Origin of the sequence: Burkholderia sp. BCC0322, from assembly GCF_902833045.1 — a bacterium.
Classification (GTDB): domain Bacteria; phylum Pseudomonadota; class Gammaproteobacteria; order Burkholderiales; family Burkholderiaceae; genus Burkholderia.
On the sequence record NZ_CADFDU010000022.1, the window covers coordinates 1 to 83,191 of the forward strand.

The window sequence follows — 83,191 nt, forward strand, 5'->3', positions numbered from 1 at the left end:
GCCAAAAACCTACCAATTTGCCCAATGAATTGCCCAACTGCCCAAAATTAACCGTAAGTTGTTGATTTATAAGGCGATACAGCTACCTTACGCCAGAAATAGCCGTGATGGACGAGCACGGCATCGGCCCCCCATTCGAGCGCGGCTTCGAGGAACGCGAGCGACGCCGTTACGCCGGTGGCGATCTTCTCGATCTTGCGGCGCCCCTCGACCTGGAGGCCATTCGGGCAATAGTCCTTGAAGCGCGCGGTTTCAAGGGTATTGTTCAAGTACAATTCAAGTTCGATCCGATCCATATAAACCTCTAATCCATTCAGATGCTTAGACGCTTCTGGCTGTTCTTCGCGCAGGCGGTTACCGTGCTGCTCGCGCTGATGTTCATCGTCGTGACGCTCAAGCCGCAATGGCTGCAACGGCAAGGACAGCTCGGCAAGCAGCTCGCCACGCCGATCGTTGCGCTGCGGGAAGTCGCGCCGGGCATCGGCGGCGCGCCGGCGACCACGTCGTACGCCGAAGCCGCGCAGAAGGCGATGCCGGCCGTCGTCAACGTCTTCTCCAGCAAGGACGGCTCGCTGCCCCCCGACCCACGCGCGAAAGATCCGCTGTTCCGCTACTTCTTCGGCGACCGCAACGCACGCAAGCAGCAGGACGAACCGGCCGCCAACCTTGGCTCGGGCGTTATCGTGAGCCCTGAAGGTTACATTCTAACGAACCAGCACGTCGTGGACGGCGCCGACCAGATCGAAGTCGCGCTCGCCGACGGCCGCACGGCCACCGCGAAGGTGATCGGCAGCGATCCCGAAACCGATCTCGCCGTGCTGAAAATCAACATGACGAACCTGCCGACGATCACGCTCGGCCGCTCCGACCAATCGCGGGTCGGCGACGTCGTGCTCGCGATCGGCAACCCGTTCGGCGTCGGCCAGACGGTCACGATGGGGATCATCAGCGCGCTGGGCCGCAACCACCTCGGTATCAACACGTTCGAGAACTTCATCCAGACCGACGCGCCGATCAACCCCGGCAACTCGGGCGGCGCGCTGGTCGACGTCAACGGCAACCTGCTCGGCATCAACACGGCGATCTACTCGCGTTCGGGCGGCTCGCTCGGCATCGGCTTCGCGATCCCCGTGTCGACCGCGCGCACGGTGCTGGAAAGCATCATCACGACGGGCTCGGTCACGCGCGGCTGGATCGGCGTCGAGCCGCAGGACGTCACGCCGGAGATCGCCGAATCGTTCGGTCTCTCGCAGAAATCGGGCGCAATCGTCGCCGGCGTGCTGCAAGGCGGCCCGGCGGACAAGGCCGGTATCAAGCCGGGCGACATCCTGGTCTCGGTCAACGGCGACGAGATCACCGACACCACGAAACTGCTGAACACCGTCGCGCAGATCAAGCCGGGCACGCCGACCAAGGTGCACGTCGTGCGCAAGGGCAAGGAGTTCGACGTGAACGTCGTGATCGGCAAGCGCCCGCCGCCGCCGAAGCAGACGCTCGACGAGCAGGACAGCGATACCGAGTGACGTCAGGCATGTGGCGCACGGCCGCGTGCCGGACGCCGTCGGAAATGAAAAAGGGCAGCCGGCTGGCTGCCCTTTTGCTTTGTATCGAAAGACCCTCGTTGCCGGGAAGATGGCCTCGCCATCCGCTTTCCGACCAACTGCGCCCCGGGCTTCGTTCGGGCCTGACGCCGCCGGAAGCCCGGCCGCCGCACACCGCCCGGCGCGCAGCCTTCAACTGGCGGCTTCGCCGTTCCCCGCCTCGCCTTCCTCGGCCGGCTTCTTCGGCACGAAGAACCGCGCAGCCAGCAGCCCGATCTCGAACAGCACGACCAGCGGCAATGCGAGCATCAGTTGCGAGAACACGTCCGGCGGCGTGACGACCGCTGCGACGACGAACGCGCCGACGATCACGTACGGCCGCATCTCCTTCAGCTTCTTCAGCGACAGCACGCCCATCCGGACGAGCAGCACGACGACGATCGGCACTTCGAACGTGACCCCGAACGCGATGAACATCCCTAGCACGAAGCTCAGGTAGTTATCGATGTCGGTTGTCATTTCCGCTCCGAGCGGCGCGTTGTAGTGCGCCATCACGCGGAAGATCGTCGGGAACACGAGGAAATACGCGAACGCCATCCCGCACAGGAACAGGAAATAGCTGCTACCGACGAGCGGCGCGACGAGCTTCTTTTCGTGCTGGTACAGCCCCGGCGCGACGAACGCCCAGATCTGGTAAAGCACGATCGGCAGCGCGATCACGAGCGCGACGAGCATCGTGACCTTCATCGGCACGAAGAACGAGCCGGTGACGTCGGTGACGATCATCTTGCCGTCCTTCGGCAGGTTCTGCATCAGCGGCCGCGCGAGCAGCCGGAAGATGTCGGGCGCCCAGTAGACGAGCCCGAGGAACACGACGATCACGGCCGCCCCCGCGCGAATGATGCGATCGCGAAGCTCGACGAGATGGGAAATGAAGGTTTCTTCCGGGGCGTCGCCCGGGTTCTGCTGGGGGTCGCTCACACCGGCCCTCGGTAGGATTGACGAGCGAGCATGCGCTCGGCTCAGAAGAAGCGCGTCGGCCGGCGCAGGCTGGCCGGCTGGTGGCGCGCGACACGGGCGGCGCCCGACTGCACGTGCGTACGGCGGGTGGTCGCGCGCTTGTACCAGACAGGCGCAGCCGCCTGCTTGACGCGCCAGTTGCGGCGCTTCGGCGCGAGCGCGGCCGTACTGCCGCGCCACGACGGCGCGGCGGGCGTGTCGGAACCGTACGAACCGGCGCCGCCCGCCGCTTCGTCAAGACCGCCGACCGCGGAATGCCACGTGTCGTTCAGTTCCTTCTCGTGCTCACGCAGGTTGTCGTGAATCGTCGTCTCGACATTGCGCGCGGCCGCCTCGAAATCGGTCTTCATCGTCCGCAGCGCGTCGAGTTCGATTTCGCGCGAGACCTCGGCCTTCACGTCGTTGATGTACCGCTGCGCACGGCCGAACAGCGCGCCTGCCGTGCGCGCAACGCGCGGCAAGCGCTCGGGGCCGAGCACCACGAGCGCGACGACGCCGATCAGCGCCATCTTCGAAAGACCGAGATCCAGCATCGCGAATGCCTGTCAGCGTGCCGGCGTTACGCCTTGTTCGAGTCGGAACGCGTCGTTTCCTTCGCGTTGACGTCGACCGAGCCCGAGCGCGGCAGTTGCTGCGCGTCCGCCGGCGCTTCGCCGTCCTTCATGCCGTCCTTGAAACCCTTCACGGCGCTGCCGAGATCGTTGCCGATGTTGCGCAGCTTCTTCGTACCGAAAACCAGCGCGACGATCAGCAGCACGATCAGCCAGTGCCAAATGCTCAATCCACCCATGATGAAACCTCTCCTCAACCACGCCGCTACGCGGCGCAAATCGCCGGCAACGCGCCGGCTTCGACTATCGATGCGGGGCAACGCCCCGCGCCGTCAACCCATCCGCTGCCAGGGGCGCGGGCCGGCCAGGATATGTGCGTGCAGGTGGTAGACCTCCTGCCCGCCGCCCGGGCCCGTGTTGATCACCGTACGGAAACCGGTTTCGCCCCCCGTATACGCGACGCCGAGCTGGTTGGCGAGACGCGACACGAGCAGCATCAGCCGGCCGAGCATCGGTGCATCGGCGTCGCTCGCCGCCGACAGCGTCGGCAGATGCTGGCGCGGAATCACGAGCACGTGCGTCTCGGCCGCCGGGCGGATGTCGCGGAACGCGACGAATTCGTCGTCCTCGTGCACCTTCGTGCTCGGGATCTCGCCTGCCGCGATCTTGCAGAACAGGCAATTCGGATCGTGACTCATGTTGCTCCTGCACACGCCCGCCCGCGGCCGGTCAGAACCAGGCTTGCGGATCGAGCGGCTTGTTGTCGTTCAGGTACAGCCAACCCTTGATGATACGGTACAGCGTCCAGATCCATGTGACAAACATCACTGCGAATCCGATCACCACGAACATCAGCGCGAACCCGATCACGTACGCGATCAGCGCGCGCCAGAACGTGCGGATCTGCCACTCGAAGTGGGCCGCATACGGCGTGCCGGCCACATCGTCGCGCTTCACGTAGTTGATGATGATCGCGATGATGCCCGTGACGCCGCCCGTCAGCCAATGAAACGCATAGAGGCCATAGAGCACGTGAGTCAGCGTGCGCAGCCCGTTCAGGCGCTCGGCGTCCGCGGCCCCCGGCACCGACGGCGGCGGAAACTGGCTTGGCGTATCGGTCATGATGCTACCCCCGTTAGATGACAATTCTTACAGCTTACCGCACTGTGGCCATCCCGCGACAACGGCCTGTCACCCGCCGTTTTCCTCGCGCTCGCGACGCTTGCGCAGGGCCTTCTCTTCGATGCCCGACAGCCCTTCGCGGCGCTCGAGCTCGGCGATCACGTCGGCCGGGCTCAAGTCGAAATGCGACAGCATCACGAGGCAATGGAACCACAGATCGGCCACCTCGCCGACGAGCGCGGTCGGCGCGCCGCCCTGGCGCACGTCCTTCGCGGCCAGCACGACTTCCGTCGCCTCTTCGCCGATCTTCTTCAGCACCGCGTCGTCGCCCTTGTGGAACAGGCGCGATACGTACGATTGATCGGGATCGCCGCCCTTGCGGCTGTCGATCACGGCCGCGAGGCGCAGCAGCGTGTCTTCGGTCGATTGCGTCATTTGTAGATGTGTTCGGGATCTTTCAGCACCGGTTCGACCGCGACCCAGTCGCCGTTGTCGACGGTGCCCTCGAATTTCTGGAAGAAGCACGAATGCCGGCCGGTGTGGCACGCGATGCCCGACACCTGCTCGACCTTCAGCAGCACGACATCCTCGTCGCAGTCGAGCCGCACCTCGTGCACGTGCTGCACGTGGCCCGACTCCTCGCCCTTGAACCACAGGCGCTTGCGCGAGCGCGAATAGTAGACCGCGCGCTGCGTCTCGATCGTCTTCGCCAGTGCCTCGCGGTTCATCCACGCGAACATCAGCACGTCGTTCGTCGACGCTTCCTGCGCGATCACCGGCACGAGGCCGTTGTCGTCCCAGCGGACCTTGTCGAGCCACGCGGGCAATGCATTCGTTTCCGTATTCATCACAGCCTCACCGGGATGCCCTGGTCGGCCATGAAGCGCTTCGCCTCGCCAACCGTGTGCTCGCCGTAGTGGAAGATACTCGCGGCCAGCACCGCATCGGCGCGGCCGTCCTTGATGCCGTCGGCCAGGTGCTGCAGCGAGCCGACCCCGCCCGATGCGATCACCGGCACCGGCACCGCGTCCGACACGCCGCGCGTGAGCGCGAGGTCGAAGCCCGACTTGGTGCCGTCGCGATCCATGCTTGTGAGCAGGATCTCGCCCGCGCCGAGCTCGGCCATCTTGCGCGCCCATTCGATCGCGTCGAGGCCCGTGTTCTTGCGGCCGCCGTGCGTGAAGACCTCCCAGCGCGGCGTCTCGCCGTCGGCCGACACGCGCTTCGCGTCGATCGCGACGACGATGCACTGCGAGCCGTACTTGTCGGCCGCGTCGCGCACGAGCTGCGGGTTCGCGACCGCCGACGAATTCATGCTGACTTTGTCCGCGCCCGCGTTCAGCAGGCGCCGCACGTCCTCGACGGCACGCACGCCGCCGCCGACGGTCAGCGGAATGAACACCTGCGACGCCACCGCTTCGATGATCGGCAGGATCAGGTCGCGCTGGTCGGACGTCGCGGTGATGTCGAGGAACGTCAGTTCGTCGGCGCCCTGGTCGTCGTAACGGCGGGCGATCTCGACGGGGTCGCCCGCATCGCGCAGCTCGACGAAATTGACGCCCTTGACGACACGCCCGGCGGTCACGTCCAGGCAGGGGATGATGCGTTTAGCTAGAGCCATGATGTTGCGCCAAATGCCGCGCTGGGACGGCCGGTTGCGGAAGCCTCGCGCGAGGCTTCCGGTCGGGGCCGCCTGCAGGCAGCCCCGGCGAACGGGACAACCGCGCTTACGCGTTGTCGAGTTCGCCGTTCAGTTCGTCCGCGCGTTTTTGCGCGGCCGCGAAATCGAGATCGCCGGAGTAGATCGCACGGCCGCAGATCACGCCCTCGACGCCGTGCTCTTCCACTTCGCACAGATTCTCGATGTCCGTGAGGTTCGACAGGCCGCCGCTCGCGATCACCGGGATCCCGACCGCCTGCGCGAGCTTCACGGTCGCCTCGATGTTGATGCCCTGCAGCATCCCGTCGCGGCCGATGTCCGTGTAGACGATCGACTCGACGCCGTAGTCCTCGAACTTGCGCGCGAGATCGATCACTTCGTGGCCGGTCAGCTTGCTCCAGCCGTCGGTCGCGACCTTGCCGTCCTTCGCGTCCAGCCCGACGATGATGTTGCCGGAGAACGCGGTGCACGCGTCCTGCAGGAAGCCCGGGTTCTTCACGGCCGCCGTGCCGATGATCACGTAGGACAGGCCCGCGTCGAGATACTTCTCGATCGTCTCGAGGCTGCGGATGCCGCCGCCGAGCTGGACGGGGATTTCATCGCCGACTTCGTCGAGGATCGCTTCGATCGCCTCGAGATTCTTCGGCTTGCCGGCGAACGCGCCGTTCAGGTCGACCAGATGGAGCCGCCGGGCGCCGAGATCGACCCACTTGCGAGCCATCGCCGCGGGGTCCTCGGAGAAAATCGTGGCCTGGTCCATGTCGCCCTGTTTGAGGCGCACACACTGACCGTCTTTGAGATCGATGGCCGGAATCAGCAACATAGCAATCGGGTATCGTCGTGGAAGAAGAAAAGAATCCGGCGCGTACCGGCTAACCCGGTACCGCGCCGTCTCGCTAGTTTAGTACAACTCTTTCGGCGCCTAGGCGCGCCAGCCGCGCAAGACGGGCCTCTGCGGCCCGCCGACTGTGGCATGCACGCGACGTTCACGGCTTCCAGTGTACGAAGTTGCGATACAGACGCAACCCGACCTCCGCGCTTTTCTCGGGGTGGAACTGGGTCGCGAAGAGGTTGTCCCGCGCGACCGCGGACGTAAACGGCGCACCGTAGACCGTTTCGCCAACCGTATGGGCCGGGTTGTCCGGCGTCACGTAATAGCTGTGAACGAAGTAGAAATACGCGTCGTCGGGCACGCCGTCCCACAGCGGGTGCGGCTGCGACTGGCGCACGCGGTTCCAGCCCATCTGCGGCACCTTGAAGCGCGAGCCGTCGTCCTGCAGGCGGCCGTCGAGCTCGAAACGCACGACCTTGCCGGGCAACAGGCCGAGGCCTTTCGTGTCGCCTTCCGCGCTCCAGTCGAACAGCATCTGCTCGCCGACGCACACGCCGAGCAGCGGCTTCGTGCGCGAGGCCTCGATCACGGCCTCCTGCAGGCCCGATTCGCCGAGGCTGCGCATGCAGTCGGGCATCGCGCCCTGGCCGGGCAGCACGACCCGATCGGCCGCGCGGATCGCGGCCGGCGTATCGACGATCGCCACGTCGGCGGCCGGCTCGGCCTTCTTGAGCGCCTGCGCGACCGAGCGCAGGTTGCCCATCCCATAATCCACAATCGCAATCGAAGTTTTCATCTCAGTGCAGGCAGTAGCGCCCTCAGTCCATTGACGATGAATTCCACCGCCAGCGCCGACAGCATCAGACCCATCAGCCGCGTGGCGATGTTGATGCCCGTGCGGCCAATCCAGGCCGCGATCGGCTCGGCGAGCCGCATCGCGACGAAACACAGAAAAGCCAGGGCCGCGCCGATCGCGACCAGCCCGGCCCGCTCATACCAGTGATGCGAGTTCGCCGCATAGATGATCACCGTGCTGATCGAGCCAGGGCCCGTGAGCAGCGGAATCGCCAGCGGCACGACCGCGATGTTGTCCTTCAGCTCGGCCTCGTGGCGCTCCTCCGGCGTCGATCGCGTGTTGCCGATCTGCGCGTTCAGCATGTTGATCGCCATCAGCAGCATGATGATCCCGCCGCCCACTTCGAGCGACCCGACCGAAATGCCGAAGAAGCCGATGATCTGCTGCCCGAGCAGCGTCGTCACCGTGATCACGCAGAACACCGACACCGACGCGATCCGGATCGTACGCCGCCGCTCGACATCCGTCTGCTGCGCCGTCAGGCTCAGGAAGAACGGCACGGCACCGACCGGATTGATCAGCGCGAGCAGCGAAATGAACGATTTGAGCAGATCCATCGCAAGCCGGCGCGGCACGCCGAAGCCGTGAGGTTGTCCTTGACGCTCCGTCCGGTCAGTTCAGGTTCAGAGACTGCCCTTCGTCGACGGGATCTGCCCCGCCGCACGCTCGTCCAGTTCCACCGCCGCGCGCAGCGCACGGCCGAAGGCCTTGAACACCGTTTCAAGCTGATGGTGCGCGTTGATCCCGCGCAGGTTGTCGATGTGCAGCGTGACGCCCGCGTGGTTCACGAAACCGCGGAAGAATTCGATCGACAGGTCGACGTCGAACGTGCCGATCCGCGCCCGCGTGAACGGCACGTGGAATTCGAGGCCCGGCCGGCCCGAGAAGTCGATCACGACGCGCGACAGCGCCTCGTCGAGCGGCACGTACGAATGGCCGTAGCGGCGGATGCCCTTGCGGTCGCCGATCGCCTTCGCGACGGCCTGCCCGAGCGTGATGCCGACATCCTCGACCGTGTGGTGGTCGTCGATATGCGTATCGCCATGCGCTTCAACCTCGAGATCGACCAGACCGTGTCGAGCGATCTGGTCGAGCATATGGTCGAGGAACGGCACGCCGGTGGCCAGCTTCTGCTGGCCCGTGCCGTCGAGATTGAGCTTCACACGGATCTGCGTTTCGCTGGTATTGCGAACGACTTCCGCCACACGCATGGCAATTCCTTGACTGAGTCGATGTAAATGGGGATTGATCGTTTCGCGCTGCGGCCCCCAGAGGCTCAACCTGGCAGCGCGAGTTTCAAAGCGGCCAGCAGGCGCGCGTTTTCGTCGGGAGAACCGACGGTCAGCCGCACGCATTCAGCGAGCAACGGATGCATTTTACTCACGTTTTTGATCAAAACCCGCTCGGTGAGCAGCGCGTCGAACACGGCAGCCGCGTCCGGCACGCGCACCAGCAGGAAATTGCCCGCGCTCGGGAACACCGTCGCGCCCGGCAGCGCGGCCACTTCCTGTGCGAGACGCGTGCGCTCCGCACGCAGATCGGCCGCCTGCGCGTCGAGCACGTCGAGGTGGTCGAGCAGGAAATCGGCGGTCGCCTGGGTCAGCACGTTGATGTTGTACGGCGGGCGCACCTTGTCGAATTCGGTCAGCCACGCGGGCGAACCGACCAGGTAGCCGAGACGGATGCCAGCGAGGCCGAGCTTCGACACCGTGCGCATCACGACGACATTGTCGAATTCGGCGGCACGTGGCAGCCACGAGCGAACGGCGAACGGCTGGTACGCCTCGTCGATCACGATCAGGCTGTGCCGCGCGGCCGCGACGATCCGTTCGATGTCGGCATCGTCGTATAGCGTGCCGGTCGGATTGTTCGGGTAGGCGAGATAGACGATCGCCGGACGATGCTCGGCGATCGCCGTGAGCATCGCGTCGACGTCGAGCGTCAGGTCGGCCTTCAGCGGCACGCCGACGAATTCGAGCTGCGCGAGCTTCGCGGACAGCTCGTACATCACGAAGCCAGGCACCGGCGCGAGCACCTTCGCGCCCGGCTTCGCACAGGCCACCGACATCATGCTGATGATTTCGTCCGAGCCGTTGCCGAGCAGCACGTCGCAGCCGGCCGGCACGCCCATCGCGTGACGCAGCTTGTCGAGCAGCGCGGCCGGGCGCGGCGCCGGGTAGCGGTTCAGCGCGACCTGCGCGAGACGCTCGCCGAGCGCCGCGGCGAGCGGTTCGGGCAGCGGGTACGGGTTCTCCATCGCGTCGAGTTTCACGAACCCGCTCGCGTCCGGCACCGGATAGCTCGTCATCGCGAGTACGTCGCGGCGGATGATGTCTTGTGGCGTCGTCATGGTCTCAAGCCGGCGTGCGTCGCGCCGGCGTCAATGGGTCGGCAGAGCGGCGGCTGCCGCCCTGCACCGGTGTCTCCAGCCCCGGCCTTCAGGGGCAGGCCGGGCGGCGCATCGGCGCCAGCCGGCGGCCCCGCACAACGTGTGGTCAGTTCTTCATCCGGAACTCGGCGCTCCTCGCGTGCGCCTGCAGCCCTTCGCCGTACGCGAGCTCGGATGCGATCTCGCCGAGCGTCTGCGCGCCTTCCGCGCTGACCTCGATCAGGCTCGAGCGCTTGATGAAGTCGTACACGCCGAGCGGCGACGAGAAACGCGCGGTGCGCGACGTCGGCAGCACGTGGTTCGGGCCCGCGCAGTAGTCACCCAGGCTCTCGCTCGTGTAGCGGCCGAGGAAGATCGCGCCCGCATGGCGGATCTGCTGGCCCCATTGCTGCGGCTCCAGCGCGGAAATTTCCAGGTGCTCGGGCGCGATGTCGTTCGCGATCCGGCAGGCTTCGGCCATGTCGCGCACCTTGATCAGCGCGCCGCGGCCTTCGAGCGACGCGCGGATCACGTCCTGGCGCGGCATCGACGGCAGCAGCTCATGGATCGCCTTTTCGACCCGCTCGAGGAACGCACCGTCCGGGCACAGCAGGATCGATTGCGCGAGTTCGTCGTGCTCGGCCTGCGAGAACAGGTCCATCGCGACCCAGTTCGGATCGGTCGTGCCATCGCACAGCACGAGGATTTCCGACGGCCCGGCGATCATGTCGATGCCGACCGTGCCGAACACGCGGCGCTTCGCCGATGCGACGTAAGCGTTGCCGGGGCCGCAGATCTTGTCGACCGCCGGCACCGTCGCCGTGCCGTATGCGAGCGCGCCGACCGCCTGCGCACCGCCGATCGTGAACACGCGATCGACGCCGCCGAGCAGCGCCGCGGCGAGCACGAGGTCGTTCTTCACGCCATCCGGCGTCGGCACGACCATCACGATCTCGCCGACGCCCGCGACGCGCGCGGGAATCGCGTTCATCAGCACCGACGACGGGTACGCGGCCTTGCCGCCCGGCACGTACAGGCCCACGCGGTCGAGCGGCGTGACCTTCTGGCCGAGCACCGTGCCGTCGCTTTCCGTGTACTGCCAGCTATGCGTGCCGCACTCGATCTTCTGCTTCTCGTGGTACGCGCGCACGCGCGCTGCAGCCGCTTCCAGCGCCGCGCGCGCCTTCGGCGCGAGGCCGTCGAGCGCCGTCTGCAGCGCGTCCTGCGGCAGCTCCAGCGCGGCGACGCTGTTCGCGCTCAGCCGGTCGAAGCGGTTCGTGTACTCGAGCACCGCGGCGTCGCCGCGCGATTTCACGTCGGCGAGGATCTGCGCGACCGATTGCTCGATCGCCGCGTCTTCGCTCGCCTCGAATGCGAGCAGCGCGCGCAGCTCGGCGCCGAAGCCTTCGCTCGTCGAATCAAGCTTGCGGATGGTGATGGACATGGGAGTTCCGTTACGGTGATGCGCTCAACCGCCATTCTGCGACGCGCGTTCGAACGCGTCGAGGATCGGCTTGAGTGCCGTGCGCTTCAATTTCAGCGCAGCCTGGTTCACGACAAGGCGCGACGAGATCGCCATGATCTCCTCGACCTCGACCAGATTGTTCGCCTTCAGCGTGCCGCCCGAGCTGACGAGGTCGACGATCGCGTCGGCCAGCCCGACCAGCGGCGCAAGTTCCATCGAGCCGTACAGCTTGATCAGGTCGACGTGCACGCCCTTCGCGGCAAAGTGTTCGCGCGCCGTTTCGACGTACTTCGTCGCGACGCGCAGCCGCGCGCCCTGGCGCACGGCGCTCGCATAGTCGAAACCGGCCGACACGGCCACCGACATCCGGCAGCGCGCAATGTTCAGATCGATCGGCTGGTACAGGCCCGAACCGCCGTGCTCGACCAGCACGTCCTTGCCGGCCACGCCGAAATCGGCCGCGCCGTACTCGACATAGGTCGGCACGTCGCTTGCGCGCACGATGATCACGCGCAGGTCGGGGTTCGTCGTCGGCAGGATCAGCTTGCGCGACGTTTCCGGATCCTCGGTGACCTGCACGCCCGCCGCGGCCAGCAGCGGCAGGGTTTCCTCGAAAATCCGGCCCTTCGACAGGGCAAGGGTCAGCGGCGCGCTCATGCTTGGCTCCCGGAGAGGCGGCGCACGTTCGCGCCGACGGCGGTCAGTTTGGCTTCCATGCGGTCGTAGCCGCGGTCCAGATGATAGATGCGGTCGACGAGCGTTTCGCCATCGGCACGCAGCCCGGCGATCACGAGGCTCGCCGACGCACGCAGGTCGGTCGCCATCACGTTCGCGCCCGACAGCTTCTCGACGCCCGTCACGAGCGCGGTGTTGCCGTCGATCGTGATGTTCGCGCCAAGCCGGTTCAGCTCCTGCACGTGCATGAAACGGTTCTCGAAAATGGTTTCGACGACCTGCGCGGTGCCCGTCGCGACCGTATTGAGGGCCATGAACTGCGCCTGCATGTCGGTCGGGAACGCCGGGTATTCGGACGTGCGGATCGTCACGGCCGACGGCCGGCGGTCCATCTTCACGCGCAGCCAGCTGTCGCCTTCCTCGATCGACACGCCGGCTTCGCGCAGCTTGTCGATCACCGCGTCGAGGATGTGCGGGCGCACGCCCGTCAGCATCACGTCGCCGCCGGCCGCCGCGACCGCGCACAGGAACGTGCCGGCCTCGATGCGGTCGGGGATCACCGAATGGCGCGCGCCATGCAGCCGCTCGACGCCCTGGATCACGAGGCGGTCGGTGCCGATGCCGTCGATTTTCGCGCCCATCGCGACCAGCAGGTGTGCGAGATCGCTCACTTCCGGCTCGCGCGCGGCGTTCTCGATCACCGTCTCGCCGTCGGCGAGCGTCGCGGCCATCAACAGGTTTTCCGTGCCGGTCACCGTGATCATGTCGGTCACGATGCGCGCGCCCTTCAGGCGCTTCGCGCGGGCTTCGATGAAGCCGTGCTCGATGCTGATCTCGGCGCCCATCGCCTGCAGGCCCTTGATGTGCTGGTCGACCGGACGCGCACCGATCGCGCAGCCGCCCGGCAGCGACACCTTCGCCTCGCCGAAACGCGCGAGCAGCGGCCCGAGCACGAGGATCGACGCGCGCATCGTCTTCACGAGCTCGTACGGCGCGACGAGGTTGTCGACGCGCGACGCGTCGAGCTGCACGCGGCAGCCGTCGGTCTCGCTCTTCACGCCCATCTGGTTCAGCACCTTCAGCGTCGTGCGCACGTCCTTGAGATTCGGCACGTTGTCGAGCTCGACCGGATCACCGGTGAGCAGCCCCGCGCACAGGATCGGCAGCGCGGCGTTCTTCGCGCCCGACACGACGATCTCGCCCGACAGCCGGTGGCCGCCTTCGATCACGAGCTTGTCCATCCCATGGCCATGCGATTCCCCGTTGGCGGCCGGGTGTGCCGTGGCGACGCTCTGGACGGCGTCGCGCTCGTTGACGGTGACTTGCACTCAGTGATTTCCGTTTATGCGTTCTGCCATTCGGCGGGCGTCAGCGTCTTCATGCTGAGCGCGTGAATTTCCTGCTTCATGCGATCGCCGAGCGCCGCGTAGACGAGCTGGTGCCGCTGGATCGGCCGCTTGCCCTCGAAGGCCGCCGACACGATCGTCGCGAAGAAATGCTGGCCGTCGCCTTCGACTTCCAGATGCGTGCAGGCGAGGCCGCCGGCGATGTATTGCTTGACCTGTTCGGGAGTCGGCAACATGGTGTAAGGCTCCTGTCGGCGCGCGCCGCCCGGAAGGCGGCCGCTGCCTGTCGATATCAATGACGCAGTTTGTAGCCGGTCGCGAGCAGCCGCATCGCGATCAGCGCGAGCAGCACGAAGAAACCGGTGACGATCGCGAGGCTCGCGAACGGGTTGATGTCGGACGCGCCGAAGAACCCGAAACGGAAGCCGTCGATCATGTAGAAAAACGGATTGAGACGCGAGATCTCGCGCCACACGGGCGGCAGCGAGTGCGTCGAATAGAACACGCCGGACAGGAACGTCAGCGGCATGATCAGGAAGTTCTGGAACGCGGCGAGCTGGTCGAACTTCTCGGCCCAGATCCCGGCGATCAGGCCGAGCGTGCCGAGGATCGCCGAGCCGAGCAGCGCGAACGCCATGATGAACAGCGGCGCCGCGAAATGCATCGGGACAAACCAGATCGTCACGACGAACACACCCGCACCGACCGCGAGGCCGCGCACCACGGACGCGAGCACGTACGCGCCGAACATGTCGCGGTACGACAGCGGCGGCAGCAGCACGAATACGAGGTTGCCGGTGATCTTCGACTGGATCAGCGACGACGAGCTGTTCGCGAACGCGTTCTGCAGCACGCTCATCATCACGAGGCCCGGTACGAGAAAGCTCACGTACTCGACACCCGGATAGACCTCGACGCGGCCCGACAGCGCGTGGCCGAAGATCGTCAAGTACAGCAGCGCCGTCACGATGGGCGCGAGCACCGTCTGGAACGACACCTTCCAGAAACGCAGCAATTCCTTGTAGAACAGCGTTTGAAACCCGCTCATGCCAGACCCTCGATCACCTCGGCCCCGTTCATCACCTGGACGAACACATCCTCGAGGTCGGCCTTGCGGACCTCGATCTCGTCGAACGTACAGCCCGCCGCGCGGCATTGCGCGAGGATCCGCTCGACATCGTCATAGCTCGTGAGGCGCAGCAGGTGCTCGCCCGGCACGCGGGCGGCCGGGTCGGACTCCAGCCCGCGCAACTCGGACGGCAGGGCGCCGGCCGCGAGGCGCAGGTAGAGCTGCAGCCCGGCGAAGCGGCGCAGCAGCGCGTCGGTGCGGTCGAGCGCGACCACTTCGCCACGACGCAGCATCGCGATGCGGTCGCACAGCGACTCGGCTTCCTCGAGGTAGTGCGTGGTCAGCACGATCGTGTGGCCTTCGCGGTTCAGGCGCGAGATGAATTTCCACAGCGTCTGGCGCAATTCGACGTCGACGCCGGCGGTCGGTTCGTCGAGCACGATCACGGGCGGCCGGTGCACGAGTGCCTGCGCGACCAGCACGCGGCGCTTCATCCCGCCCGACAGCGCGCGCATGTTAGCGTCGGCCTTCTCGGTGAGGTCAAGATTGGCCATCACTTCGTCGATCCAGTCGTCGTTGCGGCGCAGCCCGAAATAGCCGGACTGGATCCGCAGCGTCTCGCGGACGGTGAAGAACGGATCGAAGACGAGCTCCTGCGGTACGACGCCGAGTGCGCGGCGCGCGCCGCGGAAGTCCTTGACGACGTCGTGGCCGCGCACCGAGATGCTGCCTTCATCGGCCCGGGCCAGCCCGGCGAGGATACTGATGAGCGTGGTCTTGCCTGCGCCGTTGGGGCCGAGCAGACCGAAAAACTCGCCTTCCTCGACCGACAGGCTGACGCCCTTGAGCGCCTGAAGCGACTTGTAGCGCTTCTTGACGTGACGGATTTCTATGGCTGACATGACTGTGCGCGACGCCAGGGCCGCGACGCCTATTCTGTGCTTGCTGCGAAAGAAAATGGGGGCCGGACGCCGATTGGCTGCCCCGAAAAACGCTTGATTATAGGGCAAACCGGCTGGTAGAGCCGGTGCCGGAGGCACGCGGCCTGGAGCGTGCGCGCGCCGGGCGGCGCGGCAGGCTCCGGTCGGACAGGGTCAATGTCGCCCGGTGCCCTCGATGAGCGCGTCGACGCCGTAGGCGCGCGCGAGGCTGGCGAGCTTCGGGGGGAGATTGAGGATGTCGAGGGCCGCGCCGCGCGCTTTGGCGGCACGTTGCCATGCGAGCAGCACGGCGAGCGCGGACGAGTCGAACTGCGTCAGCGCCGCGCAATCAACGGCGGTCGCGCCCGCGCCGATGCGCGCAAGACCGTCCGCGAGCGCGGACTTCGCGCTCGCAACGGTCAGCGAGGAGCCGGCTTCGAAGCCGCTCACGACGCTTGCTTGCCGGCGGCAAGTTGCTGGTTGCGCTGCGTGAGGAACTGGATCAGGCCGTCCACGCCGCTCTGCTGGATCTTCTCGTTGAACTGCTGCTGGTAAGTCTGGATCAGCCACGCGCCGAGCACGTTCAGGTCATACACCTTCCAGCCGTTCGCCGTCTTGTACAGGCGGTAATCGATCTGGACCGGCTGGCCGTTGTTCATCGCGACCGTCTTGACCACGACATCGGTATCGGCCGGATCGGCACGGAACGGCGGGTACTGGATCTGCTGGTCCGGCTTCAGCTGCGCCAGCGCGCCCGAATACGTGCGGATCAGCAGCAGCTTGAACTGCTCCTGGACCTGCTGCTGCTGGTCGGCCGTGGCCGTGCGCCAGTTGCGCCCCATCGCGAGCTGCGTGGTGCGGCGGAAATCGGTGTACGGCAGGATGTCCTTGTTGACGATCGTAATGATGCGGTTGGTGTCGCCCTGCTTGATCGTCTGCTGCTTGACTTCGTCGAGCACCTGCTGCGTCGCCGTCTTGATCAGCGCTTGCGGGTTCGACTGGTCGACTTGCGCGTGGGCTGCGCTGCCGAACGAGAACAGCGCCGCGAAAACGGGGATCAGGAACAGTTTTTTCATCATAGTGACCTGCATGAATGAGTCGATGCGGAGGTTGGAGCAGGTAGCTTACGCGCAAGTTCGCGCACGCTACCGACTGAATCGTTTCCGGCTGTAACGAATGTAAATGCGTCAGTGCAGCCGGATGCTCGGGAAGCGGAAGCCGCCCGGCGACGGCGGCGCCACCTGCATCGCCGGCACGTTCGTTTCGCTGGCCGGGTTCGGCGATTCGGCCGTGCCCGAAGCCGGCGCGGCCACCGCCGCGCCCGAAGCGCCTGCCGGCGCCGTTGCACCGCCCGCCGTACCGGCTGCCGCCGGTGCCGCGCCGTCTTCCGGCAGGTCGTACTTCGGCAGCGCGTCGTTGCTCGACGTCGCGGCCGCCTCGCCGCGGGCGTTGCTGATCAGCATCTGGCGACGCTGCAGGTACGCGTTACGCACGAACGAATACTTGTCGAGGGCCGCGGCATCCAGCACGTCGCCTGCGCCGAGCAGGTTCGAACGCGTGTTGACGAGGTTGACGCCGAACAGGCCCCAGCTCACGCCATCCGGCTTCACGTAGGTGAGCGGGTTACCGACGTAGTCGACGCCCAGGCCGGCCGTGTCGCGCAGCGTGCTCGGGCCGAGCAGCGGCAGCACGAGATACGGGCCCGACGGCATGCCGTAGCGGCCCATCGTGATCCCGAAGTCGGCCGTGTGCTTCGGCAGCTTCGCGATCGTCGCGACGTCGAACAGGCCGCCGACGCCGAACACCGTGTTGATCACGACCCGCATGATGTCGCCGACGCCGTCCGCGATCCGCAGCTGCACGATGTTGTTCGCCGCGATGTAGACGTCGCCGATGTTCGAGAAGAAGTTCGTCACGCTGTCGCGCACCGGCTGCGGCACCACGTACTGGTAGCCCTTCGCGACCGGCTTCAGCGCATACGTGTCGACCGTGTCGTTGAACTTGTACATCGTCCGGTTGAAGCCTTCGAGCGGATCGCCCTTGGTCGGCGTCTGCACGGTCGCGCAGCCGCTCAACGCGGCGACTGCCGCCACCGCCAGCGCGGCCTGCCTGATGCGGATCGTCTGCATGGTCATTACCCTCTTGTTTTCTCTCGCGTGGTTATTGGGCCGCCGAACCGGACGCGGCGGACACCGCCGACGCCGGCACCGCCACCGGCGCAGGTGCGGCCGGTGCGCCGGCTGCAGGTTTCGCCCCGCCCGCATCGGCGGCCTTGCTGTACAGGAACTGGCCGATCAGGTTCTCGAGCACGATCGCCGATTGCGTCATCGTGATCGTATCGCCCGACTTCAGCATTTCGGTGTCGCCGCCCGGATCGAGGCCGATATATTGCTCGCCGAGCAGGCCCGACGTCAGGATCTTCGCCGACGAATCCTTCGGGAACGGGTACTGGCCATCGACATCGATCGTTACAAGTGCCTGATACGTGTTCGTGTCGAAGCCGATCGACTTCACGCGGCCGACCACGACGCCGGCGCTCTTCACGGCCGCGCGCGGCTTCAGCCCACCGATATTGTCGAATTTCATCTTCACCGAATAGGTCGGCTGAAACGACAGCGAGCTCATGTTGCCGACCTTCAGCGCCAGGAACAGCACCGCAAGGAAGCCCACCACCACGAACAGGCCGACCCAGAAGTCGAGAGCAGTCTTTTTCATCGTCATCCCAAAATTTGGCTTGGCTGAGGCTTAGCTGAACATCAGCGCGGTCAGCAGGAAATCGAGGCCGAGTACGGCGAGCGACGCGAACACGACCGTCTTGGTGGTCGCGCGCGACACGCCTTCGGGCGTGGGCTTCGCTTCATACCCTTGATACAGCGCAATGAAGGTCACGGCGAACCCGAACACGATGCTCTTCAGCACGCCGTTGCCGACGTCGGCCCAGACCTGCACGCCGCCCTGCATCTGCGACCAGAACGCGCCCGGATCGACGCCGATCAGCACGACGCCGACGAAGTAGCCGCCGAGCACGCCGACCGCGTTGAAGATCGCGGCGAGGAGCGGCATCGCGATGATGCCCGCCCACATGCGCGGCGCGATCACGTTCTTGATCGGATCCACCGCCATCATCTCGAGCGCGGTGAGCTGTTCGCCGGCTTTCATCAGACCGATCTCGGCCGTGAGCGACGTGCCCGCACGGCCCGCGAACAGCAGCGCGGTGACGACCGGCCCGAGCTCACGCACGAGCGACAGCGCGACCAGCAGGCCGAGCGCCTGCTCGGAACCGTAGCGGTTCAGCGTGTAATACCCCTGCAGGCCGAGCACGAAGCCGACGAACAGACCCGACACGGCGATGATCACGAACGAATAGTTGCCGAGAAAGTGGATCTGCTTCGTGACGAGCCGCGGCCGGCGCAGCAGCGGGAAGAATTCCAGCACGAGGCGCACGAACAGGCGCGTGCCGTAGCCCGTGCGCTCGAGGCTGCCGATGACGTAACGTCCGATCGCGCTGATCATGCGCGCCCTCCGCCGAGCCCGAAATCCGCGGCAAGCGGCGGGCTCGTGTAATGAAATTTGAACGGGCCGTCCGGCGCGCCGTCGATGAACTGCCGCACGCTCGGATCGGTCGATGCGCGCAGCTCGTCGGGCGTACCCTGCGCGAGCACGCCGCCGTTGGCCAGGAAATACACGTAATCGGCGATCGCGAACGATTCCGGCACGTCGTGCGTGACGAGGATCGACGTGGCGCCCAGCGCCTGGTTCAGCGTGCGGATCAGGTTCGCGGTGATGCCGAGCGAGATCGGATCGAGGCCCGCGAACGGCTCGTCGTACATGATGAGCTGCGGATCGAGCGCGATCGCGCGTGCCAGCGCGATGCGGCGCGCCATCCCGCCCGACACCTCGGACGGCATCAGGTCGCGCGCACCGCGCAGCCCGACCGCGTTGAGCTTCATCAGCACGAGGTCGCGGATCAGGTCGTCGGGCAAGTCGGTGTGCTCGCGCAGCGCGAACGCGACGTTCTCGAACACCGACATGTCGGTGAACAACGCGCCGAACTGGAACAGCATGCCCATCTTGCGGCGCAGCGCGTACAGGCCGTCGCGCGATTGCGTGCCGACATCGGCGCCGTCGAACAGCACCTGGCCGCGGCGCGCGCGCACGAGGCCGCCGATCAGGCGCAGCACGGTCGTCTTGCCGCAACCCGACCCGCCCATGACCGCAACGACCTGCCCACGCCCGAAGCGCAGGTTCAGGTTGGACAGGACGAGGCGGTCGCCGTAGCCAAAGTCGACGTCGCGAAGTTCCAGCAATGTCTCGGGAGGAGTGGGGCTCACGGAGCGGACAGTCCTTTTACGCAGAACGCCGAATTATAGGGCCTGCATTGGAATGATGTCGTGACGCCGTTCCGGGCCCTGCGGTCAATGATTGTCAAATTGTCCGGGAAAACATTGCTGCAACGCAACAACGGCAGCCCGATAGTCGGCCGCGCCCGTCACCGCACTGACCACCGCGACACTGCCGACGCCGGTTGCCAGCACGGCCGGCAGCGTATCGAGGCCCACCCCGCCGATCGCGACGAGCGGCGCCTGCGTGCCCGCGAAGCGCGCATAGCGGGTGATCCGCGCGAGGCCCTGCGGCGGCGCCGCAACAGCCTTGGTCGCGGTCGCGTACACGGGGCCGAGCGCGAGGTAGCTCGGGCGCTCGTGCAGCGCCCGCAACATTTCGTAATAACCATGGCTCGACAGTCCGAGCCGCAGCCCCGCGCGCGCGATTGCCGCCAGGTCGGCCGTCTCGAGGTCTTCCTGACCGAGATGAACGCCGTACGCGCCTTCATCTGCCGCGATCTGCCAGTGATCGTTGACGAACACGCGTGCATCGGGATGGCGTCGCCCCGCCGCGACCGCACGCGCGATTTCCCGGCGCAACGCGTCCGGCGTCGCGCCTTTCACGCGCAACTGCACGGTCCGCACGCCGCAATCGAGCACGCGCTCGACCCATTCGGCGTCCGGCACGACCGGATAGAGGCCGAGCTGCGCGGGGCATGGCGCGAACGCGGGCTCGGGCGCGGCCGGCAGCCCGGCGACGCGCGGGAACCGTGCGGCGTCGACCGGCCACGCGTCTGCCGCGCGCGTCTCGTCGCCGTCACGCCAGGCCAGCGCGAGCACCAGCGCGTCGACCGGTGCAAAGCCGCAATCGAGGAACGCGGCGAGCGCGGCGATCCAGTCGTCCCCGAGCGGATGCGCGGCGTCGAGCGCGTAGCGTGCACCCGCCGCGTGCAGCACCGCGCCCTGCTCGTCGAATTCGATCGCGACCGCGCCCGGCGCCGCGGGCCGCGACGCAGCCGACGCGCGCGCCTGCGCGGCGCGGTCGCCAGCCGAGACGATCAGCACGTCGCCGTCGGCCGGCACATCGGGCACCGCAACGCAGAGCCGCCACGGCGCCGCACCGCCCGGCCAGTCGCCGAGCCGCGCGCGAATCCGTTCGGCCGCTTCGGCCAGTTCGTCGGCCGGCGGCCAGAATGCATCGGCGAAACGCGCGCTCATGCGCCGCCTCCGTCCTGGTGCCAGAACGGCATCCCGACGACCGGCGTGCTCGCATGCGCGGTCTCGCGCGCATCCATCGGCCCGGCGAGATATGCGGCGCGGCCGGCCTCGACGCCCTGCGCAAACGCGCGCGCCATGATCTCCGGGTGCGTGGCCTGCGACACGGCGGTGTTCAGCAACACGCCGTCGAAACCCCACTCCATCACCTGGCACGCGTGCGACGGCACGCCGAGCCCCGCGTCGACGATCAGCGGCACGTCGGGCAGCCGCTCGCGCAGCACGCGCAAGCCGTACGGGTTCACGACGCCCTTGCCCGTGCCGATCGGCGCGCCCCACGGCATCAGCGCCTCGCAGCCGACATCGAGCAGGCGCCGGCCGATCACCAGATCCTCGGTGCAGTACGGCAGCACCTTGAAACCGTCCTTCACCAGTTGCGCGGCGGCCTCGATCAGCCCGACCGGATCCGGCTGCAGCGTGTAGTCGTCGCCGATCAGTTCGAGCTTGATCCAGTCGGTGCCGAAGACCTCGCGCGCCATATGTGCGGTCGTCACGGCTTCGGCGACGGTCTGGCAGCCGGCCGTGTTCGGCAGCAGCGGCACCGCGTGGCGCTTGAGCAGCTCGAAGAAGCCGGCTTCGGCCGTGCCGCCCGCCATCTGGCGGCGCAGCGCGACCGTCACCATCCCGGGGCGCGACGCGGCGATCGAATCGGACAGCGACTGCAGCGACGGGTAGCGCGACGTGCCGAGCAGCACGCGGCTTGCGAAGGTTTCGCCGTACAGCGTCAGCGCGTCGGCGGAGGTGAGGGACGTCATGTCGTTTTCCTGGAAGAGCGGGGACGAACCGGCGGCGCTCAGCCGCCCGCGACCGGGTGCACGACGTCGAGCTTGTCGCCCGCCGCGAGTGCGCGCGCCGCGTGCTGCGTGCGCGCGACGAAGTTGCCGTTCAGCGCGACCGCATACGGCGGACGCGCGCCGTATGCGGCGAGCGCGTCGGCCACCGTTGCGCCGTCGGGCAACGTCAGGTTCTGTTGGTTGATCTGGATATCCATGAGGCTTCGTCGAATTCGGTCGGCAGCGCGCGTCAGGCCGGCTGGCGCGCGTCGTTGCGATGATGAAGGAGCGCCGGCCAGCGCTCGGCGTCGCGCCACGCGGCAAACGCATCGGCATCGCCGAACGCGCCGCCGAGCGCGGCTTCGGCGACCGCGACCGCCGCGTGCGCGACTTCCGGCGCGATCATGAAGCCGTGCCGGTACAGGCCGTTGACGGCGAGCGTCGATGCGCCGTCCCAGATCACCGCCGGGCGATGATCGGGCAGCGTCGGCCGGCACTGCGCGTTGAGTTCGAGGATGCGCGCCTCGCCGAACGCCGGATGCACGGAGAACGCCGCGCTCAGCAGTTCGAGCGCGGAGCGCACGCTGACGGGCGACATGTCCTCGCCCTCCACCTCGGTCGCGCCGATCACATAGAGATCGTCCTGTTTCGGCGCGATGTACAGCGGGTAGCGCGGATGCAGCAGCCGCACGGGCCGGGTCAGCCCGATGCCGGGCGCGCGCACGCGCGCGACTTCGCCGCGGATGCCGCGCAACGCCGGCAGCGCGGATTTCGCGCCGAGCCCGCGGCAATCGATCGTGAAATGCGCGGCGGGCAGGTTCGCATCGTCGATCGTGACGTGCCAGTGCAGGTCGACGCCGCGCTCGACGAGGCCCGCCGCGAGCGCGCGCAGCGCCTGGCGGTTGTCGAGCTGCCCTTCGTTCGGCAGCAGCAGGCCGCGCGCGAAGCGGCCCGCGAGCACCGGCTCGGCCGCATCGACCTGCGCACCGGCGAGCGCCACGAAACCGCCGTCGAACAGGTCGGCCGGCGCGTTCGCGCGCACGCGCCGCTCGAACAGCGGCGCCTCCGCACGGTCCGCGTGATGCCAGACGACGAGCGTGCCGTGATGCTGGAAGAACACGGGTTCGGGCAACTCGGCGAGCCACTGCGGCCAGCGCGCGAGGGAAGCTGCGCCGAGCTCGGTGATCAACAGTTCCGCGCTCGCCGCTTCCGCGAGCGGCGCGAGCATCGCGGCCGCGACCCACGCGGCCGACTGCTCGCCGTCCGGGCCGCCGCGCTCGTAGAGCGCGACGCGATGCCCGTCGCCCGCGAGCCGCCATGCGATCAGGCGGCCGACTAGGCCGCCACCGAGCACCGCGAAATCGGGCCGGGAATCCTGGACGTTCATCGCACACGCTCCTCGCGAACCGCGCGAGCACGCGCGACGAGCGTCGACGTGCACGCGCCGCCGCATGCGAACGCACGCGACATCGGGCCGGGAACCATGCAAAAGACTGAAGATTGTGCGGTCATCATTCCTTCCGTAACGCGCAAAGCGCGTACCCAAAAGGACGAAACCGGCAGCAAAGGCCGGCCGGGCGGGACAAGGGCGCTGACCATGTGGGATGGCAGCCAGCGCGACCCGGCGGGATCAGAAACTTCCCTCGCCGGTATTACCCGGATCGGGTGCGAAGGGTCTTTCTCAGCCTCATCGCGCCGCCCGGAACATCTGCCGGCCGCGCCACGAAGCACCCCTGTTTCGTCGTCGGCCATTAGACCATAAAAGCGGAAAGCGCCGCAAACTGTCCCCCTTGCGGCAAATTCGCCGTCGTGCCGCGCCGCTCTGGCACAATGCCCGCAGGCCGGCCGCGCGAGCGGCCGGTTGCCGCGTCACCGCCGGCCTTAAGTGCCGTTTAAGACACGCGGGCGACCATCCGGACGCCCGCCGTCAGTCGGCGCCGCGTCCCGGCATGCCGTATCGCGGCGCGCGCCCGGCTTCGCCCGGCCCGCGCGCCGGCTACTCATCAGGAAGCACATGACCCAATCGATCGATCCCGTCCGCTCCGCCGCCTCAGACGCGCCGCAGGACGAGCGCCCGGTATCCGCATGGAGCCTCATCAAGCCCTACTGGGTATCGTCCGAATGGAAAATCGCGTGGGGCCTGCTGGTCTCGATCATCGCGATCAACCTCTGCGTGGTCTGGATCAACGTCCGGCTGAACAAGTGGAACGCGGAGTTCTACAACGCGCTGCAGTCGAAGAACGTCCACGACTTCCCGAACCTGCTGATGCAGTTCTCCGCGCTCGCGTTCGCCTTCATCATCCTCGCCGTGTACGGCCGCTACCTGCGGCAGATGCTCGGCTTCCGCTGGCGCCAGTGGCTCACCGACCGTTTTCTCGGCCAGTGGCTCGGCGATCGCGCGTTCTACCGGATCGAGCGTGACCGCCTCGCCGACAACCCCGACCAGCGGATTACCGACGATCTCCAGTCGTTCGCGACGACCACGCTCGCGCTGTCGCTCGACCTGCTGTCGACGGTCGTCACGCTCGTGTCGTTCATCACGATCCTGTGGTCGCTCGCCGGCGCGCTGACGATTTCGCTCGGCGCGACGCCGATCGCCATCCCCGGCTACATGGTGTGGGCGGCCGCGCTGTACGCGGTGGTCGGCTCGCTGATCATCCAGAAGGTCGGCCATCCGCTCGTGTCGATCAACTACCAGCAGCAGCGTGTCGAGGCCGACTTCCGTTTCGGGCTGATCCGCGTGCGCGAGAACGCCGAGCAGATTGCGTTCTACGACGGCGAGAAGACCGAGACCGGCAACGCGCAGAACCTCTTCATGCGCATCCGCGACAACTGGTGGCGCGTGATGAAGTACACGAAGCGGCTCACGTTCGTGCTGAGCTTCTACGGGCAGATCGCGATCATCTTCCCGCTGGTCGTCGCCGCGCCGCGCTATTTCGCGGGCGCGTTCTCGTTCGGCGTGCTGATGCAGATTTCGTCCGCGTTCGGCACCGTCAGCGATTCGTTTTCGTGGTTCATCAACAGTTACTCGACCCTCGTCGAATGGCGCGCCACCGTCAACCGTCTGCGCGAATTCAAGCGCGTGATGGGTACGTCGCACCTGAAGGAAAGCCTGTCGCCCGCGACCGAGCACGGCGGCATCAACCTGCACTATGTCGATGCGGCGAAGCTGTCGACGTCGTCGCTCAAGCTCGCGCTGCCGAACGGCGATGCGCTCGCGAACATCGGCAGCGTCACGATCGAGCCCGGCTCGCGCTGGCTCGTGATCGGCAAGTCGGGTTCCGGCAAGAGCACGTTCATGCGCGCGCTCGCGGGCCTGTGGCCGTTCGGCGACGGCGCGATCGATGCGCCGGTCGGCGCGCGGATGATGTTCGTGCCGCAGACGAGCTACTTGCCGATCGGCACGCTGAAGGCAGCACTCACCTATCCGGCGACACCCGACGCGTTCAGCGACGAAGCCTGCCGCGACGCGCTGCGCGCATGCCGCCTCGAGGATTACGTCGACCGCCTCGACGAGAACGCGCACTGGACCCGCGTGCTGTCGCCGGGCGAACAGCAGCGCCTGGCCGGCGCGCGCGTGCTGCTGCACAAGCCCGACTTCCTGTTCCTCGACGAAGCGACCAGCGCGCTCGACGCCGACAACGAAGCGCGCCTGTACCACCTGTTCGCCGAACGGCTGCCGAAGGCCGCGATCGTCAGCATCGCGCACCGCGAGTCGCTGGCCGCGTTCCACGTCGGCACGATCAACGTCGAGCGCGTGAACGACAGCGACAAGGTCGCGGCGTGAACGAACGCGCCGCGCACATCGTCCGGATCGCGCTGATCACCGGCGCCGGTTCGGGGATCGGCGCGGCACTCGCGCAACGGCTCGCGGCACCCGGCATCGCACTGGCGCTGCATGCGCGCGGCGCGGACGGCGCAGCGCGCGCCCGGCTCGCCGAAGTCGCGCATGCGTGCACGGAGGCCGGCGCGGCGTGCATCACGCTCACCGGCGATCTCGGTGAACCGGGCGTCGCCGCTTCGCTCGTCGATGCAGCCGCCACGCGCTTCGGCGGGCTCGATCAGCTCGTCGCCAACGCGGGCTTCGCCGCCCGGCAATCCTTCTCCGATCTTTCCGCGGACGCGCTCGCGTCCACCTTCGCGGCGATGCCCGGCGCGTTCTCCTCGCTCGCGGGCCGCGCGCGGCCGCTGCTCGAAGCGTCGGCCGCGCCACGGATCGTCGCGGTCAGCTCGTTCGTCGCGCACCGCTACCGCGCCGACGCACCGTTCGCGGCCACCGCCGCCGCGAAGGCCGCGCTCGAATCGCTCGTGCGCACCGCCGCCGCCGAATTCGCCGCGCGCGGCATCACCGTCAATGCCGTCGCGCCGGGCTTCACGCGCAAGGACCACGGGCCGAGCGCCGGCAATGCGGCTGCGTGGGCGCACGCCGAACAGGCGACACCCCTCGGCCGGATCGCCGAACCCGACGATGTGGCCGCACTGATCGCGTTCCTGTTGTCGGACGCCGCGCGGCAAATTACCGGTCAGGTCATTCACGTCGACGGCGGCCTGACGCTCTGAAGCAAGTGCCGGCATGGCGCCCGAGCGCGATCGGCCGTCACGCCTTCCCCGAACGAACGCCGCCCTCACCGTTCGCCGCACCGCCACGCACCTGCACGCACCTTTTTGGCACCCCGCATCCCGCCCGTAAAATAGCCGCCGTACGGCAGCGCGAGACGAGACAAACGAGGGGGCGGCAAGCATGCAGGCATTCCAGTGGTTCAACGAACTGTCGACGCGCGAGCGCAGGACGCTGTACGCCGGTTTCGGCGGCTACGCGGTCGACGCGTTCGACTTCATGATCTATTCGTTCCTGATTCCGACGCTGATCGCCACCTGGGGCATGACGAAGAGCGAGGCCGGGATGATCGCGACGAGTTCGCTGATCTCGTCGGCGCTCGGCGGCTGGGTCGCCGGCATCCTTGCCGATCGCTACGGCCGCGTGCGCGTGCTGCAGTGGACGATCGCGACGTTCGCGCTGTTCACGTGCCTGTCCGGCTTCACCCACTCGTTCTGGCAACTGCTCGCGACGCGCACGCTGCAGGGCTTCGGCTTCGGCGGCGAATGGTCGGTCGTGACGATCATGATGGCCGAGACGATCCGCTCGCCCGAGCATCGCGGAAAAGCGGTCGGCACCGTGCAGAGCAGCTGGTCCTTCGGCTGGGGCGCGGCCGCGATCCTCTACTGGGCGTTCTTCGCGCTGCTGCCCGAGCAGGTCGCGTGGCGCGCGTGCTTCTGGATCGGCATCTTGCCCGCGCTGTGGATCCTGTACATCCGCCGCAACGTCAGCGATCCCGACATCTACACGGCCACCCGCCGCGCGCGCGACGAAGGCCGCGTGTCGGGCCACTTCCTCGAGATCTTCTCGCCAGCGCACCTGCGCGCGACGCTGTTCGGCAGCGCGCTGTGCACCGGGATGCTCGGCGGCTACTACGCGATCACGACGTGGCTGCCCACCTACCTGAAAACCGTCCGCCACCTGTCGGTGTTCAACACGAGCAGCTATCTCGTCGTGCTGATCGTCGGCTCGTTCGTCGGCTACGTGGTCGGCGCGATCCTGTCCGACCGGCTCGGCCGCCGCGCGTCGTTCATCCTGTTCGCGATCGGCTCGTTCTCGCTCGGCATGGCGTACACGATGCTGCCGATCACCGACACCGCGATGCTGCTGCTCGGCTTCCCGCTCGGCATCGTCGTGCAGGGGATCTTCGCCGGCATCGGCGCGTACCTGTCGGAGCTGTATCCGGGTGCGATCCGCGGTTCCGGCCAGGGCTTCTGCTACAACCTCGGGCGCGGACTCGGCTCGTTTTTCCCGATCCTCGTCGGCTCGCTGTCGCAGTCGATGTCGCTCGTGAAGGCGATCGGCCTCGTCGCGGGCGGCGGCTACCTGCTCGTGATCGTCGCCGCGCTCGTGCTGCCGGAAACGCGCGGCAGGTCGCTCGTCGACGATCCGGCCATCGCGTCGTGAGCGCCTTCTTCGTTCCGGAAACCGCATGCATGTAATCGTTCTCGGCGCCGGCGTGATCGGCGTCGCCACCGCGTGGCACCTGCGCGAAGCAGGCTGCGACGTCACCGTGATCGAGCGCGAGGCCGACGTCGCCCAGGCGACGAGCCTCGGCAACGCGGGCGTGATCGCCCCCGGCTACGTGACGCCGTGGGCCGCGCCCGGCATGCCCGGCAAGATCCTCAAGTACCTGTTCAAGCCCGCGTCGCCGCTGATCTTCAGGCCCACGCTCGACGCCGCGCAGTGGCGCTGGATCGCACGCTGGCTGCGCGAATGCGAATTCGAGCGGTTCCGCGTGAACAAGCAGCGGATGCAGCGCATCGCGTACTACAGCCGCGCATGCCTGCACGCGTTTCGCGACAGCCATCCGTTCGACTACGGCGCGAGCCGCGGCTACCTGCAACTGCTGCGCGGCGCATTCGACGTCGAGATGGTGCAGCCCGCGCTGAAGGTACTGCGCGACGCGGGCATCGCGTTTCGCGAACTCGACGCGGCCGGCTGCACGGCGATCGAACCGGGCCTGCGCTGGGCGCGGCAGGCGCCCGTCGGCGGCATCTACCTGCCCGACGACGAAGCCGGCGACTGCGCGCGCTTCACGCGCGAGCTGCGGGCGCTGTGCGAAGCGAACGGCGTGACGTTCAGCTTTCGCACGCAGGTGCAGGCGCTCGACGTTGAAGCCGGCCGGGTGCGCGGCGTGCGGATCGTTGGTAATGGCGACGAGGATGACGGGCCGAATCCGCCCGCATCGAACCGCGGCGGCAAGCACCGCGACGCGCGGCTCGCCGCCGATGCGATCGTCGTCGCGCTCGGCGTCGACAGCGCCGGCCTGCTGCGGCCGCTCGGCATCGATGTGCCGCTGTATCCGGTGAAGGGCTACTCGGCGACGCTCACCGTCGTCGACGACGAGAAAGCACCGCGCGCCGCGCTGATGGACGAATCGCTGAAGACGGCGATCACGCGTTTCGGCCCGACGTTGCGCGTCGCGGGTACCGCGGAACTCGGCAACCGGCGCGCAGCGCTGCGACGGCAGGCGCTCGATACGCTGATGAAGGTGCTCGACGACTGGTTCCCCCACGCGGCCGACCGCACGTCGGCGCGCTTCTGGGTCGGCCGCCGGCCGATGACGCCTGACGGGCCGCCGCTGCTCGGCGCGAGCGGGATCGACGGGCTCTGGCTCAACGTCGGCCACGGCTCGACCGGCTGGGCGATGTCGATGGGATCGGGGAAGGTGTTGGCGGATCTCGTTACAGGACGAGATCCGGAAATCGATCTGTCGGGATTGACGCTCGCGCGCTACGGATAGCAGGCTGGAGGTTGCGCGATGTCGCCGCAGCAATGCAGCGGCAGCCCGCACGCGGCATGGCAACGACGGCGGCCCGCCTGTGCAGGCCTCCCCGGGACGGCTCAATCCGCCGCCTCTCCGCCCGCCCGCGCAATCGGCGCCGACACGATCGGCCGATGCGACACGCCTTCGTGCGACAACCGGCTTTCAAACAGCGTAAGCGCATCGAACCGCAGCGCGACCGTCCGCTTCACCGCACCGCCGTGCGCCGGCTGTCCGACCGCATCGTGCGGCAGCCGTGCGAGTGTCACGTGCGGGCGGAACGGCCGCCGGTCAGCCGGCACGCCGAGCTCGCGCAGCTTCGCCGACAGCGCGACATTCAACGCGGCACACGCGGGCTCGGCGGCCAGTTCCGCGACGATCAGCCGCGCGCGCGGCAGGCTCGGCCACCACGCGATCCGTTCGACCGGCATCAACGGCAGCGCATGCGCGGCCGCGAGCGCCGGCAGGCATGCGGCCAGCTCGTCGCAGCGCACCCGCTCGATCGCGCCAACGAACGCGAGCGTCACATGCAGTTGCGCGGGCAGCGAACGCCGTGCGCCCCGGGTAACCGGCAACGCGTGCAGCGCGTCGCGCGATGCCGCATCGGGCATCAGCGCGACGAACACGCGCAGCCGGTCGCCGTTCATGACTCGCGCACCACCGCGCGAGGCACGCTCTCGGCATCGGCCGCGGCCGGACGCTGCGGCAGCGGACCATGCTCGCCCCACACGTCGGCCGGCAGCACGTTCGCGAGTTCCGGAATCGTGTTGCGCGTGAACACCGGATCGGCAACGCCTGCCGCGCGCTGACGGCGATAGTCGCGCCATGCCGCGTGCGCGTACTTGCCGAGCGCGAGGATCGCGATCAGGTTGATGATCGCCATCAGCCCCATGCTCGTATCGGCCATCGCCCACACGAGCGGCAATTGCCCGACGCTGCCGAACATCACCATCGCGAGCACCGCGACGCGGAACAGCAGCAGCACGCCGCGCCGCTTCGTGATGAACTCGACGTTGCCTTCCGCATACGCGTAGTTGCCGATCACCGACGAGTACGCGAAGAAGAAGATCGCGAAGGCCATGTAGATGCCGCCCCAGTCGCCGACGTGGCTCGCGATCGAGCGCTGGGTGAGCGCCGCGCCTTCCATGCCGGTGCCCAGTTCGTACTGGCCCGACAGCAGGATCACGAAGGCGGTGGCGCTGCAGATCACGATCGTGTCGACGAACACGCCGAGCATCTGGATCAGCCCCTGCACGACCGGATGCCGCGTGCTGGCGGTTGCCGCCGCATTCGGCGCGCTGCCCATGCCGGCCTCGTTCGAGAACAGCCCGCGCTTCACGCCCATCGCGACTGCCTGGCTGACCGCATAGCCCGTCAGGCCACCCGCCGCCTGCTCGAGACCAAACGCGCTCTTCACGATCAACGCGATCACGCCCGGCACCATCGCGATGTGCGTCGCGACCGCGTAGACCGCGAGCGCGAGATAGCCGATCGCCATCAGCGGCACGATCACCTGCGCAACTGCCGCGATCCGGCGAATCCCTCCGAAGATGATCGGCGCGGTCAGCAGCACGAGCCCGAGACCTACCGTCGCGCGGCTCCAGCCGAACGACGTGTCGAACGCATCGGCGATCGCGTTGGCCTGCACCGCGTTGAACACGAAGCCGAACGCGAGGATCAGCGACAGCGAGAACAGCACGCCGAAGCCGCGCGAGCGCAGGCCCGTCTGGATGTAGTACGCGGGGCCGCCGCGATAGCTGCCGTCCTGATGCGACACCTTGAAGATCTGCGCGAGCGTCGCCTCGACGAACGCGGACGACATCCCGACGAGCGCCGTCATCCACATCCAGAAGATCGCGCCCGGGCCGCCGACGGTCAGCGCGACCGCGACGCCGGCGATGTTGCCGGTGCCGACGCGGCTCGCGAGCCCGGTCGCGAACGCCTGGAACGACGAGATGCTGCCCGGCTCGCCCTTGCTGCCGACCAGCTTGATGCTGAGCAACAGCGCCTTCAGCTGGATCATCCGGAACCGCACCGTGAACCACGCGCCCACGCCGAGCAGCAGCGCGATCAGCACGTAGTTCCACAGCACGCCGTTGACGGCGTCGATCAGCCCTTGCACGAATGCTTCCATCCAGAGTCCTTGTAAATAGGGTCGGTCATGTGCGGCCGCCGCGGACGCGGCCTGAAAGGCGACATGATATGACAGTTCTCAAGGATCATTACAAAATGAAAGGATTCGGTGTCATGACAAATCACGGGGCCGATCTCTCCTGATCAGATGCGTCAACACGCCCCCGTCACCTTGGGCAATCTCCCGTGACTGTTTGACACATTGCTCAGTCAACAGGACACGCAGAGAAAAGTGTTTCCGTATTTCGACTTTTCTCGGCGCTTACCCGAACGATATACATCGGTCGCCGATCGGTCGACCGACCACGCGTCCTCCGCATCCCCACGTCCCGCGCCGGCGCCCGGCTAATTTCGAGACAAGGGAGCGCGGTCGCATGCTCTCGGGAATCTGTTTTGACTTCGCTTCCTAGAAGCGTTCCGGATGATTCCCCATGAATACGTGCCGAACGAACTCCTTGCAGATAGCATAAAAAAACATAACCGTCTCATTCTCAGGCATGCGAATCAATCATCGAAATCACCACTGCACGGGATATGAAATGACGAAGCATAACCATTTGAAACAGACAAGCCACGCCTCTGAAGAAAAACAACAGCCTTTGATGCGACGACGTCTTCTGGTCGCGTCAACCATGCTTCCGTTTGGCACGTTGCTGAAGCACGCGACGGCCATGGCTCAGAACAACGTCCTCCCACCCATCGAGATCACGGCACCGAGGTGCCCGACTTTAATTTTGGTGATTTCGGCATCAAGGTAAACGAAATTCCTGGCGCCAACCCCGGCACCGGAATGCCGGCACCTTCAATTTGCTTCAATCAGTATTGCACATCGAATTTCATGTTGCTGTTTGCAAACACGGGCAACATGATCCGTGCCACCGAGATGTTTCTCAAACATCTCCAAGTCTTCGGGGGCAACGACACAAAATTCTGGCGTAATCAATTAATACGGGTGGGAGGCTTCACTCCTTGGTTGGCCATCGGTGGCTACAAACATTTTCCCGGTGCCAATCAGTACGGATTCAATTTCGAACCAGGAACATATGCAAACATCACTGCGCTATTTGGTAGCTATATCGGACAATCAAGCAGCATCCCGCCAACAAGCACATTCGCGTCGTACGGCAATCCGCTGATGTTCGTCGAAGCACTCAATCATTGGATACACGGAGACGGAACTCAACGAACCGTTCATATTGAATCACTCAACTTGAAGATGAGCATCAGCAATTTCTCGGAAATATCGAGAGCCATTGAAAATCCCGGATACGGCCCCGGCATCTACTCGTTCGACACCGGTTTCAGCACCAACATCTTCAATCACGGGAGAAAGGATCTCTGGAGCGCCGCAGTCTTTGGGCGAGTATCCGGCAGGGTACGTGGCACGCTTGAAATGCTGGAGGACGATACATATCGATTCGTCGGTTACTACTCACTCAATCCCGACAAGTTCGATGCAGATCCTTCAAACCGACCGTTTCTGCAGGAGGCTGCGACGACGTTCCTGTCCAAGCTCGGCGCCACCTTGGGACATAAGGACTATCAAATCAACTTTTTCGGTGAAAAAAGTCTCACGTTCTCTGGCCAACGACCTGTCAAGAATGCCGGTACACGCCCCCCGCAGGCGGTCCATAGGCCGTCGTTCGGTGGACTGATGCGACCGACTCGCTAGCAGGCCCCGGGCGGCTCCGGAAATTCGACTGCCCGGGTCAACCCCGCATTTTATTCATACCCACAGTGAGCGCCTCATGATTTCCAGAGTCATACGCGGAATCCTCCGGCTAGTTCTCTGGCTAGTTATCGCAGCGATTGGCACCTATGCGCTACTGTTCGTCGTCGTTGCGACTTCCCGATATGAGCGGACCGAAGGCACTTGCCCTGACATGTCTCTCGATACGCTACGAAACAAGGTCCTGCTACGTCTCGAGGAACAAGGAATACCGATGGACAGCATCCGGTTCGACGGTGCGCCGCAGTATCACGCATGGAAACTGGGCATGTGGGAATTCCCGCTGCTCATTGAGGAAACTAGATACATCGCGATGATCGACTGCAACGAACAGCTTTCAAGCTATTGGCAAGTCAAAGATCAGCCAGTCGACAAAACCGGACAAGCTCACGATCGCCGATAACTTCAAAAAAAAACCGGGCGCCCTTTCGGACGCCCGGTTCTCATCGAAACCCGCTCGCGCTATTCAGCTCAGCGCGGCAGTTCCGAATGCCCCATCAGGTACGCATCGACCGAGCGCGCGCACTGGCGGCCTTCGCGGATCGCCCACACCACGAGCGACTGGCCGCGGCGCATGTCGCCCGCCGCGAACACCTTGTCGACCGACGTGTAGTACGAACGATCGCCTTCGGTCGCCGCACGCGCATTGCCGCGCGCATCCTTCGCGACACCGAATGCCTCAAGCACGGGTGCCGCCGGCTGCGTGAAGCCCATCGCGAGCAGGACGAGGTCGGCCTTCATTTCGAATTCGGAGCCCGGCACCTCCTGCATCTTGCCGTCCTTCCACTCGACGCGCACCGCGATCAGCTTCTCGACCTTGCCGTTCTTGCCTTCGAGACGCTTCGTCGCGACTGCCCAGTCGCGCTCGCAACCTTCCTCGTGCGACGACGACGTGCGCAGCTTGATCGGCCAGTACGGCCACACGAGCGGCTTGTTTTCCTCTTCCGGCGGCTGCGGCAACAGCTCGAACTGCGTGACCTGCTTCGCGCCGTGACGGTTCGACGTGCCGACGCAGTCCGAACCCGTATCGCCGCCGCCGATCACGATCACGTGCTTGCCCTTCGCGAGCAACTGGTCGACGAGCTTGTCGCCCGCGTTCACGCGGTTCTGCTGCGGCAGGAAGTCCATCGCGAAATGGACGCCCGCGAGCTCGCGGCCCGGCACCGGCAGGTCGCGCGGCGTTTCCGAACCGCCGGCGATCACGACCGCATCGAATTCTTCCTTCAGCGTGTCCGGCGAGATGGTTTCCTTCGCGAGACTGCCGATCGACTCCGGCAGCGGATCCTTGCCGATGAACACGCTGGTGCGGAACGTCACGCCTTCCGCTTCCATCTGGCGCATGCGGCGGTCGATCAGCCACTTCTCGAGCTTGAAGTCGGGAATGCCGTAGCGCAGCAGGCCGCCGACACGATCGTTCTTCTCGAACACCGTCACGTCGTGGCCCGCACGCGCGAGCTGCTGCGCCGCGGCGAGGCCCGCGGGGCCGGAGCCGACGACGGCAACCTTCTTGCCCGTCTTGTGTGCGGCCGGCTCAGGCTTCACCCAGCCTTCCGCCCATGCCTTGTCGATGATCGCGTGCTCGATCGACTTGATGCCGACCGGGTCGTCGTTGATCCCGAGCGTGCACGCCGCTTCGCACGGCGCCGGGCAGATGCGGCCCGTGAATTCCGGGAAGTTGTTGGTCGAGTGCAGGACTTCGATCGCCTGCTGCCAGTCCTGGCGGTAAACGAGATCGTTGAAGTCCGGAATGATGTTGTTGACCGGGCAGCCGTTGTTGCAGAACGGGATGCCGCAATCCATGCAGCGCGCGCCCTGGACCTTCGCGTCCGCGTCGGTCAGTGCCGCGACGAATTCCTTGTAGTGCTTCACGCGCGTGAGCGGTACTTCGTACGCCTCGTGGCGGCGTTCGAACTCCAGAAAACCGGTTGCCTTGCCCATAAGGTGCTCTTCTGTTCGGTATGTCGGGTGGGGGAGCCGCGCGCGGCAATCATGCGCGCGCGGCATTCGCTATGTCGTTCGTCGCTCAGGCGGCCAGTTCTTCCTTCGCCGCCTTCTTCGCACCGATCTCGCCGAGCGCGCGCTTGTATTCGTGCGGGAACACCTTCACGAACTGGCGGCGCGCCGCGTCCCAGTTTTCCAGCAGCGACTTCGCGCGCGGCGAACCCGTGAACTGGAAATGACGCTCGACGAGCCCCTTGAGCAGCGCTTCGTCCGTCGTGCCCGCATGCCAGAGTGCGCGGTCGACCGTGCGCTCCTGCTCGGCCTGCTGCAGCACCGGCTCGAGCGCGACCATCGACTTGTTGCACTTCGCCGCGAACGTGCCTTCCGGATCGTAGATATACGCGAGACCGCCCGACATGCCGGCCGCGAAGTTGCGCCCGGTCTCGCCGAGCACGACGACCGTGCCGCCCGTCATGTATTCGCAGCCGTGGTCGCCCGTGCCTTCGACGACCGCCGTCGCGCCCGAGTTGCGCACGCAGAAGCGCTCGCCCGCGACGCCGCGGAAGAAGGCTTCGCCTTCGATCGCGCCGTACATCACCGTGTTGCCGCAGATGATGTTTTCCTCGGACTTGCCGCGGAAGTCGTTGGTCGGTCGGATGATGATCCGGCCGCCCGACAGGCCCTTGCCGACGTAGTCGTTGCCGTCGCCGACGAGGTCGAGCGTCACGCCCTTCGCGAGGAACGCGCCGAAGCTCTGGCCGGCCGTGCCCTTCAGCTGGATGTGCACCGCATCGTCCGCCAGGCCTTCATGGCCGTGCTTCTTCGCGATCACGCCCGACAGCATCGCGCCGACCGTCCGGTTCACGTTGCGCACCGGCTGGATGAACGACACATGCTCGCCGTTCTCGATCGCGGCCTTCGCCTTCTCGATCAGCACGTGGTCGAGCGCGCGCTCGAGGCCGTGATCCTGCACGTCGACGTGACGCGGCGCGACGTCCTCGCACTCTTCCGGCTGGTAGAACACGCGCGAGAAGTCGAGGCCCTTCGCCTTCCAGTGCTCGATGCCCTTGCGCGTATCGAGCAGGTCGGCGCGGCCGATCAGGTCGTCGAACTTCGCGATGCCGAGCTGCGCCATGATCTCGCGCACTTCCTCGGCGACGAAGAAGAAGTAGTTCACGACGTGCTCTGGCTGGCCCTTGAACTTCGCACGCAGCACCGGATCCTGCGTCGCGACGCCGACCGGGCACGTGTTCAGGTGGCATTTACGCATCATGATGCAGCCTTCGACGACGAGCGGCGCCGTCGCGAAGCCGAATTCGTCCGCGCCGAGCAGCGCGCCGATCACGACGTCGCGGCCCGTCTTCATCTGGCCGTCGGCCTGCACGCGGATACGGCCGCGCAGGCGGTTCAGCACCAGCGTCTGCTGGGTTTCGGCGAGGCCGAGTTCCCACGGCGTGCCCGCGTGCTTGACCGACGACAGCGGCGACGCACCCGTGCCGCCGTCATGGCCGGCGATCACGACGTGATCGGCCTTCGCCTTCGCGACACCGGCCGCGACCGTGCCGACGCCCACTTCCGACACGAGCTTCACGGAGATGCTCGCGCTCGGGTTCACGTTCTTCAGGTCGTGGATCAGCTGCGCCAGATCCTCGATCGAGTAGATGTCGTGGTGCGGCGGCGGCGAGATCAGGCCGACGCCCGGCACCGAGTAACGCAGCTTGCCGATGTATTCGGACACCTTGTGGCCCGGCAGCTGGCCGCCTTCGCCCGGCTTCGCGCCCTGCGCCATCTTGATCTGGATCTGGTCGGCCGACGCGAGGTACTCGGCGGTGACGCCGAAGCGGCCCGATGCGACCTGCTTGATCTTCGAGCGCAGCGAATCGCCGTCCTTCAGCGGAATGTCGCTGACGATCTCGTCGCCGATCACCGACTTCAGCGTCTCGCCCGACTTGATCGGAATGCCGCGCAGTTCGTTGCGGTAGCGCTTCTCGTCCTCGCCGCCTTCGCCGGTGTTCGACTTGCCGCCGATCCGGTTCATCGCGATCGCGAGCGTCGCGTGCGCTTCGGTGCTGATCGAACCGAGCGACATCGCGCCCGTCGCGAAACGCTTGACGATGTCCTTCGCCGGCTCGACGTCGTCGATCGGGATCGCCTTGGTCGGCTCGACCTTGAACTCGAACAGGCCGCGGAACGTCATGTGGCGCTTGGTCTGGTCGTTGATCAGGTGCGCGTATTCCTTGTAGGTCTGGTACGAGTTGCTGCGCGTCGCGTGCTGCAGCTTCGCGATCGAATCCGGCGTCCACATGTGGTCTTCGCCACGCACGCGGTACGCGTACTCGCCGCCCGCGTCGAGCATGTCGCGCAGGACCGGGCTGTCGCCGAACGCGTCGCGGTGCAGGCGGATCGCCTCTTCCGCCACTTCGAACAGGCCGATGCCGCCGACCTTCGACGCGGTGCCCTTGAAGTACTTCTCGACGAGGTCGCTCGACAGGCCGAGCGCTTCGAAGATCTGCGCGCCCGTGTACGACATGTACGTCGAGATGCCCATCTTCGACATCACTTTCTGCAGGCCCTTGCCGACCGCCTTCGTGAAGTTGTAGATAGCCTTCTCCGGCGACAGGTCGCCCGGCAGCCCTTCGGCCAGCTTCGCGAGCGTTTCCATCGCGAGGTACGGGTGCACGGCTTCCGCGCCGTAGCCCGCGAGCAGCGCGAAGTGGTGCGTTTCACGCGCGGAGCCCGTCTCGACGACGAGGCCCGTGCTCGTGCGCAGCCCTTGCTGGACGAGGTGCGTGTGGATCGCCGAGGTGGCGAGCAGTGCCGGAATCGCGACATGCTCGGCGTCCGTCTTGCGATCCGACACGATCAGCATGTTGTAGCCCGACTTCACCGCGTCGACGGCTTCCGCGCACAGCGACGCGAGGCGCGCCTCGATGCCTTCCTTGCCCCAGGCCACCGGATAGCAGATGTTCAGCTCGTAGGCGCTGAACTTGCCGCCCGTGTACTGGTCGATCGCGCGGATCTTCGCGATGTCCTTGAAGTCGAGCACCGGCTGCGACACTTCGAGACGCATCGGCGGGTTGATGTTGTTCGTGTCGAGCAGGTTCGGCTTCGGGCCGATGAACGACACGAGCGACATGACCATGTTCTCGCGGATCGGGTCGATCGGCGGGTTCGTGACCTGCGCGAACAGTTGCTTGAAGTAGTGATAGAGCGTCTTGTTCTTGTTCGACATCACCGCGAGCGGCGAGTCGTTGCCCATCGAGCCGACGGCCTCTTCACCCTGCTGCGCCATCGGCGCCATCAGGAACTTCAGGTCTTCCTGCGTATAGCCGAACGCCTGCTGGCGGTCGAGCAGCGCGGCGCCCTGCGTGCGGCCGGCCGCGACGTCCTCGGCCTTCGGCTCGATCTCGTCGAGCTTGATGCGCACGGCGTCGATCCAGCTCTTGTACGGCTTCGCGTTCGCGAGGTTGTCCTTCAGTTCCTTGTCGTCGATGATGCGGCCGTGTTCCATGTCGATCAGGAACATCTTGCCCGGCTGCAGGCGCCACTTCTTGACGATCTTCGATTCGGGGATCGGCAGCGTGCCGGCTTCCGACGCCATGATGACGAGGTCGTCGTCGGTGACGATATAGCGGGCCGGACGCAAGCCGTTGCGGTCGAGCGTCGCGCCGATCTGGCGGCCGTCGGTGAACGCGATCGCAGCCGGACCGTCCCACGGCTCCATCATCGCGGCGTGGTATTCGTAGAACGCGCGGCGGTTCTCGTCCATCAGCGTGTGCTGTTCCCACGCTTCCGGGATCATCATCATCACCGCGTGCACGAGCGGGTAGCCGGCCATCACCAGCAGCTCGAGACAGTTGTCGAACGATGCGGTGTCCGACTGGCCCGGGTAGATCAGCGGCCACAGCTTCGGCAGATCGTCGGCGAGCACGTGCGACGCGATCGCGCCGGTACGCGCGTTCAGCCAGTTCACGTTGCCCTTCACGGTGTTGATCTCGCCGTTGTGCGCGATCATCCGGTACGGGTGAGCCAGTTCCCACGCCGGGAACGTATTGGTCGAGAAGCGCTGGTGTACGAGCGCGAGCGCCGACACGACGCGCGTGTCCTGCAGGTCGCGGTAATACACGCCGACCTGGCCCGCGAGCAGCAGCCCCTTGTAGACGATCGTGCGCGCCGACATCGACGGCACGAAGTATTCCTTGCCGTGCTTGAGCTTCAGCGCCTGGATACGGTGGCTCGCCGTCTTGCGGATCACGTACAGCTTCCGCTCGAGCGCGTCCGTCACCATGATGTCCTTGCCGCGGCCGATGAAGATCTGGCGGATCAGCGGCTCGCTCGCCTTCACGGTCGGCGAAATCGGCATCGCATGGTCGACCGGCACGTCGCGCCAGCCGAGCACAACCTGGCCTTCGGCCTTCACCGTCCGCTCGAGCTCCTGTTCGCACGCGAGACGCGACGCGTTTTCCTTCGGCAGGAAGATCATGCCGACCCCATATTCGCCGGCCGGCGGCAGCATCACGCCCTGCTTCGCCATTTCCTCGCGATAGAACGCGTCCGGAATCTGGATCAGGATGCCCGCGCCGTCGCCCATCAGCGGATCGGCACCGACCGCACCACGGTGATCGAGGTTCTCGAGGATCTTCAGACCCTGCTGAATGATCTCGTGGCTCTTCTTGCCCTTGATGTGAGCGACGAAGCCGACGCCACAGGCGTCGTGTTCGTTTTGCGGGTCATACAGACCTTGTGCGGCGGGCACCGCGGCGAGCGGCTGCTGGTGGTCGTTCATGGGGACACCGTCGTAAAGGGGGCCTGGAGGCCGTTGAACCATTTTCTTGTTGCCGTCGATCCCGCTCCCGACGGGAGACGGCGCGGCCGACGGTGGATGGGCATGCTTCGCCCGGGCCACCGGAATTCGGAATATACGCGACGAATCAAAGGAATAGCAACAAAAACCGCTTGATCGAACCCCAATTAAATGGATGCTTCGATCTGGTGCCGTTTTATTGGGGTCGTATCGTTTTGGTGCAAAAAAGAAGCGGCGCCCGCAGCGCCGCCTCTCGGCTGCCGCTCCCGCGTTACTGCTGGATCGGCGGCGTGTTTTCACGCACCTTTCTGGGGCGTCCGCGCGGCAGCGGCGATACGCGCCGGTTCGCGGTGCGCGCCGCCCACTCGCGGTAATTCTCGCCGCCGAGTACCCAGCCCTTGAGCGTCGCCTGCTGCAACTGGTCGGCCTGCCGCTCGTCGAGCGGCTGCTCGCACAGCTCCTTGTACGCACGCTGGCGGTCGAACGGCGTGTTGCCGAGCGCCCAGTAGAGCGGATGGTCGGTGATCAGGCTGTCGACGGTGAGCCCGACGTGATGCCGGTAGCTCGACCAGCGATAGGCCTCGGGCGTCGCGACGAGCTGCGAGCGCACCGGGCTCATCTCGACCACGCGACTCGCGAGCAGGAAATAGCGCTCGCCTTCGATCACGGTCGCGCGATAGCGGCCTTCCCACAGGGTGCCGCGCCGCGAATAGCGCCGGTTGAAATGCGCAACGTAGCGGCGACCGACGGCCTGCATCGCCTTCGGCAGGCTCGCCTCGTCGCTCGGGGTCACGAGAAGTTGCACCTGGCGCGGCAGCAGCACATAGGCATGCACCGACAGGTGGTGATCGCGCGCGGCGGCCTTCAGGCAGTCGATGAAGAGTTCGTAGTCCTGGTCGTCGACGAACGCGGGTTGCTGATCCAGGCCGCGCAGTATCACGTGCTGCGGCTGGTCGGGAACGTAGAGTCGTGCTAACCGTGCCATGCTGAATGTCCGTTTGAACGCGTTAGGAAATACCCGGAGGTCCGAAAGTGCGCACCTACGTAGAATGCCCGTCCTATCGGTGCGCGAATGCGTACGGTCGTACTAATCCTAGGGTGAAAACTCTAACTTACGAGCTTGTTTGGTTTTAAACGCAGTCGTCATAATGAGCACGCCTTAGATCGGAGGAGACACAATGAAACGAAAACTGGCCATTACGGGGGCCGCAGCGCTCGCATTCACGTTTGCGGGCGGTACGGCACATGCACAATCCGCAGGTGATTTCTACGTCAGCACCGGCTGGCTGCACCTGTCACCGCAGGACAGCAGCGATCCGCTGTTCCTGTATGGCGTCGGCGGCACGCCCATCAACCAATCGATTCCCAACACGGGCGCCGGCATCAACGACGCCGATACGCTCGGGCTCGCCGCTGGCTACTTCGTCACCGACCACATCTCCACCGAGCTCGTGATGGGGATACCGCCGAAGTTCGACATTACCGGCAAGGGTCAGTTCGACAAGTTCGGCGTACTCGGCCGTGCGTACCAGTGGAGCCCCGCCGTATTGCTTCGCTACCACTTCAACGACGCCAACGCGAAGTTCCGTCCGTATGTCGGCGTCGGCGCGACGTACGTCTGGTTCACCGGCGCAAAGATCACGAACAGCAGCTTCGAGAACGGCGTGCTCGGCGGTCCGACCAGCGCTACGACCAGCAACCAGTGGGCGCCCGTGTTCAACGCCGGCTTCACGTACAACTTCACGAAACACTGGTTCGCGGGCCTGTCGCTCTCGTACATCCCGGTCAGCGTGACCGCCACCTTCACGACGGCCCGCCGGACGCCGGTCGGCACCCTGACCGAAACGTCGAAAGCGAAGATCTCCCTCAACCCGATCGTCACCTACCTGAACGTCGGTTACCGCTTCTAAGCGTAGTCGAATATTTGGGGAATGGTTAATCCTGCTGCAATTTGTAGCGGAATTTTCGTGACGTAACGTCTCCACGATGCAAAACGCCCCGGCGGATTCCCGTCGGGGCGTCGTTTTTTTGTCTCAGGGTCTTCCCGCATCCACCATCGCGCGGGACCAGCCGCTACGCGATGTCGTCCAGCGCATCGGGGGGGATGAGGTCGATCCGGTCCGTGCAGACCGCGTCGACGCCCCAGCGCGCGAGTTCTCGCGCCCGTTCGAGGTCGTTCACCGTGTACACCAGGATGCGCAGCCCGGCTGCCTTGATCGCCCGCACGAGCGTTTCGTCGAGCTGTTTGTGGTCTGCATGCAACGAAACGCAGCCGAGCGCCCCGACGACTTGCGCATGCCAGTCGTCCGGCACCGCCTCGTAGAGCATCCCGCGCGGCAGCGCAGGCGCCGTCGCGCGCGCCTGTTGCAGCGCATCGAACGAGAACGACGACAGGAGCGGCGGGACCGCGGCATCACGCCAGTACACTGCCGCGTCGGCCGCCACGCGCTGCCCCGTCTCGCGCTCGCGCCCTGGGCACGGCTTGATCTCGACATTCGCGGCCAGCCCGTGCGCGATGCAGCGCGCCGCCGCCGCCTCGAGCGTCGGCATCCGCTCGCCCGCGAAACGCGTGTCGAGCCACGCACCCGCGTCGAGCGCGGCCAGCGCCGCATAACGCATGCCCGCCGCCGCGCCGTGACCGTTCGACGTGCGGTCGACCGTGTCGTCGTGCAGCAGGAACGTCACGTCGTCGGCCGACAGCTTCGCGTCGAACTCGACCATCCGGTGGCCGCGGCGCGCGCCCTCGTCGAGCGCGGCGAGCGTGTTCTCCGGTGCGAGCGTGCCGCCGCCGCGATGGGCGACGACGCGCGGATAGGGCCACCAGTCGGTACGGGTCGTCATCGTCGGTCTCTCGCCAAGGTCAGCAGGTTCAACCGGCACGCTTGCCGGTCTCGGGATCGAAGAAATGCAGCCGGTGCGCGGGCAGCGCCGCCGCCAGCGCCGCGCCGCGCGCGGGACGGTCCGCGTGCGGCAGGCGCACCGCGACGTCGTGATTGCCCCAGCGGCCGTGCGCGAGATTGTCCGCGCCGAGCAGCTCGCACGAATCGACCGGCAGCGTCGCCTGCGCGACGCCCGGCTGCGGCGTCATGTGCTCGGGACGCACGCCGAGCACCCAGTCGCGCCCGGTGGCGATCGTCGTGCCGATGCCGGGGGCGCCGGCGACCGGCAGCGCGGGGCCGCCACCCGCGACCGTAAACGTCGCGCCGTCGTCCGACAGCCGGCCGTGCATCAGGTTCATCGCGGGCGAGCCGATGAAGCCCGCGACGAACACCGTCGCCGGCTTCTCGTACACGTCGACCGGCGCACCGATCTGTTCCGCGTAGCCGCGATTCATCACGATCACGCGCTGCGCGAGCGTCATCGCCTCGATCTGGTCGTGCGTCACGTAGACGCTCGTCGTCGCGAGCCGGGCATGCAACCGCTGGATCTCGAGCCGCATTTGTACGCGCAACTTCGCGTCGAGGTTCGACAACGGCTCGTCGAACAGGAACACCGACGGCTCGCGCACGATCGCGCGCCCCATCGCGACGCGCTGCCGCTGGCCGCCCGACAACTCGCGCGGCCGCCGCGCGAGCAGCGGCTCGAGTTCGAGGATCTTCGCGGCCGCCGCCACCCGCGAATCGATCGTCGTGCGCTCGATTCCGCGGATCTTCAGCCCGTAGCCCATGTTCTGCGCGACCGTCATGTGCGGGTACAACGCATAGTTCTGGAACACCATCGCGATGTCGCGATCCTTCGGCTCCAGTGCGTTGACGACGCGATCGCCGATCGCGATCTCGCCGTCCGTCACGCTCTCGAGCCCCGCGATCATCCGCAGCAACGTCGACTTGCCGCAGCCCGACGGGCCGACCAGCACGATGAATTCGCCGTCGGCGATCTCCACGTCGATGCCATGCAGCACGTGCTGCTTGCCGTCGTAGGATTTCCTGACGCCCTTCAAGCTCAGCGCAGCCATTCTTGGTCTTTCTCCCGGTTGCCGTCCGTCATTTATTTCTCGGAATCGACGAGGCCGCGCACGAACCAGCGCTGCATCGCCAGCACGACGACGAGCGGCGGGATCATCCCGAGCAGCGTCGCCGCCATCACGTATTGCCATTCGGTCGCGGCGTCGCCGCTCGCGATCATCGTCTTGATGCCCACCACCGCCGTCGACAGCGACGCCTCCGTCGTGATCAGGATCGGCCACAGATACTGGTTCCAGCCGTAGATGAACGTGATCACGAACAGTGCCGCGATGCTCGTCTTCGACAGCGGCAGCACGACGTCCCAGAAGAACCGCAGCGCCCCCGCACCGTCGATGCGCGCGGCGTCCATCAGCTCGTCGGGCAGCGTCATGAAGAACTGGCGGAACAGGAACGTCGCGGTCGCCGAAGCGATCAGCGGCAGCGTGAGCCCTGCGTAGGTGTTCGTCAGGTGCAGCGTCGACACGACCTGCACGGTCGGGAAGATCCGCACTTCCACCGGCAGCATCAGCGTGACGAAGATCAGCCAGAACGCCGTGTTGCGGAACGGGAAGCGGAAATAGACGATCGCGTACGCGGACAGGATCGACACCGCGATCTTGCCCACCGCGATGCCGAGTGCCATCGCGAAGCTGTTCACGAGCAGGCGGCCGAACGGCGCCGTCGTGCCGCCGCTGCCGTGCCCCCAGATGTACGCGACGTTCTCGAACAGGTGCGTGCTCGGGACGAGCGACAGCGGCACCGTGAACACTTCCTGCGCGTTCATCGTCGCCGCGCAGAATGCGACGTACACGGGAAACACGATCAGCACGACGCCCGCGATCAGCACCGCGTGGCAGAACAGGTCGAAGCCCTTGCGATTTTCGATCATGCGTATTGCACCCTGCGTTCGACGAAGCGGAACTGGATCACCGTGAGCCCGACGACGATGATCATCAGCACGACCGACTGCGCGCCCGAGCTGCCGATATCGAGCCCCTGGAAGCCCTCCGCGAAGATCTTGTAGATCAGCGTCTTCGTGCTCTGCGCCGGGCCGCCGCCGGTGGCTGCGTCGATCACCGGGAAGGTGTCGAAGAACGCGTAGACGAGGTTCACGACCAGCAGGAAGAAGCTGGTGGGCGACAGCAGCGGCAGCACGATGTTGAAGAAGCGCCGCACCGGCCCGGCGCCGTCGATCGCCGCCGCCTCGATCAGCGAGCGCGGGATCGCCTGCAGACCCGCGTAGAAGAACAGGAAGTTGTAGCTCACCTGTTTCCACACCGACGCGAGCACGACCAGGAACATCGCCTGGCCGCCGTTCAGCGCGTGGTTCCACACGATGCCGCTCTTCGCGAGCGCATAGGTGATCAGGCCGATGCTCGGGTTGAACAGGAACGCCCACAGCACGGCGGCGATCGTCGGGGCGACCGCGTACGGCCAGATCAGCAGCGTGCGATACACGCGCGCGCCGCGGATCACGCGATCGGCGCACGCGGCGAGGATCAGCGACACGACGAGCCCGCTCACCGTGACGAGCGAACTGAACACGAGCGTCGTGCGGAACGAATCGAGATACAGCGGATCGGCGAACAGGTGCGTGAAGTTCGCGAGGCCGACGAATTCGCTCGACGTGCCGAACGCATCCTGCATCTGCGTCGACTGCCACAGCGCAACGCCAGCCGGCCACAGGAAGAACACGGCGGTGATCGCGAGCTGCGGCGCGATCAGCAGGTACGGCAACAGGCTCGTACCGAAACGGGAACGGGATTGCATCGCGGATATCCGGTCAGGCGCAACGGAAAGGGGCTGTGCCGCCGGCCGGCGCGCGCATCCGTACAGGATGCGACGCGGCCGGCGGCACGGTGCGATGCGGGCTCAGCCGCCCGACTTCTCGAAGCGGCGCAGCAGTTCGTCGCCGCGCGACGCGGCCGAATCGAGCGCGTCCTTCGGCGACTTCTTCTGCGCCCAGACCTGTTCGAACTCCTCGTCGACCACCGTGCGGATCTGCGGCATGTTGCCCAGGCGCAGCCCCTTCGTGTACGGCAGCGGCGGCTTGTTCAGCATCTGCTTGATCGCGGTTTCGGCGCTCGGATTCTTCGCGTAGAAGCCCTGCTGGCGCGTGAGGTCGTACGCGGCGGTCGTCACCGGCAGGTAGCCCGTGTCCTGGTGCCACTTCGCGGCGACCGCCGGCGAGGCCAGGTACGCGAGGAATTTCGCGACGCCCTTGTAGGTCGCCGGATCCTTGCCGGCCAGCACCCACAGGCTCGCGCCGCCGATGATCGCATTCTGCGGCGCGCCCTTCACGTTCGCGTCGTACGGCATCATGCCCGTGCCGTAGCTGAACTTCGCGAACTTCTGCACGTTCGCGAGCGCGCCCGACGACGTCGTCATGATCCCGCAGTCGCCACTGTAGAACTTCGCCGACGCTTCATCCTTGCGGCCCGCGTAAGTGAACGTGCCGTCCTTCGCCATCTGCTGCAGGAACGAGATGTGCGCGATCTGCTGCGGCTTGTTGAATTCGAGCACCGCGTCGGTGCCGTCGAAGCCGTTGTTGCGGCTCGCGAACGGCAGCCCGTGCCAGGCACTGTAGTTCTCGAGCTGAATCCAGCCCTGCCAGCCGGTCGTGAAGCCGCATGCCATTCCCGACTTGCGCAGTTTTTCTGCATCGGCCTGCACGTCGGCCCACGTCTTCGGCGGCTGGTTCGGATCGAGGCCGGCCTTCTTGAACGCGTCCTTGTTGTAGTACAGCACCGGCGTCGAGCTGTTGAACGGCATCGATACGAGATGGCCCGTCTTCGCGTCGCTGTAGTAACTCGCGATGGTCGGCACGAACGCCTTTTCGTCGAGCGGCACGCCGGCCTGCTTGAACACGTCGTAGACAGGCACGACGGCCTTCTTCGCCTGCATCATCGTGGCCGTGCCGACTTCATAGACCTGGAGGATCGCCGGCGCGTTGCCGCTGCGATAGGCGGCGATGCCGGCCGCGAGCGCCTGATCGTAGGTGCCCTTGAAGACCGGCACGATCTTGTAGTCGCTCTGCGACGCATTGAACTGGTCGGCAATCGCGTTGACCCGCTCGCCGAGCGCGGCTTCCATCGCATGCCAGAACTGGATTTCCGTCGCGGCTAGCGCCACGTGCTGCACCCCGAACATCAGCGCGCCGCCGAGCGCGATAGAACGAACCAGTGTCCCCGCAGGCTTCTTCTTCATCGACCTCTCTCCTATGAAAACGTTACCAACAGCGTGTGCAACATTCTCGTCGCCATTGAACCGGCGAAGTCTAGTGATCGTTTGTGACAGTCAGTTGTCGCTCATGACGAACAGGCGCTGATACTCCTTCAGCGCGAAGCGGTCGGTCATGCCGGCGATGTAGTGCGCGACGAGGCGCGGCTGCTGCGCGGTGTCGTCGGACTGGTACGGCGGCGGCAGCAGGCGCGGATCGTCGATGAATGCATCGAACAGCCCGGTGACGACACGCTGCGCCTTGCTCGCCATGCGCATGACCTTGTAGTGGCGATAGAGGTTCTTGAAGAGGAAACGCTTGAGGGCGGCTGCCTGCGCAGCAACCGTTTCGCTGTGCGACACGAGCGGCGGCGCGGCGCGCACGTCATCAAGCGACGCGGGCGCGACGCGCGCGAGATTGCGCGTCGTCTCGTCGATCAGGTCGACGATCAGCGTGTTGATGATGCGGCGCACCGTCTCGTGCACGAGACGGCGGCCTTCGAGGTGCGGGAATTCGGCGAGCGCGGCCTCGAAGTGGCGCTGCCACAGCTCGACTTCCGCGAGTTGCTCGATCGTGATCAGGCCGGAACGCAGGCCGTCGTCGACATCGTGGTTGTTGTACGCGATCTCGTCCGCGATGTTGGCGAGCTGCGCTTCGAGCGACGGCTGGCGGCCCTGCAGGAAGCGCTCGCCGAGCGCGCCGAGCTTGCGCGCATTCTCGCGCGAGCAGTGCTTCAGGATGCCTTCGCGCGTTTCGAAGCACAGGTTCAGCCCGTTGAACGCGCCGTAGTGCTCCTCGAGCTCGTCGACGACTGCCAGGCTCTGCAGGTTGTGCTCGAAGCCGCCATGCTCGCGCATGCAGGCATTCAGCGCGTCCTGCCCGGCATGGCCGAACGGCGTATGGCCGAGATCGTGCGCGAGCGAGATCGCCTCGACGAGATCCTCGTTCAGGCGCAGGTTGCGCGCGACCGAGCGCGCGATCTGCGCGACTTCGAGGCTGTGCGTGAGGCGGGTGCGGAACAGGTCGCCTTCGTGATTGACGAAGACCTGCGTCTTGTATTCGAGACGGCGAAACGCGGTCGAATGAACGATGCGGTCGCGGTCGCGCTGGAATTCGGTGCGCGCCGCCGGCGGTGTTTCCGGATGGCGGCGGCCGCGCGACTGCGATGCGTGTGCGGCATACGGGGCGAGATGGGCTTCCAGCGCCGCCAGCGTCGGCGGCTCGGCCACCGGCGCAACGGATGCGCGGCCGGCTTCGGGCAATGTGCTGCTGGATGTCTCGCTCACGTGTCCTCCAGGTCAGGGGCGCCGGGGCATCCGGGCGGCCGTTAGCAGGTCGTCTGTGCCAGTGTAGCGGACACGGCTTCGTCGGGCGCCTGCGTGATCAACGTATCGCCGAATCGCTTCAGCAGGATGAACTTGATCGCACCGGCCTCGGCCTTCTTGTCGACGCGCATCAGGTCCATGTAGCGCGTGTCGCCGAGCGCGGGCCCGCGGGTCGGCAGGTGCGCGGCCGCGATCACCGCATCGAGGCGCTGCCGCGACGCTTCGTCGAGCAGGCCGAGCCGCACCGACAGGTCACCCGCCATCACCATCCCGCAGCCGACCGCCTCGCCGTGCAGCCACTCGCCGTAGCCGAGCCCGGCCTCGATCGCGTGGCCGAACGTGTGGCCGAAGTTCAGGATCGCGCGCAGGCCGCCTTCGCGTTCGTCGGCCGCCACCACGCTCGCCTTGATCTCGCACGAGCGCTTCACCGCGTGTGCGAGCGCAGCCGGGTCGCGACGGTTGAGCGCGTCGACGTTCGCCTCGATCCAGTCGAAGAATTCAGCATCGGCAATCGCGCCGGTCTTGATGATCTCGGCGACGCCGGCCGCCAGTTCGCGGTCGGGCAGGGTCGTCAGCGCGCCAATGTCGGCGATCACGGCCTGCGGCTGGTAGAACGCGCCGATCATGTTCTTGCCGAGCGGGTGGTTGATGCCCGTCTTGCCGCCGACCGACGAGTCGACCTGCGACAGCAGCGTCGTCGGCACCTGGATGAACGGCACGCCGCGCATGTAGCACGCGGCCGCAAAGCCCGTCATGTCGCCGATCACGCCGCCGCCGAGCGCGACGAGCGTCGTCTTGCGGTCCGCGCGGTCGGTCAGCAGGCCGTCGAAGATCAGGTTCAGCGTTTCCCAGTTCTTGTACGCCTCGCCGTCCGGCAGCACGACCGTCGACACACGCTTGCCGAGCGGCGCGAGCGCCGCGCGCAGCGCGTCGCCGTAGAGCGGATCGACCGTCGTGTTCGTGACGATCGTGACGGACGAGCCCTTGATATGAGGCGCGAACAGTTCGGCGCGGCCGAACAGGCCGGCGCCAATGTGAATCGGATAGGCGCGGTCGCCCAGATCGACGTTGACAGTAATCATGCTTGTAGCGGCTTGGCAATGACGCCCGCCAGTTCGAGTTGCATCAACACCATGTTGACGAGACCGTTGACCGACGGACGGCCGGTCTCGATGACGAAATCCGCGCATTCGCGGTACAGCGGATCGCGCACCTCGTAGAGCGCTTCGAGACGCCCTTTCGGATCTTCGGTCTGCAGCAACGGGCGGTTCTTGTCCTTGCGCGTGCGCAGCCACAGATCGTGCGGATTGGCGCGCAGGTAGACGACGATGCCGTGGCTTTTCAGGCAGTCGCGGTTTTCCGGGCGCAGCACCGCGCCGCCGCCCGTCGCGAGCACGATGTTCTCGCGCTGCGTGAGATCGGCGATCACCTGCGTTTCGCGATCGCGAAACCCGGCCTCGCCCTCCAGCTCGAAGATCACCGGAATGCGTGCGCCCGTGCGGGCCTCGATTTCGTGGTCGGAGTCGAAGAACGTCCTGTCGAGACGACGCGCGACCGCACGGCCCACGGTGGTCTTACCCGCTCCCATAAGGCCGACGAAAAATACGTTTGCATGTGGGTCCCGCGCTTGCAACGGCTTCCTCTGCTTCAATCTTGCTGGTGTGTGGCGCAGCTTACTGGCAAAGCGGCTGCCTTGTCGAGCCTGCGCCGGCGGCTTCCGGCCCCGTTTTTTCGACATTCGCGCTGCCCGCGCCGCGCGCATCGCAGCGCGCATCGACGACGGTCGGCGTGATGAAGACGACCAGTTCGCTGCGCTGGTCGCGCTGCGCGCGATGCCGGAAAAGCGCGCCCAAAAACGGTATTTTGCCCAAGAGCGGGACGCGCGTCACATCGTTCCGGTTCAGCTGCTCATAGATCCCGCCGATCGCGACCGTCCCACCGTTCTCGACCTCGACGCGCGTCTGGACGTGCTTTGTATGGATCGCCGGGCCGGCCGCCGTCGGCTCGCCGATGCTGTCCTTCGTCACGTCCAGGTCGAGCACCACGCGCCCGTCCGGCGTGATCTGCGGCTCGACCTCAAGCTTGAGCGTCGCCCGGCGGAACTGCACGCCGCTCACGCCGTTGCCGACCTTCGCCTGGTACGGCAGCTCCGAACCCTGTTCCACGATGGCCTTGACGCGATCGGCGGTCACCACGCGCGGGCTCGAAACGATCTGGCCCCGCCCCTGCGCCTCGAGCGCGCTCAGTTCGACATCGAGCACACGGCTGAGCGGCGCGGCGAACAGCGTGAAGCCGGCGGTTGCCGCTTCGAAGCCGCCGAGCGGCCGCGCAGCAAGGTCGAGCGCGTTGCGCGCGCCGGTCGTGAATGTGCCGCTCTCGCCCGACGGCGGCCGCTCCTGCGCCCGCAGCGCGACGCGTGCGCCGAGATTGCGCGAAAAACCCTGCTCGCCCTCGACGATGCGGGCCTCGATCCGGACCTGCCGCGACGGCCGGTCGATCGCATCGATCAGGCTCGCGATCTGGCCGAGACGCGGCGCGAGATCGGTGACGAACAGCAGGTTCGTACGCGGATCGGCCGCCGCGGCCCCACGCTTCGACAGCAGGCGCTGGCCGGTCGCGCCGGCCAGCAGCCGTTGCACGTCCTGCGCGCGCGGGTAGTGCAGCGCGAACGTACGGCTCGCAAGCGGCTCCAGATCGGCAGCCCGCGCGTGCATTTCGAAGCGCTCGCGTTCGCGCGCGGCCAGCTCGGCCGCCGGCGTGACCCATATCACGTTGCCCCGCCGGGACATCGCGAGCCCGTGCGTATCGAGCAGCGTGTCAAAGGCATCGCGCCAAGGCACATTGTTCAGACGTAACGTGACGGTGCCACGCACCTGCTCGCCGACGACGATATTGAGTCCGGTGAAGCGGGCGAACGCGTCGAATGCGGCCGCGAGCCCCGCCCCCTGCAGATTCAGCGAGATCCGCCGTGCGTCGTCCGCATCGCCCGGGTGTCGGGCAGCAGCGTCGGCCATCCGGGCCGGCGGCGCCAACGGGATCGGCGGCCCCTCCAGCCCGGGTGCCGGGGTGGCGGCCTCCGCCTGAAGCGCCGCGCGAGCCGCCTGGTCGAACGGAGGCTGGCCGGCCGCCGTCGATACGGCGTTGTCCGCACCGTCCACCGCACCGTGCGGCAGCGGCAGGCTCGGAACCGGCATATCCATCGCCGCTGCAGGCCAGACGGCCGGCAGCGGCGGCAACGCGGCGCTTGCACCGGCCGCGCTCAATCCGGCCCAGACAGCAAGTGCCCGACATCCGGGTTTCATCATGGCCGCCTCCCTTCGTTCAGGGTGACTCGGTATGCGCCGTCCGCCGTCGCGAGCGTCACGGCGACGGGATCGACTCGCACCACTCGCGCTGCCCCGAGGGTTTCGCCGGGCACCACGGCCGTGAACGCGCCGTCACCGTCGTCGAACAACGCGAGACCGGTGCGCCCATCGCGGATCGTGCCCGCCAGGCGAGCAGCCGCCCCCGCCGCTTCAGACGAATCAGCCTCGCCGAACGGATCGGCATCAGGCGCATCGGCCAGATCCGGCGTCTCCCCGCCCGTGGACATTACCGCCGGCAACTCCGGAAACACGTCGACAGACATTTCCACGCGCGCAGCCTCCTTTCCCCGTTCGACACGCAGCGCGGTCGGCACCGCCAGCACCGGGAAACGCGCCAGCCCGCCGACCATCTGCAGCAACGCGCGAAAGCCGCCATCCGCGACGATGCGCACCGTGCGCCGGCCGTCCGAACCCGCACCATCGGTGCGCAACGGCTCGATCGATACGCCGAGCAGCCCGCTCGACGCGGCGCGATCCGCCAGTTCCAGCATCAACGCGGCCCATTCCGGCGCATGCGACGAGCGATCGCCGTATGCCGCCGCCGGATGCCCGTCGCGTTGCCGGGCAGCGGCCGTCAAAACACGCTGCGCGTCGGCCTCGCGCATCTGCGCCGCCGCCAGCAACGCGCGGCTGTGCGCAAGCCCGCTCCAGTCGGCGGCATTCGCCAGATGAATGCCACCCGCCAGCACGGCCGCGAACGCGAGCATGCAGCCTGCGATGTGTGCGGCCGCCGGCGGCACGCGCCGCATGCCCCCCAGCCACTCATCGCCACGCCGTGCGGGCCGATGCGCGAGCGCCGCCGTCATGCGCCGCCTCCCGGGGCTTTTCGAGGCAACATCGCGTCGTGCCAGCGCAGTTGAACCGAGAACCGGAAAGGCATCCCGCCCGTCGCGACAGGCGCATCCGAGGCAGGCTTCAACGCATCGATGTCGATCCGCCAACCACGCTGCTCGCGCGCCATCCCGGCGAGCCATCGCGCGGCCGCCCGGTAGCTCGCGGCGCGTGCATCGAGCACGGCACCGGCCGACGTCGTGCGCAGCGCGTCGAGCCGCACGGTGCCGTCGCGCACCTCCGCCAACATGGCCAGCAGCCCCGCGACGTGCCGGTAGGGCGCGGCAAGCGCGTCCGCCTGCGCGTCACGCTGCGAGGCAACGGCCGCTGCATTTGCAGCGCGCGTCGCGGCGCCCACCTGCGGCTGCAACTGCCGCAGCCGCGCCTCCACGCTTGCGCGCTCGGTATCCACACGCCACCGCGCCCCGGCGGCGGCGCCTGTCCACAGGCCGGCGCCGAGCACGCCGAACAGAATCGCCGCACCGCACTGCATGGCGCGACGACGTCGCAACGCCCGCGCCAGCCGCTCGCGGTAGGGCAGCAGGTTGAAGCCCCACGGCCCCGCATGACGGACCGTCATTCCCACACCCCGCGCAATGCCAGCCCGAACGCGACAGCCCATGCCGGGCCGCCCGGCGTGCCGGCGGGCGGGCACGCTTGCCCGTTCCAGCCCGTGCAGTCAAACGGCACCACAACCGCGCCGAGCACGTCGCCGATTTCGGCAATGGACGTATCGAAACGGGCGAGACACCGCTCGTCCCCGGCCACGAGTACGCAACACAAGGCCCCGAGCGAGCGCCTGCGCAATGCATCGGAAATCGGCCCCGGCACGGCGCCGGACAGCGTCAGCACCGGCACGGCCAACGGGCCGTCGATGCGCCAGCCGTGCACGCCCGAGTCATGAAACCAGAGCGCCGCGCAGGGCCCCGCCTGCGCGTCGGGTTCGAATTGCGCGGCATAGCGCAACGCACGCAGCGCCGCGGCCGACTCCCCGTCGACCACCGTCAGGTCGACACCGGCCTGCGCGGCTACGTCGATCCGCCGTTCGAGCAGCGCCAGCGGAGCCACGGCAATCTCGATCGCGCCCGACCCCGCTCCGCCATCCTGCCGCCAGTCGAACGCGAGACCGTCCGGCGCCAGCCCCGAGATGCGTTCGGCCGCCTGCCGCGCGGCGTCCTCGATATCGTCCCGCCCGGCCAGATCCAGCGTCGCGGTGCGTATCTCGTCATCGTGCAACGCCATCACGCCACGCGCATCGCACCGCACGCCGGCCGCCGACAGTCTCGACACGGCTGCGGCCAGCGCTCGCGCGACCGCCGCCCAGCGCGCATCCTCCGGCCCGCCCGCCAACCCGACCGGCTCCCGTTCGAGCCCCTCAACGTACACCTGAGCGCCCCGGCCGCGCCGGCTCAGCACGACCACCCTCACCTCGTCCGCACCGACGTCGATTCCCGTCGACCGGTGCCCGCCCCGCGCAAACCGCGCTCCCCATCGTCCCGCCATCCCAGCCTCCCGAAATCGTCGCGGCCCGTGCCGCGTTTCCAAGACCTGATTCTGCAAAGCGGCGGGGGCGCCCGACAGTCGGCCTAACGGCCAGCATCCGCTCGCGACGGCCTCGCGCGGGCTATGCTGGAAGTACGCCAAGCCGCGTCTTCGCGGCGGGCGGCCCCCGCGTCAAGGCCGGTCTTACCGGGCGGCTATAATCGCGGGACTGTTTTCCGGTATGCCTATGCAATCCACGACTCCTACGTCCCCGCCTCCTGCCCCGGAGCCGAAGAAGCGTCCCTGGTGGCAAAAAGTCCTGCTCGGATTCGCCACGATGTGCGTGGCGCTCGTCGTGGCCGGCGGCCTCGTGCTCGGCTACGCGCTCGTCGTTGCGTGGCCGAACATGCCGTCGCTCGACGCGCTGACCGACTATCGGCCGAAGGTGCCGCTGCGCATCTATACGTCCGATCACGTCCTGATCGGCGAATTCGGTGAAGAACGCCGCGACGTCGTCCATTTCAAGGACGTGCCCGACTCGCTGAAGAAAGCGATCCTGGCGATCGAAGACGCGCGCTTCTACGATCACGGCGGTGTGGATCTCACCGGCATCGTCCGCGCCGGCTTCGTCGCGCTGACGAACGGCCATGCATCACAGGGGGCGAGCACGATCACGATGCAGGTCGCGCGCAACTTCTTCCTGTCGAGCGAGAAGACCTACACGCGCAAGATCTACGAGATGCTGCTCGCGTACCGGATCGAGCGTGCGCTGACGAAGGATCAGATTCTCGAGGTCTACATGAATCAGATCTATCTCGGCCAGCGCGCGTACGGCTTCGCGAGCGCCGCGCGGGTCTACTTCGGCAAGGACCTGAAGGACATCACGCTAGCCGAAGCGGCGATGCTCGCGGGGCTGCCGAAGGCGCCGTCCGCGTACAACCCGGTCGTGAACCCGAAGCGCGCGAAGGTGCGCCAGGAATACATCCTGCAACGGATGCTCGAGCTGAACTTCATCTCGCGCGAGCAGTACGACGAGGCCGTCGCGCAGCCGCTCGTCGTCAAGGGACCGGGCCGCGATTTCAGCGTGCACGCAGAGTACGTCGCGGAAATGGTCCGGCAAATGATGTACGCGCAGTACCGTGAGGAAACCTACACACGCGGCTTCAACGTCGTCACGACGATCGACTCCGCGGACCAGCAGGTCGCGTACACCGCGCTGCGCAAGGGCATCATGGATTACGAACGCCGGCACGGCTATCGCGGTCCGGAAGGCTTCATCGAGCTGCCGGCCGGCGCCGACGACCGCGAACAGGCGATCGACGATGCGCTGCTGGAACACCCCGACAACGGTGAGCTGATTGCCGCGGTCGTCACGGCCGCCAGTCCGCGCCAGATCACGGTTGCGTTCATCGACGGCAGCAATGCGACGATCGAAGGCGACAACCTGCGCTTCGCGTCGGGCGCGCTGTCGGCCAACGCGCAGCCGAATCGCCGCATCCGGCCGGGTGCGATCGTCCGCGTCGTGAAGAACGACACCGGCAAATGGTCGATCACGCAGTTGCCGCAGGTCGAGGGGGCGTTCCTGTCGATCGTCCCGCAGGACGGCGCGATCCGCTCGCTTGTCGGCGGCTTCGACTACAACAAGAACAAGTTCAACCACGTCACGCAGGCATGGCGGCAGCCGGGTTCGTCGTTCAAGCCGTTCATCTATTCGGCGTCGCTCGACAAGGGCCTCGGGCCGGCAACCGTGATCAACGACGGCCCGCTGTATTTCAGCGCGGCCGAAACGGGCGGCCAGCCGTGGGAACCGAAGAACTACGGTGGCGGCTTCGAAGGCCCGATGTCGATGCGTACCGCGCTGCAGCGCTCGCGCAACCTCGTGTCGATCCGGATCCTGAACCACATCGGCACGAAGTACGCGCAGCAGTACATCACGCGCTTCGGCTTCGACGCCGAACGTCATCCGGCCTACCTGCCGATGGCACTCGGCGCGGGCCAGGTCACGCCGCTGCAGATGGCGGGAGCGTACTCGGTCTTCGCGAACGGCGGCTACCGCGTCAATCCGTACCTGATCGCCGAAGTCACCGATCCGAACGGCGCGATCGTCGTGCGCGCGCAGCCGCTCGTCGCCGAGCAGAATGCGCCGCGCGCGATCGACGCGCGCAACGCGTACGTGATGAACAGCCTGTTGCAGAGCGTCGCGCAGCGCGGCACGGGCGCCCGGACCAACGTGCTGAAGCGCACCGACCTCGCGGGCAAGACCGGCACGACGAACGACTCGCACGACGCGTGGTTCGCCGGCTATCAGCACACGCTCGCCGCGATCGCGTGGATCGGCTACGACAATCCGCGCAGCCTCGGCGATCGCGAAACGGGTGGCGGCCTGTCGCTGCCGGTCTGGATCGACTACATGGGCGCCGCGCTGAAGGGCGTGCCAGAGTACAAGCCGGCGGTGCCTGACGGCGTCGAGTCGCTTGGCGGCGAGTTGTACTTCACCGAGTTCACGCCCGGCCACGGCTTCGTGTCGACGGTTGGCGTGCCGCAGGCGCCGGCCGCGCAGAACGTCGACGCCACCGTGCCGCACGTCGACGAGCAGGAAAAGCAGGACATCATGAACCTGTTCGCGCACTGACCACCGGCCCGGACATGAAAAAAGCGCCCTGCGGGGCGCTTTTTCTTTGGCACGACGCATCGGGGCACGGCCCCGGCTCCGGGCTGGGCTGTTACGGCGCGCTGAACGTGATCGGCAGGCCGGCCTGCTGCGTCGCGTATTCGGTGAGGGCCGAGAAAAACTCGGTGCCCGTGCGCGTATCGCGCCATTCGCCGTCGATGAAACGGTAGTGGAAACCGCCCGCCTTCGCTGCAATCCACACCTCCTTCATCGGCGGCTGCAGGTTGACGATGATCTTCGAGCCGTTCTCGAACGTCAGCGTCAAGACGCTGCCGTTGCGCTCCAGATCGATGTCGTGATCGCCGTCGTTGGCGTCGTCGACGGTACGCTCGACGGCCGCCAGCACGGCCTCGGCACGGGTCAGGTATTCGGTATCGGACATGCTAAACTCTATCGGTTCAATTGTTCAGGGACGATCATGCGAGTCGTTTTCCGGATGAGCGCGATTGTAGCGGCTTTGGCGATTCTTGCCGGCTGCGGTCAAAGCGGCGCGCTCTATCTGCCCACCGTGCCTCCGATGCCCAAGCCACTCCAGCAGCAGGACACGCCGCCGTCGGACGTGAAGCCGACCGATGAAAACGCGTCGTCCGACAGTGTGCCCGATTCGTCCGGCACGCCGCTCACGCTGTCACCCGAATTGTCGAGCGGTGCATCGACCATGCCCGCACCGGCGTCGAGCCCGGCCGTCGCGAAGTAACGACGCGCCGCCTGCACGGCCCACGAAACGAGGCGATGACTTCCCGGTCATCGCCTTTTGTTCTTTCAGGCTGCGCCGTCACGCGCGCGCGCGCCGCCATCCCCATGCAACGAGCCGCCAGCCGAGCAGCGCGGCCACGATTGCCGCATAAAGCCTCGGCTGCGCGAGATTGTGCTTGCCGGCCCTCATCCACCAGAAGTGCAGCACGCCGAACAGCACGATCGCATAGATCGCGCTGTGCAACGTCGCCCAGTGGCGGCCGAGCCGGCGCGCCATGGCACGCGGCGAGGTTGCCGCGAGCGGAATCAGCAGCACGAACGCGGCGAACCCGACCGTGATGAACGGGCGCTTGCCGACGTCCTTCAGGATCGCGACGACGTCGAACCACTTGTCGAACCACAGGTAGGTCGTGAAATGCAGCGTCGCGTAAAAGAACGCGAACAACCCGATCATCCGGCGAAAGCGCAGCAGCGCGGTGAACCCGGTCATGCGCCGAAGCGGCGTGACGGCGAGCGTGACGCAAAGCATCACGAGCGTCCAGAGGCCCGTCGAGCGCGTGATGAACTCGATCGGATTCGCGCCGAGCCGGTCGGTCAGCCCGAACAGCACGAGACGCGCGAGCGGATAAAGGCCGGCCGCGAAAACCAGCACCTTGGCCGGTGCGAGCCAGCGCGGCGCGGTGGCGAGACGGACCGCGCTGCGCCGTGCGGCACGTGCTGCCGGGCCCGCGCCAGCGGTGGGCACCTGGGTCAGCGTCGAAGGGGGCATGTCGTTTCTCATCGCCGCCCTCAAAAATTCTTCTTCAGGTCCATGCCCTGATACATCGACGCGACCAGGTCGCCGTAGCCATTGAACATCAGCGTCTTGCGCTTCGGCGTGAAAAAGCCGTCCTCGCCGATGCGCCGCTCGGTTGCCTGGCTCCAGCGCGGATGATCGACGTTCGGGTTCACGTTCGAATAAAAGCCGTATTCGTTCGACGCATACGTGTTCCAGCTTGTCTTCGGCTGCTTGTCGACGAAGCGGATCTTCACGAGCGACTTCGCGCTCTTGAAACCGTACTTCCACGGCACGACGATTCGTACCGGCGCGCCGTTCTGGTTCGGCAGCACCTGCCCGTAGACGCCCATCGTCAGCAGCGTCAGCGGATTCATCGCCTCGTCCATCCGCAGCCCTTCGGAGTACGGCCAGTCGAGCACCGGCGTCGAGAGGCCGGGCATCTGCGACGGATCGGCCAGCGTGATGAACTGCACGTACTTCGCGTTACCGGTCGGCTGTACGCGCTTGATCAGTTCGGACAGCGGCACGCCGATCCACGGGATCACCATCGACCATCCTTCGACGCAGCGCAGCCGGTACACGCGCTCCTCGAGCGGCGCGAGCTTCAGCAGTTCGTCGAGATCGAACACCTTCGGATGCAGTACCTCGCCCTCGACGCTCACGCGCCACGGGCGAGGCCTCAGCGTGCCGGCGTTCTGCGCGGGGTCACGCTTGTCGGTGCCGAATTCGTAGAAGTTGTTGTAGGAGGTAATGTCCTTGAACGGTGTCACCGTGTCGGTCGCGACGAACTTCGGATTCGTCTTCGCCGCGAGCTTCGCGGCCCGCGCGTCGGGCGACGCATAGGCGGCAAGTGCCGCGCCGCTGCTGCCGAGCAGCCCGCCGGCCGCCGCGAGGCCGGCCGCCTGCAATACGCGCCGCCGGTTCTCGAACACCGCACGCGGCGTGATTTCTCCGGGCGCGATATCGCCGCCGGTCAGTACGTTCCGCAAAGGGCGTTTGATCCACATCGTGCTGCTCCTCCTGCATGCGCCGCGCGCAGCTTCATGAGCGTTCGACCGGCCCCGTCTTGCGCCGTTCGACGCCCGGATCGCCCGCCCGTTACAAAAGAAAACCGCCGGGCACGCAGTGCGCCGGCGGTCTCATAGTCGGACGAACAGCGGAAATCTTACAGCTTGCCGTAGCTGTGCAGCCCGGACAGGAACATGTTGACGCCGAGGAACGCGAAGGTCGTCACGAGCAGGCCCGTGAGCGCCCACCATGCGGCCACCGTGCCGCGCAGGCCCTTCATCAGGCGCATGTGCAGCCACGCCGCGTAATTGAGCCACACGATCAGCGCCCAGGTTTCCTTCGGGTCCCAGCTCCAGTAGCCGCCCCATGCTTCGGCGGCCCACAGCGCGCCGAGGATCGTCGCGATCGTGAAGAACGCGAAACCGACCGCGATCGACTTGTACATCACGTCGTCGAGCACTTCGAGCGTCGGCAGGCGATCGGCGAGCACGCCGCGTTCCTTCATCAGGTACGCGACCGACACCATCGCCGACAGCGCGAAGCTGCCGTAGCCGATGAAGTTCGCCGGCACGTGGATCTTCATCCACCAGCTTTGCAGCGCCGGCACGAGCGGCTGGATCTGCTGCGCATCGCGCGCGACCGAGTACCACATCAGGAAGCCGACGGCCGCACTGATCACCAGCAGCACGAACGCGCCGAGCGCGCGCGTGCCGTAGTGGCCTTCGTAATAGAGATAGAGCAGCGCGGTGATCAGGCTGAACAGCACGAACACTTCATACAGGTTCGACACCGGTATGTGCCCGACGTCCGCCCCGATCAGGTAGGACTCGTACCAGCGCACCATCAGGCCGGTGAAGCCCATCAGCACGGCGACCCACGTGAGCTTCTGGCCGATCGCGGCGCCCGACTCCGAGCGCGCGAGCAAGCCGATCCAGTAGAAGATCGTCGCGAGCACGAACAGCGCGCTCATCCACAGGATCGCGGACTGGCTCGACAGGAAGTACTTGAGGAAGAACGCCGAATCGGCGCGCGCCAGATCGTCCTGGTAGATCTGGATCGACAGCAGCGCCAGCACGGCGATCGACGCCATCATCAGCCGCGCGGGCTTCCAGCGCCAGCCAAGTGTGATGAGCGCCGGCACGGTGCCGATCATCACCGCCTTGTCGTAGTAATCCATGTGCGCGTTGTAGTGCACGAGCGCATAGCCCGCGCCCACCACGAGCGCCAGTGCGAACAGCCAGTCGAGCAACGACAGGCGCGCGAGGAACGGACGGTCGTCGAACAGCGGCGCCGTTACCGGAGCCTGGGCCGACGCCCGATGGGAAGAGGAAACTTGCGTGAGATCCATGATGTTACCGGGTGGAATTCTCGGAATCGGAACCGGAACCGCCGCCGGCAGGCGGGCGGGCCGTCGATGCCGCACCGGCCGGCGCGGCGTCGCGAGGTGCGGCGTGCAAGGCGGCACCGGCCGCGTCGCGCGTCTGCACGAATTCTTTCTCGAAATCGAAGGTCTTGCGGGCCGTGGACATTGCCATCACCACATCGACGCCCGAGCCGGCGTCCTTCAGCCAGAACCAGAGGCGCCGCTCGCGCACGTAGAACATCGAGAAGATGCCGGCGACCAGCAGCAGGCTGCCAAGATACACCAGATTCTTGCCGGGTGCGCGCGTCAACTGAAATACCGAAGCTTGCACCTGCTTGAATGAGTCAAGCTGCAAATAGACCGGCGATCCATACAAAAAGCTGTCGGATAGCGCATTGATCGCGTTCTGCACGAAGCGGATCGTGTCGGCGCCCTGCTGCGCGGCCGGCTCGCCCGTACGCTCGCGCGCGATCTGCCAGACCTCCCACATCGAGCCTTCGAGCATGCGCAGCAGCAGGCTCGCCGCCTTCTCCTGCTCTGCCTTGGGCACCGAGCGGTCGATGAACGTCGCCACGGCCTGGAAGCCGCCGATCGGTTGGCCGTCGGCGCCACGGCCGACGCTGTCGTCGCTCGCAGCAAAAAGGGTCAGCACCTTCAGTGCGCTGTCCTGCAGGCGGCTGCGCAGCGATGCGTCCGTGCCCGGCAGCGAACGCTGCGCGAAGCGCGCGGCGGCTTCGGCGCGCACGGACGGATCCTCGAGCGCGGCGCGCAGGCGCATCCATTCGCCGATCGAATCCTGGCTGTCGGCCGGAATCCGCATGTAGCGGAACGGGTCGTTCGGGCTCGCACGCACGCCGGCGAGGAACACGCGCTCGCCGTTCATGTCGACGGGCAGCATGTAGTTGTTGAATTCGCGCGCCTGGCCGTCCTTGCCGCGGATCTTGTATTGCACGGACGGGCCGATGTTGTGGAGCTGCGTCGGCTTCGACGTCTTCGCGCCGGAGCCGAGGCGTTCGTCGAACACTTCCTTCAGCGAGCTCGTCGTCGCGACACCGCGCACGTCCGGCTTGCCGTTCGCGTCAGCCATGTTCTCGACGTTGATCGCCCGGAAATCGGAGAACTCGATCGTGTCGCCGTCGTTGCCCGGCATCTGCAGCGGCGCCGAACTGCCAATCGTCCCCTTTACGGGGAAGGTCTTCGCGTTGCCTCCCGTCATCGGGTAGGCCGTCATCTGCATCTGCGAGCCGCCGTCCTGGAAGCTCGACTGGTAGATCGACACGCCCTTGTACGTGAACGGCTTGTTGACCTCGACGCGCGCCGGGATCTTCTGGCCGGTCTCGCGATCGATCACGACGATGTCGCTCGCGAACAGCTTCGGCATGCCCGTCGTGTAGTAGTCGACGATGAACTTGTTGAGCTGGATCGAGAACGGCAGATCCTGGATCAGCGAGCCGCTCGGCTGGTTCAGGATCGCGGTCGACACGAACTGGCCCTCGGGCACCCACGCGTAGCCGCGGAACGTCGGGTTCGACGCGGACAGGCGATGGTCGGGCGAGATCTCGCTAATCGTCGCGCTCGTGTTGACCGGGCTCTTGCCGAACATCCACATCTGGAATTTGATCGGCAGGTTGCTGTCGAGGAGGCCGCCGATACAGATCACGACGATCGCCAGGTGCGCGGAGATGTAGCCCCACTTGGTCATCGCACCGCGCTTCGCGGAGATCAGCGTCGCGCCGTCGTTCTCACGCACGATGTGCTTGTAGCCGGCCTTGGTGACGAACGTGGCGAGCGTCGCCGCGACGCTCGCGCGGGTGCCGGAAGCGGTGTATTCGGCCTTGTGGTGGAACGCGCGCAGGCTGCCTTCGCGAACCTTGTCCTTCCAGCTCTTCGCATCGGCGAGCATCTTCGGCGCGTTGCGGATCACGCACAGCGAGATCGACACGACGAGGAAGATCAGGATCAGCATGAACCACCACGCGCTGTACACGTTGTACAGGCCGAGCGAGCGGAAGATGTCCGCCCAGAACGGCCCGAACTGGTTCACGTAGTTTGGATACGGATCATCCTGGGTCAGGACCGTGCCGATGATGCTCGCAATCGACAGCACCACCAGCAGTGCAATCGCGAAGCGCATCGAGCTCAGCAACTCGACCACTCGCTTCGACACACCCTGACCCGACTTCGACTGCAACCCCGACGTGGTAACGCTCATTCAAACTCCGACTAAGGGGAAACTGCCCCCAACGCTCTCTATGTTTGCTTTGGGGGCGCAGCCCCCATTTCCGGCATGCCTCGTCGTCCTGGCTCGGCCCGGCGAGTGCTGACAACAAAAAAGGGCAAGGCGACCGCAACAGTGCGGCGCCCCACCCTTTTCTTGTTCTGACTCCGGCCGCCCTTCGGGCGCCCGGTCATTCCATTCGCGGCTGACCGCTCAACGCAGGCCCGCGATGTAATCCGCGACGGCCTTGATCTCGTTGTCCGACAGCCGCGATGCGATCTGATGCATCGCCTCGTTGTTGTTGCGCGCGCCGGCACCCTGCTGGAACGCGGTCAACTGCGCGACCGTGTAATCGGCCCATTGCCCCGACAGCCGCGGGTACTGGACCGGAATCCCCTGCCCTGTCGGCCCGTGGCAGCTCGCGCAGGCGGGTACGCCCTTCTCCGCGATGCCACCGCGATAGATCTTCTGGCCGATCGGCACGGTGGCCGCATCGCGTGCGGTGCCGAGCTTTGTCGTCTGCGACCCGTAGTACGCAGCGACGTTACGCATGTCGTCCGCGCTCAGCGCGCTCGCGAATCCGACCATGACCGCGTTGGAGCGCGCCGGCCCCTTCGCGCCCGGCTGCGTCTTGAAGTCGTTCAACTGCTTGACCAGATATTCGGGATGCTGGCCGGCAAGCTTCGGGAAACTGCCCGACGCGCTATTGCCGTCGGTGCCGTGACACGACGCACAAACCTGCCCGGCAATTGCCTTGCCACGGTCGAGATCCGGCTTTGCCGCATCCGCCGCGTTTGCCTCCGCCACGAAACCTACGAACCCTGCTGCAACCTGAAGCACCATCAGAGACTTGCACAGTCGATTCATTCGCACACCCTGTTTCGTCTTGTGGGAATTTGAGGTTCTGCAAAAAACGACGGCGTTCAGTCTACCGCAGAAGCTACATAAAAGTGCGAGGCAGGCGCCCGGTAGCCTTCGGTAAAACCGCCGTATTGTACAATATCGTGTTGAAAGCTCCCGCGCCTATCGGGGCTACCCCGCCTCCACCAAGCGGCTCGCGCCGCCCGTCCTTCCGGTTCCCATGGCCTTTCTGCTCCATCAAGCCCGCTTTTACACGACCGTCAACCATCTGCGCGACCTGCCGCCGACGGTCCAGCCGGAAATCGCGTTCGCGGGCCGCTCGAATGCCGGCAAGTCGACGGCGATCAACGTGCTGTGCAACCAGAAGCGGCTCGCCTTCGCGTCGAAGACGCCCGGCCGCACGCAGCATATCAACTACTTCTCCGTCGGCCCGGCCGCCGAGCCCGTCGCGAATCTCGTCGACCTGCCCGGCTACGGCTATGCGGAGGTGCCCGGTGCCGCCAAGGCGCACTGGGAAATGCTGCTGTCGTCCTACCTCGCGACCCGCTCGCAGCTTTGCGGCCTGATTCTGATGATGGATTCGCGCCGTCCGTTGACCGACCTCGATCGCCGCATGATCGAGTGGTTCGTGCCGACCGGCAAGCCGATCCACACGCTGCTGACGAAGTGCGACAAATTGACGCGACAGGAAAGCATCAACGCGCTGCGGACCACGCAAAAGGGGCTCGATGCGTATCGCGATCAGGGTGTCCAGGGCAAGCTGACGGTTCAGCTGTTCTCGGCAATGAAGCGCACGGGGCTGGACGAGGCGCACGAGCTGATCGAGAGCTGGGTGCGGCCGTCCGCCGCCGACGAAAAAAGCGAGCCTGTAGCACAATGATCGGGCAGCGCGCGGCCGGGATCGGCGGCGCGCACCTGACGGCGCCTGCGGTTTCGGCCGGCTCATAAAAAAACCCGCCGTTGAACGGCGGGTCAAACAGCCTAATCGAAAAACGACAGGCACCCGCTCAGGGAGGAGAAGCGGGGAGTTGCACGCGACGCGTGCCGCTCGATCGCTATCATATACCAACGCTCCCGAAAATGACCTAAGGGTTCCGTAAGGTCTTACTGCCCTGATTTCTACCCAATCGCCATGAGCTTCCATCCGCTTCATCGTCCGCGCCGGATGCGCCGCGACGACTTCTCCCGCCGCCTGATGCGCGAAAACCGCCTGACCACCGATGACCTGATCTATCCGGTGTTCGTCGTCGAAGGCACCCACGAACGGCAGCCGGTGCCGTCGATGCCCGGCGTCGAACGCGTGTCCGTCGATCTGCTGATGCAGGTCGCCGAGCAGTGCGTCGAACTCGGTGTGCCCGTGCTGTCGCTGTTCCCGGCCATCGAGCCGTCGGTGAAAACGCCTGACGGCCGCGAGGCGGCCAATCCGGAAGGCCTGATCCCGCGCGCGGTGCGCGAGCTGAAGAAGCGCTTCCCCGAACTCGGCGTGCTGACCGACGTCGCACTCGATCCGTACACGAGCCACGGCCAGGACGGCGTGCTCGACGAGAACGGCTACGTGATCAACGACGACACGATCGAGATCCTGATCGACCAGGCGCGCGCGCAGGCGGAAGCCGGCGTCGACATCGTCGCGCCGTCGGACATGATGGACGGCCGCATCGGCGCGATCCGCGAAATGCTGGAAAGCGACGGCCATATCCACACGCGAATCATGGCCTATTCGGCCAAGTTCGCGTCGGCGTTCTACGGCCCGTTCCGCGATGCAGTCGGCTCGGCCTCCAACCTGGGCAAGGGCAACAAGATGACCTACCAGATGGATCCGGCGAACAGTGACGAAGCGCTGCGAGAAGTGCGCCTGGACATCGACGAAGGCGCCGACATGGTGATGGTCAAGCCCGGCATGCCATACCTCGACATCGTGCGCCGCGTGAAGGACGAGTTCCGCTTCCCGACCTACGTGTACCAGGTGAGCGGCGAATACGCGATGCTGAAGGCCGCCGCGATGAATGGCTGGCTCGACCACGACAAGGTCGTGCTGGAATCGCTGCTCGCGTTCAAGCGGGCGGGCGCCGACGGCGTGCTCACGTACTTCGCACTCGACGCGGCGCGTCTGTTGAAAGCGCAACGCTGATTGCCCGCCGGCAGGCGGAAAGAAAAACGGCGGGACACTTCGGTGTCCCGCCGTTTTTTTGCCTTCGATCGGGCCGCCTGCCCTTGTCGATCGTCAGCTCATGCCACGCAAGCACACCGGTTCGCGGCACGCACCTTACAGAGGCAGGGTCATACCGTCGGGACCGCCGCCCGGTCGAGGCTGCGCAGGAACGTCTCAGCGGCCTGATAGCCAACCACGCGCCCGATCTCGTTGCCGTTGCGATCGAAGAAGATGATGCCCGGCGGCCCGAACAGGTTGAAACGCTTCAGCAGCGCCCGGTCGTCAGGGTTGTTCGCGGTGACGTCCGCACGCACCAGGTGAAGCTGCGCGAGCCGCGCCTGCACGCGCGCGTCGGTAAACGTCAGATGCTCCATCTCCTTGCAGCTCACGCACCAGTCGGCATAGAAGTCGAGCATCACCGGCTGGCCCGACGTCTTCAGCAGCGCGTCGAGTTCGCCACTCGAGCGCACCGATGCGAATGCAGGCCCGTCCTGCGCTGCAGCCGCACCTGCCGTCGCAGCGCCGCCTGACGCAACCGTACGTGCCGCCAGCACCGCCAGCGGCTTCACCGGATCGGTCGACCCCGCAGCCAGGCCGACGAGCAGCGTGGCCGCCCAGATCGCGAGCGCGGCACCTACGCCACGGCCGAGGCGACGCCAGATAGACGTGGCGCCGGCATTCGGCGTGAACAGGCCGAGCGCAGCAGCCGCGATCAGCAGCCACAACGCAGCGAGCACCATCCTCAGGCCACCCGCAAGCACCGGCCATACGATCCACAGCGCGGCCGCGAGCAGCACGATGCCGAAGAACACCTTCACGCCATCCATCCATGCACCGGCGCGCGGCAGCACCGTCCCGGCACCGACGCCGACGACCAGCAGTGGCACGCCCAGCCCCAACCCCATCGCGAACAGCGCGGCGCCGCCGAGCAGCGCATTGCCCGTGTGCGCGATGAAGGCGAGCACCGCGAACAGCGGCGCCGTCATGCATGCGCCGACGACCAGCGCGGACAGCGCGCCCATCGCCGCGACCGCAACGAAATGGCCGCCCTGGCGCGCGCTCGATGCCTCGGCCGCGCCATTCTGCCAGCGCGCGGGCAGCGCGATGTCCTTGCCTGAAATCAGCGAGACGGCGAACGCTGTCAGCAGCACGCCGAACGCGCCGAGCACCCATGGGTTCTGTAGCCACGCACCAAGGCTCTGGCCGACCAGTGCCGCGGCGATGCCGAGCACCGTGTAGACCAGCGCCATGCCCACCACGTAGGTCAGCGACAGTGCGAAGCCGCGCGCATGCGTCGCGCGCGTGCCCTGGCCGATGATGATCGCCGACACGATCGGGATCATCGGGTACGAACACGGCAGGAGGCTCAGCACGACGCCCGCGACGAAGTACAGTGCGACGATCGTGAAGAAACCATGCCCTTCGAGCAGCGACTGTGCGAAATCGGCGCTCGTGACCTTGTCGAACCAGCTGCCCGCGGCAGCCGTATCGCCGGACGACGAGGCGGCGCCCAGCGCGGCGCCATCGACCTTCACGACGTGCTCGGCCGGCGGATAGCAGATGCCTTCGTCCGCGCACCCCTGCGACGTCACCGCGAGCTCGAACGGGCCCGACGCCTGCTTGACGGGCACGTGCACGACGACTTCGTCACGGTAGGTCTCGACGTTTTTCTGGAACGTCTGGTCGAACTTCACGTGGCCGGCCGGGAACTGCGGATCGCCGAGCGTCGCCTGGCCGTTCTTCACCGCGAACGCAAACCGCTCACGGTACAGGTAATAACCGTTGGCGACCTTGAAGCGGACGTCCACCTGCCCCGGCGATTCGCTCGCACTGAACTTGAACGCAACCGACGGATCGAGAAAATCGTCGGCCGCGCGCGCGAGCGACATGCCGCCCAGCACGAACATGAACGACAACAGGACTGCGAGGAACCGCAGCGCGCGCACGCGCACGGGAAGCGCCATACCGTTAAACATGAAATAGACGTTGAGTTTCGCTCGTCACCCACTGACCGTACGCGGCCGATGCCGTCGCCTGCCACGAGACGATTTCGGGCGTCTCGTAAGGATGATGCGCGAGAATAAATCGCTCCAGTTCGAGCGCCCGCATGGGGCTCGTCTTGAACAGCAACTGGATCTCGTCGGCCGTTTCGACCTTGCCCTGCCAGTGATAGCGCGACCTGATCGCACCGAGCTCCGACACGCACGCGGCAAGCCGCGCATCGAGCGCACCGTCTGAAAGCACCTTGGCGGTCTCGGCATCGGGCACCGTCGTCAGCATCAGCACCACTATCATCCGCGCCCTCCAGGCTGGTCCATTGGCTCCTGCCGACGCGGATTGCCCACCTGGGGAGCGCGCCGGCTGCCCCGTATCGTAGCGCAGCCCGCACAACGCTGCCGGCACCGCCCTGCGACAATCGATCGCAGCCGGTGCCGGAAAAACAAAAAGGGCCAAGCAATTGCTCGGCCCCTTTCAGATACTGCTGCGTACCGGAAGCTTACTCAGCTTCTTGCACGTTTTCCGTTTCGTCGACTTCCGGACGATCGAGCAGCTCGACCAGTGCCATCGGTGCGTTGTCGCCCACGCGGAAGCCGAACTTCAGCACGCGCAGGTAGCCGCCCGGACGGTTCGCGAAACGCGGACCGAGTACGTCGAACAGCTTCGCCACCGAGTCACGATCGCGCAGGCGGTTGAACGCCAGGCGACGGTTTGCCAGCGACGGCTTCTTGCCGAGCGTGATCAGCGGCTCGACGACTTTACGGAGTTCCTTCGCCTTCGGCAGCGTCGTCTTGATGACTTCGTGTTCGATCAGCGAGTTGGACATGTTACGGAGCATAGCCAGGCGGTGGCTGCTCGTGCGGTTCAGTTTCCGCAAACCATGACGATGGCGCATTTCAGTTTCCTTGATTCAAAGTTTTGATCCAGCTCTTCTATCGCACCTCGACGGGTGCACGGGCCGGTAACGAAAAAAAGCAAGATGCGGATTTTAAAGGAAAATCCGCATCTTTGCCAACTACAGCAACAACCGGGCTTACTTGTCGAGACCAGCCGGCGGCCAGTTCTCGAGCTTCATGCCCAGCGTGAGACCGCGCGAAGCGAGCACTTCCTTGATCTCGTTGAGCGACTTGCGACCGAGGTTCGGCGTCTTCAGCAGCTCGTTTTCCGTGCGCTGGATCAAGTCGCCGATGTAGTAGATGTTCTCGGCCTTCAGGCAGTTCGCCGAACGAACCGTCAGCTCGAGATCGTCCACCGGACGCAGCAGGATCGGATCGATCTGCGGTGCACGCGACGGCGCTTCGGCTGCCGTTTCCGTACCTTCCAGCGCCGCGAACACGGACAGCTGGTCGACCAGGATGCGGGCCGATTGACGGATCGCTTCTTCCGGCGTGATCACACCGCTCGTCTCGATGTTCATCACGAGCTTGTCGAGGTCGGTACGCTGCTCGACCCGTGCGCTTTCGACAGCGTAGCTCACGCGGCGAACCGGCGAGAACGATGCGTCGAGGACGATGCGGCCGATGATCTTGGCCGTGTCTTCGCCGTAGCGACGGACGTTGCCGGGCACGTAGCCGCGACCCTTTTCGATCTTGATCTGAACGTCGAGCTTGCCGCCCTTCGACAGGTGCGCAATCACGTGATTCGGGTTGATGACTTCGCAGTCGTGAGCCAGCTCGATATCGCCGGCCGTGACAACGCCTTCACCTTCCTTGCGCAGCGTAACCGTCACTTCGTCACGGTTATGCAGCTTGAACACCACGCCCTTCAGGTTCAGCAGCAGGTTGACGACGTCTTCCTGCACGCCATCCAGCGTCGAGTACTCGTGCACCACGCCCGCGATCGTCACTTCGGTCGGCGCGTAGCCAACCATCGACGACAGCAGCACGCGGCGAAGCGCATTGCCCAAGGTGTGGCCGTAACCGCGTTCGAACGGTTCCATGACCACCCTCGCGTGGTTCTCGCCCAGCGATTCCACGGCGATGATCTTGGGTTTCAGCAAACTGGTTTGCATGGGCTTTCCTCTTCAATACCCTCGGCTCGTTACACCGATAAGGCTGACCGGTAACAACCAGAAAATAAACAGCCGAGGCCCCTCCTTGCGCAACGCAATCGGGGTACCTCGGCCGTCAATCGGATTAACGCGAATACAATTCGACGATCAGGCTTTCGTTGATGTCGCCTGCGATTTCAGCGCGTTCCGGCATTTGCTTGAACGTGCCTTCAAACTTCTTCGCATCGACTGCAACCCAGCTCGGCATGCCGCCTTGCTCGGCCAGCGACAGCGCTTCGACGATACGCGCCTGCTTCTTCGCCTTTTCGCGGATCGCGACGACGTCGCCTGCCTTCACTTGCTGCGACGGGACGTTCGCGACGACGCCGTTCACGGTGATCGACTTGTGGCTCACCAGCTGACGCGCTTCAGCGCGGGTCGAGCCGAAGCCCATGCGATACACGACGTTGTCGAGGCGCGACTCGAGCAGTTGCAGCAGGTTTTCACCCGTGTTGCCCTTGCGGCGGTCGGCTTCAGCGAAGTAGCGGCGGAACTGACGCTCCAGCACGCCGTAGATACGCTTGACCTTCTGCTTTTCGCGCAGCTGCGTACCGTAGTCGGACGTACGTGCGCCCGAGGTACGGCCGTGCTGACCCGGCTTGCTGTCGAGCTTGCACTTGTCGGCGAGCGAGCGGCGTGCGCTCTTCAGGAACAGGTCGGTGCCTTCACGGCGGGACAGCTTGGCTTTGGGGCCGATATAACGTGCCACTTTGCATTCCTTTATCAATCAGTCACGCGGATCGAAATCCGCGCTAGTCCGCTCCCTTTGGGGCGAACGGTGGGCTTAGTCAATCAAAAAAGCAACGCCCGTCGACGCTGAGCGGCGACAGGCAATGTGCTAGCACGAACGTGCCAGCACATCTTTAGATACGACGACGCTTCGGCGGACGGCAGCCGTTGTGCGGAATCGGGGTGACGTCCGAAATCGCGGTGATCTTGATGCCGAGGCCGTGCAGTGCGCGCACTGCCGACTCACGACCCGGGCCGGGACCCTTGATCCGCACTTCCAGATTCTTCACGCCGTATTCCATCGCGACGCGGCCAGCCGACTCGGCTGCGACCTGGGCAGCGAACGGCGTCGATTTGCGCGAGCCCTTGAAGCCCTGACCGCCCGACGTCGCCCATGCCAGAGCGTTGCCTTGGCGATCGGTGATCGTGATGATCGTATTGTTGAACGACGCGTGAACGTGAACCACGCCTTCAGCGACGTTCTTCTTAACCTTCTTGCGAACGCGTTGCGCCGCGGTGTTCGAAGCCTTAGCCATTACGTTTTCCTGTAACTGTCAGTTCCGCTTACTTCTTCAGCGCTTGCGCTGCACGACGCGGACCCTTGCGAGTACGTGCGTTCGTACGCGTACGCTGACCGCGCATCGGCAGGCCCTTGCGATGACGAACACCACGGTAGCAACCGAGGTCCATCAGGCGCTTGATGTTCATCGTCACTTCACGGCGCAGATCGCCTTCGACGACAAACTTGCCCACTTCTTCACGCAGCTTTTCCAAGTCTGCGTCGGTCAAGTCCTTGACCTTCTTCGAAAAATCGACGCCAGCTGCCACGCAGATGCTGCGCGAACGGGTGCGGCCGATACCAAAGATAGCCGTCAGGCCGATCTCGGTATGCTGGTGATTCGGGATGTTAACCCCTGCGATACGAGCCATTGTTTTTCCTCAAACAAAAAGCGCAAACAAACGCGCGGTCAGCCTTGGCGCTGCTTGTGGCGCGGATCCGAGCTGCAGATCACGCGAACGACGCCTTTGCGCTTGATGATCTTGCAATTGCGGCAAATGCGCTTAACCGATGCCATCACTTTCATGATAATACCCTTTTTTCAAATCACTTCGCCCGGAACACGATCCGCGCACGAGACAGATCGTAAGGCGTCAATTCAACCGTCACCTTGTCGCCCGGGAGAATGCGGATGTAGTGCATCCGCATCTTTCCGGAGATATGCCCCAACACGACATGGCCGTTTTCCAGCTTCACACGGAAGGTCGCATTCGGGAGGTTTTCGATCACCTCACCTTGCATCTGGATTACATCGTCTTTGGCCATAGTCCTTATTAACGCGTTGGGATGTTGCCGCCCTTGAAGTTGGCCTTCTTGAGCAGCGACTCATACTGTTGCGACATAACGTACGACTGCACCTGCGCCATAAAGTCCATCGTGACGACGACAATGATCAGCAGCGACGTTCCACCAAAATAAAACGGCACGTTCCAGCGCAGCACCAGAAACTCCGGCAGCAGACACACGAAGACGATGTAGATCGCACCGGCCAGCGTCAGACGCGTGAGGATGCGGTCGATATATCGTGCGGTCTGATCGCCCGGACGGATGCCCGGAACAAACGCGCCGCTTTTCTTCAGGTTATCTGCGGTTTCCCTGCTGTTGAACACCAGTGCGGTGTAGAAGAAGCAGAAAAACACGATCGCCAGCGTGTACAGCAGCACGTAGACCGGCTGGCCCGGCTTCAGCGCTTCCGCAACGTTATGCAACGTATTGGAAATCCAGCTTCCCGTCGGCTGACCGGTACTGAACCAGCCGAGAATCGTTGCCGGGAACAGAATGATCGACGATGCGAAGATCGGCGGAATCACACCCGACATGTTCAGCTTCAGCGGCAGATGCGACGACTGCCCACCGTAGATCTTGTTACCGACCTGGCGCTTCGCGTAGTTCACGAGGATCTTGCGCTGACCGCGTTCGATGAACACGACCAGGTAAGTCACCGCGGCAATCAGAACGACGATGATGATCGCCGAAATGATGCTCATCGAACCCGTACGCACCAGCTCGAACAACCCACCGACGGCATTCGGGAACCCTGCTGCGATCCCGCCGAAGATGATGATCGAGATACCGTTGCCCAGACCACGCTCGGTAATCTGCTCGCCGAGCCACATCAGGAACATCGTGCCGGTAACCAGCGTCACGACCGTCGTCAGACGGAACAGCATGCCGGGATCGGTGACGAGGCCCGGCTGGTTTTCCAGCGCAGCCGCGATACCGAACGCCTGGAAGGTCGCGAGCACCACGGTGAAATACCGCGTGTACTGCGTGATCTTCCGTTGCCCTGCCTGCCCTTCCTTCTTCAGCGCCTCGAGCTGCGGCGATACGATCGCCAGCAACTGCATGATGATCGACGCCGAGATGTACGGCATGATCCCCAGCGCAAAGATCGTGAAGCGGGAAAGCGCGCCACCCGAGAACATGTTGAACATGCCCAGGATGCCGCCCGCCTGGCTCTGGAACAGCTTAGCCAGTTGATCCGGATCGATGCCCGGCACGGGGATGTGCGCGCCGATGCGATAGACGATCAGCGCCAGGAGCAAGAACATTGCTCGCCGGCGCAGATCGCCGAATTTCGCCGTGCTTCGACCGGGTTTTGCAAGACTCGGGCTGTTAGCCAAGTACCTTCTCCGATGAATGCAAGTGACGACGCGCTACGCGTGTCACTCGGCGAACGAACCGCCAGCCGCTTCGATCGCAGCGCGCGCACCCTTGGTGGCACCGAGACCCTTCACGACGATCTTGCGCTTCAGTTCGCCCGTCGCGATGATCTTTGCGCTCTTCGTCAGCTCACCGACCAGGCCGGCTTGCTTCAGTGCGAGCAGATCGATCTCGTCGACCGGCAGCTTCTCGAGGTCGCCCAGGCGCACTTCACCGACGAATTCCTTCGTCAGCGACGTGAAGCCGCGCTTCGGCAGACGACGTTGCAGCGGCATCTGACCGCCTTCGAAACCGACTTTGTGGAAGCCGCCCGAACGCGATTTCTGACCCTTGTGACCACGGCCAGCCGTCTTGCCGAGGCCCGAACCGATGCCACGGCCGACGCGACGCTTGGCGTGCTTGGCGCCAGCTGCCGGCTTCAGGTTATTCAATTCCATATCAACTCCTTGATCCGTAGGGCCGCTTACGCGATGACCTTAACGAGGTACGAGACCTTGTTGATCATGCCGCGGACCGCCGGCGTGTCCTGAAGCTCGCTGACCGAGTTGAGTCGGCGCAGGCCCAGGCCACGCACGGTCGCGCGGTGCGATTCGCGGGTCCCGATCAGGCTCTTAACGAGCTGAACCTTGACAGTTTTTTCAGACATGGTGACCACCCGGGCTTAGCCCAAAATTTCTTCGACGGACTTGCCGCGCTTCGCCGCGATGTCTGCCGGGGTGGACTGCTTGCGCAGACCGTCCAGCGTGGCACGAACGAGGTTGTACGGGTTCGTCGAACCGTGGCTCTTCGCCACAACGTTCTGAACGCCCATCACGTCGAACACTGCGCGCATCGGGCCGCCGGCGATCACGCCCGTACCTGCCTTCGCCGGAGCGAGGAGGACGGCGGACGCGCCGTGCTTGCCGTGCACTTCGTGCTGCAGCGTGCCGTTCTTGAGCGGCACCTTGAACATGTTGCGGCGAGCTTGTTCCATTGCCTTCTGGACAGCGACCGGCACTTCCTTCGCCTTGCCCTTGCCCATACCGATGCGGCCATCGCCGTCGCCAACCACGGTCAGTGCGGCGAAGCCGAGAATACGGCCACCCTTCACGACCTTGGTCACGCGGTTGACCGAAATCATCTTTTCACGAAGGCCGTCGTCGCGCTCGTCAGCCTGAACTTTCGCTTGCATCTTTGCCATGACGAATTCCTTCCTTAGAACTTGAGCCCAGCTTCACGAGCTGCCTCAGCCAGCGCTTTCACGCGGCCGTGGTAGCGGAAGCCCGAGCGGTCGAAGGCGACGGATTCGATGCCGGCGGCCTTGGCCTTCTCGGCAATACGCTTGCCGATCAGCGTCGCGGCGTTAACGTTGCCACCCTTGCCCGACTTGTCGGCGAGCTCGGCACGCACTTCTGCCTCGAGCGTCGACGCGCTGGCGAGCACCTTGGTGCCGCACGGCGAGAACACTTGAGCGTAGATGTGCGTGTTCGTGCGATGCACGGCGAGACGCGCGACCTGCAGCTCAGCGATCTTGATACGCGTCTGGCGAGCGCGGCGCAGGCGAGATTGAGTCTTATCCATGATTGCGCACCCTTACTTCTTCTTCGTTTCTTTGAGGATCACAACCTCGTCGGAATAACGCACGCCCTTGCCCTTGTAGGGCTCCGGCGGACGGTAACCGCGCACTTCCGCAGCTACTTGACCGACTTGTTGCTTGTTGATCCCCTTGATCACGATTTCGGTTTGCGTCGGGGTTTCGGCCTTGACGCCTTCCGGCATCTGGTGCACCACCGGGTGCGAGAAACCCAGCGACAGGTTCAGCTTGTCGCCTTGCGCTTGCGCACGGTAACCGACGCCAACCAGCGTCAGCTTGCGCTCGAAACCCTTGGTCACGCCGTGCACGGCATTCGCGATGATCGCGCGCATCGTGCCCGACAGTGCATTTGCTTCGCGGCTTTCGTCGACCGGCGACAGATTCAGCGTGCCGTCGTTGTTCGCCACGTTCACGAGCGGATTGATCGCTTGCGTGATGGTGCCCAGCGGACCCTTGACGGTGATTGCACCGTCGGCCAGCTTGACTTCCGCGCCTTGCAGCGCGATCGGGCTCTTACCTACTCGAGACATGTTTCTCTCTCCTCGGCTTTAAGCGACGTAGCAGATGACTTCGCCGCCGACGCCGGTAGCGCGCGCCTTGCGGTCGGTCATCACGCCCTTCGGCGTCGACACGATTGCCACACCGAGGCCGTTCATGACCTGCGGAATGTCGTTACGGCCACGGTACACGCGCAGACCAGGCTTCGACACGCGCTCGAGGCGTTCGATGACCGGGCGGCCCGCGTAGTACTTCAGCGCGATATTCAGTTCGGACTTCGCACCTTCCGCCTTGACAGCGAAATCGTCGATGTAACCTTCGTCCTTCAGGACTTGCGCGATTGCAACCTTGACCTTCGACGAGGGCATCGCAACCGATACCTTCTCGACCATCTGCGCGTTGCGGATGCGAGTCAGCATATCGGCGATAGGATCACTCATGCTCATTTACGTTTCTCCTATTACCAGCTCGCCTTGGTCAGGCCAGGAATCTCGCCACGGAATGCGATTTCACGAATCTTGTTACGCGCGAGGCCGAATTTACGGAACGTGCCACGCGGACGGCCCGTGATCGCGCAGCGGTTACGCTGGCGGGTCGGGTTTGCGTTGCGGGGCAGTTGCTGCAGCTCAAGGCGTGCTTCGTAGCGCTCTTCTTCCGACTTGCTTTGGTCTTCGACGATCGCCTTTAGCGCATCGCGCTTTGCTGCGAACTTCGCGACCAGGCGGGCGCGCTTCTTTTCACGTTCGATCAGTGCCAGTTTAGCCACGGTAACCTCAGTTTCTGAACGGGAACTTGAAGCTGGCGAGCAGAGCCTTTGCTTCGTCGTCGGTCTTCGCAGTCGTCGTGATGCTGATGTTCAGCCCACGCAGTGCGTCGATCTTGTCGTAGTCGATTTCGGGGAAAATGATCTGCTCTTTCACACCGATGTTGTAGTTGCCACGGCCATCGAAAGCACGACCCGACACGCCGCGGAAGTCACGCACGCGGGGCAGGGCAACCGTCACGAAACGGTCGAGGAATTCGTACATGGCACGGCCACGCAGCGTCACCATCGCGCCGATCGGGTAACCCTGGCGGATCTTGAAGCCTGCGATTGCCTTGCGTGCCTTCGTCACGACCGGCTTCTGACCAGCGATCTTCGTGAGGTCGCCAACGGCGTTCTCGATGATCTTCTTGTCAGCGATCGCTTCGCCAAGACCCATGTTCAGCGTGATCTTGGTGATGCGCGGCACTTCCATGACCGACTTGTAACCGAACTTCTCGATCAGGCCGGGCACAACCTTTTCTTTGTAAAACTCTTGAAAACGAGCCATTTTTTACTCCGCTGCGTCAGGCGCTCAGTACGGCACCGGTCGTCTTCAGGAAGCGAACCTTCTTGCCTTCCTCGACCTTGATGCCAACACGCGACGCCTTGCCATTCGCGTCGACCAGTGCGACGTTCGAAATATGCAGGGGCATCGTCTTCGCTTCCACGCCACCCGTCGTACCCTTCATCGGGTTCGGCTTCACATGCTTCTTGACGAGGTTGATACCTTCAACCGTCACATGCTCTGCACCGACAGCCAGCACGACGCCGCGCTTGCCCTTGTCCTTACCAGTGACGACGATGACTTCGTCACCTTTGCGAATCTTGTTCATCGCGACTCCTTACAGCACTTCCGGCGCCAGCGAAACGATCTTCATGAATCGTTCGCTACGCAGCTCACGCGTGACCGGCCCGAAGATACGGGTGCCGATCGGCTCGAGCTTGTTATTCAAAAGCACAGCGGCGTTGCCGTCGAACTTGATCAGCGAGCCGTCTTGACGGCGCACGCCCTTGGCGGTGCGGACCACCACGGCGTTGTAAATTTCGCCTTTCTTCACGCGCCCGCGCGGCGTTGCCTCTTTGACGCTCACCTTGATGATGTCGCCAATGCCGGCATAACGACGCTTCGAGCCGCCGAGCACCTTGATGCACAGGACTTCACGTGCACCCGTGTTGTCGGCTACTTCGAGCCGAGATTCGGTCTGGATCATGGTTTGTCTTTCCCAACTTAATCCGGATGCACCACCATGATGCATTCGGTCAGTCTTGGTCCCGTCAGCCAATCGGCTGCTTGGGTTGGAACAGCAGCGACGGCAAACGAAACCCGCCATCGCAATTCGGTGAATCTTTCGGACAGGCAGGCGCCAGTCCGCTTCCCCCACCAACTTCGCCCGCGACGGGGCTCCCATAAAGAGGGAAGACCAGGATTATAACAAATAATCCTGGTCACGCAAGCAAATACTTTGCGATTTCAAGCACTTCGCGGAGAAGTGCTTGTTACTGCCTACTGCTCTGCCCGCTTAGATGACGCGAGCTGCTTCGACGAGGCGCGAAACCGTCCAGGCCTTCGTCTTCGAAACAGGACGCGTTTCCTGGATTTCGACGAGATCGCCTTCGTTGTAGGTGTTCGCTTCATCGTGCGCGTGGTACTTCTTCGAACGCACGACATACTTGCCGTAGATCGGGTGCTTGACGCGGTGCTCGATCAGCACGGTGACGGTCTTGTCCATCTTGTTGCTGACGACCCGACCGACCAGCGTCCGCTTCAGCGAGGTTTTCACGCTATCGTTCATTTCTGGTTCGCCTTCTGAGTCATGACGGTCCGCACACGTGCGATGTCGCGACGAACCTTCTTCAGCTGGCTCGTGTTCGTGAGCTGCTGGGTCGCGAGTTGCATGCGCAGGCCGAATTGCGCCTTCAGCAGGTCCGCCAGCTCCTTGTTGAGCGCGGCCTGGTCTTTCTGGAGAAGTTCGGAAGCCTTCATATTTTCTCCTTAGGCGCCGAGCTGGCGCACGATGAACGCCGTCTTCAGCGGCAGCTTGGCTGCAGCCAGACGGAACGCTTCGCGTGCCAGTTCTTCGGTTACGCCGTCCATTTCATAGAGCATCTTGCCCGGCTGGATCTCGGCGACGTAGTACTCCGGGTTACCCTTACCGTTACCCATACGCACTTCGGCCGGCTTCTGCGAAATCGGCTTGTCCGGGAAGATCCGGATCCAGATGCGGCCGCCACGCTTGATGTGACGCGTCATTGCACGACGCGCCGCTTCAATCTGGCGTGCGGTCAAACGACCGCGACCGATCGCCTTCAGACCGAATTCACCGAACGACACTGCGTTGCCGCGCGTCGCCTTGCCGGTGTTACGACCCTTCTGCTCTTTACGATACTTTCTGCGTTTCGGTTGCAGCATCGTTATTCTCCAGTCTTGCCGTCTTCGGGCTTGCCGGCGCCGCGGCGCGGTGCGCCACGACGAGCACCCGGAGCGCCGCCTTCGCCGTCACGGCGCGGACGACGGTCGCCCGGACGCGCATTGCGACGCGGACGCTTGTCTTCGGCTACCTCTTCCACCACCGGTGCGTCGTTGCGGCCGAGCGTATCGCCCTTGTAGACCCACACCTTGACGCCGATGATCCCGTAAGTCGTCTTCGCTTCCGAAGTCGCGTAGTCGATATCGGCACGCAGCGTGTGAAGCGGCACGCGACCTTCGCGATACCACTCCGTACGAGCGATTTCGATACCGTTCAGACGGCCCGCGCTCATGATCTTGATGCCCTGGGCACCCAGACGCATCGCGTTCTGCATCGCACGCTTCATCGCGCGACGGAACATGATCCGGCGCTCGAGCTGTTGCGTGATCGAGTCAGCGATCAGCTGAGCATCGGTTTCCGGCTTGCGGATTTCTTCGATGTTGACGTGAACCGGAACGCCCATGCGGCGTTGCAGTTCCGTCTTCAGCTGCTCGATATCCTCGCCCTTCTTGCCGATGACCACACCCGGACGCGAGCTGTAAATCGTAATGCGCGCGTTCTTCGCCGGACGCTCGATGACGACCCGACCGACCGAAGCGTTCTTCAGCTTCTTCTTCAGGTATTCACGAACACCGATGTCTTCCTGCAGCATCGCCGCGAAATTGTTGTTGTTCGCGTACCAACGCGAAGCCCAATTGCGGCTGACAGCCAGGCGGAAGCCAGTCGGATGAATTTTCTGTCCCATCGTATGGCTCCTTAATTCCCGACCGTCACAGTGATGTGACAGGATTGCTTCTCGATGCGGTTACCGCGGCCCTTGGCGCGCGCGGTGAAACGCTTGAGCGATGCAGCCTTGTCGACGTAGATGCTCTTGATCTTGAGCTCGTCGATATCGGCGCCTTCGTTGTGCTCCGCATTCGCGATTGCCGACAGCACAACCTTCTTCACGATGCCAGCCGCCTTCTTCGGCGAGAACGTCAGAACGTTCAGCGCCTTGTCGACCGGCAAACCGCGGATCTGGTCAGCCACAAGGCGCGTTTTTTGCGCCGAGATGCGGGCACCGCGATGAATTGCTTTCACTTCCATCTTGATTGCCCCTTATTTCTTGGCCTTCTTGTCGGCTGCGTGACCCTTGAACGTACGGGTCAGTGCGAACTCGCCAAGCTTGTGGCCGACCATGTTTTCCGAGATGTACACCGGAACGTGTTGACGGCCGTTGTGAACAGCGATCGTCAGGCCGATGAAATCCGGCAGAATCGTCGAGCGACGCGACCAGGTCTTGATCGGCTTTTTGTCGCGCGAAGCTGCAGCCGCCTCAACTTTCTTCAGCAAATGGGCGTCGCAGAACGGACCTTTTTTAACAGAACGTGCCATTGCCTACTCCTTAACGCTTGTGACGGCGCTGGACGATCATCGTCGTCGTGCGCTTGTTGCTACGGGTGCGATAACCCTTAGCCGGAGTACCCCACGGGCTAACCGGATCGCGACCTGCAGCCGTCTTGCCCTCACCACCACCGTGCGGGTGATCAACCGGGTTCATCGCAACGCCACGCACCGTCGGGCGGATACCGCGCCAGCGGTTCGCGCCAGCCTTGCCGATCTGGCGCAGGCTATGCTCTTCGTTGCCGACTTCACCGATCGTTGCACGGCACTCGATGTGCACGCGGCGGATTTCGCCCGAACGCAGACGAACCTGCGCGTAGACGCCTTCACGGGCGAGCAGCATGGCCGACGTGCCAGCCGAACGCGCCATTTGCGCGCCCTTGCCCGGCAGCATCTCGATGCAGTGGATCGTCGTACCGACCGGAATGTTGCGGATCGGCAGCGTGTTGCCTGCACGGATCGGCGCTTCCGAACCCGACATCAGCTGTTGGCCGACGGTCAGGCCCTTCGGGGCGATGATGTAGCGACGTTCGCCGTCTGCGTAGAGCACCAGCGCGATGTTCGCGCTACGGTTCGGGTCGTACTCGAGACGCTCGACCTTTGCCGGAATGCCATCCTTCGTGCGACGGAAATCGACGATACGGTAGTGCTGCTTGTGACCACCACCCTTATGACGCGTGGTGATACGGCCGTTGTTGTTACGGCCGGCGGTCGAGCTCTGCGAGTCGAGCAGCGCCGCGAACGGCTTGCCCTGGTGCAGGTTCTTGTTGACCACCTTGACCATCGCGCGGCGACCCGGCGATGTCGGCTTAACTTTCACGATTGCCATGATTACTTGGCCTCCGCTTCAAAGTTGATTTCCTGGCCGGGCTTCAGGCAAACGTACGCCTTCTTCACGTCCTTGCGGCGGCCCATCGAACGGCCAAAGCGCTTTTGCTTGCCCTTCTGAACCAGCACGTTGACGGAATCAACTTCGACCTTGAACAGCAGCTCGACAGCCGCCTTCACTTCCTGCTTCGTGGCATCCGGAGCGACTTCGAACACGACTTGCTCGTTCTTGTCGGCAACCAGCGTCGCCTTTTCCGAGATCACCGGTGCGAGCAGGACCTGCATCAAACGATGATCGTTCTTGCGAATCTCGCTCATGACAGCAACTCCTCGATCTGGGCGACCGCAGCCTTCGTGACCAGCACTTTCTTGAAGTAGATCAGCGAGAGCGGGTCAGCGTAGCGCGGCTCGACAATTGCCACGTGCGGCAGGTTGCGCGATGCCAGGTACAGGTTTTCGTCAACCGTGTCGGTGATGATCAGCACGGAGTCGAGACCCATGGTCTTGAATTTGTCGGCCAGCAGCTTGGTCTTCGGCGCTTCGAGGACGATATCCTCGACGACCGACAGACGGCCTTCACGGGCCAGCTGCGAGAAGATCGAGCAGAGACCTGCGCGATGCATCTTCTTGTTGACCTTGTGCGAGAAGTTTTCTTCCGGCGAATTCGGGAAGATACGACCACCGCCACGCCACAGCGGGCTCGACGACATACCGGCACGAGCGCGGCCCGTACCCTTCTGGCGCCACGGCTTCTTGGTCGTGTGCTTGACTTGCTCACGGTCCTTCTGTGCGCGGTTACCCTGGCGAGCATTCGCCTGGTAAGCGACGACGACCTGGTGGATCAGCGCTTCGTTGTAGTCACGACCGAACACGACGTCCGATGCGTTGACCACTGCACCTTCCTGACCATTTTCGTTCAGGAGCTTGAGTTCCATTATTTCGCCCCCTTGGTCTTGACGGCCGGCGTGACAAAAACCTTGCCACCCTTCGCGCCCGGAATCGCACCCTTCACGAGCAGCAGCTTGCGCTCTGCGTCGATACGAGCGATTTCGAGGTTCTGCACCGTCACCGTCACGTCACCCATGTGACCCGTCATGCGTTTACCCGGGAAAACGCGACCCGGATCCTGCGCCATACCGATCGAGCCCGGCACGTTGTGCGAGCGCGAGTTACCGTGCGTGGCACGGCCGGAGGAGAAGTTGTAACGCTTGATCGTACCGGCGTAGCCCTTACCGATCGACACGCCTTGCACGTCGACCTTCTGGCCCACTTCGAAAAGATCAGCACCGACCACGGCGCCATTCGACAGCTCAGCTGCCTTGGCCGCGTCAATGCGGAATTCCTTGAGGATTTCACCGGCTTCGACACCGGCTTTGGCGAGATGACCTGCCAGCGGCTTCGTCACGCGCGAGGCACGACGGGAGCCGAATGCAACCTGCACGGCCGTGTAGCCGTCGGTTTCAACAGTCTTGATCTGCGTCACGCGGTTGTCCGACACGTCCAGCACGGTGACGGGAATCGAATCCCCTTCAGCCGTGAAGATACGGGTCATGCCAACCTTGCGACCTACGAGTCCAAGGCTCATCATTTTCTCCATTCCCGACTGCGATTGGTCGGGGCTGATTTACAAAATGCCGGGCACGCAAGGCCCAACTTTTTTACGCGAATACGCGAAAAGCCAAGCATTATAGCTCGACCCCGCGTTTTCCGCAAGCAATCAAAGACTTAGCGCCGCCCGGCAAGCCGATCGGCGCCGGAAGCCTTACTGCAGCTTGATTTCCACGTCGACGCCAGCCGGCAGATCGAGCTTCATCAGCGCGTCAACCGTCTTGTCGGTCGGATCGACGATGTCCATCAGGCGCTGGTGGGTACGGATTTCGAGCTGATCGCGCGACGTCTTGTTGACGTGCGGCGAACGCAGGATGTCAAAACGCTGAATGCGCGTCGGCAGCGGCACCGGGCCACGGACGATTGCACCAGTCCGCTTCGCGGTATCGACGATCTCGGCAGCCGATTGATCGATCAGACGATAGTCGAATGCCTTCAGGCGAATGCGGATTTTCTGTTGCTGCATGACGATTCCTTGGAAAGAGCGAGGCGATGTTGCATCGCCGGACACTAAAAGAACGTGAAACATGACGCCCGCGGGGAGCGAGGCATCAGGTTCCGGACAGTACTTCCACTGCTAAGCCCGCGATTCTACACGAAATTCTGGAGCGGTGGTGCGAGTTTCTCGCCCCTCGCTTTCTTGCCACATAAAAACAAAACCGGGTGCCAGCGCAAGCTGGGCACCCGGTTTCGACGGTACGGACTGCATACCGCGGAATGGCGGATCCCGTCGGGATCCGCGGATCGTCGAAATTACTCGATGATCTTGGCGACGACGCCGGCGCCGACCGTACGGCCGCCTTCGCGGATTGCGAAGCGCAGACCTTCTTCCATCGCGATCGGAGCAAT

Annotated in this window: 95 protein-coding genes, 2 pseudogenes and 1 riboswitch; of the genes and pseudogenes, 12 read left to right on the forward strand and 85 right to left on the reverse strand. The window is 65.1% G+C overall.

What is annotated here, in order from left to right; all coding sequences use genetic code 11:
* Positions 1-89: 89 nt before the first annotated feature.
* A pseudogene (locus HWX39_RS36525) lies at positions 90-413 on the reverse strand (Nif3-like dinuclear metal center hexameric protein); the annotation flags it as partial.
* Here HWX39_RS36525 and HWX39_RS34165 point away from each other — a divergent pair.
* Positions 318-1,523 carry a Do family serine endopeptidase gene (locus HWX39_RS34165; protein WP_043191754.1) on the forward strand — a complete coding sequence of 402 codons (1,206 nt, stop codon included), beginning with the start codon at positions 318-320 and terminating at the stop codon, positions 1,521-1,523. The pseudogene HWX39_RS36525 and the gene HWX39_RS34165 sit on opposite strands and share 96 nt — an antisense overlap.
* A 210-nt stretch (positions 1,524-1,733) precedes the next feature.
* Here the strand turns inward: HWX39_RS34165 and tatC are convergent, their stop codons facing one another.
* The 29 genes from tatC to HWX39_RS34310 all read right to left on the reverse strand — a co-directional run bounded on the left by tatC (position 1,734) and on the right by HWX39_RS34310 (position 23,182).
* Positions 1,734-2,522: a twin-arginine translocase subunit TatC gene (gene tatC / locus HWX39_RS34170; protein WP_175971966.1), complete on the reverse strand. Its 789-nt coding sequence runs from the start codon at positions 2,520-2,522 to the stop codon at positions 1,734-1,736.
* Positions 2,523-2,563: 41 nt separating this feature from the next.
* A complete protein-coding gene (tatB, locus tag HWX39_RS34175; RefSeq protein WP_175971967.1) occupies positions 2,564-3,094 on the reverse strand; it encodes a Sec-independent protein translocase protein TatB in 531 nt (176 codons plus the stop codon).
* 26 nt (positions 3,095-3,120) lie between these two features.
* On the reverse strand, positions 3,121-3,351 hold the full coding sequence (gene tatA / locus HWX39_RS34180; protein WP_021161850.1) for a Sec-independent protein translocase subunit TatA: 231 nt from the start codon (positions 3,349-3,351) through the stop codon (positions 3,121-3,123).
* Between the two features lie 93 nt (positions 3,352-3,444).
* A complete protein-coding gene (locus HWX39_RS34185; protein WP_175971968.1) occupies positions 3,445-3,810 on the reverse strand; it encodes a histidine triad nucleotide-binding protein in 366 nt (121 codons plus the stop codon).
* Positions 3,811-3,841: 31 nt separating this feature from the next.
* Positions 3,842-4,234 carry a membrane protein gene (locus HWX39_RS34190; protein ID WP_011350734.1) on the reverse strand — a complete coding sequence of 131 codons (393 nt, stop codon included), beginning with the start codon at positions 4,232-4,234 and terminating at the stop codon, positions 3,842-3,844.
* A gap of 69 nt (positions 4,235-4,303) precedes the next feature.
* Positions 4,304-4,669: a phosphoribosyl-ATP diphosphatase gene (locus HWX39_RS34195; protein ID WP_006485344.1), complete on the reverse strand. Its 366-nt coding sequence runs from the start codon at positions 4,667-4,669 to the stop codon at positions 4,304-4,306.
* Positions 4,666-5,082, reverse strand: a complete 417-nt coding sequence (gene hisI, locus HWX39_RS34200) for a phosphoribosyl-AMP cyclohydrolase (RefSeq protein ID WP_011350733.1) — start codon at positions 5,080-5,082, stop codon at positions 4,666-4,668. Before hisI ends, HWX39_RS34195 begins: the two co-directional genes overlap by 4 nt.
* Complete coding sequence (hisF, locus tag HWX39_RS34205; protein ID WP_011350732.1) at positions 5,082-5,855, reverse strand: imidazole glycerol phosphate synthase subunit HisF; 774 nt, start codon at positions 5,853-5,855, stop codon at positions 5,082-5,084. The genes hisI and hisF overlap by 1 nt, the downstream gene beginning before the upstream one ends.
* Before the next feature lie 106 nt (positions 5,856-5,961).
* Positions 5,962-6,717 (reverse strand): 1-(5-phosphoribosyl)-5-[(5-phosphoribosylamino)methylideneamino]imidazole-4-carboxamide isomerase, encoded by a 756-nt coding sequence (hisA, locus tag HWX39_RS34210; RefSeq protein ID WP_039366646.1) that lies wholly within the window; start codon positions 6,715-6,717, stop codon positions 5,962-5,964.
* 163 nt (positions 6,718-6,880) lie between these two features.
* A complete protein-coding gene (gene hisH / locus HWX39_RS34215; RefSeq protein ID WP_175971969.1) occupies positions 6,881-7,522 on the reverse strand; it encodes an imidazole glycerol phosphate synthase subunit HisH in 642 nt (213 codons plus the stop codon).
* The gene (locus HWX39_RS34220; RefSeq protein ID WP_175971970.1) at positions 7,519-8,139 is read right to left on the reverse strand and encodes a MarC family protein; all 621 of its coding nucleotides are present in this window, start codon (positions 8,137-8,139) and stop codon (positions 7,519-7,521) included. Before HWX39_RS34220 ends, hisH begins: the two co-directional genes overlap by 4 nt.
* Before the next feature lie 66 nt (positions 8,140-8,205).
* On the reverse strand, positions 8,206-8,793 hold the full coding sequence (hisB, locus tag HWX39_RS34225) for an imidazoleglycerol-phosphate dehydratase HisB (RefSeq protein ID WP_011350728.1): 588 nt from the start codon (positions 8,791-8,793) through the stop codon (positions 8,206-8,208).
* A 65-nt stretch (positions 8,794-8,858) separates the two neighbouring features.
* Positions 8,859-9,932, reverse strand: coding sequence for a histidinol-phosphate transaminase (hisC, locus tag HWX39_RS34230; RefSeq protein ID WP_175971971.1), 1,074 nt, complete (start codon positions 9,930-9,932; stop codon positions 8,859-8,861).
* Positions 9,933-10,077: 145 nt separating this feature from the next.
* On the reverse strand, positions 10,078-11,394 hold the full coding sequence (hisD, locus tag HWX39_RS34235) for a histidinol dehydrogenase (RefSeq protein ID WP_175971972.1): 1,317 nt from the start codon (positions 11,392-11,394) through the stop codon (positions 10,078-10,080).
* Positions 11,395-11,418: 24 nt separating this feature from the next.
* Positions 11,419-12,072, reverse strand: coding sequence for an ATP phosphoribosyltransferase (gene hisG, locus HWX39_RS34240; RefSeq protein WP_175957873.1), 654 nt, complete (start codon positions 12,070-12,072; stop codon positions 11,419-11,421).
* On the reverse strand, positions 12,069-13,418 hold the full coding sequence (murA, locus tag HWX39_RS34245) for a UDP-N-acetylglucosamine 1-carboxyvinyltransferase (RefSeq protein ID WP_175971973.1): 1,350 nt from the start codon (positions 13,416-13,418) through the stop codon (positions 12,069-12,071). The genes hisG and murA overlap by 4 nt, the downstream gene beginning before the upstream one ends.
* Positions 13,419-13,432: 14 nt before the next feature.
* Complete coding sequence (locus HWX39_RS34250) at positions 13,433-13,672, reverse strand: BolA family protein (RefSeq protein WP_006477131.1); 240 nt, start codon at positions 13,670-13,672, stop codon at positions 13,433-13,435.
* Between the two features lie 56 nt (positions 13,673-13,728).
* Complete coding sequence (locus HWX39_RS34255) at positions 13,729-14,484, reverse strand: ABC transporter permease (RefSeq protein WP_175971974.1); 756 nt, start codon at positions 14,482-14,484, stop codon at positions 13,729-13,731.
* Positions 14,481-15,407 (reverse strand): ABC transporter ATP-binding protein, encoded by a 927-nt coding sequence (locus HWX39_RS34260; RefSeq protein ID WP_175971975.1) that lies wholly within the window; start codon positions 15,405-15,407, stop codon positions 14,481-14,483. Before HWX39_RS34260 ends, HWX39_RS34255 begins: the two co-directional genes overlap by 4 nt.
* A gap of 192 nt (positions 15,408-15,599) precedes the next feature.
* Positions 15,600-15,875: an STAS domain-containing protein gene (locus tag HWX39_RS34265; protein ID WP_069746552.1), complete on the reverse strand. Its 276-nt coding sequence runs from the start codon at positions 15,873-15,875 to the stop codon at positions 15,600-15,602.
* A complete protein-coding gene (locus tag HWX39_RS34270; protein ID WP_175971976.1) occupies positions 15,872-16,501 on the reverse strand; it encodes an ABC transporter substrate-binding protein in 630 nt (209 codons plus the stop codon). Before HWX39_RS34270 ends, HWX39_RS34265 begins: the two co-directional genes overlap by 4 nt.
* A gap of 111 nt (positions 16,502-16,612) precedes the next feature.
* Positions 16,613-17,554 carry a VacJ family lipoprotein gene (locus tag HWX39_RS34275; RefSeq protein WP_175972009.1) on the reverse strand — a complete coding sequence of 314 codons (942 nt, stop codon included), beginning with the start codon at positions 17,552-17,554 and terminating at the stop codon, positions 16,613-16,615.
* Between the two features lie 31 nt (positions 17,555-17,585).
* Positions 17,586-18,146, reverse strand: a complete 561-nt coding sequence (gene mlaD / locus HWX39_RS34280) for an outer membrane lipid asymmetry maintenance protein MlaD (RefSeq protein ID WP_175971977.1) — start codon at positions 18,144-18,146, stop codon at positions 17,586-17,588.
* Positions 18,147-18,170: 24 nt separating this feature from the next.
* Positions 18,171-18,938 carry a lipid asymmetry maintenance ABC transporter permease subunit MlaE gene (gene mlaE, locus HWX39_RS34285; RefSeq protein ID WP_175971978.1) on the reverse strand — a complete coding sequence of 256 codons (768 nt, stop codon included), beginning with the start codon at positions 18,936-18,938 and terminating at the stop codon, positions 18,171-18,173.
* On the reverse strand, positions 18,935-19,756 hold the full coding sequence (locus HWX39_RS34290) for an ABC transporter ATP-binding protein (RefSeq protein ID WP_175971979.1): 822 nt from the start codon (positions 19,754-19,756) through the stop codon (positions 18,935-18,937). Before HWX39_RS34290 ends, mlaE begins: the two co-directional genes overlap by 4 nt.
* 84 nt (positions 19,757-19,840) lie before the next feature.
* Positions 19,841-20,965, reverse strand: coding sequence for a thiamine phosphate synthase (gene thiE / locus HWX39_RS34295; RefSeq protein ID WP_175971980.1), 1,125 nt, complete (start codon positions 20,963-20,965; stop codon positions 19,841-19,843).
* Positions 20,962-21,777, reverse strand: coding sequence for a thiazole synthase (locus HWX39_RS34300; RefSeq protein WP_175971981.1), 816 nt, complete (start codon positions 21,775-21,777; stop codon positions 20,962-20,964). Before HWX39_RS34300 ends, thiE begins: the two co-directional genes overlap by 4 nt.
* 38 nt (positions 21,778-21,815) lie before the next feature.
* Positions 21,816-22,013 carry a sulfur carrier protein ThiS gene (gene thiS, locus HWX39_RS34305; RefSeq protein WP_011350713.1) on the reverse strand — a complete coding sequence of 66 codons (198 nt, stop codon included), beginning with the start codon at positions 22,011-22,013 and terminating at the stop codon, positions 21,816-21,818.
* A gap of 32 nt (positions 22,014-22,045) precedes the next feature.
* Positions 22,046-23,182: an FAD-dependent oxidoreductase gene (locus HWX39_RS34310; RefSeq protein WP_175971982.1), complete on the reverse strand. Its 1,137-nt coding sequence runs from the start codon at positions 23,180-23,182 to the stop codon at positions 22,046-22,048.
* Positions 23,183-23,416: 234 nt separating this feature from the next.
* Positions 23,417-23,540: riboswitch (TPP riboswitch) on the reverse strand.
* 269 nt (positions 23,541-23,809) lie between these two features.
* Between HWX39_RS34310 and HWX39_RS34315 the strand changes: the two genes are divergently transcribed.
* The 4 genes from HWX39_RS34315 (at position 23,810) to HWX39_RS34330 (ending at position 29,138) form a co-directional block, all read left to right on the forward strand.
* On the forward strand, positions 23,810-25,582 hold the full coding sequence (locus tag HWX39_RS34315; protein ID WP_175971983.1) for an ABC transporter ATP-binding protein/permease: 1,773 nt from the start codon (positions 23,810-23,812) through the stop codon (positions 25,580-25,582).
* A complete protein-coding gene (locus HWX39_RS34320; protein ID WP_175971984.1) occupies positions 25,579-26,355 on the forward strand; it encodes an SDR family oxidoreductase in 777 nt (258 codons plus the stop codon). The genes HWX39_RS34315 and HWX39_RS34320 overlap by 4 nt, the downstream gene beginning before the upstream one ends.
* Positions 26,356-26,536: 181 nt before the next feature.
* Positions 26,537-27,799 (forward strand): MFS transporter, encoded by a 1,263-nt coding sequence (locus HWX39_RS34325; RefSeq protein WP_175971985.1) that lies wholly within the window; start codon positions 26,537-26,539, stop codon positions 27,797-27,799.
* Positions 27,780-29,138, forward strand: a complete 1,359-nt coding sequence (locus HWX39_RS34330) for a D-amino acid dehydrogenase (protein WP_347879616.1) — start codon at positions 27,780-27,782, stop codon at positions 29,136-29,138. Before HWX39_RS34325 ends, HWX39_RS34330 begins: the two co-directional genes overlap by 20 nt.
* A gap of 101 nt (positions 29,139-29,239) precedes the next feature.
* Here the strand turns inward: HWX39_RS34330 and thpR are convergent, their stop codons facing one another.
* Together thpR and HWX39_RS34340 are read right to left on the reverse strand one after the other, a co-directional pair.
* On the reverse strand, positions 29,240-29,806 hold the full coding sequence (gene thpR / locus HWX39_RS34335; RefSeq protein ID WP_175971987.1) for an RNA 2',3'-cyclic phosphodiesterase: 567 nt from the start codon (positions 29,804-29,806) through the stop codon (positions 29,240-29,242).
* A complete protein-coding gene (locus HWX39_RS34340; RefSeq protein ID WP_175971988.1) occupies positions 29,803-31,293 on the reverse strand; it encodes a sodium:alanine symporter family protein in 1,491 nt (496 codons plus the stop codon). The genes thpR and HWX39_RS34340 overlap by 4 nt, the downstream gene beginning before the upstream one ends.
* Before the next feature lie 717 nt (positions 31,294-32,010).
* Here HWX39_RS34340 and HWX39_RS34345 point away from each other — a divergent pair.
* Both HWX39_RS34345 and HWX39_RS36530 read left to right on the forward strand, forming a co-directional pair.
* On the forward strand, positions 32,011-32,964 hold the full coding sequence (locus HWX39_RS34345) for a lipid II-degrading bacteriocin (RefSeq protein ID WP_244135156.1): 954 nt from the start codon (positions 32,011-32,013) through the stop codon (positions 32,962-32,964).
* Between the two features lie 271 nt (positions 32,965-33,235).
* A complete protein-coding gene (locus HWX39_RS36530; protein WP_244135157.1) occupies positions 33,236-33,424 on the forward strand; it encodes a hypothetical protein in 189 nt (62 codons plus the stop codon).
* Positions 33,425-33,492: 68 nt separating this feature from the next.
* Here HWX39_RS36530 and HWX39_RS34355 read toward each other — a convergent pair whose 3' ends face one another.
* From HWX39_RS34355 to HWX39_RS34365, 3 genes are all read right to left on the reverse strand, one after another.
* On the reverse strand, positions 33,493-34,959 hold the full coding sequence (locus HWX39_RS34355; RefSeq protein ID WP_175971990.1) for a glutamate synthase subunit beta: 1,467 nt from the start codon (positions 34,957-34,959) through the stop codon (positions 33,493-33,495).
* An 85-nt stretch (positions 34,960-35,044) separates the two neighbouring features.
* A complete protein-coding gene (locus tag HWX39_RS34360; RefSeq protein WP_175971991.1) occupies positions 35,045-39,748 on the reverse strand; it encodes a glutamate synthase-related protein in 4,704 nt (1,567 codons plus the stop codon).
* A gap of 289 nt (positions 39,749-40,037) precedes the next feature.
* A complete protein-coding gene (locus HWX39_RS34365) occupies positions 40,038-40,751 on the reverse strand; it encodes a transposase (protein ID WP_027783329.1) in 714 nt (237 codons plus the stop codon).
* 193 nt (positions 40,752-40,944) lie between these two features.
* On the opposite strand from HWX39_RS34365, the gene HWX39_RS34370 reads away from it, so the two are divergent.
* Complete coding sequence (locus HWX39_RS34370) at positions 40,945-41,676, forward strand: OmpW family outer membrane protein (RefSeq protein ID WP_175971992.1); 732 nt, start codon at positions 40,945-40,947, stop codon at positions 41,674-41,676.
* A gap of 163 nt (positions 41,677-41,839) precedes the next feature.
* Here the strand turns inward: HWX39_RS34370 and ugpQ are convergent, their stop codons facing one another.
* From ugpQ to HWX39_RS34430, 12 genes are all read right to left on the reverse strand, one after another.
* Complete coding sequence (gene ugpQ / locus HWX39_RS34375) at positions 41,840-42,607, reverse strand: glycerophosphodiester phosphodiesterase (protein ID WP_175971993.1); 768 nt, start codon at positions 42,605-42,607, stop codon at positions 41,840-41,842.
* A gap of 28 nt (positions 42,608-42,635) precedes the next feature.
* Complete coding sequence (locus tag HWX39_RS34380) at positions 42,636-43,721, reverse strand: sn-glycerol-3-phosphate import ATP-binding protein UgpC (RefSeq protein ID WP_175971994.1); 1,086 nt, start codon at positions 43,719-43,721, stop codon at positions 42,636-42,638.
* Between the two features lie 32 nt (positions 43,722-43,753).
* Positions 43,754-44,599 (reverse strand): sn-glycerol-3-phosphate ABC transporter permease UgpE, encoded by an 846-nt coding sequence (gene ugpE / locus HWX39_RS34385; RefSeq protein WP_175971995.1) that lies wholly within the window; start codon positions 44,597-44,599, stop codon positions 43,754-43,756.
* Positions 44,596-45,480, reverse strand: coding sequence for a sn-glycerol-3-phosphate ABC transporter permease UgpA (ugpA, locus tag HWX39_RS34390; protein ID WP_039366730.1), 885 nt, complete (start codon positions 45,478-45,480; stop codon positions 44,596-44,598). Before ugpA ends, ugpE begins: the two co-directional genes overlap by 4 nt.
* Positions 45,481-45,582: 102 nt before the next feature.
* Positions 45,583-46,917, reverse strand: a complete 1,335-nt coding sequence (gene ugpB / locus HWX39_RS34395; RefSeq protein WP_085042808.1) for a sn-glycerol-3-phosphate ABC transporter substrate-binding protein UgpB — start codon at positions 46,915-46,917, stop codon at positions 45,583-45,585.
* Between the two features lie 90 nt (positions 46,918-47,007).
* Positions 47,008-48,192, reverse strand: coding sequence for a deoxyguanosinetriphosphate triphosphohydrolase (locus HWX39_RS34400; protein ID WP_244135158.1), 1,185 nt, complete (start codon positions 48,190-48,192; stop codon positions 47,008-47,010).
* A 65-nt stretch (positions 48,193-48,257) separates the two neighbouring features.
* A complete protein-coding gene (gene aroB / locus HWX39_RS34405; protein WP_175971997.1) occupies positions 48,258-49,337 on the reverse strand; it encodes a 3-dehydroquinate synthase in 1,080 nt (359 codons plus the stop codon).
* Positions 49,334-49,888: a shikimate kinase AroK gene (aroK, locus tag HWX39_RS34410; protein ID WP_175957917.1), complete on the reverse strand. Its 555-nt coding sequence runs from the start codon at positions 49,886-49,888 to the stop codon at positions 49,334-49,336. Before aroK ends, aroB begins: the two co-directional genes overlap by 4 nt.
* Positions 49,889-49,928: 40 nt before the next feature.
* Positions 49,929-51,560 (reverse strand): type IV pilus secretin PilQ, encoded by a 1,632-nt coding sequence (gene pilQ / locus HWX39_RS34415; protein WP_175971998.1) that lies wholly within the window; start codon positions 51,558-51,560, stop codon positions 49,929-49,931.
* A complete protein-coding gene (locus HWX39_RS34420) occupies positions 51,557-52,426 on the reverse strand; it encodes a pilus assembly protein (protein WP_175971999.1) in 870 nt (289 codons plus the stop codon). The genes pilQ and HWX39_RS34420 overlap by 4 nt, the downstream gene beginning before the upstream one ends.
* Positions 52,423-53,031 carry a fimbrial protein gene (locus tag HWX39_RS34425; protein WP_175972000.1) on the reverse strand — a complete coding sequence of 203 codons (609 nt, stop codon included), beginning with the start codon at positions 53,029-53,031 and terminating at the stop codon, positions 52,423-52,425. Before HWX39_RS34425 ends, HWX39_RS34420 begins: the two co-directional genes overlap by 4 nt.
* Positions 53,028-53,954, reverse strand: a complete 927-nt coding sequence (locus HWX39_RS34430) for a competence protein ComA (protein WP_175972001.1) — start codon at positions 53,952-53,954, stop codon at positions 53,028-53,030. Before HWX39_RS34430 ends, HWX39_RS34425 begins: the two co-directional genes overlap by 4 nt.
* Before the next feature lie 220 nt (positions 53,955-54,174).
* Between HWX39_RS34430 and HWX39_RS34435 the strand changes: the two genes are divergently transcribed.
* Positions 54,175-56,565, forward strand: coding sequence for a penicillin-binding protein 1A (locus tag HWX39_RS34435; RefSeq protein WP_175972002.1), 2,391 nt, complete (start codon positions 54,175-54,177; stop codon positions 56,563-56,565).
* 91 nt (positions 56,566-56,656) lie between these two features.
* Here HWX39_RS34435 and cyaY read toward each other — a convergent pair whose 3' ends face one another.
* Positions 56,657-56,986, reverse strand: a complete 330-nt coding sequence (cyaY, locus tag HWX39_RS34440; protein ID WP_039366759.1) for an iron donor protein CyaY — start codon at positions 56,984-56,986, stop codon at positions 56,657-56,659.
* Positions 56,987-57,022: 36 nt separating this feature from the next.
* Between cyaY and HWX39_RS34445 the strand changes: the two genes are divergently transcribed.
* A complete protein-coding gene (locus HWX39_RS34445; RefSeq protein ID WP_175972003.1) occupies positions 57,023-57,301 on the forward strand; it encodes a lipoprotein in 279 nt (92 codons plus the stop codon).
* Between the two features lie 78 nt (positions 57,302-57,379).
* Here the strand turns inward: HWX39_RS34445 and msrQ are convergent, their stop codons facing one another.
* The 5 genes from msrQ to HWX39_RS34470 form a co-directional block, all read right to left on the reverse strand.
* The gene (gene msrQ, locus HWX39_RS34450; RefSeq protein WP_175972004.1) at positions 57,380-58,069 is read right to left on the reverse strand and encodes a protein-methionine-sulfoxide reductase heme-binding subunit MsrQ; all 690 of its coding nucleotides are present in this window, start codon (positions 58,067-58,069) and stop codon (positions 57,380-57,382) included.
* Between the two features lie 20 nt (positions 58,070-58,089).
* Entirely contained in the window at positions 58,090-59,085 is a 996-nt protein-coding gene (gene msrP / locus HWX39_RS34455; RefSeq protein WP_175972005.1) for a protein-methionine-sulfoxide reductase catalytic subunit MsrP, read from the reverse strand.
* A gap of 158 nt (positions 59,086-59,243) precedes the next feature.
* Positions 59,244-60,434 (reverse strand): c-type cytochrome biogenesis protein CcsB, encoded by a 1,191-nt coding sequence (gene ccsB / locus HWX39_RS34460; protein WP_175972006.1) that lies wholly within the window; start codon positions 60,432-60,434, stop codon positions 59,244-59,246.
* A 4-nt stretch (positions 60,435-60,438) separates the two neighbouring features.
* Complete coding sequence (locus HWX39_RS34465; RefSeq protein WP_175972007.1) at positions 60,439-62,661, reverse strand: cytochrome c biogenesis protein ResB; 2,223 nt, start codon at positions 62,659-62,661, stop codon at positions 60,439-60,441.
* Positions 62,662-62,880: 219 nt separating this feature from the next.
* Entirely contained in the window at positions 62,881-63,534 is a 654-nt protein-coding gene (locus tag HWX39_RS34470; RefSeq protein WP_175972010.1) for a c-type cytochrome, read from the reverse strand.
* A gap of 214 nt (positions 63,535-63,748) precedes the next feature.
* On the opposite strand from HWX39_RS34470, the gene yihA reads away from it, so the two are divergent.
* On the forward strand, positions 63,749-64,408 hold the full coding sequence (gene yihA, locus HWX39_RS34475; protein ID WP_021161737.1) for a ribosome biogenesis GTP-binding protein YihA/YsxC: 660 nt from the start codon (positions 63,749-63,751) through the stop codon (positions 64,406-64,408).
* 252 nt (positions 64,409-64,660) lie between these two features.
* Positions 64,661-65,659 carry a porphobilinogen synthase gene (gene hemB / locus HWX39_RS34480; protein ID WP_089439041.1) on the forward strand — a complete coding sequence of 333 codons (999 nt, stop codon included), beginning with the start codon at positions 64,661-64,663 and terminating at the stop codon, positions 65,657-65,659.
* Positions 65,660-65,808: 149 nt separating this feature from the next.
* Here hemB and dsbD read toward each other — a convergent pair whose 3' ends face one another.
* The 32 genes and pseudogenes from dsbD to HWX39_RS34640 all read right to left on the reverse strand — a co-directional run.
* Entirely contained in the window at positions 65,809-67,656 is a 1,848-nt protein-coding gene (gene dsbD, locus HWX39_RS34485) for a protein-disulfide reductase DsbD (RefSeq protein WP_175972008.1), read from the reverse strand.
* Positions 67,649-67,975, reverse strand: coding sequence for a divalent-cation tolerance protein CutA (cutA, locus tag HWX39_RS34490; RefSeq protein ID WP_175972011.1), 327 nt, complete (start codon positions 67,973-67,975; stop codon positions 67,649-67,651). The genes dsbD and cutA overlap by 8 nt, the downstream gene beginning before the upstream one ends.
* 202 nt (positions 67,976-68,177) lie before the next feature.
* Entirely contained in the window at positions 68,178-68,573 is a 396-nt protein-coding gene (gene rplQ, locus HWX39_RS34495; RefSeq protein WP_006477175.1) for a 50S ribosomal protein L17, read from the reverse strand.
* 138 nt (positions 68,574-68,711) lie between these two features.
* Positions 68,712-69,689: a DNA-directed RNA polymerase subunit alpha gene (gene rpoA, locus HWX39_RS34500; RefSeq protein ID WP_006477176.1), complete on the reverse strand. Its 978-nt coding sequence runs from the start codon at positions 69,687-69,689 to the stop codon at positions 68,712-68,714.
* A 124-nt stretch (positions 69,690-69,813) separates the two neighbouring features.
* Positions 69,814-70,437, reverse strand: a complete 624-nt coding sequence (gene rpsD, locus HWX39_RS34505) for a 30S ribosomal protein S4 (RefSeq protein WP_006477177.1) — start codon at positions 70,435-70,437, stop codon at positions 69,814-69,816.
* Positions 70,438-70,591: 154 nt separating this feature from the next.
* Complete coding sequence (gene rpsK, locus HWX39_RS34510) at positions 70,592-70,993, reverse strand: 30S ribosomal protein S11 (RefSeq protein WP_004197937.1); 402 nt, start codon at positions 70,991-70,993, stop codon at positions 70,592-70,594.
* Positions 70,994-71,021: 28 nt separating this feature from the next.
* The gene (gene rpsM, locus HWX39_RS34515) at positions 71,022-71,387 is read right to left on the reverse strand and encodes a 30S ribosomal protein S13 (RefSeq protein ID WP_006400641.1); all 366 of its coding nucleotides are present in this window, start codon (positions 71,385-71,387) and stop codon (positions 71,022-71,024) included.
* 38 nt (positions 71,388-71,425) lie between these two features.
* Positions 71,426-71,542 (reverse strand): 50S ribosomal protein L36, encoded by a 117-nt coding sequence (rpmJ, locus tag HWX39_RS34520; RefSeq protein WP_004199844.1) that lies wholly within the window; start codon positions 71,540-71,542, stop codon positions 71,426-71,428.
* A gap of 20 nt (positions 71,543-71,562) precedes the next feature.
* On the reverse strand, positions 71,563-71,781 hold the full coding sequence (infA, locus tag HWX39_RS34525) for a translation initiation factor IF-1 (RefSeq protein ID WP_004521905.1): 219 nt from the start codon (positions 71,779-71,781) through the stop codon (positions 71,563-71,565).
* An 8-nt stretch (positions 71,782-71,789) separates the two neighbouring features.
* A complete protein-coding gene (gene secY, locus HWX39_RS34530) occupies positions 71,790-73,139 on the reverse strand; it encodes a preprotein translocase subunit SecY (RefSeq protein ID WP_072443819.1) in 1,350 nt (449 codons plus the stop codon).
* Between the two features lie 42 nt (positions 73,140-73,181).
* Entirely contained in the window at positions 73,182-73,616 is a 435-nt protein-coding gene (gene rplO / locus HWX39_RS34535) for a 50S ribosomal protein L15 (RefSeq protein WP_006482880.1), read from the reverse strand.
* A gap of 26 nt (positions 73,617-73,642) precedes the next feature.
* Positions 73,643-73,825 carry a 50S ribosomal protein L30 gene (gene rpmD / locus HWX39_RS34540; protein WP_006400644.1) on the reverse strand — a complete coding sequence of 61 codons (183 nt, stop codon included), beginning with the start codon at positions 73,823-73,825 and terminating at the stop codon, positions 73,643-73,645.
* A gap of 15 nt (positions 73,826-73,840) precedes the next feature.
* The gene (rpsE, locus tag HWX39_RS34545) at positions 73,841-74,359 is read right to left on the reverse strand and encodes a 30S ribosomal protein S5 (RefSeq protein ID WP_006482895.1); all 519 of its coding nucleotides are present in this window, start codon (positions 74,357-74,359) and stop codon (positions 73,841-73,843) included.
* Positions 74,360-74,373: 14 nt separating this feature from the next.
* Positions 74,374-74,739, reverse strand: coding sequence for a 50S ribosomal protein L18 (gene rplR / locus HWX39_RS34550; RefSeq protein ID WP_006477183.1), 366 nt, complete (start codon positions 74,737-74,739; stop codon positions 74,374-74,376).
* A 12-nt stretch (positions 74,740-74,751) separates the two neighbouring features.
* The gene (rplF, locus tag HWX39_RS34555; protein ID WP_006758786.1) at positions 74,752-75,282 is read right to left on the reverse strand and encodes a 50S ribosomal protein L6; all 531 of its coding nucleotides are present in this window, start codon (positions 75,280-75,282) and stop codon (positions 74,752-74,754) included.
* An 18-nt stretch (positions 75,283-75,300) separates the two neighbouring features.
* Positions 75,301-75,696 carry a 30S ribosomal protein S8 gene (gene rpsH / locus HWX39_RS34560; RefSeq protein WP_006477185.1) on the reverse strand — a complete coding sequence of 132 codons (396 nt, stop codon included), beginning with the start codon at positions 75,694-75,696 and terminating at the stop codon, positions 75,301-75,303.
* Positions 75,697-75,710: 14 nt separating this feature from the next.
* Entirely contained in the window at positions 75,711-76,016 is a 306-nt protein-coding gene (gene rpsN / locus HWX39_RS34565; RefSeq protein WP_011350676.1) for a 30S ribosomal protein S14, read from the reverse strand.
* 7 nt (positions 76,017-76,023) lie between these two features.
* Positions 76,024-76,563 (reverse strand): 50S ribosomal protein L5, encoded by a 540-nt coding sequence (gene rplE, locus HWX39_RS34570; RefSeq protein WP_006482882.1) that lies wholly within the window; start codon positions 76,561-76,563, stop codon positions 76,024-76,026.
* Positions 76,564-76,579: 16 nt separating this feature from the next.
* Positions 76,580-76,888, reverse strand: a complete 309-nt coding sequence (rplX, locus tag HWX39_RS34575; protein ID WP_006477187.1) for a 50S ribosomal protein L24 — start codon at positions 76,886-76,888, stop codon at positions 76,580-76,582.
* 9 nt (positions 76,889-76,897) lie between these two features.
* Positions 76,898-77,266: a 50S ribosomal protein L14 gene (gene rplN / locus HWX39_RS34580; protein ID WP_006482918.1), complete on the reverse strand. Its 369-nt coding sequence runs from the start codon at positions 77,264-77,266 to the stop codon at positions 76,898-76,900.
* A gap of 309 nt (positions 77,267-77,575) precedes the next feature.
* Positions 77,576-77,848: a 30S ribosomal protein S17 gene (gene rpsQ, locus HWX39_RS34585; protein WP_006477189.1), complete on the reverse strand. Its 273-nt coding sequence runs from the start codon at positions 77,846-77,848 to the stop codon at positions 77,576-77,578.
* Positions 77,845-78,039 (reverse strand): 50S ribosomal protein L29, encoded by a 195-nt coding sequence (gene rpmC, locus HWX39_RS34590; protein WP_006400652.1) that lies wholly within the window; start codon positions 78,037-78,039, stop codon positions 77,845-77,847. The genes rpsQ and rpmC overlap by 4 nt, the downstream gene beginning before the upstream one ends.
* A 9-nt stretch (positions 78,040-78,048) precedes the next feature.
* Complete coding sequence (gene rplP / locus HWX39_RS34595) at positions 78,049-78,465, reverse strand: 50S ribosomal protein L16 (RefSeq protein WP_006482873.1); 417 nt, start codon at positions 78,463-78,465, stop codon at positions 78,049-78,051.
* A 2-nt stretch (positions 78,466-78,467) separates the two neighbouring features.
* Positions 78,468-79,268, reverse strand: coding sequence for a 30S ribosomal protein S3 (gene rpsC, locus HWX39_RS34600; protein WP_006482899.1), 801 nt, complete (start codon positions 79,266-79,268; stop codon positions 78,468-78,470).
* 11 nt (positions 79,269-79,279) lie between these two features.
* On the reverse strand, positions 79,280-79,609 hold the full coding sequence (gene rplV, locus HWX39_RS34605) for a 50S ribosomal protein L22 (RefSeq protein ID WP_004199272.1): 330 nt from the start codon (positions 79,607-79,609) through the stop codon (positions 79,280-79,282).
* A 12-nt stretch (positions 79,610-79,621) separates the two neighbouring features.
* Positions 79,622-79,897 (reverse strand): 30S ribosomal protein S19, encoded by a 276-nt coding sequence (rpsS, locus tag HWX39_RS34610; protein ID WP_004199273.1) that lies wholly within the window; start codon positions 79,895-79,897, stop codon positions 79,622-79,624.
* 10 nt (positions 79,898-79,907) lie between these two features.
* Positions 79,908-80,735, reverse strand: a complete 828-nt coding sequence (gene rplB, locus HWX39_RS34615; RefSeq protein ID WP_006482900.1) for a 50S ribosomal protein L2 — start codon at positions 80,733-80,735, stop codon at positions 79,908-79,910.
* A gap of 2 nt (positions 80,736-80,737) precedes the next feature.
* Positions 80,738-81,052 (reverse strand): 50S ribosomal protein L23, encoded by a 315-nt coding sequence (gene rplW, locus HWX39_RS34620; RefSeq protein ID WP_004199275.1) that lies wholly within the window; start codon positions 81,050-81,052, stop codon positions 80,738-80,740.
* A complete protein-coding gene (gene rplD, locus HWX39_RS34625) occupies positions 81,049-81,669 on the reverse strand; it encodes a 50S ribosomal protein L4 (RefSeq protein ID WP_040143046.1) in 621 nt (206 codons plus the stop codon). Before rplD ends, rplW begins: the two co-directional genes overlap by 4 nt.
* Positions 81,669-82,319: a 50S ribosomal protein L3 gene (gene rplC / locus HWX39_RS34630; RefSeq protein ID WP_006482922.1), complete on the reverse strand. Its 651-nt coding sequence runs from the start codon at positions 82,317-82,319 to the stop codon at positions 81,669-81,671. Before rplC ends, rplD begins: the two co-directional genes overlap by 1 nt.
* 177 nt (positions 82,320-82,496) lie before the next feature.
* A complete protein-coding gene (gene rpsJ, locus HWX39_RS34635) occupies positions 82,497-82,808 on the reverse strand; it encodes a 30S ribosomal protein S10 (RefSeq protein WP_004199280.1) in 312 nt (103 codons plus the stop codon).
* Between the two features lie 287 nt (positions 82,809-83,095).
* Positions 83,096-83,191, reverse strand: a pseudogene (locus HWX39_RS34640) (elongation factor Tu); the annotation flags it as partial.

What these genes read in the sequence shown, in the direction of transcription:
- HWX39_RS34165 (WP_043191754.1), top strand. Translation starts at nt 318, where the DNA reads ATGCTTAGACGCTTCTGGCTGTTCTTCGCGCAGGCGGTTACCGTGCTG.
- tatB (WP_175971967.1), bottom strand. Translation starts at nt 3,094, where the DNA reads ATGCTGGATCTCGGTCTTTCGAAGATGGCGCTGATCGGCGTCGTCGCG.
- tatA (WP_021161850.1), bottom strand. Translation starts at nt 3,351, where the DNA reads ATGGGTGGATTGAGCATTTGGCACTGGCTGATCGTGCTGCTGATCGTC.
- HWX39_RS34185 (WP_175971968.1), bottom strand. Translation starts at nt 3,810, where the DNA reads ATGAGTCACGATCCGAATTGCCTGTTCTGCAAGATCGCGGCAGGCGAG.
- HWX39_RS34190 (WP_011350734.1), bottom strand. Translation starts at nt 4,234, where the DNA reads ATGACCGATACGCCAAGCCAGTTTCCGCCGCCGTCGGTGCCGGGGGCC.
- HWX39_RS34195 (WP_006485344.1), bottom strand. Translation starts at nt 4,669, where the DNA reads ATGACGCAATCGACCGAAGACACGCTGCTGCGCCTCGCGGCCGTGATC.
- hisI (WP_011350733.1), bottom strand. Translation starts at nt 5,082, where the DNA reads ATGAATACGGAAACGAATGCATTGCCCGCGTGGCTCGACAAGGTCCGC.
- hisF (WP_011350732.1), bottom strand. Translation starts at nt 5,855, where the DNA reads ATGGCTCTAGCTAAACGCATCATCCCCTGCCTGGACGTGACCGCCGGG.
- hisA (WP_039366646.1), bottom strand. Translation starts at nt 6,717, where the DNA reads ATGTTGCTGATTCCGGCCATCGATCTCAAAGACGGTCAGTGTGTGCGC.
- hisH (WP_175971969.1), bottom strand. Translation starts at nt 7,522, where the DNA reads ATGAAAACTTCGATTGCGATTGTGGATTATGGGATGGGCAACCTGCGC.
- HWX39_RS34220 (WP_175971970.1), bottom strand. Translation starts at nt 8,139, where the DNA reads ATGGATCTGCTCAAATCGTTCATTTCGCTGCTCGCGCTGATCAATCCG.
- hisB (WP_011350728.1), bottom strand. Translation starts at nt 8,793, where the DNA reads ATGCGTGTGGCGGAAGTCGTTCGCAATACCAGCGAAACGCAGATCCGT.
- hisC (WP_175971971.1), bottom strand. Translation starts at nt 9,932, where the DNA reads ATGACGACGCCACAAGACATCATCCGCCGCGACGTACTCGCGATGACG.
- hisD (WP_175971972.1), bottom strand. Translation starts at nt 11,394, where the DNA reads ATGTCCATCACCATCCGCAAGCTTGATTCGACGAGCGAAGGCTTCGGC.
- hisG (WP_175957873.1), bottom strand. Translation starts at nt 12,072, where the DNA reads ATGAGCGCGCCGCTGACCCTTGCCCTGTCGAAGGGCCGGATTTTCGAG.
- HWX39_RS34250 (WP_006477131.1), bottom strand. Translation starts at nt 13,672, where the DNA reads ATGTTGCCGACTCCCGAACAGGTCAAGCAATACATCGCCGGCGGCCTC.
- HWX39_RS34255 (WP_175971974.1), bottom strand. Translation starts at nt 14,484, where the DNA reads ATGAGCGGGTTTCAAACGCTGTTCTACAAGGAATTGCTGCGTTTCTGG.
- HWX39_RS34260 (WP_175971975.1), bottom strand. Translation starts at nt 15,407, where the DNA reads ATGTCAGCCATAGAAATCCGTCACGTCAAGAAGCGCTACAAGTCGCTT.
- HWX39_RS34270 (WP_175971976.1), bottom strand. Translation starts at nt 16,501, where the DNA reads ATGAAAAAACTGTTCCTGATCCCCGTTTTCGCGGCGCTGTTCTCGTTC.
- HWX39_RS34275 (WP_175972009.1), bottom strand. Translation starts at nt 17,554, where the DNA reads ATGCAGACGATCCGCATCAGGCAGGCCGCGCTGGCGGTGGCGGCAGTC.
- mlaD (WP_175971977.1), bottom strand. Translation starts at nt 18,146, where the DNA reads ATGACGATGAAAAAGACTGCTCTCGACTTCTGGGTCGGCCTGTTCGTG.
- mlaE (WP_175971978.1), bottom strand. Translation starts at nt 18,938, where the DNA reads ATGATCAGCGCGATCGGACGTTACGTCATCGGCAGCCTCGAGCGCACG.
- thiE (WP_175971980.1), bottom strand. Translation starts at nt 20,965, where the DNA reads ATGAGCGCGCGTTTCGCCGATGCATTCTGGCCGCCGGCCGACGAACTG.
- HWX39_RS34300 (WP_175971981.1), bottom strand. Translation starts at nt 21,777, where the DNA reads ATGACGTCCCTCACCTCCGCCGACGCGCTGACGCTGTACGGCGAAACC.
- thiS (WP_011350713.1), bottom strand. Translation starts at nt 22,013, where the DNA reads ATGGATATCCAGATCAACCAACAGAACCTGACGTTGCCCGACGGCGCA.
- HWX39_RS34310 (WP_175971982.1), bottom strand. Translation starts at nt 23,182, where the DNA reads ATGAACGTCCAGGATTCCCGGCCCGATTTCGCGGTGCTCGGTGGCGGC.
- HWX39_RS34315 (WP_175971983.1), top strand. Translation starts at nt 23,810, where the DNA reads ATGACCCAATCGATCGATCCCGTCCGCTCCGCCGCCTCAGACGCGCCG.
- HWX39_RS34325 (WP_175971985.1), top strand. Translation starts at nt 26,537, where the DNA reads ATGCAGGCATTCCAGTGGTTCAACGAACTGTCGACGCGCGAGCGCAGG.
- thpR (WP_175971987.1), bottom strand. Translation starts at nt 29,806, where the DNA reads ATGAACGGCGACCGGCTGCGCGTGTTCGTCGCGCTGATGCCCGATGCG.
- HWX39_RS34340 (WP_175971988.1), bottom strand. Translation starts at nt 31,293, where the DNA reads ATGGAAGCATTCGTGCAAGGGCTGATCGACGCCGTCAACGGCGTGCTG.
- HWX39_RS36530 (WP_244135157.1), top strand. Translation starts at nt 33,236, where the DNA reads ATGGACAGCATCCGGTTCGACGGTGCGCCGCAGTATCACGCATGGAAA.
- HWX39_RS34355 (WP_175971990.1), bottom strand. Translation starts at nt 34,959, where the DNA reads ATGGGCAAGGCAACCGGTTTTCTGGAGTTCGAACGCCGCCACGAGGCG.
- HWX39_RS34360 (WP_175971991.1), bottom strand. Translation starts at nt 39,748, where the DNA reads ATGAACGACCACCAGCAGCCGCTCGCCGCGGTGCCCGCCGCACAAGGT.
- HWX39_RS34365 (WP_027783329.1), bottom strand. Translation starts at nt 40,751, where the DNA reads ATGGCACGGTTAGCACGACTCTACGTTCCCGACCAGCCGCAGCACGTG.
- HWX39_RS34370 (WP_175971992.1), top strand. Translation starts at nt 40,945, where the DNA reads ATGAAACGAAAACTGGCCATTACGGGGGCCGCAGCGCTCGCATTCACG.
- ugpQ (WP_175971993.1), bottom strand. Translation starts at nt 42,607, where the DNA reads ATGACGACCCGTACCGACTGGTGGCCCTATCCGCGCGTCGTCGCCCAT.
- HWX39_RS34380 (WP_175971994.1), bottom strand. Translation starts at nt 43,721, where the DNA reads ATGGCTGCGCTGAGCTTGAAGGGCGTCAGGAAATCCTACGACGGCAAG.
- ugpE (WP_175971995.1), bottom strand. Translation starts at nt 44,599, where the DNA reads ATGATCGAAAATCGCAAGGGCTTCGACCTGTTCTGCCACGCGGTGCTG.
- ugpA (WP_039366730.1), bottom strand. Translation starts at nt 45,480, where the DNA reads ATGCAATCCCGTTCCCGTTTCGGTACGAGCCTGTTGCCGTACCTGCTG.
- ugpB (WP_085042808.1), bottom strand. Translation starts at nt 46,917, where the DNA reads ATGAAGAAGAAGCCTGCGGGGACACTGGTTCGTTCTATCGCGCTCGGC.
- aroB (WP_175971997.1), bottom strand. Translation starts at nt 49,337, where the DNA reads ATGATTACTGTCAACGTCGATCTGGGCGACCGCGCCTATCCGATTCAC.
- pilQ (WP_175971998.1), bottom strand. Translation starts at nt 51,560, where the DNA reads ATGATGAAACCCGGATGTCGGGCACTTGCTGTCTGGGCCGGATTGAGC.
- HWX39_RS34420 (WP_175971999.1), bottom strand. Translation starts at nt 52,426, where the DNA reads ATGACGGCGGCGCTCGCGCATCGGCCCGCACGGCGTGGCGATGAGTGG.
- HWX39_RS34425 (WP_175972000.1), bottom strand. Translation starts at nt 53,031, where the DNA reads ATGACGGTCCGTCATGCGGGGCCGTGGGGCTTCAACCTGCTGCCCTAC.
- HWX39_RS34430 (WP_175972001.1), bottom strand. Translation starts at nt 53,954, where the DNA reads ATGGCGGGACGATGGGGAGCGCGGTTTGCGCGGGGCGGGCACCGGTCG.
- HWX39_RS34435 (WP_175972002.1), top strand. Translation starts at nt 54,175, where the DNA reads ATGCCTATGCAATCCACGACTCCTACGTCCCCGCCTCCTGCCCCGGAG.
- cyaY (WP_039366759.1), bottom strand. Translation starts at nt 56,986, where the DNA reads ATGTCCGATACCGAATACCTGACCCGTGCCGAGGCCGTGCTGGCGGCC.
- HWX39_RS34445 (WP_175972003.1), top strand. Translation starts at nt 57,023, where the DNA reads ATGCGAGTCGTTTTCCGGATGAGCGCGATTGTAGCGGCTTTGGCGATT.
- msrQ (WP_175972004.1), bottom strand. Translation starts at nt 58,069, where the DNA reads ATGCCCCCTTCGACGCTGACCCAGGTGCCCACCGCTGGCGCGGGCCCG.
- msrP (WP_175972005.1), bottom strand. Translation starts at nt 59,085, where the DNA reads ATGTGGATCAAACGCCCTTTGCGGAACGTACTGACCGGCGGCGATATC.
- ccsB (WP_175972006.1), bottom strand. Translation starts at nt 60,434, where the DNA reads ATGGATCTCACGCAAGTTTCCTCTTCCCATCGGGCGTCGGCCCAGGCT.
- HWX39_RS34465 (WP_175972007.1), bottom strand. Translation starts at nt 62,661, where the DNA reads ATGAGCGTTACCACGTCGGGGTTGCAGTCGAAGTCGGGTCAGGGTGTG.
- HWX39_RS34470 (WP_175972010.1), bottom strand. Translation starts at nt 63,534, where the DNA reads ATGAATCGACTGTGCAAGTCTCTGATGGTGCTTCAGGTTGCAGCAGGG.
- yihA (WP_021161737.1), top strand. Translation starts at nt 63,749, where the DNA reads ATGGCCTTTCTGCTCCATCAAGCCCGCTTTTACACGACCGTCAACCAT.
- hemB (WP_089439041.1), top strand. Translation starts at nt 64,661, where the DNA reads ATGAGCTTCCATCCGCTTCATCGTCCGCGCCGGATGCGCCGCGACGAC.
- dsbD (WP_175972008.1), bottom strand. Translation starts at nt 67,656, where the DNA reads ATGTTTAACGGTATGGCGCTTCCCGTGCGCGTGCGCGCGCTGCGGTTC.
- cutA (WP_175972011.1), bottom strand. Translation starts at nt 67,975, where the DNA reads ATGATAGTGGTGCTGATGCTGACGACGGTGCCCGATGCCGAGACCGCC.
- rplQ (WP_006477175.1), bottom strand. Translation starts at nt 68,573, where the DNA reads ATGCGCCATCGTCATGGTTTGCGGAAACTGAACCGCACGAGCAGCCAC.
- rpoA (WP_006477176.1), bottom strand. Translation starts at nt 69,689, where the DNA reads ATGCAAACCAGTTTGCTGAAACCCAAGATCATCGCCGTGGAATCGCTG.
- rpsK (WP_004197937.1), bottom strand. Translation starts at nt 70,993, where the DNA reads ATGGCTAAGGCTTCGAACACCGCGGCGCAACGCGTTCGCAAGAAGGTT.
- rpsM (WP_006400641.1), bottom strand. Translation starts at nt 71,387, where the DNA reads ATGGCTCGTATCGCAGGGGTTAACATCCCGAATCACCAGCATACCGAG.
- rpmJ (WP_004199844.1), bottom strand. Translation starts at nt 71,542, where the DNA reads ATGAAAGTGATGGCATCGGTTAAGCGCATTTGCCGCAATTGCAAGATC.
- infA (WP_004521905.1), bottom strand. Translation starts at nt 71,781, where the DNA reads ATGGCCAAAGACGATGTAATCCAGATGCAAGGTGAGGTGATCGAAAAC.
- rplO (WP_006482880.1), bottom strand. Translation starts at nt 73,616, where the DNA reads ATGGAATTGAATAACCTGAAGCCGGCAGCTGGCGCCAAGCACGCCAAG.
- rpmD (WP_006400644.1), bottom strand. Translation starts at nt 73,825, where the DNA reads ATGTCTGAAAAAACTGTCAAGGTTCAGCTCGTTAAGAGCCTGATCGGG.
- rpsE (WP_006482895.1), bottom strand. Translation starts at nt 74,359, where the DNA reads ATGGCAAAGATGCAAGCGAAAGTTCAGGCTGACGAGCGCGACGACGGC.
- rplR (WP_006477183.1), bottom strand. Translation starts at nt 74,739, where the DNA reads ATGGATAAGACTCAATCTCGCCTGCGCCGCGCTCGCCAGACGCGTATC.
- rplF (WP_006758786.1), bottom strand. Translation starts at nt 75,282, where the DNA reads ATGTCTCGAGTAGGTAAGAGCCCGATCGCGCTGCAAGGCGCGGAAGTC.
- rpsH (WP_006477185.1), bottom strand. Translation starts at nt 75,696, where the DNA reads ATGAGCATGAGTGATCCTATCGCCGATATGCTGACTCGCATCCGCAAC.
- rplE (WP_006482882.1), bottom strand. Translation starts at nt 76,563, where the DNA reads ATGGCTCGTTTTCAAGAGTTTTACAAAGAAAAGGTTGTGCCCGGCCTG.
- rplX (WP_006477187.1), bottom strand. Translation starts at nt 76,888, where the DNA reads ATGAACAAGATTCGCAAAGGTGACGAAGTCATCGTCGTCACTGGTAAG.
- rplN (WP_006482918.1), bottom strand. Translation starts at nt 77,266, where the DNA reads ATGATCCAGACCGAATCTCGGCTCGAAGTAGCCGACAACACGGGTGCA.
- rpsQ (WP_006477189.1), bottom strand. Translation starts at nt 77,848, where the DNA reads ATGAACGATAGCGTGAAAACCTCGCTGAAGCGGACGCTGGTCGGTCGG.
- rpmC (WP_006400652.1), bottom strand. Translation starts at nt 78,039, where the DNA reads ATGAAGGCTTCCGAACTTCTCCAGAAAGACCAGGCCGCGCTCAACAAG.
- rplP (WP_006482873.1), bottom strand. Translation starts at nt 78,465, where the DNA reads ATGCTGCAACCGAAACGCAGAAAGTATCGTAAAGAGCAGAAGGGTCGT.
- rpsC (WP_006482899.1), bottom strand. Translation starts at nt 79,268, where the DNA reads ATGGGACAGAAAATTCATCCGACTGGCTTCCGCCTGGCTGTCAGCCGC.
- rplV (WP_004199272.1), bottom strand. Translation starts at nt 79,609, where the DNA reads ATGGAAGTGAAAGCAATTCATCGCGGTGCCCGCATCTCGGCGCAAAAA.
- rpsS (WP_004199273.1), bottom strand. Translation starts at nt 79,897, where the DNA reads ATGGCACGTTCTGTTAAAAAAGGTCCGTTCTGCGACGCCCATTTGCTG.
- rplB (WP_006482900.1), bottom strand. Translation starts at nt 80,735, where the DNA reads ATGGCAATCGTGAAAGTTAAGCCGACATCGCCGGGTCGCCGCGCGATG.
- rplW (WP_004199275.1), bottom strand. Translation starts at nt 81,052, where the DNA reads ATGAGCGAGATTCGCAAGAACGATCATCGTTTGATGCAGGTCCTGCTC.
- rplD (WP_040143046.1), bottom strand. Translation starts at nt 81,669, where the DNA reads ATGGAACTCAAGCTCCTGAACGAAAATGGTCAGGAAGGTGCAGTGGTC.
- rplC (WP_006482922.1), bottom strand. Translation starts at nt 82,319, where the DNA reads ATGAGCCTTGGACTCGTAGGTCGCAAGGTTGGCATGACCCGTATCTTC.
- rpsJ (WP_004199280.1), bottom strand. Translation starts at nt 82,808, where the DNA reads ATGCAGCAACAGAAAATCCGCATTCGCCTGAAGGCATTCGACTATCGT.